Below are 111,646 nucleotides of genomic sequence, written 5' to 3'. Positions count from 1 at the left end.
CCGCGTCCGGCCCGCCGGCGCCGTCCGGCCAGTAGCCGGAGAACAGGTTCGGACCCCGGACCACGATCTCCCCCGGGTCGGTGCCGGCCGAGACGGCAGGCGCGAGGTCGAGCTCGGCGAGATCCTCCTCCGGCGACACCGTGCCGTCCCGCCACAGCTCAACACCATTTCGGGTACGGAGGGACAGCTCCACCCCGGGCAGCGGGCGCCCGATCGAGCCGGTCTTGCCGCGGTCACTGACCGCCGTGGTGGTGAGCACCGGCGCGGACTCGGTCAGGCCGTACCCGATCAATATGGTCTTGCCGGTGGCGGCCCGGAAGCGCGCCGCGGTGGCCGGCTCCAGCGGCGCCGCGCCGCACACCGCGGTCCGCAGGCCGCGCAGCGCCTCGGCCACGCCGGCCTGCCGCGACCAGGCCTGGTACATCCCCGGGACGCCGACCACGACTGTCACCCCGCGCCTCGCGATCAGGTCCAGCGTGTCCGCCGCGTCGAACCGCTCGGTCAGCACGCCGGTGGCCGCGTGGTGCGCGACGCCGCCCAGCCCGGTGTTCAGCCCGTAGGCGTGGAAGAACGGCACCGCGAGCAGCACCACGTCGTCCGGCCCGACCACCGGCGGCTCGATCCGGTCCAGTTGGTCGTGGTTGGCGGCCAGGGCGCCGTGGGTCAGCATCGCGGCCTTCGGCCGCCCGCCGGTGCCCGAGGTGTAGAGCAGCACGGCGAGATCATTCGCGGACACGTCCGGGAGGGCGGCCTCCGCGATCCCGTCGAATTCCGGAGGTACGCAGAACTCGGTCAAGCCAAGCCGTGACTGATCCGTTTGTCCGATCACGATCAGTGCGCACCTGGCGTCGGCGACCGCGTGCGACACCTCGTCGGCTGTGTAGCCGGGATTGAGGGGAACCGCGACCCGGCCCGCCCGCAGCGTCCCGAACCAGGTCGCCACGAAGTCCACGGTATTGCCGAGCACGGATGCGACGCGATCTCCGGGGGCTGTCCGGCCGGCCACGAAACGCGCCGCGGCGGTGACCTTGGCATCCAGATCCGCCCAGGTCAGGACGGTGTCACCGGCGATCAGAGCCGGAGTTCGCGGTCGGCGGGCAGCGGCCTCGGCGACCGGATCGCGGGCGGGTTCCTCCACGACGCCCGAGTCTGGCACAAACCTTGCCCGACCGGGGCGCCGGACAGCCGGTCCGTTGCCGGACGGCCCCGACCGGAGAGGGTGGCCTTGATACCGGATGCCGAGTTAGGACGGATTCGCGGCTTTGCGCGCAGCGCACATGGTGTGCGACTCCCTGTGTCCGAACTCGGCGATACTTCCGGTCTGTGTAACGGACTCCACACGAACGGGTGAGGTCACCGGCGATTTCCGCGGGTTACCCCACCCCTTTTGTATGCGAGTGACCACCCTCATCCCGAGGAGGCCGCTGTGCCACACAAACGACGGAATCGACGTGAATCCCTGCCTGGCGGGACGGATTCGCGATCGCCGCAGGCCCGCCGGGTTGAGGAGGCGCAGTGACTCATGTGTACGCCGGGGATCCGTACCACCGCGACATCCTCTCTGGGAGGCACGCAATCAGCGACGGCCTGAACGCCATCCGTGAATCGGTCGACGGGATGATCACCAACGCGATCCGAGGTGACGGCCCCAGGCGCACCGGCAACCGCAGGCCGCTGAACAACTCGCCGTCCGTGCCGGCCCCCGGCGCCAACGGCAAGTTCGGCGGCAACCGGGTCGGCACGCCCCGTCCACCGTCCCAGCCGACCGCCGGGCAGCGCTCGAACCTGCCGGAGAGCGAGACCGCCGCCGACCACACGGTCGTGCTGCCCACCCAGAGCAAGACCGGCCCGCCCACCGAGACCGAGCCACCCAAGCACCCGGCCCGGCCCGACCGGGGTGACCCGGCCGCCGAGGTGTGGGCGCTGGTCGAGCGCGCCCAGGCCGGCGAGGCGGAGGCGTTCGGGCTGATCTACGACAGGTACGTGGACACCGTGTTCCGCTTCGTCTACTTCCGGGTCGGCAACCGCCAGCTCGCCGAGGACCTCACCTCGGACACCTTCCTGCGCGCCCTCAAGCGCATCGGCAGCTTCACCTGGCAGGGCCGGGACCTCGGCGCCTGGCTGGTCACCATCGCCCGGAACCTGGTCGCCGACCACTTCAAGTCCGGGCGCTACCGCCTGGAGGTCACCACCGGCGACGTGCTGGACGCCGACCGCGAGGACCGGGGCCCGGAGGGCAGCCCGGAGTCCGCGGTGGTCGACCACATCACCAACGTCGCCCTGCTCACCGCGGTCAAGCAGCTCAACCCGGAGCAGCAGGAGTGCATCGTGCTGCGTTTCCTGCAGGGCTTCTCGGTGGCCGAGACCGCGCAGACGATGGGCAAGAACGAGGGCGCCATCAAGGCCCTGCAGTACCGCGCCGTACGAGCGCTGAACCGCCTCCTGCCGGAAGGGTTCCAGTCTTGATCGGGCGCTCCCGGATGTCGATCTCCGATACCCGATGGTCCCCTTCCGCACCCGTAACCGGAGCCGCGTGTCGCGCGTTTGTCCGGATGCGACCCACGGCGGCCACTCGCGGCCCGGTCGCCGACGCCGGCACACGGACCGGCGGGACACTCACGAGCGAGGGGAGGTGCCCACGGTGAAGTTCCCTTTTCCGAGCTCCCGGAGCGCCGAGCGCTTCGCGGAGCAGGTCGACGATCCCACTGGAGCCGGTCGGTGCCACGCCGATGACGAACTGACCGAACTGGTGGCGCTCAGCCACCGCCTGTCCGCCACCCGGCCGGCCGCACAGGTCGACACGGAGTTCCGCGTCGGTCTGCGCGCCATGCTGGTCGCCACCGCCGAGCGGGACGGCATCGGCCGGACCGCCGTCGAGGCGGAGCCCGAGCCGCCCGCCGAGCTGCCGGAGCGCCGGCGGGCCATCTTCGGCCGCCGCATCCGGACCCGGGGCGCGATCGTGCTAGGCGTCGCCGCCGGCGCGATGGCCGTCTCCGGGATCTCCGCTGCCAGCGAAGGCGCGGCGCCGGGCGACGCCCTGTACGGCGTGAAGCGCTCCACCGAGCGCGCCCAGCTGGCCATCGCCGGCTCGGACGCCAGCCGCGGGCAGCTGTCGCTCGACTTCGCCCGCAACCGGCTGCACGAGGCCACCACCATGGGCGGGAACGCCGACAAGTTCCGGGACGTGCTGGACGACATGGACGCGGACACCCGCAAGGGCGTCAAACTGATCACGACCGCCGCGGTGTCCCGCTCGGACGCCAGCCAGCTGACCACCCTGGACAGCTTCGTCCAGGAGCAGCGGACCACGTTCCAGCCGGCGCTGCAGGACCTCTCCCCGGTCAACCGGGAACGGGCGCTCACCTCGCTGGGCCTGTTGGAGGACGTCTCCCAGCGGACCGAGCAGCTGCGCGCCGGCCTGGACTGCGAGAAGGTCGTCCCGGCCGGCTCCGACCAGCTCGGCCCGAAGCTGCGCGGCTGCGGGGACGAGCCGGCCGACAAGACGCCGCCGACCGGCCAGCACTCCGCCGGCGACAAGTCGACGACCAGGCCCAATGGCCAGACCACGACCCCGGGCCGGCCGGTGCGGACCGGTGCGGCCGCCGAACCGGGCAGCAGCGCGGCGGTCACCGCGCCGCACTCGAACCGCACCGGCCAGAAGAGCGCCACCACGCCGGCCGACGACGAGACGCCGGTCACCAAGAGCAACATCACCACGGCGCCGACGCCGGGCGTGACCCTGCCTCCCGCTGACGGCGAGGTGCGGCCCGACGACGGCGTGCTCGGCGGCCTGCTGGGCAGCCTGTTCTGAGTGGCCGGCGAGGGGCGGCGCCGGAGAGATCCGGGGCCGCCCCTCGGCCGTCACCGCGGGACAGCCCGGGACTGGGCCGGCGCCGGGCCTCTCACCTGGCGAACGGGTCGGGCCGCTTCTGCAACAGCTCGTGCAGGGTCGCCTGGATCGTCTCCCGCACCTGGTCGGCCAGGTTGTAGACGACCAGCGGGTCGTCCGCGTACTCGGTGAGGTGCGCGGTCGGGATCGGCGGACAGAACTGGATCAGCCACTTGCTGGGCAGCGGGACCAGGCCCAACGGCCCGAGCCACGGGAAGGTCGGGGTGACCGGGAAGTACGGCACCCCGAGCAGGCGGGCCAGCGGCTTCAGGTCGGCCAGGATCGGATAGATCTCCTCGGCGCCGACGATCGCCACCGGGACGATCGGCGTGCCGGTGCGCAGCGCCGCCGAGACGAACCCGCCGCGGCCGAAACGCTGCAGCTTGTACCGCTCGGAGAACCGCTTGCCGATGCCCTTGAAGCCCTCCGGGAACACACCTACCAGCTGGTCGGTGGCCATCAGGCGCTCGGCGTCCGGGTTGCAGGCCACCGTGGCGCCGGCCGCGCGGGCCAGCTCACTCATCCCGGGCACCCGGAAGACCAGGTCGGCGCCGAGCAGTCGGAGGTGCCGCCGGCGCGGGTGGTTCTCCCGCAGCGCCACGGTCAGCATCAGCGCGTCCAGCGCCAGCGTGCCAGAGTGGTTGCCGACCACCAGGCCGGGACCCTCGGCCGGGACGTTCTCGATGCCGAACACCTCGGTGCGGAACCAGTCCCGGTAGAGCACGCGCAGCATCGGGTGGAAGACGGCCTCGGTGAGCTCCGGGTCGAAGCCGAACTCGTCCACCTCGTACGCCCCGGCCAGCCGGCGGCGCAGAAAGGCCAGGCCGGCGGCGACCCGGCGGTCCCAGACGTCCCCGGCGGCCGCTTCCGGCTCCGCCGTCTGCTCCAGCTTGGCCAGTTGCTCGTCCGGCTTCTCCGGCACCGGGCGGCGGCCGTTCATCTTCTTCGGCGCGGGCGGCTCGGGCAGCTGGAACTCGGCATGCCCGGGCAGCATGTCGCGGAACTCGTCCTGGCTCACGCGTGATCACGCCCTCGCGTCGAATTCATGCGCGGTCACACCCCTGGGTCGGCTGCCGGCTCACGCGTGATCATGCCCTTGGATCAGCTCCATCAGCGGTCACGGCCTCGGGTCGGTGTCATGCGCGGTCACGCCCTCGAGTCAGCGGAGTCGGCCGCCGCGCGCATCCGCCGGACACCGTCCAGGATCGCCCGCTCGGCGGCGGCGAGCCGGTCCTCGGTGAGCGAGGAGCCGGCCGCGTGCGACCGGATGAACTCCTCGAAGGCGGTGGCGGTGCTGCGCGGGGTGAAGCCGAACTCACGGACCAGCCGGCTGGTGTCGACCACCCGGCCGTGCACGAAGAGGTCGATCTGGTCCAGGCCGATCTGTTCGACGCCCAGGCGGCGGACGAGCGCGGCCACGGTGGACAGCCCGGTCTCGGGCAACGGCAGGGCGATCCGGCCGGCCCGGCGCACCGCCTGGGACAGCATCAGGACGCCGGAGCCGGCGACGTTGAACGTGCCGGGGTGGTCCTCGACGATCGAGCGGTGCAGCACCTCGAGCGCGTCGTCCACGTGCACGAACTGCAGGCGGGCGTCGCGGCCCAGCACGGTCGGCACCACCGGCTGGGCGAAGTAGCGGGTCAGCGACGTCTCGGCGGACGAGCTGATCAGGGGGGCGAAGCGCAGCACGGTGGCCGCCACCTCGGGACGGCGGCGGCGGAACCCGCGGACGTACCCCTCGACGTCCAGGATGTCCCGGGCGAACGGGCCACGGGGCACCGCACGGGGCTCGGTGTCCTCGGTGAAGACGGCGGGGTCGCGGAACGACGCGCCGTACGCGGCCGTCGACGAGCGCACCACCAGTTTGCGCAGCTTGGGGGCACCCTGCGCGGCGGCCAGCACCTGCATGGTGCCGATGACGTTCTGTTCCTTCATCCCCGCACGGCCGCCGTGCGCCGGATCGGGGACGCTGGTCACCGCCAGGTGCACGACCGCCTCGGCGCCGAGCCCGGCCAGGGCCTCGGCGGCCGCACGCGCGTCGGCCCGGATCCGCTCGACGCCGTCCAGCAGGCCGTGCAGGCGAGCTGGTGGGTCGTGCGGATCCAGACCGACGACACGATCGATCCGGGGATCTGCCGCGAGGCGGGCGGCCACCCGAGCGCCGAGGTATCGGCTGACTCCGGTGACCACGACAACGCTGGGCGGTGAGGTCACCACGAGCGCACCTTTCGATGCTGAGCCTCGTCTCGGCAAGTGACGCGGTCAGCCGGGTGAGCCACCCGGCCGGCCGTCACTTGCCCAAACGGCGACGCTGGACGCGGGTCTTGCGCAGCAGCTTGCGGTGCTTCTTCTTCGCCATACGCTTGCGGCGCTTCTTGACCACGGAGCCCATACGACAGCCTCTCGAACCATGTTTGAGTGGAACCGGCGCGGCCGGTTACCGATCTTGGACGGCTCCCGGAACGGCGCCGCTAGGTGGCGGCACGCGTCAGGCCGGGAACCAACCGGTCCAGCGTACCGGCCCGCTCCGTAAGGGCCAACACGACCCCTGTAGCCCGCTCTCAGGCGGTCTGTGAGAACGCGCCCCGCAGATACTCGTGAACCGCGTGCTCGGGCACCCGGAACGAGCGGCCGACCCGGACAGCGGTGAGGTCACCACCGTGCACGAGCCGGTAGACGGTCATCTTGGAGACGCGCATCAGCGTGGCCACCTCGGCCACGGTCAGGAACCGTACCTCCGAGAGGCGTTCCTCGGTCTGGGCTGGACCCGTCATCTCGTCGCACCGATCCTTTCGCAGGCACGCTCCGCCTGGCGAACGTGCGTGTCTTCAGAACCGTATCGATGCGGCTGTGACCAGGGCGTCGCGTTCCGTAATTTGCCCACAAAAAGTCAAGTGCGACACGCCAGATCTGGGGCCGATTCGCCCGAAAGGTCGTCTTCGGCCGAAAGGTCAGCGCGACGAGACCGCGCGCGCGAAGAACGCGACGTTGGCGGGACGCTCGGCGAGGCGGCGCATCAGGTAGCCGTACCACTGCCGGCCGTACGGCAGGTACACCCGCACCGCCTGCCCACCGGCCGCGAGCCGGGCCTGCTCCTCCGGGCGCACGCCGAGGAGCAGCTGGAACTCGTACTCCCCGGTGGAACGGTCGAACCAGCGGGCCCGGTCCTCGGCGATGGCGATCAGCCGCGGGTCGTGCGTGGCGATCATCGGGTAGCCCTCGCCCGACATCAGGATGTTCAGGCAGCGTACGTACGACTTGTCGACATCCAGCGACGACTGGAACGCCACCGACTCGGGCTCCGCGTACGCCCCCTTGCAGAGCCGCACCCGCGATCCGGCGGTGGCCAGCTCCCGGCAGTCGCCCTCGGTGCGCCGCAGGTACGCCTGGAGCACCGCCCCCGTCGACGGGAAATCCCGCCGCAGCTCGAGCAGCGTCTCCAGAGTGGCGTCGGTGGTGGTGTGGTCCTCGGCGTCCAGGGTCACCATGGTGCCCGCCTCGGCCGCCGCCGCGCAGATGGCCCGCACGTTCTCGTACGCCGCCTTCTCGTCGATCCGCTGCCCGAGCGCGGACAGCTTCACGCTCACCTCGGCCGCCGGGGTCAGGCCGGACTCGCGCAGCCGGCGCAGCAGCGTCACATACTCGTCGCGGACCGCCTGCGCCCGCTCCAGCGTCCCGGTGTCCTCGCCCAGGTGGTCCAGGGTGATGGTCAGCCCGTCGTCGGCCAGCCCCCGGGTGGTCCGCAACGCCTCCTCGACGCCGCCGCCCCCGACGAACCGCCGGATCACCTCTTCGCTGCCGGGTGCCGACTCGACCAGCCGCTCCAGCCGGGCGGAGCCGGCCGCGGCGAGAAACAGGGAACGGAGCATGAGCCCTACGTTAACCGGCGGGCCCGGCGCCGGCTCGGCGGCGCCGCGTGAGAGCCGCGGGCCGGCGAGCAATCGCACCTCATGGCCGGTTGCGGCTACCGTGGTCGGGTGAACTTCGATGCGTACGCCCGGACGGCGGTCGACCTCGTCAACGCCGTCCTGGACGATCTCGCCGGGCTGCGGGCGCTGTTCGCCCACGACCTGGAGTACATGCGCGACCAGCTGGTGGAGAAGGACCTGGCGGCGTTCCGCCGGGCCCAGCGCCGCCTGCGCGAGGTCTTCGAGTACGGGACGGCCGGCCGCGACACCGACGCGGTGCGCGAGCTGAACGCGCTGCTCGAGGCGTACCCGGTGCAGCCACGCATCTCCGGCCACGACGCCGGCGACTGGCACATGCACGCGACCAGCCGCGGCTCGTCGGTCAGCGCGGAATATCTGGCCGGCGCCGTGTGGGGCCTGGCCGTCTGGCTCTGCGAGTACGGCAGCGCCCGCTTCGGCATCTGCGCCGACGAGCGCTGCGGCAACGTGTACCTGGACACCTCGTCGAACAACTGCCGCCGGTTCTGCTCGGAGCGCTGCGCCACGCGCTCCCACGTGGCGGCGCACCGCGCCCGCAAGCGTGCGGCGCAGACCCCCGAGGCCGCCACTCCGGCGCCGGCCGGCAGCACCCTCACCCCAGCCTGATCGCCGGGTGTGGCCGAGGCCCGCCCCGACGATCTCCCACACCACACGCTCCGGCCCGGTGAAGTCCCGCCCGAGCGCTCCGGCCCGAGCTCTTCCGGCACGCACCCCAGCCGCGCTCCGGGCCGCGCGCTCCCGGCCGAGCGGCCACCCTCCACTCAGGCCCGACGCCCCGGGTTCACGCCCACGCGAGCCGGTCCCGGTCCAATCCGAGGCGCGCCGAGTGCCACCCGGTTGGCCCCGAGATGCCCCTACGGGCGCACGACACACCCCTGCCGGCCAACCCGGCTGGCGCTGAGAGGTCCCGCCGGGACCGCGAGACACCCCCTGTGGGCCGGGCCGGGAGCCGGCGGCTCCTGGCTGGTTGGAGTGGTCACGCGCCGCGGCGGCGAGGAGAGGGGCGCGGGATCAGGCCGACGTCGTGGCGGGGCGGGGCGAGCCGGCTGGCGCCAGGTGACGGCGGGCGAACTCCAGGGACTCGCGGAGGTCGGCCTCCCGCACGGCCCGGCTGGCCGCCTTCCGGGTGTTGATCTCCAGGGCCACCGAGCCGGTGAAGGCCCGGCCGGCCAGCGAGCGCAGCACCTCGGCGCAGGGCTGGTTGCCACGCCCCGGGACCAGATGCTCGTCGCGCGCCTCCCCGGTGCCGTCGCCCAGGTGCACGTGCTTGAGGCCGGCGCCCATCTTGGCGGCCATCTCGAGCGCGTCCGTGCGGGAGGCGGCGCAGTGCGAGAGATCCAGCGTGTACGCCTCGAAGCCGGTCTCGGTGGGATCCCAGCCCGGCGTGTACGGCACGAACCAGCGGCCGGCCATCTTGACCGGGAACATGTTCTCCACCGCGAAGGTGAGATCAGGGTGCCGGGCCTGGATCCGGGCGAGACCGGGAGCGAAGTTCTTCGCATAGTCGCGCTGCCAGCTGAACGGCGGGTGGACCACCACCGTGGGGGCGCCCAGCGACTCGGCGAGCTGGGCCGCCCGGCTGAGCCGCTCCCAGGGGTCGGAGCTCCACACCCGCTGGGTGACCAGCAGGCACGGCGCGTGCACCGAGAGGACGGGCACGCCGTAGTGCCCGGCCAGGCCCTTGAGAGCGCCGGCGTCCTGGCTGACCGCGTCGGTCCAGACCATGACCTCGAGTCCGTCGTAGCCCACCGTGGCCGCCATCTCGAACGCGGCCGCCGTCGGCTCCGGGAAGACCGAGGAGCTGGAGAGAAGCACCGGAACTCGAGAACTCACGCCCTCAAGCGTAGCCACGTCCGGCGCGCCCGGATATATCCGTGCCAAACGGTCATGATCCATAGGAGCGCGTAGTCTGAGCGGGATGAGCCGCACGCGACGCCCTACGGAAGTCCCGCTGGACTTCCCTCGGGAATGGATCGAATTCCTCGACCCGGCCGACGAGCAGCACCTGGTGCGCGCCGACCTGACCTGGCTGCTCTCCCGCTGGACCTGCGTCTTCGGCTCGGCCTGCCGGGGCATCCTGCCCGGTCGCGCCGAGGACGGCTGCTGTTCGCACGGCGCGTTCTTCACCGACGCCGACGACGAGAACCGGGTGAAGGCGGCGGCCGCCCGGCTCACCCCGCAGACCTGGCAGCACCACCGGCGCGGGTTCAAGAACTGGACCGAGATGGACACCGTGGACGGCACCAAGCCGGCCCGGCGCACCGCCACCCGATCCGGTGACGGGCCGTGCGTGTTCCTCAACGACGCGGACTTCGCCGGGGGCGGTGGCTGCGCGCTGCACGCCCAGGCGCTGCGGGACGGGGAGCACCCGCTGAAGTACAAGCCGGACGTCTGCTGGCAGCTGCCGATCCGCCGGGAGCAGGACTGGATCACCCGGGCCGACGGCACGAAACTGTTGCAGTCCACGCTGACCGAGTTCGACAGGCGTGGCTGGGGGCCGGGCGGGCACGATCTGGCCTGGTGGTGCACCTCCTCCCCGGAGGCGCACGTGGGCAGCGAGCCGATGTACGTGTCCTACGCGCCGGAGCTGACCGAGCTGATCGGCGAATCGGCGTACACGAAGCTCGCCGAGCTCTGCGCGGCCCGCGTCAAGTCGGGCCTGATCGCCGTCCACCCGGCCACCACCGCCGCCGGCGCACCGACGAGAAGAGGCGGGCGCGAACCCGCCTCCCCTCGCGCTCCGCGGGACTAAGGCTCGAACTTGTAGCCCAGGCCGCGGACCGTGACGATGTAGCGCGGGGCACTCGGCTCCGGCTCGACCTTGGAGCGCAGCCGCTTCACGTGCACGTCAAGCGTCTTGGTGTCACCGACGTAGTCGGCGCCCCAGACCCGGTCGATCAGCTGGCCGCGGGTCAGCACCCGCCCGGCGTTGCGCAGGAGCAGTTCGAGCAGTTCGAACTCCTTGAGCGGCAGTTGCACGCCGGCGCCGCCGACTGTCACCACGTGACGTTCGACGTCCATCCGGACCGGGCCCGCGGCGAGCGTCGGGGTGCTCACCTCGGCCGCCTCGCCACTCTGGCGGCGCAGCACGGCACGGATCCGGGCGACCAGCTCGCGCGGCGAGTACGGCTTGGTGACGTAGTCGTCCGCGCCGATCTCCAGACCGACCACCTTGTCGATCTCGCTGTCCCGGGCGGTGACCATGATGATCGGGACGGCGGAGCGCTGCCGGAGCTGGCGGCACACCTCGGTACCCGACATCTCGGGCAACATGAGGTCGAGCAGCACGATGTCGGCACCGGTCCGGTCGAACTGCGTCAGCGCCGAGGTGCCGGTCGCGGCGACAGACACCTCGAAGCCCTCCTTACGCAGCATGTACGACAGGGCGTCGGAGAACGACTCCTCGTCCTCGACCACGAGCACGCGGGCCAATGAAGTTCCTTCCGTCGTCGGTGACCGGATCAGCGCCCGGTCACACCGGACTCGATCTCAATTGCCGTCGGTGACGGCGAGGGGGATTCGGGCGGGCGCGCCGGGAGGCGCAGGGTGAACGTGGATCCTTCGCCGAGAGCGCTGGTGACGTCCACTCGACCACCGTGGTTGGTGGCGATGTGCTTGACGATGGCGAGGCCGAGGCCGGTCCCGCCGGTCGCCCGGGACCTGGCTTGATCGGCTCGGTAGAACCTCTCGAAAATCCGGTCGACGTCCTGCGGTGAGATGCCGATGCCCTGGTCGGCCACATCGATCTCGATCCAGTCGGCGTCCTGCCGCATGGTCAGTTCGACCTTGGTGTCCGGGCCGGAGTACGCGATCGCGTTCTCCACCAGGTTCGTCACAGCGGTGGCGAACTGGCTGTCGCTGCCGTACGCCATCAGGCCTTTCGGTCCGGAGTAGGCGATCTCGATGTTCTTGGCCGACGAGGTGGTCCGGGTGCGGTCCAGCACCTCCGCGATCACCCAGTCCAGCGCGACCGGCTCGGGGTGGGGCAGCGGCTCGGCGCCCTGCAGCCGGCTCAGCTCGAGCAGCTCGCTCACCAGCCGGCCCATCCGGGCCGACTCGTGGTGGATCCGCTCGGCGAACCGGCGGGCGGCCAGCAGGTCCTCGGACTGCGCCTCGGGCGCCGACTCGGGCAGCTGGGTGGCGTCCAGCAGCGCCTCGGCGAGCAGTTGCAGCGCGCCGATCGGGGTCTTCAGCTCGTGGCTCACGTTGGCCACGAAGTCCCGCCGGACCCGGGCCAGGCGGTGCGACTCGGTCACGTCGGCCGCCTCGACGGCGACGTGCGTCGAGTTCAGCGCGACGGCCCGCAGGTGCAGACCGAGCGGCGCCTGGGCCCCGCCGGCCCGACCGCGGGGCAGGTCCAGCTCGACCTCGCGGCGCACCCCGGTACGGCGCACCTGGCCGGCCAGCGTGCGCAGGATCGGATGCGCGGCGATGGTGCCCGGGGCGCCGCCGGAGCGCAGCAGGCCCATGGCCCGCGCGGCCGGGTTGACCAGCACCGGGTAGTCGTCCGCGTCGAGGACGACGACGCCCACGCGCAGCGAGTCGAGGCTCTTGCGGCCCAGCCCCTTCAGGCCGTGCGTGCCTGCCGGGCGATCGTCGTCCGGTTCGATGGCGGCTCTCCCCTCCGGCGAACCGGCTTGAGCCACGTCCTCCGCCGACGATCGGCGGAAACGGGCGAGCGCCAGCCCGGCACCGACACCGACGGCCAGCGCGGCTGAGACCAAGCCGACGGCGTATCCCCACTCCACGCTGCGATCGTAGGGGCATTGTTTACCTGGACCACAAGGCCAAAGGGGCGAAACGGGCGCGCGTCGAGCAATGTTCACCGCCGGGTCCGGCGTCGTTCACCGGTGTTCACGTCCGGGAAGCCCCGCTGACCTAGCGTGAGCCGCACACATCGGCCGTGTCCCGGAAGGCGGGACGGCCCCGACGACCGGGACTACAGAACATGCGTGAGGAGTTCCAGGCCGAACTCACCGAAGTGACTCGGCTGCTGGTGACCATGGCAGAGTCGGTGCGTGCCGCGCTCCGCAAGGCGACGACCGCGCTGCTGACCGCCGATCTGGAGGCGGCCCAGGCCGTCATCAGGCGTGACGCCGACGTGGACGCGATCTTCCAGCAGGTCGAGGCGAAGGTGGCGGACATCATCGTCCGGCAGGCGCCGGTCGCGGTGGACCTGCGCCGGGCGATCACCGCCCTGCACATCTCGGCGGACCTGGAGCGGATGGGCGACCTGGCCGAGCACGTGGCCAAGACCGCCGCCCGCCGGCACCCGTCCCCGGCCGTGCCGGCCGAGCTGCGTCAGGTCTTCAAGGGCATGGCGGAGATCGCCGACCAGATGGCCGAGAAGATCACCGACGTGCTCACCCACACCGACGCCGGCCTGGCGGCCGAGCTGGAGAAGGACGACGACGCGATCGACGACCTGGAGCGCCGGCTCTTCAAGATCATGCTGGCCGACGACTGGCCGTACGGGGCGGAGACCGCGATCGACGGCGCCCTGCTCGGCCGGTTCTACGAGCGGTACGCGGACCACGCCGTGAACATCGGCGAGCACACGATCTACCTGGTCACCGGGGAGCCGGTCACCAGTCAGGACTGACCGCCCGCAGGGCCGGGACATCACGGGGGTATCCCGGCCCTGCCCTGCGTCAGCGGCCCTGGTTGGCGACCGCGGCGGCGGCCTCCTTGGCGGCCTCCGGGTCCAGGTACGTCCCGCCCGCGGTGACCGGGCGCAGGTTCTCGTCCAGGTCGTAGCGCAGCGGGATGCCGGTCGGGATGTTCAGCTTGGCGATCGCCTCGTCGGAGATCTGGTCGAGGTGCTTGACGATCGCGCGCAGCGAGTTGCCGTGCGCGGCGACCAGCACCGTCTTGCCGGCCAGCAGGTCCGGCACGATCGCGTCGTACCAGTACGGCAGGGCCCGCTCCAGCACGTCCTTCAGGCACTCCGCCTTCGGGCGCAGCTCCGGCGGCAGCGACGCGTAACGGGCGTCGTGGGCCTGGGAGAACTCCGAGTCGTCCTCGATCGGCGGCGGGGGGACGTCGTACGACCGGCGCCAGAGCATGAACTGCTCCTCGCCGTACGTCTCCAGCGTCTGCTTCTTGTCCTTGCCCTGCAGAGCGCCGTAGTGCCGCTCGTTGAGCCGCCACGAGCGCTTCACCGGGATCCAGTGCCGGTCGGCGATGTGCAGGGCGATCTCGCTGGTCCGGATCGCGCGCCGCAGCAGGCTGGTGTGCACGACATCGGGCAGCACGTGCTGTTCCTTGAGCAGCTCTCCACCGCGGCGGGCCTCGTCCTCGCCCTTGGCGTCCAGGTCCACGTCGACCCAGCCGGTGAAGAGGTTCTTGGCGTTCCACTCGCTGTTGCCATGCCGCAACAGCACCAGGGTTCCAGTCATGACCACATCTTGCCCCGCGGCCCCGGGACCGGTCAGCGCCACCCGGCAGGTGGCGGTCGCCACAGGTTAATCGGGTTGCGGCCGACCCCGCTTTGTAAGGGAATAGAGGCTGCTGGCTACTTACCGGGAGGCCGGCCGCTGCTGATCGGGAGGCGCTGTGCGAGGTTGGTTACGGGAGGCCGCCGGTGGGCTGCCCAGGCAATTCTGGTTCCTCTGGACCGGCACCCTGATCAACCGTCTCGGCTCGTTCGTGGTGCTCTTCCTGAGCATCTACCTGACCAGCGAAAGGCATTTCACGCAGAGCCAGGCCGGTTTCGTGATCGGTCTCTACGGCGTGGGCGGCGCGATCGGCACGATGACCGGCGGCGTGCTGACCGACCGCTGGGGCCGCCGCCCGACCATGCTCACCTCCCAGTTCGGCACGGCCGCGCTGATGCTGACCCTGGGCTTCGCCGACACGTACCCGCAGATCCTGCTCGTCACCGGACTGCTCGGGTTCTTCTCGGAGGGCGTGCGGCCGGCGTTCTCGGCGATGATGGTGGACGTCGTGCCGGAACGGGACCGGGTCCGGGCGTTCTCGCTGAACTACTGGGCGATCAACCTCGGTTTCGCGCTGGCCGCGATCGCCGCCGGTTTCGCGGCCCAGTTCGACTACCTGCTGCTGTTCGTCGTCGACGCGGCCACCACGCTGGTCACCGCGACGATCACGCTGTTCTTCCTGCGGGAGACCCGGCCGGCACGCCGCCCGGCCGCGACCGGAGCCGCCCCGGCCGGTGGCCTGCTGACCGCGCTGAGGGACCGGGTCTTCCTGGTCTTCCTGGTGATCAACCTGCTCTCCGTGCTGGTCATCCTGCAGCACGCGTCGACGCTGCCGATCGCGATGCTGGCCGACGGCTTGTCGGCGGCCACCTACGGCTGGGTGATCGCGGTCAACGGCATCCTGATCGTGTCCGGTCAGCTCTTCGTGCCACGGCTGATCGAGGGGCACCGCCCGCACCAGGTTCTGGCCGTCGCCTCGGTGATCGTCGGCGTGGGCTTCGGGCTGGTCGCGTTCGCGCACACGGCCTGGGTCTACGCGCTGACCGTGGTGATCTGGACCCTCGGCGAGATGCTGCAGTCGCCGAGCAACGCGGCGACCGTGGCGGCGCTGTCGCCGGCCGCGCTGCGCGGGCGTTACCAGGGGCTCAACTCGTTGTCCTGGTCGCTCGGGACGGCCCTGGCGCCGGTTCTGGGCGGCCTGGTCCTGCAGGGCCTCGGCTCGGTGGTGCTCTGGGTGGGCTGTTTCGGGCTCTGCGTCCTGGCCGGCGTCGGCCATCTGCTGGCCGGCCCGGCCCGCGAGAGACAGACCGCTTTCCGCCGTACGACGGATGTCCCCGCACCCGCGGCGCCCGCGCCCCCGGCGCCGGATCTCGCCCCGGCCTCCGCACCCAACAGCTGACCAGCCGCGCGTCGCTGCTGGCCGGCGCGCTGGCCCGGTGGAGCTACCCGGTCCTGTTCCTGCTCGACGCCACCAGCACCCTCATCACCGCCCTGGTGATCGCCGGGAAGGTGCCGGAGACACTGGCCCCGGTACGCCGGCACGACGCCCCGGCCGGCGGGATGCGCACGGTCCTGGCCGACCGGATCTTCCTGGCCTTCGTCGGGCTCACCATCCTGCAGGCGCTGCTGAACACCCAGACGAACACCATCGTGCCGCTCGCGATGCACGGCGACGGGCTCGGACCCGGAGACTACGGCCTGGTGACGGCGCTCGGCGGGGCGCTGATCGTGATCGGGCAGCTGTTCGTGCCGGGGTTCATCGACGGGCGGCGCAAGGACCGGGTGCTGGCGCTGTCGCTGGTGGTGATGGCGGCCGGCTTCGCGGTGCTGACGGTCGCCGACAGCCTGCCCGCCTATCTGACCGCCGCGGTGATCTGGACGACCGGCGGGATGCTCGCCGCGCCGCCGAACGCCGCGATCAAACTCGGAGCTGGCGCCGCCGCTGCTGCGCGCACCCGGAGAACACATCGGACGGACGCGCATAACGACCTGCGAATGCGCACTACGGAATTCGATGAACGAAAGATCCTGAGGGTACGGAACGGTGTCACGCCCGCAAACAAAAGCGCCGGCGGCGGCGGGCGACCCCCATCCCCATAGGCGTCGCCCGCACTAACCGCCGGTCTCGGGTCGCGCCGTCCCCCAACGGCTTATGCCACCCGTCCCCAAACGTCGATCCGCGGAGATCATTACTGATCGTCCCGTTCCCCGAACTGACGGCTCGACGTCCATCGACCACGCTAGTTGGGCCAGTCAAGCCTCACAACCCGTATTCGTGTCGACATCTGTCTCAGGCGTCACAATCACCAACAACCAGCCGATCGGACGAGCCGGCAATCACTCGTCCGGACTCCGGCGCACCGGCGGAAATAACGACTACTAAATGATGGGTGTCGAATCAGCCGCCGGGCCGCGGCGATCTTGCCAACGGGTGACCATGGGGTGAATTCCGGTTATGAAGATCGCGTTTCCGCAGGTCGTGGCGCAGGCGCCGGTCAGCCCGCAGCGCGCTGCTCCGATGTGGACCCACCGGAGCCGTCCGAAGTGGACGCTGCGGGCGCGGCGAAGTGCCGGAACGCTTGGAGGTTCGCCAGGGACTCACCGCGCTTGACGCGCCACTCCCACTCGCGCCGGATCGACGTACCGAATCCGATCTCCAGCATCGTGTCGAACGACTCGTCGGCATAGGTCAGCACCGCGCCCAGCAGCCGGTCCAGTTCGTCCTCGTCCAGGCCCTTCAGCGAGACGCGCCCGGTCAGGTAGACGTCGCCGGCCGCGTCGATGGAGAAGGCCACCCCGTACATCCGGGCGTTGCGCCGCAGCAGCCAGGCCCACAACTCCTCGCGGCGCTCGTCGGGCTGGCGCATCACGAACGCCTCGATCCGCAACGCGTGCTCGCCGGCGATCAGGTTGCACGCCGTCTTGAGCTTGTGCGAGCCGGGGAGGGTGACCACCCACGACGAGTCGCCGGTCGCTTCCCACTCCAGCTCGCGCTCGTCGAGAGCCCGCTCGATCAGGTCCTTCACCATGCGCAGGACGCCCCCTCCACCCGGGCCGCGATCAGCGCCCGGTGCTCGCTCACCGCGTCACGGTAGACCCGCAACAGCCGCTCCACGGTCCGGTCCCAGGAGAACTGCGAGGCGTGGGCGACCGCGCCGCCCGACAGGCGGCGGCGCAGGCCCGGCGCGGCGAGCAACCGGTCCAGCACCCGCGCCCAGTCGGTCGGGTCGTGGCCGTCGACCAGCACGCCGCTCTCGCCGTCGCGGACCGCGGTGACCAGGCCGCCGACCGCGGCCGCCACCACCGGCGTGCCGCAGGCCTGGGCCTCCAGCGCGACCAGCCCGAACGACTCGTTGTAGGACGGCACCGCGACCAGGTCGGCGGCGCGGTAGAGGGCGGCCAGGCCGGCGCCGGTCTGCGGTGGCAGGAACACCACCGAGTCGGCGACGCCGAGCGAGGCGGCCAGGTCGATCAGCGCGGTGGGCCGCTCCAGGCCGCTGCCGCTGGGGCCGCCGCAGATCACCAGGGTGACGTCCCCGGCGCCGCGGGCACGCAACCCGGCGAGCGCGGAAATCAGCACGTCCGGGGCCTTGAGCGGCTGGATCCGGCCGACGAACGCGACGATCCGGTCCCGCTCGCGCAGCCCGAACCGGGCCCGGTCGGCCGGACCGGGCCGGAACCGCTCCAGGTCGACCCCCGGCTGCACGACGCTGACCCGGGCCGGATCGGCCTGATAATGCGTGATCAGATCCTGTGCCTCGAACCGGGTGTTGGCGACCAGCCGGTCGGACTCGGCGACCACCTGCTCCTCGCCGATCACCCGGGCCTTCGGCTCCGGGCGGTCGCCCGTGGCGATCAGCCGGTTCTTCACCTTGGCCAGGGTGTGCGCGGTGTGCACGTGCGGCACGCCCCAGCGCTCCCGGGCCAGCCAGCCGACCTGGCCGGAGAGCCAGTAGTGCGAGTGGATCAGGTCGTAGTGGCCCGGCGGATGCGCCGCCTCGGCCCGCAGCACACCCGTGGTGAACGCGCACAGCTGGGAGGAGAGCTCCTCCTTGTTCAGTCCCTCGTAGGGCCCCGCGGTGACGTGCCGCACGTGCACCCCCGGCGCCATCTCCACCATCGGCGGCAGGTCGCTGGAGGTGGCCCGGGTGAAGATCTCCACCTCGACGCCGGCGGCGGCGAGCCGCTTGGACACCTCGACGATGTAGACGTTCATCCCGCCGGCGTCGCCGGTGCCCGGTTGTTCCAGGGGTGACGTGTGCACCGAGAGGGTGGCGATGCGCCGCGGGGTGGGCCAGCAGACCTCGGCCACGTTCCGGCCCTCCAATCGGGTTCGCCAGACGACGGAGTCGTTGCCTACTTGTCATCTTCCCCATCGGCGTGCGCTGAACCACTACGCAGCCGGGCAGGGGTGACTCAGGTCATGAGGCAGGATCTGAGCATGCAGAGAATCGCAGTGGTCACCGGGGCGTCCAGCGGAATCGGCGAGGCGACCGCCCGCCGCCTGGCCGGCGAGGGGTTTCACGTGGTCGCCGCGGCCCGCCGGGCGGACCGGCTGGACGCGCTGGCCAAGGAGATCGGGACGAACGCGACAGCTGTCACGTGCGACATCACCTCGGACGAGTCGGTGGCCGGGCTGGCCGCCACGGTGGCCGGCTTGGACGGGACGTTGGCCCTGCTGGTCAACAACGCCGGCGGGGCGATCGGGCTGGACCCGGTGGCGAACAGCTCGGCCGGCGACTGGCAGGCGATGTTCGACGTGAACGTGCTGGGCACCCTGCGGGTCACCAAGGCGCTGCTGCCGGCGCTGGAGGCGAGCGGGGCCGGGACGATCGTGACGGTCGGGTCGACGGCGGCCTTCACGCCGTACGAAGGCGGTGGGGGTTATGTCGCGGCGAAGCACGCGCAAACCGCCCTGGTCGGGACGCTGCGGCTGGAGCTGTCCGGCAAGCCGGTCCGGGTGATCGAGATCGACCCGGGCATGGTGCGCACCGACGAGTTCTCGCTCAACCGCTTCGGCGGCGACCGGGACCGGGCCGACGCCGTCTACGCCGGCGTCAAGGAGCCGCTGCTGGCCGACGACATCGCGGACGTGATCGCGTTCGCGGCGACCCGGCCGCAACACGTGAACATCGACCGGCTGGTGGTCCGCCCGATCGCCCAGGCCGCTCAGCACAAGGTGCACCGGGAGCTGTAGGTCAGGTGAAGCCGGTCGGCGCGATCACCCGGGGCACCACCAACCCGAACCGTCTACGGCGGGTGGACAACTTCATCGCGTACCGGTGCCGGGATCTACTGACGGCGGCAGCCGTGCCCCTGGTCGTCGACCTGGGGTACGGCGCCACGCCGGTCACGGCCGTCGAGCTCCGGAGCCGGCTGGCGGCCGCGGTCCGGAGCGACGTCACGGTGGTCGGTCTGGAGATCGATCCGGACCGGGTGTCGGCCGCCCAGCCGCACGCGGACCCGCCCCGCCTGGAGTTCCGCCGCGGCGGCTTCGAGCTGGCCGGGCTCGCGCCGGTGGTGGTGCGCGCGTTCAACGTGCTCCGGCAGTACGGCGAGGACGAGGTGACCGCGGCCTGGCGGCAGATGACCGGCACCGGCGCGCTGCTCGTCGAGGGCACCTGTGACGAGCTGGGCCGGATCGCCACCTGGGTGGTGGTCGACGGCGGCCTGCCGTCGACGCTCACGCTGTCCGCGCGGTTGCCCGTCCTGGAACACCCCCTGGTCTTCGCCGAGCGGCTGCCGAAGGCGCTGATCCACCACAACGTGCCCGGTCATCCGGTGCACGACCTGCTGCGCGCGCTGCGCAGGGCGTGGGACACCGAGGCGACGCCGTTCGGGCCACGGCAGCGGTGGCTGGCCACGGTGCGTCGGATGCGCGCCGAGGGCTGGCCGGTGCTCGACGGGCCGGCGCGCTGGCGGTTGGGTGAGCTGAGTGTTCCCTACGGTTGCGTCTCGGCTTGATCGCTGGGCTTGATCGCGTCGCCTTCGGCGCCGTGGCGTTCCGCCCCTTCTGGTCGATGACGGGAGCGCTGGAACCGACCCCACTCCGTTAGCCGTTTTGCGGCTCTCGTCATCGACGGGCGAGACGCGTGTTGGCTGCGGCTAGTCCGCTTTTCCGTTGTTCAGTACTGTTCGAAGGGCGCTCAGCAGCGCGTCGGCGGTGAAGGGCTTCTTGACCAGGAGGGCGTCCTCACCGACCAGGCCCTTGGTGACGGCGATGTCCTTGGGCAGGCCGGAGATGAAGACCACGCCGGTCTCCGGGCGCATCTGGATGACCGTGCCGGCCAGTTCGCCGCCGGACTTCCCGCCCGGCAGGGTCAGGTCGGTGACCAGGACGTCGATGTCGCCCGGGTGCTCCCGGCAGACCGAGATGGCCTCGTCCGGGTCACCGGCCACCAGGGCCGCGTACCCTTTGCGCTCCAGCATGCGGCGCATGATGTCGCGGAGATCTTCTTCGTCGTCGACGACCAGGATGGTCGGCGTTTCGGCGACCGGCGCCTCGGACATGGGTCCTCCTCGCGGGCTGGGGTCGATCTCACGCTAGCCGCCGCGAGGCGTCGAGTTGGGCAGTTTGCCGAGCAGCGGCCGGACGGGACACGCCCGCCACGAAGGGTCGCGACGGGCGTGTCCGGTTCGGCCCATCCGGGTAGGCAGCGGTGAATCGCACCACCAGCGCCGGCTCGCCACGGAAACCGCGCATCTCCCGGTGGCGCCGGGTCCGGGTCAGTGTGACCGGGTGGTGGCCACCAGCTGCCTCGCGGCCCGCGCCGTACCGGCGGCCGTCGTGGCGTGGTTGAGGTAGCCGGTGTAGAGCACCTTGTTCGGCGAGCCGATGCCCCGGTTCCGGATCAGTCCCGTGCCGGAGTGCCCGACCAGGTCGTCGCGGACCTGCTGCGGGCTCCAAGCCGGGTGGGCGCCGAGCACCAGGGCGGCCGCGCCGGCCACGTGCGGGCTGGCCATCGAGGTGCCGCTCATCACCGAGGTGCCGGTGTCCGAGGTGCTGCCGGCCGACTTGATGGTGACGCCGGGCGCGAACAGGTCGACGCAGGAACCGAAGTTGGAGAAGGACGCGCGCTTGTCGGCGCTGTCCACGGCGCCCACCGTGATCGCGTTGCCGGCGTCGGACGGCGAGAACCTGCAGGCGTTCTCGTTGTCGTTGCCGGCCGCGATCGCGTACGTGACGCCCTTGGCGATCGACCGGTCCACCGCGTCGTCGAGCGCCTTGCTGCGCGGGCCGCCGATGCTCATGTTGGCGACCGCGGGCAGCTTGGCGTTCCTGGTGACCCAGTCGACGCCGGCGATGAAGTCGGAGTACGAGCCCGAGCCGTCGCAGCCCAGCACCTTGACGCCGACCAGCTTGACGTCCTTGGCCACGCCGTAGGTGGCGCCGCCGATGGTGCCGGCCACGTGCGTGCCGTGCCCGTTGCAGTCGTCCGCGGTGCGGTCGTCGCCGACGAAGTCCCAGCCGCTGCTGGCCCGGCCGCCGAAGTCGCGGTGCGAGGTGCGGATGCCGGTGTCGATGACGTACGCGGTGACGTTCCCGGCCGACCGGTACGAGTACTTCTTGTCCAGGGTGCGGACGTGCTGGTCGATGCGGTCCAGGCCCCAGGTGGCGCCGGTCTGGGTGGTGGACGCGGCGCCGATCACGGCGTCCTGCTCGACGTACTCGACGGCCGGATCGGCGGCCAGCCGGGACGCCCGCTCCTGGGACATCCGGGCGTGGAAGCCGCGAACGGTGGCGTGGTAGCTGTTCAGGACCTTTCCGCCGTACCGGGTGACGAGCCGCGGGGAGACCGGCACGCCGGCCTTGAGCACGACGATGTAGCTGTCCTGGATCGCGCCGGCGGCGCCGGCCTCCAGGATGGTTCCGGTCCGCGGAGCGGCCGGCGCCGCGGCGGCCGGGACCGGACCGGTGAAACCGCAGAGGACGGCGGTGGCGGCGCTCGCGACGGCCGCGAAGCGGACGGCCAGGCGACGGGCGGCGGAACCGGGCATCGAATGTCTCCCTCAGTCAGGTGCACCGGCCCCAGGGGGCATGCCGGAGCGGCTTGCGGGAATGTTGGAGACGGAGAGGTGCTGGTCCGGGTCGCGGTCCGGTGCATCGGCGTTGCACCGGTCACAAGGGGTCCGAACCGCTAAGGCCATCTGGCCCTGGGCCGATCTAGTCCGCTGTCAGGACGCTGCACACCGCCGTTGAGCGCCGCTTCATTCGGCCATGAGCAAGGAGAGCGATATGACCACCCTGCTGTCGCCCGAGATCGACACCGTCGGCGAGCTCACCGAGCGCTGCGACCGTTGTGGCGCGGCCGCCAAACTCGAAGTGACCCTGAGCAGCGGCGGTGACCTGGCCTTCTGCGGCCATCACGCGAACCGGATGCATGCTCAGATCGCCCGCGTGGGTAGCAAGGTCCGCCTGGAGAAAGGGTTCTTCTGGGCGGGTAAGTGACGACGGGTAATCAGTCGATCGCGCCGCGATATGCTCATTTCCTCACGTCATGGGGGTATGTGTGCATATCGCGGCGCGCGGCGTGGGCGATCTGTCCCGGGTGATCGCCGGATGCGCCGGGGCCACGGTGGCCGTCATCGGCTTCCTGGAAGTTGGCGGCGCCACACCCGCTCCGGCGGCCGGCCTGATCGTGGCCGGACTTGCCCTGCTGATCTACGCCGTCCGTGGCGGGCGGAAGCGGTCGGCGATCTGGGGCGTCACCGTCGCCCTGATCGCCGCGGCCGCGGTCGCCTCCGGATCGGCCCTCTTCCTCGGCGGCATCACCGTGGTGACGGTGCTCGCCGCCCTGGTGTACCGCCTCGACGCGCCCCCGCCCCCGCCCGCGCCCCCCGGGCCCGCTGCCGAACCGCGCCTGCGGCCGGACTTCGCCGAGACCCTGTGGCAGTCGATGAACGAGGCGGTGATGGTGCTCGACGCCAACTACCGGGTCATCGACGTGAACCGCCGCTGGCGTGAGCTGACCGGTTACGACACCGTCGCCGAGGCACCCGCGCCACCCCTGCCCGGCGCCGGCGGCGACTGGCTGCTGCCCCGCGCCGACGGCACCACCGTCCCGGTGCTGGCCACCGTGGCCACCATCGCCGACGAGGCTGGCGCCCCGCGCGGGTACGTGGCCACCTACGTCGACATCGCCGAGCGCAAGCGCGCCGAGGAGGCGCTCAGCCGGCACGCCGACGAGCTGGAGCGCGGCAACGCCCAGCTGGCCTCGGCGCTCGCCTTCAAGAACGACCTCACCTCGATGCTCACCCACGACATGGCGCAGCCGATCAGCTCGATCGCCAGCCTCGCCGAGCTGCTCTGCGCGGACTGGGGGGATCTGCCCGACGACATCCGGCTGGAGCTGGCCCGGAAGGTCGACAAGAACACCCGGCGGCTGGTCAAGATGATGAACGACCTGCAGCTGCTGTTCCGGCTGGACACCGGCGCGGTCACCGCGCGGCGGGTGCCGGTGCCGCTGCGCGAGGTCGCCGAGGCGGCCACCAGGGTCACCGGCGGCGCGGACCAGGTGAAGATCACCATCGACGACGGCCTCTCCGCGCTGGCCGACCGCGGCCACCTGATCGCGGTGGTGGAGAACCTGCTGAAGAACGCGCTGGCGCACGGCGCGGCCCCGGTCGAGGTCCGGGCCGATCGGGAGGGCCCGGAGACGGTGTTGCTGGAGGTCCGGGACAGCGGTCCGGGCATTCCGGATGACCTGCTGCCCAATCTCTTCGGCAGGTTCATCCGGGGCGCCGGGTTGGGCCTGTTCATCGCCCGGCACCTGGTGGAGGCGAACGGCGGCTCGCTGCGTTACGAACACGCGAAGCCGCGGGGCGCCCGCCTGCTGATCACCCTGGAGACCGCGCCCCGGGCGCCGGGCGAGACGCCCTCCCCGACGTTGCCGTAGCCGCGCGCGACACAAGGGCCGCTCCCGTGCGGGAGCGGCCCTGTCCGGTCGGGATCGGCCCGGTCAGCCGATGCCGCGATCCTCTTCGTTGATCATCCCGCTGCCCCAGTTGTCGCCGGCCGCGGTGTTCCCGCCCATCCGGGCGGTCCCGGACATGCCGCCCATCGGTCCGGCACCACGCCTGGTCGTCTGCTCTCCGCCGCCCGGCAGGTTCCCCGGGCCGGCCGGGTGGTGCAGCGGGTTGTCGGTGAGCCCGGTGCCGGTCGGGTCGGCGTTGCCCAGGTCGGCGGCGCCGGTGTCCCAGCCCGCGCCCGGCTCCGGCGCGGGCTGCGTGGCCGGTGGGTGCTTGTGCACCCGAGCGGCCACCGAGGCCGGTGAGGCGAAGTCGCGGGAGGTGCCGAACAGCGTGTGCGACGGGCTGGCCAGGCGCTTGCTGCTGGCCCCGGTGGGCATCGGTCGACCGCCCAGGACCCCGCTCTCGACCAGGCCCTTGAACGTGGTCAGATCGGCTTTGAGACGGCGGTTCAGCGATTCCTGTCCGTGCCTGTCGCTGGGCATGAGGAAGGCGATGTCGGCCTCGAGCTGAGCGACGATCTGGGTCTTCGTCTCCCCCATCGGGCGCAGCGTGATGGTCTCGGCGAGGAGCGGGCCCTCCATGGTGGACCAGGAGACCCGCTCGTCCGGGGTCCGCTCGATGATCTGCGCGTCGAATTCCCGGCGCTTGCCGTCGACGTCCATGATCCAGTGCGTCTGGTCGCCTCCGGTCGGGGTGACCTGACGGACCCCGGTCATGAACCGCGGGTAGTTCTCGAACGCGGCGAGTTGTTCGTACACCGTGTGCAGCGGCGCACTCACCTCGATGGCCTGCTGAACCATACTCATCGCATCTCTCCCATGCTGAAGTGCTGGCATCACAGAGAGTACGGAGGCGACCGCGACCCGTGTTCACTTTCGCGGAGACAGTGGTCAGACTCGTCGCAGGTACTGCCAGCCGCCCACCTCGGCGGCGTACCGGGCGTCACTCGCGGGCACCAGCGTCACACCGGCGTCCCGCAGCATCGCCACCAGGCGCGGGGACGGGCTGCGCCAGGCCTCGCTGATCTCCACCACGGTGCCGGTGGCCCGGCACGCGGCGGCCAGCTCGCCGATCAGCGAGGGCGACACCGCGGCGTCGTCGACACCGGCCTGGGTCAGCAGCACGAGCGGGCGGGCAAGCTGGGTGGGCACATACCGGGAGGCCCGCTCCAGACCGCGCACGGTGGCCGTGACCAGATCCTCCGCCACCCGCTCGACTGTCGTCTCGCCGGCCGCGAGCCGGGCCCGGACCGACCGGACGTCCAGCAACTCGTCGCCGAGCGGCAGGGCGGAGATCGCCACCGACAGGGCGTCCAGCTGGGTCAGGTCGGGCGGGAGGGCCAGCCAGCCGTCCGGGCGGACCACCTCCACCTCGACGGCCACCCGCAGCGTCATCTCGGTGCGGTGCCGGGCCCGGCGCACGGCGTCCGCGTACGCGGTCAGCCAGGTGGTGTCCGGCCCGGCCTGGTCGGCGAAGGTGAGCGCGGTCAGGCCGGCGCGGTCGGCGGCCGAGACCACCACGCCGACGGCGTCCCGCCCGGCCGAGAAACCGGTGTGCACGTGTGCGTCCACCGTCAGGTCAAGCGCGCACGCGGTGCCGATCGCACCGCCGCCGATGACTGATTCCCGCTCTGCGACCACTGTCCGCTCCCCGACCGAAGTTCTCTGTCGTGGAGAAGAATGCCGACCATACGTTGTCCCCGGGGTCAGCCGCCGGTGCAGGTGAGGTGCGCCCGTCACGGTCAGCGGCGGGCGCGGCTCTCACTCGGCCGGCTTCTCCCGCATCATCCGGGCGATCGCGTCCACGGCCTCGTCGCTCGGCGACGCGGCCTCCCGGTTCGCCTCCTGCAGCTCCCGGTACACCTCCTCGCGGTGCACCTGCACGTCGCGCGGAGCCTGGATGCCCAGCCGGATGACGTCGCCCCGGGCCTCGAGCACGGTGATCACGACATCGTCGCCGATCATCACGCTCTCTCCGGCTCGCCTGGTCAGCACAAGCATCGACGCCCTCCTCCAGCCATGGAACGGACAGCATGGCAAAGGCGCGGCCGCAAGGGTTCGCGACCGCGCCTGCACGGGAGGTTCAGAACGCCCGATTCATGATCGCCCGGACCGGGTAACCCGAGCCGGTCAGGATCGTCTGCATGGCGCGCATGCTGTCGCGGTCCACCACGATCGGTGCGAGAAGGTTCGCGGTGGTCTCCTCCTTGCTCGCGGTGATGACGGTCAGCAGCAGCACGCGGTCCGGGTCCTTGGTGTTCAGCGCCGCGAACACCGCGTCGTCGATCTCCGGGGCGTATTCCGGGAAGAACGGCTCCGGAGGGGCCACCAGGAAGCGCAGCTCCGGGTTGTCGAGCGAGGTGAGAGCGTAGAGCAGACCGTCGTCGTTCAGTCGCACCAGGACGAATTCCTTGTGCGCCGGGAACCCAGGCATGGGGACCGCCATCGAGATGGTCGGCAGGCCCAGCGACGGGTCGGTCATGGTGGCCTCGATCGGTCGGGACATGGTGCGAGTAGTCATGGTCACCTCAGGAAATCGATGAGCGAGGGCTGGATCACCTTGGCCGTGGCGGCCAGGGCGGCCTGATACGAGGTCTGCTGGAGCTGCAATTCCATGATCGCCTTGGGCAGGTCGACATCCTCGATATCGGACAGCTGCGACGACACGGACATCAAGCGGTCCTCAGCGGACTGCTTCATCTGGGTAACCCGATTGTATCGGGCACCTACGTCCGAAAGAGTGGATTTCACGAGATCGGACGCTTTGTCGAGGTTCTGTAGTCCGGTGTCCAGCGCGTCCACATCTCCGGACTTCATCGCGTCGATGATGTTGTCCAACACCCGGAACATCTGGGTGGGATTGTCCGTGCCGTCCGCGGCCTGGTCGGGGCCGAACACCTCGGGACCACGGACGTCGACCCGGACCTTCGCGTTCGGCCCGATCGCCCGGAACGTCTGGCCGGCCGCCTCCCCCGCGTACTTGCCCGAGCTGTCGTAGGCCTCGGCGTCCGGCGTCGAGCCGCCGAAGACCGGCCGGTCCAGGTACTTGGAGTTGGCGAACTGGACCAGGTTCGCCTTGATCTGTCCGAGCTGCTCGGCCCGGGCCCGGTTGGCCTCGGGCGTGCCCTGTCCGCCGGTGCTCTTCGCCTCCAGAGTCAGGTTGCGGGCCACGGTCAGCAGCTCCACCGACGACTGCAGGTTGTCCTGCACGACACCGAGCCGGCCGACCGCGTCGTCGGCGTTGGCCGAGTACTTCCGGTTCGCCCGCACCTCCCCGCGCAGCTGCAGAGCGGTGACCGTGCCGGTCGGCGAGTCCGACGGGCGGTTCAGCTGCTTGCCGCTGGAGATCTGGTCCTGCGCCTGCTGGGTCCGGTTCAGGTTGCGTTGCAGGCTGGCCATGGTGCGGGTGCGCACGCTGCTTTCGGTGACCCTCGGGCTGCTGCTCATGACGGGCTCCCTTACCTACCGACCATGCCGGTGCGGTTGATCAATTGGTCGAGCATCGAGTCGATCGTGGTGAGCACCCGGCTGGCCGCCTCGTACCCACGCTGGTAGGTGAGCAGGTTCGTCATCTCCTCGTCGAGATTCACCCCGGATTCCGCGTCCCGGGCCGCGTCCACCTGGTCGGTCACCGCGTTCTGCACGTCCCGCCGGCGGAGCGCGGACTGCGCCGAGACGCCCAGCTCGCCGATCATCGACTGGTACTCGGCGTCGGCGTCGGTCTTCGAGTCGGCCAGGTCGGAGATCCGGTCCGCGATGTTGCCGTCCAGGATCCTGGGCGTCCCGGTCGGGTCGCCGCTGGAGATCTGCACCTTCGCCGGGTCGGTGACCGCCACCCTGATCTGCGCGGCGGTGATACCGGTGGCCGAGCCGTTGTCGTTGCGGACGAAGAACGGCTCACCGGTCGTACCGTCGGTGGCGAAGCCCTCCGCATGGATCCGGTTGACCGAGTCGGCGAGCTTGCCCGCCACCGTGTCGAGTCGCTTGGTGATGCTGTCCAGCGTGCCGCCCCTGGCGAGCAGCTCCATCGAGGCGCCCATGCTCCCGCCGGCGCCTACCGCGGCCTTGGTGTCCTTGAAACGCAGGTTGACCTCGCTGGTGGCCAGGTCCTCCAGGCGGGCGGCGCCGCCCGGCTCGATCTCGATCTCCCGGGTGCTGAATCCGGCGACCAGCGGCGCGGTGCCAACGAACACGCTGATCGCGCCGTTCGGCGTCTCGACGGCGCTCGCGCCGATCAGCTCGGACAGTTTGAGGATCTGCTGGGCCCGCTGGTCCTGCAGCTCGTTCGCCTGCAGACCGGCCTGGGTGGCGATGACGATCTGGTTGTTCAGCTTGGCCACCGCGTCGGCCGCCTTGTTGACGTCGCCGACATAGGTGTCCAGACCGGTGCGGGCCGCCTCGTACTGGTTGTTCAGCGAGGAGGCCGCGTCGTTCAGCGTGGCGGCCACCGTGTTCGCCTGCTCCAGCACCGCCGACTTGCCGGCCAGCTGGTCCGGGTTGGTGGTGATCGCGTTCCAGCCGTCCCACATGTCGGCGAGCCGGGCCTGCAGGGCGGTGTCGCTGGGTTCCGCGAAGACGTCCTCGATCAGGTTGTACGACCCGGCCCGCGCGTTGTGGTACGCCGAGCTCGCGTGCTCGGCGTAACTGCGCTGGTCCAGGGCCGCGTTGCGAAGCCGCTCCACCGAGGAGACGGTGACGCCGTTGCCGACCGCGGTGGTGGTGGCGTAGACGCCGGGCACCAGGTTCGCGTTCTGCGACTGCATCACCACGCGCTGCCGGGTGTACCCCTCGGTGCTCGCGTTGGCGATGTTCTGGCCGGTGACGTCCAGGCCGCGCCGCTGCGCGTACAGGGAGGTCAGTGCCGTGTTGAGTCCACTGAAAGTGCTGCCCATCAGATCGCCTCATCAACGAGGGTGGGGCGGCGGACGCCGCCGGTGACGGTCTGGCCCTGCGGCCCGTACGTTTCCACAGTCTCGGCGAACACGAGCATGGTTTCGCGAGCCGCGCGCTGACCCGCGGTGAGCAGGTCGCGATTGACGTCGGCCAGGGCCCGGATCTCCGACGTCAGCAGCAGGAACGCCTTGCGGTGCTGGTGCAGCAGGTCCGACCAGGGATCCGGGACGGCGTCGGCCAGCTCGCCCAGCGAGGCCTCCGGGGCCAGGCCGAGCTCGGCGGCGACCTCCTGGGCGTACGCGGCGCGGATGACCTCGGTCTGCCGGATCTGGTCGAGCACCACCTCCACCTCACGGGTGGCGTGGCTGAGCCAGCGCGATCGGTTCGCCGCGAGGAGCAGCTGCTCCTCCTCTAGCTTGAACAGCAGCATCTCCAGCAGCTCGCGAGAGCGCCACAGGACGCTGGCCAGGTCGGTCAGGCTCACCCTGGTCCTCCGTCGTTCGCTGGTCGGGCCGCACCCCGTTGGCAACCCGCTCATTCGGACAGGTCGGCATGTTCGCGGTGCCGCTGAGCGGTTTCCCCCAATCGGCATTTCTCCGCGTTAGCCCGAAAAGCCCGAAGAATTCTCGGAGAATCCTCAGGGCCCTTCGACGCACCGCCGAAGGGAAACACGCAGCACCGGCTCATGGATGGGCCGCACAAGACCCCAGTCAAGGAGGAATCACCCAATGGGTCTTCGCATCAACCAGAACATCGCCGCGCAGAACGCCTACCGGAACCTGTCGGTCACCGACAACCAGATGCAGAAGTCGCTGGAGAAGCTGTCCAGCGGTTTCCGGATCAACCGGGCCGCGGACGACGCGGCCGGTCTCTCGATCTCCGAGGGCCTGCGCGCGCAGACCGGTGGCCTCAAGGTCGCCGTCCGCAACGCCCAGGACGCGATCAGCGTCGTGCAGACCGCTGAGGGTGCTCTCAACGAGACCACCAGCATGCTGCAGCGCATGCGTGACCTGGCGGTCCAGGCCAACAACGCGTCCCTCGACGACGAGGCGAAGAAGGCCGCGAACGCCGAGTTCACGCAGCTCGCCTCGGAGATCGACCGGGTCAGCGACACCACCGCGTTCGGCAAGTCGAAGCTGCTCGACGGCTCCTTCGGCATGTCGGCCAAGACGACCGGCACCCCGATCCCGGGCACCGCCGCCACCCCGCCGGCCACCGGCAACATCCCGACCATGCCGGCCGGCACGACCGACCTGCAGATCACCGACCTCGGCGGCAAGACCCTGAGCCCGCCGATCAGCGTCGCCAACGTCGACTTCAGCAACGGCTCCGGCGGCACGATCAGCCCGCAGGCCGCCGCCGCGAAGGTCAACGACGCGATCGCCACCGCCCTGAAGGACGCCGGGCACGGCGACGTGACGCTGGAGGTCGCCGCCGAGGTCGACAAGACCACCGGCAACATCACCTTCAGCGCGTCCGGCACCACCGGCTTCACGATGACCTCGACCGAGCTGGGGCTCAGCGCGCCGGCCACCGCCCAGTCGTCGACCCCGGGCGCCTTCCAGATCGGCGCGAACTCCGGCGAGACGCTGAGCGTCGGCATCGGGGCCATCAACTCGAAGACCCTCGGCCTGGCGAACCTGGACCTGACCAAGGCCGCCGACCCGGTCGCCGGCACCAAGTCGGGTGCCTCCGAGGCGATGGACGCGCTGGACACGGCCATCCAGTCGGTCTCCGACAAGCGGGCCAAGCTCGGTGCGCACCAGAACCGCTTCGAGCACACCATCAACAACCTCAACGTGGCGGTGGAGAACCTGTCCGCCTCGGAGTCCCGGATCCGGGACACCGACATGGCCCAGGAGATGGTCTCCTTCACCCGGAGCCAGATCCTCACCCAGGCCGGCACCTCGATGCTGTCGCAGGCCAACCAGTCCGCGCAGAACGTGCTGTCGCTGCTCCGCTGACCGCGGACCGCAACCGGATAACCACCGGTAGCGGCTGAATTCGCGCAAGGAACGACCGAAGAGTCGGGGGTAGCCGGCAAGCCCAGCCGGCTGCCCCCGCTCCGCACTCGTCCCCGGTACGAAGATCCTCGGTACGAAAGGCAGGCTCCCGTGACCAGCTCCGTCGACGGCCTCGTCAGTGGCCTCAGCACCTCCTCCCTGATCAGCTCGCTGATGCAGGTCGAGTCGGCCCCGCAGACCAAGCTCAAGACCAAGGTCGAGACGGCACAGACCGCGGTGGCCTCCTACCTCTCGGTCAACGCCAAGGTCAAGTCGGTGAAGTCGGCTGCCGAGTCGCTGGCCGGGCTCGGCTCCTGGCGGGCCCTCACCGCCACGTCCAGCTCGACGGGCGTCACCGCCACCGCGACCGGCGGCCTGACCGGCATGGCCGGCACCGCCAAGTTCGACGTCACCTCGGTGGCCCGGTCGCAGACCACCGTGCTCACCGCTGACGACACCACCGCCCAGGGCGTCTACCCGTCCCAGATCACCGTGCAGCCCGGCAGCTGGGCCAAGGACGCCAACGGCTACGACGAGTTCACCGCCGTGGGCTCCCCGGTGGTCATCGACGTCCCGGAGCCGCGCACCGCGGCGAGCCTCTCCACCGCCGTCAACAACCAGTCCGGCACGCTCGGCATCCGCGCCTCGGTGGTCAACACCTCGGGCAACCAGGGTGTCATCCAGTTCACCTCGATGAAGAGCGGCGCCGCCAACGGCTTCCAGATCGCCGGCCTGGAGAACCACGGTTCCGGCAGCTCCAGCCCGACGACCACGGCCGCCAAGGACGCCGAGCTGACCATGAACCCGGGCACCGCGTCGGAGTACAAGGTCACCAGCTCCTCGAACACGTTCAGCGGGCTGATGCCCGGCGTGACGCTGACCGTGTCGAAGGAGGAGAACGACGTCACGGTCGACGCCACCAACGACACCAAGGCCATCGCCGGCAAGATGCAGGCGCTGGTGGACGGCGTCAACGCGGCGCTCGCCGAGATCAAGACGCAGACCGCGTACGACACCGACACCAAGAAGGGCTCTCCGCTGACCGGTGACTTCACCGTCCGGCAGATGAGCTCGGCGCTGCTCAGCGCGGTCAGCAACGGGCTGTCGTACACCCGGTCCGGAACCGACGCGAACGGCAACGAGACCAGCACGACCGTGGACTTCGGCTCGCTCAAGCAGCTCGGTGTCACGCTGAACAAGGACGGGACGCTCGCGTTCGACGAGGGCGCCTTCACCGACGCGTACAACACCAACCCGAGCAAGGTGCAGGAAGCCGGCATCGCGCTCGGCAACAAGTTCAAGAAGCTCACCGAAACGCAGTCCAACGCCATCACCGGCGTGATGACCGGCCGGAAGAGCGAGATCGCCTCGCTCAACGACCAGATCGACAACTGGGACGTGCGCCTCGCCGCGAAGAAGGAAGCGCTGCAGCGGACGTATACCGCCCTGGAGACCTCGCTCGGCAACCTGAAGAGCCAGTCCAGTTGGCTCTCCGGGCAGCTGGCCAGCCTGGGCTGACCCGCGACCGACGTACCGACCGACGACCCGCCCGCCGCCGGCCCTGACCGAGGAGACCCATGACCGCGCCCAACCTTCGTGACCGCTACCTGCAGGACTCCATCAACACGGCTTCCCCCGCGAAGCTGCTGACGATGCTCTACGACCGGCTCATCCTGGACCTGACACACGGTGAGGACGCGCTGGTCAAGGGCGACCTCGCGACTGCCAACGACAAGCTGAACCACGCGCAGGAGATCATCCTGGAGCTGCGGGTCACGCTGGACGTGAACGCCTGGGAGGGCGCTCCCGGCCTGGCGAACCTCTACGGCTACCTGCTCTCCGAGCTGATCGGGGCGAACATCGCCAAGAGTCCGGAGCGTGTTGCCGTCTGCCGGCAGCTGCTCGAGCCGCTGCGCGACGCGTGGCGCGAGGCGGCCGTCGCGTCCGCGGCGGGTTGAGCACGGCGATGACCCAGGACTGGCGGGGCGCCTGGACGGCGGCGCTCGACGAGCTGGAAATGGACGTCGCGGCGGTCGAGGCGATGCTCGCCGACGAGCGCCGCCACGCGGAGACGCCGCCGGCCGACATCTGGAAGCCGCCCACCGAGCTGGGCGCTCTGCCGCTGGAGCTCAAGCCCCGGGCCGACGAGATCCTCACCCGGCAGTTGGCCGCGGCGCAGGAGATCGCCCGGCGGCTCACCGCGAACCGGCAGCAGGCGGCGGCGACCGCCCGGATCGAGACCGGCGAGGCGGTCAAGCGACCGGTCTACCTGGATTGCGCCATGTGAGCAGGACCCCGAACGTCCCGGACCCCCGATGGGGGTCCGGGACGTTTTCGCGTGCAACCTCGCAGCAACCGTCTGACGCTCAGCGGATCGCCTGGCACGCCGAACTGCATGGTACGAGCACGGATCGCTCACGGAACAGCCATGGATCGGCGGCCGAACGGATCGATCAGGAGCTGCGAAATTGTTCGACGACGTCTCCACGTCTGCACTGCGTGTCGCTGTCACCGGCCTGTCGGCCCGGCAGAACGCCATCGCCAACAACATCGCCAACGTCGAGACCCCGGGCTTCAAGGCCCGTAAGGTCAAATTCGAGGAGGCGCTCCAGGGCGCCGTCGCCCGCGGCGAGTCGCCGCTGGGCATCAGCCCGAGTGTGCAGGAGTCGCTGGAGCCCACCCGGCTCAACGGCAACAACGTGAACCTCGACGAGGAGACGTTGTCGCACATCGACACCACGATGCGCTACCAGCTCACCCTGCGCGCCATCGACAGCAAGTACGGCCTGCTGCGCGACGCCATCAAGGGAGCCTGAGGATGAGCATCTTCAACGCCATCGGGGTCGCGGGCACCGGCGTCACGGTCTACCGCAAGTGGCTCGACGCGGTCTCCGACAACATCGCGAACATGAACAACACCAGTCGTACGTCCGAGAACGCGTTCCAGGCCCGCTACGTGCAGGCCCGGGCAGCGCAGGACGGCAACGGCGCCGAGGTGGCCGGCGTGCAGCTCGGCAGCGCCCAGGGGATCCTGGCCTACGAGCCGGACAACCCGCTGGCCGACAACCAGGGGTACGTCCGCCGGCCGGACATCGACATGGGCAGCCAGATGGCCCAGATGATCATGGCGCAGCGCTCGTACCAGGCAAACCTTTCAGTAGTGGACCGGGCGCGGGACGCCTACGCCGCCGCCATCAACCTCGGGAAGTAGTCATGAGCGCGATCAATCCCATCGGCGCGATCTCCGGCTTCAACGGAATCTCCGGCATCTCGGGCAAACTCGGAATGTCTGGTATTTCGGATGAGTTGAACCTGGACGAGACGGCCAAGACACCCAGTCCGAACGCCGACTTCGCCCGGATGCTGTCCAAGGGCTTGGAGAGCGTCCAAGCCTCCCAGGACAAGGCGAGCGACCTCGCCGTCCAGGTCGCCAACGGAACGCTGCAGGACCCGGCCCAGTACACGATGGCCGCGAACGAGGCGTCCCTCGGGCTCCAGATGACTCTCGCCGTTCGTAACAAGGCCGTCGAGGCCTTCCAGGAAATCATGAGGATGCAGGCCTGACATGACTGACCGCCTTCCCGCACCGGTACGCCGCATCACGGACACCTTCAAGTCCTTCACGCCGGGACAGAAGGCTGTCACGATCTTCGCGGTGCTGGCCATCGTCGTCGGTGGGTACTTCTTCGCGACGTGGGCGGCCAAACCGTCGTACGCCATCCTGTTCAACAACCTGTCGACCAAGGACGCCGGCGCCATCGTCGAGTCGCTGCAGAAGGCCGGCACCAAGTACGAACTGGCCAACGACGGCCAGACCATCATGGTGCCGCAGGACCAGGTGAACACCCTGCGTCTCCAGCTCTCCGGCGAGGGCCTGCCCAACGACGAGGGCACCGGCTATTCGCTGCTGGACCAGCAGGGCATCACCACCAGCGACTTCATGCAGCACGCCAACTACCAGCGGGCGCTGGAGGGCGAGCTGGCCAAGACGATCAAGTCGATCGACGGCGTCGAGGCGGCCACCGTGCACCTCGTGCTGCCGAAGAAGGACGTCTTCGCCGACAACAGCGCCAAACCGACCGCCTCGGTGCTGGTCGCCTCGAAGTCCACCGCACCGCTCAACGGCGACCAGGTCCAGGCCATCGTGCACCTGGTCGCGTCCAGCGTCGAAGGCCTCGACCCGACCCAGGTCACCGTCGCCGGCGCGGACGGCAAGATCCTCTCCACGGGCGGCGGCGCCGCCATCGCCACCGGCGGGGACAGCGGCTCGGAGGCACAGACCGTCGAATTCCAGAACCGGATGAACGCCTCGCTGCAGGGCATGCTGGACCGGCTGGTCGGGCCCTCGCACTCGGTCGTCACCGTCACCGCCGACCTGGACTTCGACTCGACCGAGACGAGCAGCAAGAAGTACAGCTCCGACCCCTCCCTCCCGTCGCTCTCCGAGACCAACAGCTCCGAGACCTACAGCGGCAACGGCGTCGGCAACGGCGGCGTGCTGGGCCCGGACAACATCCAGGTCCCGAACGGCGCCGGCTCCAACGGGCAGTACGCCAACAAGAACGAGGCCCGGCAGAACGCCGTCAACGAGGTGCGCGAGGTCCGCCGGAAGGCGCCGGGCAGCATCCGCCGGCTCAGCGTCGCGGTCCTGCTGGACAGCACCACCGCGGCCGCCATCGACCCGACCCAGGTGCAGCAGCTGATCAGCTCGGCCGCCGGGGTGGACTCCACCCGCGGCGACACCATCGCGGTCAGCGCCATGCCGTTCGACACCTCGGCCCAGCAGTCGGCCAAGGACGAACTGGCCGCCGCGGCCGCCGCGGAGAAGCAGAACAAGCAGCTCACCCTGATCAAGACCGGCGCGCTCGCCTCCGTGGTGCTGCTGCTGATCTTCCTGGCCTGGCGGGCCAGCCGGCGGGCCCAGCGCCGCCAGCAGCTCAGCGCCGAGGAGAAGGCGCACCTGGAGCAGATGCAGGCCGCGCTGGACGCGCAGCGCCAGGCCGAGCTGGAGGCCACCCAGGCCATGCACGCGGCCGGGATGCTGGAGAGCGGCGTGCCCGTGGAGGAGCACGACGAGGCTCGCGAGGAACGGCACCGCGAGATCGAGGAGATGGTCAAGGAGAAGCCGGACGAGATGGCGACTCTGTTGCGCGGCTGGATGTCCGCCGACGCGACGCACCACTGACACCCCCAGAAGGCAAGAAAGACGGTTCTAGGAGTACGCGTTGACCACACCCGCGCTCACCACGCTCTCCATGACGGGCGTCCGCAAAGCCGCGATCATGCTGATCCAGTTCGGCAAGGAGCAATCCGCGCAGGTGCTCGCGAACATGTCGGAGAAGGAGGTCGAGATGCTCTCCGCGGAAGTCGCGCGGCTGGGCAAGCTCGACCCCGTCCAGGTCGACGACGTGCTGGACGAGTTCTATGCCATGGCGACCACCCGGTTCGCCGGGTCCGGTGGCATGGACTACGCCCGTGAGCTGCTGGAGGCGTCCCTCGGCAAGGAACGCGCGGCGCTGATCCTGGACCGGCTCGAAGCGTCGATGAACGACATCCCGTTCAACTTCCTGAGCCACGCCGACCCGCGGCAGCTGCTCTCCTACGTCCAGTACGAGCACCCGCAGACGATCGCCCTGGTGCTCGCGCACATCCCGGCGGCGCTGGCCTCGTCGATCCTGGCCGGCCTGCCGCTGGAGGTGCAGACCGAGGTTGCCCACCGCATCGCGATCATGGACCGTACCTCGCCGGACATCATCCGCCAGGTGGAGAGCGCCCTGCAGCGCAAGCTGTCCAGCGTGCTGCAGCCGGACGAGCTCTCCACGGTCGGCGGCCTGCAGCCGCTGGTCGACATCATCAACCGTGCCGACCGCACCACCGAGCGGCTCATCCTGGAGGCCCTCGACGCCCGCAGCCCGGAGCTGGCCGAGGAGATCCGGCGCCGGATGTTCATGTTCGAGGACATCGTGAACCTCGAGGAGCGCGCGGTGCAGCTGATCCTGCGCCAGGTGGAGCCGGCCGACCTGGCCACCGCCCTCAAGGGCGTCCCGGAGAGCGTGCGCGACAAGGTCACCAAGAACCTCTCCGAGCGCGGCCGGGAGAACCTCCTGGAGGAGATGGACCTGCTCGGCCCGGTCAAGGTCAAGATGGTCGAGGAGGCACAGGCCAAGATCGTCGGTGTCATCCGCACCCTGGAGGACTCCGGCCAGATCGAGATCCAGCGTGGTGGCGAGGCCGATGAGCTCATCGCCTGACGGCCCGGTCATCCGCGGCGCGGTGGCGCAGAGCGCCGCCGCCGCCCGGTTCGCCACCGACCTGCGGATGCCCGACCCGAACGACCCGAAGTTGCTGGAGGAGGCCCGTCAGCAGGCCCGGACCACCGGCTACGCGGAAGGCTGGGCGCAGGGCAAACGCGATGCCGCGGCCGCCGCCGAGGAGGCCGCGGCTCGCGCGCGGGCCGCCGAGGAACACCACGAGCAGCGGCGGTCGGCGGCCCTGGCGCAGGCCGTGAACGCGCTCGGCCGGGCCGTCACCGAGCTGGAGAACCAGCTCATGCCGACCTTCACCGAGCTGCAGGAAGTCGTGCTGAGCAGCGCGTTCGAGCTGGCCGAGGCGATCGTCGGGCGCACCCTGCACGACGACGAGGGACGCGGGCGGGACGCGCTGCGGCGGGCGATGACCGCGGCGCCGGAACACGGCGACATGCTGGTCCGCCTGCACCCCGACGACTACGCCCACCTGGTCGACGACGAGGACGGCACCTTCGAGTACCAGGGCCGTCCAATCAAACTGCACGCCGACCCGACCCTCCGGCCCGGCGACGCGGTCGCCGAGACCGGCACCGCGACCGTCGACGCGACCATCGCGGCCGCGGTGCAACGGGCGCGGGAAGCCCTCCGAATCTGAAGAAGTCCACCATGACCGATGTCTTCCAGCACCGCATGCGCAGCGCGATCGCCGCGGCCCGGCCCTCGGTCAGCGGCCGGGTCACCGGGGCCGTGGGCCTGCGGGTGACGGTGAGCGGGCTGGAGGCCCGCGTCGGCGAGCTGCTGCAGATCGGCGAGGGGCCGGACGCGGTGCTCGCCGAGGTCGCGGCCCTGGACGGGCAACAGCTGAACTGCCTGCCGCTCGGCCCGATCGCCGGGATCGGCGCCGGCACCCCGGCCAAGAGCACCGGCGGGCCGCTGCGCATCGCCGTCGGACCCGACCTGCGCGGCCGGATCCTGGACGGCCTGGGCCGTCCGATGGACGGCGGGCCCCCGCTGCGCGGCGAGCTGGTCTCGATCGATCAGGCCCCGCCCTCGGCGATGGAGCGCCAGCTCGTCGACCGGCCGATGTCCCTGGGCGTACGGGTGCTGGACACCCTCGTCCCGTGCGGCCGCGGCCAGCGGATCGGCATCTTCGCCGGCTCCGGCGTCGGCAAGTCCACCCTGATGAGCATGATCACCCGGGGCACCTCGGCGGAGCTGAACGTGGTCGCCCTGGTCGGCGAGCGGGGCCGCGAGGTGCGCGAGTTCATCGAGCACGACCTCGGCGAGGAGGGCCTGGCCCGGTCCGTGGTGGTGATCGCCACCTCGGACACGCCCCCGCTGGTCCGGCTCCGGGCCGGCTCGGTGGCCACCCGGATCGCCGAGTACTACCGGGACGAGGGTTCCGACGTGCTGCTGATGATGGACAGCGTGACGCGCGCGGCGATGGCCCAGCGCGAGGTCGGCCTCTCGGTCGGCGAGCCGCCGGCCACCCGCGGCTACCCGCCGTCGGTCTTCGCGATGCTGGCCTCGCTGCTGGAACGCGCCGGGCCGGGTGCCCGGGGCAGCATCACCGGCCTCTACACGGTCCTGGTCGAGGGCGACGACCACAACGAGCCGATCGCGGACGCGGCCCGCTCGATCCTGGACGGCCACATCGTGCTGGACCGCAAGCTGGCCACCGCCGGCCACTTCCCCAGCATCCAGGCCCTCGACTCGATCTCCCGGGTGGCCAACAAGATCACCACGCGCGAGCAGCGCGCGGACGCCGCCGAGCTGCGCCGGCTGATGGCCGCCCACCGGGAGGTCCGCGAGCTGGTGGAGATCGGCGCGTACGTCCCGGGCACCAACCCGGAGGCCGACCGCGCCAATGCGGCGTGGCCGCGGATCAGCGCCTTCCTGCGCCAGGACCTCGACGAGCGGGTCACGGCCGAAGGCGCCTGGGCCGCGCTGCGGGCCCTGCTCGCCACCACCTGACCTCCGCCGGCTCACCGCGGCGCCGGCCGCACTGCCGCCGGCCACCTCGCGCACGCTCACGGCTGGCACCCAGAGGGGTCTCGACCGCCCGGACACACCCATCACGCCCAGCCGGACACCGGCTGCGCGTGGTGAGCGCTGCGCGTGGTGAGCGGTGCGCGCGGCTGGGCCGTATGTGGTGCGGGGCCCGGTGTGGCGGTGCGGGGCGTTGCGGGTTGGGTGCAGGGGCTCAGCGGATCCCGACGCGGGCCGAACCGGGAGTGTGAGGGCCCGTCGCCCCGCCGCTAGGAGGCCAACGTGAACCGCATCTTCCGACTCACCCCCGTGCTGCGTGCGCGCAAGGCACAGGAGGACGCCGCGCGCGGGGAACTGTTCCAGTCGCGAGCGGAGATCCGGGAGGCGCAGGCCCTGGTCAAACGCCGAAGGCTGGATCTGGTCGGCGCCGACGCGCCGACCGAGGGGTCCGCCCGGGCCATGGTCGCCGCGCTGGTGGCGCGGCAGTCGCTGGCCGCCGGCGTGTTCGGCGCGCAGCGGATGGTCACCGACGCCGAAGAGGCCGAGCGGGAGAAGATGGCCGCCCTCACCGACGCCGCGAAGCGCAGACGCGCCGTGGAGATGTTGGCCGAGCGGCACGCCGCCACGGTCCAGGCCCACGATCTGCGCACCGATCAGGCCAACCTCGACGAGTTGGCGGTCACCGCGAAGGCACGGAATGCCGCCCGTGGCGTGGAGACGCCGAGTTCCGCCGAGAAGAACGGGAGCAATGCATGAGCCTGGGTGTCAGCGGAGTGCTGTCCCGCGTCGCCGAGTTGCAGGAGCAGCTCGGTCTGAACTCGCCGCCCCCGGCGGTGACCGGCACGTCCGGAGGCAAGTTCGCGTCGGCGCTGGCCCAGGCGACCGGGACCGGCCAGGGCAAGGCCGCGGCGGCCGGCCCGTCCGGGGACGACGTGGTCACCGCCGCGCGCGGGTACCTGGGTACGCCGTACGTCTTCGGCGGCACCGACCCGAAGAAGGGCCTGGACTGTTCCGGCCTGGTCCAGCAGGTCTACGGAGACCTGGGGATCAAGCTGCCGCGCAACTCCTGGCAGCAGGCGACCGCGGGCCGCCCGGTGGCGAGCCTGGCCGACGCCAAGCCGGGTGACGTGCTCGCGTTCGACTCGCCGGTGGACCACGTGGCCATCTACATCGGCGACAACAAGATGATCGCGGCGCCGAAGCCCGGCGACCACGTCAAGATCCAGTCGGTGTACGAGCGTCCGACGCACATCCGGCGCATCCTCGACGACGTGCCGGCCGTCGCGGTGCAGGACATGTCGTCGCTGCGGCCAGCCGGGCTGCGTGGGTCGGCGGCCGGTGGCGGGCTGCCCGGGGTGCCGTACGCGGACCTGTTCGTCAAGGCCGGCGCGCGCTACGACGTCTCGCCGAAGCTGCTGGCCGCGGTCGCGAAGGTGGAGTCCGGGTACAACCCCAGGGCGGTCAGCAAGGCCGGCGCGCAGGGTCTGATGCAGCTGATGCCGGGCACCGCGAAGGGGCTGGGGGTGACCGACGCGTTCGACCCGGAGCAGGCGGTGAACGGCGCCGCGAAGATGCTGCGCGGGCTGTTGAAGGAGTTCAAGTCGGTGCCGCTGGCGCTGGCCGCGTACAACGCGGGCGGCGGCGCGGTGCACCGGTACGGCGGCATCCCGCCGTTCAGCGAGACCCAGGCATACGTGCCGAAGGTCCAGAAGGCACTGGCCGCGCTCGGCGGCTGAGACCTCCACTTCCAGCGGTGAGGAGTCAGATGATCATGCCGAGTTCTGTGACGGGCCCGGACCACCAGCGGCCCGCTGCCGACACCGGTCGGCGACCCGCCGGCCGGCGCGAGGAGGGGCTGGACTTCGGTTCGGCGCTCTCCGCCGAGCTGGGCCGCGAGGACCGGGACGAGACGGCCGGGGAGGCCGCGCGGCTGCGGTCGGCGCGTGCCGCCGCGGACCGGGCCACCGCCGGCCGGGCCACCGCCGGCCGGGAGGCCGCGGACCGCGCCGCGACGGACCGTGCGGCCGCCGCGCGGGCCGCCGTGGACCGGGCCGCCGACCTGCGGGCGGCCACCAACCGTGCCGCCGCCGAACGGGCGGACCTGGACCGGGCGAAGCTGGACCGGAACGAGGCGCAGCGGTCGAACCTGAACCGCGCCGCCACGAGCCGGGCGGCCGCCGACCGGGCCGCCGACGACCGCGCGACCGCGAGCCGGGCGAGCACCGACCGGCCGGCGAACGAGCCGGACGAGGTCTCCGGCACCCGGGACGACCAGGACACCACCGCGAAGTCACCCGCTCCGGACCGCGCCCACCGCGCCCGGGGGGCCAGGACCAGGACCGACGCGGCGGGTCCCAAGGACACCGCGGGGACCGGCCCGGCGGAGCGGACGGCCGGCGCCGAGAAGAGCGCCGAGCAGCCCACTGAGCAGGCGGCGCCGGCGACCACCGCGGCGACCTTGACCGCCTCCGCGCTCTCCGTGGCCAGCCCGGCTCCGGCGGCGACCACGGAGGCCGCCGCCTCGGACGCCGCCGGCTCCGCACCGGTCACCGGTGTGGCCGGGACCGGCGGCACGACGACCCCGGGCAGCACCCGGCCCAGCGCTGTCCCGACCGGGGCGGCGCGGGCAGGCGGCCCGGACGCAACCGGCCAGGCGCTCGCGGCCGGACCGGACCGGGCCGGCGTCGCGGCCGGCGCGCCCGCCGCCACGGGTGCCGGGACCGCGCCCGGCACGGCTCAGCCCGGCGGTGTGGGCGTCCCCGGCAACGGCGGCCAGGGCGGCACGCCGCAGGCCGGAACCACCCCGGCCGGCCCGGTGCAGGCCGACCCGAATCAGCGGGGTGTCGACCTCGCCGGCACTCCGGCCCGCCCGGCCTGGGCGAACCCGGCAGCCACCGCCCGCACCGAGGGCACCGCCACCGGACCGGAGACCCAGGCCACCGCCACCACCGGACCGGACGTCACCGGCCCCGCCCCCGCGGCGCCCGGTGACGCGACCCAGCCGGCCGTGGTTCCGGCTCCGGCCACCGCCGCCGACCCCGGCAACGGTCCGGGCGCCGGCTCCGGCAACGGTCCGGGCGCCGGCTCCGGGGGCGACGGCTCGGACAGTTCCGCGGGGCGCGGGGCGGACACGTTTGGTACCCGGGAGATCGATCCGGAGGCCGCGACCGCACCGCCCGCCGTGCCCACCACGATCCCGGCGGCGCAGCCCGACGGCGCCGACGCCGGACTTCCGCCCGGTGCGCCGCTGCCCGGGGTGACCGGCCCGCAGGCCGCCGCACCCGCCGCGGCGGCCACCCCGGCCGCGTCGGTGGCGGAGAACAGCACGCCGGTGCCGACCGGCCCGCCGGCCGAGCAGATCGCGATGCGGATCGCGCCGCTGCGGCTGGACCCGGACGGCGTGCACCGGCTCACCGTGCACCTGCACCCGGTCGACCTGGGCCCGGTGCAGGTGGTCGCGGAGATCCGCAACGGCGACATCAGCGTGCAGCTCACCGGCGGCACCGACGCCGGCACCGAGGCGCTCCGCTCGGGTCTCGACGACCTGCGGCGCGACCTGCAGGAGTCCGGCTTCGGGAACTGCTCGCTGGACCTGCGCCAGGGTTCGCCGCAGCAGGACCAGGCGCGGCAGCAGTTCGAGGCGGGCGGCGGCTTCGGCGGCCGGCGCGGCACGGGCGGCGAGACCGGCGGCGGCGCCGATCGACCGGCCGAGCCGGCCCCGGTGGCGACCCGGCGGGTCACCCCCGGGCGGCTGGACATCCACGCCTGACACGGATCGGTGCCGCCCCTCGCGAGGGGCGGCACCGGATCACTCGGCGTCCATCGGTTTCGGCTCGACCGGCGTCGCCGGGGTCTCCTCGGTCACGCCGTAACCGGAGGTGAGGAGGCGGAACGCGGCCAGCAGGAGGGCCGCGATCGGCACCGCGATCAGGAACCGGATCAGCACCTGGGTGAGCTCCAGCTGATCGACGAGCAGGCGGTACCACGCCGGCAGGCTGATCAGCAGCGCGAAGACCAGGACGGCCGGCCGGATCATCGCCGGGCGGTACGGGTGGCCCGGCGCGGCGAGGCGGCGGCCGGCATCAACTCGGCGGCGATCCGCGCACACAGCATCGCGGCCCACGCGTGCGGGGTGGCCGGCTTGCCGTCCAGCGAGAAGATCGGCACGTCCAGCCCGAGCACCGACGCCGGGTCCGAGGTGAGCTCCACGCTGTGCACCACGAGCGCCTCGACCTCGCCGAGGTTACGCAGGTGGCGCGCGGTGTCCGCGGTCTTGCGGGTGGCGTCCACGACGGCCCAGAGCGCTGTCGCGCCGAGCGCGTCGCACATCTCGTTGACCCAGAACTCGTCGGTGCCGCCGACCGGCGCGTCGATCACCACGATCCACGGGTGGTCCGAGGCCTGCAGCTTGTCGGCGCGGGACTCGGCAGCGGTCGGGCTGGAGATCAGCCGGGACGAGTGCAGCCCGGTGCCGGCCGTGGACGGCGCCGCCAGCAGCAGGTGCGTCTGGTCCACGTGGATCTGTTCCAGCAGGTGCTTGGCGATCGGCACCGCCGTGTGCACCTCGCCGGCCAGCACCAGGATCTCGCCGGGGCCGTCCGGGATGCCTGGCGCGGCCGGGCGGGACGCCAGCACGCTCAGCACCCCGGCGTAGGTGTCACCCCCGGTGATCTGCCGGGCCATCTCCTCGGGCATGCCGACGGCTATCAGGTTGCGCTGTACCGGGTCCAGGTCGCCGGCCTTGGCGGCGGCCGGAACGGGAACGGGCTTGAGCTCGGGCGGCGGTGGCGGGGCCGCGGCCGGCGAGACCGGGGCCGGCTCCTCCTGCAGGCCGTAAACCTCGGCGGCGGACCGGATCGGGGGCGTCGGCGCGGTCTGGAACGCGGCCCGGGGCGGCGCCGACGCGGGCTCCGCGGGCCGGATCGGCGCGGGGGCCGCGCTGTGCGGGACGGCCCGGCGGGCCGAATGCGGCGCCGGTGGCGGCTCCTCGGTGGCCGAGGCGGCGGCCGGCGCCGGTGAGACCGGGCCGGCGGGCGCCGGCGTGGCGGGACGCGCCGGGAGCGCGGCCGGCAGACTCGGCCGGCTGCCCACGTTGACCGGAGCCTCGCTCGCGGTGGCCGGGGTGAACGGTCGTACCGCCGGATCCGCCGGCTGCCGGACCCGGTGACCGGTCCGGGCCGTCTCACCGAGATGGCTGGCCACGTCGAGGCCGGCCATCAGCTCGGCGAAGGCCGCGCCGGTGTCCCCGATGCCGGCTTCCCGGCCCTCCTGCTGGCCCAGCCGGTCGCCGAGCCCGGGCGCCGGGCCGAGCCGGGGCGCGGAGGGCCGTCCCGGCGGCGCGGCAGTTCCCGGGTCGGTGCCGAACCGGTCCCGGGACTCGGCCTGTTCCAGCAGGCGTTCCAGTGGATTTGCGCCGGTCTCGGCGACTGTCTGTTGCGGCATGTCCTCACTGTCCTCCTGTGCGTCCGGTACCTCGACGGAGAGCTCGTAGTGCTGCTTCGCGAAGAAGCCTCCGATGCCACCGCTTCGTACCTTGTCGGCGGAGATGATCCGGACGCGCGAGCCGAACTCGTCACGTACCTGAGCCAGTAGCGGCTCGATGGCCGGTCCCTCAAGCAGCACCCGCGTAGGCACCGTTCACCACCCCTATCGTCTCGATCTGTGCGGTGGAACCAGAGATCTCGCTGTACGACAGCACCTGCACCCGGCGGGAACCGGCTCGCAGCAGTCGCATCAGCGGCAACCGCAGTTGCGGCGAGCAGGCCAGGACCGGGTTGAGGCCCTGCTGCTCGGCGGCCTCGGCGAGCCGGCTGGCCTCGCTGACGATCGCCTCGGCACGCATGCCGTCGATCGCCATGAAAGCGCCGTTCTCGCTGGGCCGCAGTGATTCGAGCAGGCTCTGCTCGAGCATCGGGTCGAGCGTGATCACGGTGAGCCGGCCGGCCGTCGCGTACTGGGCGGCGATGGCCGGTCCCAGCGCGCTGCGCGCGGCCTCGACCAGGCCGTCGTGGTCCACCGAGAGCTTGGCGCGCAGCGACAGCGCCTCGAAGATCCGCACCAGGTCGCGGATCGGCACGCCCTCGTCGAGCATCGCCTGCAGCACCTTCTGGATCTGGCCCAGGCTGAGCAGGCCCGGGGTCAGCTCCTCGACCACCACCGGGTGGGTGCGCTTGACCATCTCGGTCAGGGCGCGGACGTCCTCCCGGCCGAGCAGCCGGCTGGCGTTGCCGCGGACCACCTCGGCGAGATGCGTGATGATCACCGACGCCCGGTCCACCACCGTCGCGCCGGAGAGCTCCGCCTGGTAGTGCAGCTCGGCCGGGACCCACTTGCCGGCCAGGCCGAAGACCGGTTCGACGCCGGCCCTGCCGGGCAGCGCCTGCAGTCCCTCGCCGATCGCCAGGACGGTGCCCGGCGGCGCCTGCCCGGAGCCGGCGTCGACGCCGGAGATCCGGATGGCGTACGACGACAGCGGCAGGTCCAGGTCGTCCCGGGTCCGCACCGGTGGCATGATCACGCCCAACTCCAGTGCCATCTTGCGGCGCAGCGCGCGCACCCGGTCGAGCAGGTCGCCGCTGCCCGGGTCGACCAGGTCCACCAGGTCCGGCGCGAGCGCCAGCTCCAGCGGGTCGATCCGCATCTCGCCGAGCAGTTGCTCGGGCGAGTCGGCGGCGGGCATCTCGACCGCCTCGGCGACCGGCGCGGCGTCCTCCGGGATCGGCTCCTTGACGCGCTGGGCGATCACCAGCACCACCACGCCGACCAGCAGGAACGGCACCTTGGGCAGGCCCGGGATGACGCAGAGCGCCAGGGCCGCGGCGCCGCCGATGCGCAGTGCCAGCCGGTTCTGCGCGAGTTGCGTGGTGACGCTGGAGCCCATGTCCCCGGAGGTGGCCGAACGGGTCACGATCAGACCGGTGGCCACCGAGAGCAGCAGCGCCGGCACCTGGGAGACCAGGCCGTCACCGATGCTCAGCATGCTGAACTGGTTCATCGCGTCGGCCGGCGCCAGGCCGTGCTGCAGGATGCCGACCGCGAAGCCGCCGATCAGGTTGATCAGCGTGATGATGATGGCCGCGATGGCGTCGCCCTTGACGAACTTGGAGCCGCCGTCCATCGCCCCGTAGAAATCGGCCTCGGCGGCCACCTCGGCGCGGCGCTTCCTCGCCGTGGCCTCGTCGATCAGGCCGGCGTTCAGGTCGGCGTCGATAGCCATCTGCTTGCCGGGCATCGCGTCGAGGGTGAACCGGGCGCCGACCTCGGCGACCCGCTCCGCGCCCTTGGTCACCACGATCATCTGGACGATCACCAGGATCGAGAAGATCACCAGGCCGATGACCAGGTTGCCCCCGACGACGAAGCTGCCGAACGCGTGGATCACCTTGCCGGCGTCGCCGTCGCGCAGCACCAGCCGGGTGGCGCTGATGTTGAGCGCCAGCCGGAACAGCGTCATCACCAGCAGCAGCGCCGGGAACACCGCGAAGTCCAGTGGCCTCTGGACGAACATGCTGGTCAGCAGGACCAGCAGAGCGACAGTGATGTTGAGTGCGATGAACAGGTCGAGCAGGAAGGTCGGCAGCGGGACGACCATCATGATGATGATGCCGATGACCCCGATGGGCACGGCGAGTTTGCTGAGGTTCCGGTTTTTCACGACACCTCCGCTCGGCGTTCCGTCGCCGTCACTGGGACCCCTGTGGCACCGCCACGCCCCGATCTTCCCTGCTAACCACCCACGATGTGAGGAAATCTCCCGAATTTTCGGTTACGTCATAGGTGAGGCCGCCGACACGCCGTCGCCGCAGGCCGGCGTGGCGCCTCAGACCGGCGGCCGCGCAAGCCGGCGTTGCTGCTCAGACCGGCCGCGGCACGGGCCGGCGTGGCTGCTCAGACCGGCCGCGGCACGGGCCGGCGTGGCTGCTCAGACGGGCCACGGCACGGGCTGGCGTGGCTGCTCGAGCCGGCGGCGCAAGCCGGCCCGACCACTCGAGCCGGCGGCGACTCGGACCGGCGTGGTGGCTCAGACCGGCGTGGGGCTGGGGTTGCGGTGCAGTCCCGCCGCCGACCCGCGCGCCTTGAGGCTCATCACGAACGCCAGCACCCGTGCCACCGCCCCGAAGAACTCCGCCGGGATCTCCTGCCCGACCTGGCACCCGGAGTCGAGCGCCCGGGCCAGCGCCACGTCCTGCACCATCGGTACCCGGTTCTCGGTGGCCAGCTCGCGGATCTTGGCGGCCAGCGGCCCCTTGCCCTTGGCGACCACCCGCGGAGCGCCCTTCTCCGGCTCGTAGCGCAACGCCACCGCGACGTGCACCGGGTTCACCACCACCACGTCCGCGGTCGGCACGTCGGCCATCTGCCGGTTGCGTGACATGGCCATCTGCCGGGCCCGGATCTGCGCCTTGATCAGCGGATCGCCCTCGGTGTTCTTGTTCTCCTGCTTGACCTCTTCCTTGGTCATCCGCAGTTGCTTCTGGGTCCGCCGACGCACCACGAAGTAGTCCGCGGCGGCCATCGCGATGCCGGCGATCGCGGCGGCCCGGATCAGCGAGATCACCGCGTCCGTGACGATCCCGAGCAGCGCGGTCAGCGGCAGCCGGCCCGCGGTCATCAGCCGCGGCACGATGTCCTTCAGCGTCATGTAGAGCACCGCGCCCAGCACCACGGTCTTGAACAGCGACTTGGTGAGCTCCCAGAGGGCCTGCGGGCCGACCATCTTCTTCAGGCCGGTGAACGGGTTGAGCCGGTTGAACTTCGGGATGAACAGCTTGGTCGCGACCCGGATGCCACCCTGCGCGGCGGCCGCCGCGATGCCGACCGCCATCATCGTGAGCGCCAGCGGCGCCACCGCCCAGGCCGCGCCGAACAACCCCTCCTTGAGGATGGCCAGGGCCTTGGCCGGCTCCGGGCGGGTGATGACGTCCGGCACCTTGCCGATCAGCTCCTCGGCGTGCTCCATCGCCTGCCCCAGGGTGCGGGGCAGCAGCATGCTGGCGGCCAGCATGCCGAACCAGGCGCCGAGGTCGGGCGTACGCCCGATCTGCCCTTCCTGTTTCGCCTTCTTGAGCCGTTGCTGTGTCGGTTGCTCGGTCTTCTCCCCGGACACCTACACCCCCCTTGCGCCCCGCGCCTGGACCACCACCGAGCCGGACCACCACGACGACCGCGGCCTGGTCCCTCGACCACCACCGAGCCGGACCACCACGACCACCGCAACCGGCGCCTCAACCGCCACTGAGCCGCACCACCGCGGCGACCGCCCGCTCGACGAGGGTGTGCAGCACACCCGGGAGCATCGCGATGGCCAGGCCGGAAAGGGTGACCAACAGGAAGATCTTGACCGGGAAGCCGAGCTGGAACGCGTTCAGCGCGGGCGCCACCCGGTTCAACAGGCCGAGCGCCACGTCGGCGAGGAACAGCACGCAGATCAGCGGCCCGGCGATCTGCAGCGCGGCCAGGAACATCTCGCCCAGCCCGCTGACCAGCAACCGGCTGAACGTCTCCATCGAGAACGAGCTGTTCAGCGGCAACGTGCGGAAACTCTGCATGAACCCGCGCAGGATCAGCTGGTGCCCGTCGCTGGCGAAGAGCAGGGTGACCGCGATCAGGTTGTAGAAGCGTCCGAAGATCGAGCTCTGACTGAAACCCAACGGGTCGTACGCGGTCGCCAGCGTGAACCCGCCGAACAGGTCGAGCAGGTCACCGGCGGCCTGCAGGGCGGCGAACAGCAGCGCGGTGAGGAACCCGAGGCCGAACCCGACGAAGAGCTGTAGCACGATGCTGGCGATCAGCGCCGGGGTCTCCAGCGGCGGCAGGGAGCTCTGCAGGTAGGGCGCCATCGGCAGCGCTATCGCCACCGAGAACAGCGCCTTCACCTGCACCGGGATGAGCCGCGAGCTGAACGGCGGGCAGATCGCCATCCACGCGCCGGTCCGGCAGGCGCCCAGCATGATCGCCAGGAGCTCGGCGATCGGTACGTGGTAGTTCATGCCTGGTACGAGCCGACCAGCGCCGTGATGATCAAACTCCATCCGTTGACCAGCACGAACAGCAGCAGTTTGAACGGCAGGGAGACGGTCACCGGGGGCAGCATCATCATGCCCAGCGACATCAGCGAGGCCGAGACCACCAGGTCGATGATCAGGAACGGGATGAAGATGACGAACCCGATGATGAACGCGGCGCGCAGCTCGGAGAGCACGAACGCGGGCACCAGCGTGGTCAGCGGCACCTCGTCCTTGTTCGCCGGCTGGGGCTGGCCGGACACCTTGATCAGCAGGGCGAGCTCTTCCTCCCGGGTGGTGGTGTACATGAACTCGCGCAGCGGCTGGACGCCGTCGTGGAACGCCTGCGACTGGGTCTTCTCACCCTTGAGGTAGGGCTGCACGCCTGCCTGGTTCATCGCGGAGACGGTCGGGGCCATGATGAAAAGGCTCAGGAACAGCGCCAGGCCGGCGATCACCTGGTTGGGCGGCATCGTGGTCAGGCCCAGCGCGTTGCGGGTGATCCCGAGGACCATGAAGACCTTCGTGAAGCTCGTGCAGAGCAGCAGCACGGCCGGCGCCACCGTGAGCAGTGTGAGACCGAGAAGGATCACCAGGCTCGCGGCCGGGCGGCTGCCGTCCGGATTCGTGCCGTTGACGTTGACGTTGATGCTCGGCGGCGAGGGCGCGGGCGCCTCCGGCACCAGCCTGGGTGCTCGCGGCAGGAACTTCGCCGCCGGGCGCGCGGGCGCCTCCGGCGCGATCTGCGGTACGCCCGCGGGCGCGCGAGCCCCCGCCTCGGGCGCCGCCGTCGCCGGTGCGGACAGCGCCAGAGCCAGGCCCGCCGCCACGAAGAGCAGGACGATCACGCGTCGCAGCGCCGGCCCGGCCAGGCCTCTCCGACCCTCGTCCGGGTCGCCGCGACGCTCGGTGCAGTCAGTCATGGCACTATCGCCTCGTCGTTCGCTCGCGCAGGAACTCCAGGGTCGAGTTCCAGGTCTTCGGCGACAGGATCGAGCCGTGCCGCACCGGCCCGCCCGTCGCGGGGTGCCGCACCGGCAGGGCCGTCCCGCCCAGCTCGATCACCTCGACCGGCTCGACCACCAGGCGGTCCCGGTGCTCGGGCGGCTCGGGCTCGAACAGCTCCAACTCGGCCTCGCCCAGGTAACTGATCTGCTGGTCGGTGACACCGAGGACGACCGCCCGGTCGGCGACCCGGACCACGGCCACCGCCGCGTTCCGGCTCAGTTGCTGCCGGTTGAGCACCGCCAGCGGGCCGTGCCCGCGACCACCGAACGGGCGCCGCAGCGCCCGGGCCAGCCCCCACATCATGAACAGCACGATGAACAGGGAGAAGGCGACCTGGAGGAGGACCCGGAACAAGGTGGTGACTCCTACTCGGCACCGGGCGAGACGATCTCGGTGATCCGGATGCCGAAGTTCTCGTCCACCACGACCACCTCGCCGCGGGCGATCAGCCGGCCGTTGACCAGCAGATCGGCCGGGCTGCCGGCGGCCCGGTCCAGCTCGACGATCGCGCCCGGGGTCAGCGAGAGCAGTTCCCGGACGCTCATCCTGGTCCGGCCCAGCTCGGCGGAGACCTCCATCTCCACGTCGTGGAGCATGTCCAGGCCGCCACCGCGGGACGGCGCCGCGGGCGCCCGCTGGGCCACCCCTCCCCCGCCTGCGGCCGCGGCCACCAGCGGATCCTCGCCGGGCCACGGGCTCAGCGCCAGCGCGAGCACCGCCCGTACGTCCTCGTCGTCGCGCAGCGGGATGGCGACCGCGCCCTCCTTGGCGGCCAGTGCGCTGATCGCGACCTGCGGGTCCATCACCTGGCCCGGGTCGAGGACCACCGGCCCGAAGACCCGGGAGGCCGCCTCCAGGGCGGGCCGGACGGCCGCGGTCAGGTCCAGCTCGCCGAGCGGGCTCTCCTTGAGCGCGTCCGCGAGGTCCTGGCCGACCACCACGACGACCTCGCCGCTGGCCGCGCCGGTAAAGCGCGCGGTGACCGCCTGTCCCGCGATCGCCGTCCCGGCGTCGGGCGCCACCGGATCGCCGGCGACCAGGGCACGGCTGGTCGGCAGGACGGCCAGCGCGGCGTCGGCGGCGCTGCGGGCGAGGATCATCTGCGGCGCGGTGATGGTGGGGGCGGTCATGAGCGGCCAGACTCCTTGGACGAGTTCTCGTTGGGCGACGGCACGACGAGACAGGCCAGCCGCGCGCCCTGATTGCCGGGAACGGCATGCGCGAAGACGGTGTCGTTCACGGTTACCTCAAGCGGCCGACTGGTCATGTGCCCGAGCGGCACGACGTCACCCGGACGTAGATCCACGATGTCATCGGTACGCATCCGAATGGGGTGGAATCGCACTGCTACGTCGATCGGAGCGGCGGAAAGTCCGGCGGTGAGGTTGCGCAGCGCCTTGTCCTTGGCCTGCCGCTCGGCAGCGCTCAGCACGATCGTCTCCTGCCTGGAGAGCACCGGCAGGATGGTGTTGAACGGCAGGCAGATCGTGGCGATGCACTCCTCGGCGCCGATCTTGGTCTCGAACGAGGCGACCACTACCGCGTCGCCGGGCGCGTGCGCGCGCAGGAACTGCGCGTTGTACTCGATCTCCTTGAGGTGCGGCTGGATGTCCACCAGGCTCTCGAAGCCGTAGCGCAGCTCGCCGAGCATCCGCTCCATCAGGCCGCGCAGCAGCGGCATCTCCACCTCGGTGAGCGGCCGCTCGGGCTGGGCGCCGCCGGGGCCGCCGAGCATGTGGTCGATGGCGGTCATCACCGCGGACTGGGCGATCTCCAGCAGTACCGTGCCCGGCAGCGGGTCGAGGGCGACCACCCCGATGATCGTGGGATTGGCCAGCGAGGCCACGTACTCGTCGTAGTTGAGCTGCTCGATCGAGATGAGCGAGACGTTGCTGACCGCGCGCAGGCGGGTGGTCAGCAGGGTCCCACAGCTGCGGGCGTACGTCTCGAAGGCGATCTGCAGAGTGCGGACGTGCTCACGGGAGAGTTTGATCGGCCGCCGGAAGTCGTACGCCGTCGGCCCTCCGCTTTGGCCACGACGCGACATCTTGCCAGGGGTGCGTGCGGTGGTGGTCACGTCGTCCTGATCGGCGGGCTTCGCGAACCGCTGAGTCATGGGGCCGTTTTCTGCCCCCGATACACGTCTGGGCGGGCCTCCCCGAAGAGACCCGCCCAGACCGCCGCCCGGCCGTTACTGCGTCACGAAGGAGGTGTAGTAGATGTCCATGACCTCCTGCGTGCCGTCCACCGTGTAGGCCTTGACCAGCTTGGCCACCAGCTCCGCCTTGATCTTCGCGCGGCCCTCGTCGGTGGAGAGCTCGGCCACCGTCCTGCCGGTGTACTCGTCGATCGCCAGCTCGTACGCCTCGCTCAGGTCGACCGCCTCCGAGCCGGTGTCCTTGGTCTGCAGCAGGGCGAATCCGAGCTTGAGGTAGTGCCCGTCGGCGAGGTTCACCGTGATGGTGTTCTCCGCCGCGGTGACGATGCCCTTCTCCGGCGTCTTCGCCTCGGCCTTGTCGCCCTTGAGCATGAAGAACGCCCCGGCTCCACCGCCGCCCAGCACCACCAGTGCCAGGGCGATGACGATCATCATCATCTTGTTCGACTTCTTCGGCGCTTCCGCGGCCGCGTCCTTCTCGTCTGCCATCAGAACTCCCCCCGGTCAGTTGTGCGTGTCAGCGGTGATCAGCGTGCTGTTGGTGCCGGTCGCCGGGTCCGACGTGCCGGTCGTGCCGGTGCTCCCGGAGGCGTTGTCCGCCTCCGCCTTCTTGGCCGCGGCCTCCGCGGCGGCCTTGGCCTGCGCGGTGGTCTGGCCGGTGTGCAGCTTGCCGTCCTGGCCGGCCGCCGCGGGCAGCAGCGCCGCCTGGTCGGCGGTGAGCATGGTCAGCACGACCACGTCCACCCGGCGGTTCATCGTGATCGACCGTGGGTCCTTCGGGTCGATCAGCGGCTTGGTGTCGGAGAAGCCGACCGCGCTGAGCCGCTTCTTCGGGATGCCGTGCGAGGTGAAGTACCGGACCGTGGTGGAGGCCCGCGCCGAGGAGAGCTCCCAGCCGCTCGGGTAGTACTTGGTCTTCGTGTTCAGCTGGTTGGTGTTGCCGTCCACCTCGATCTTGTTCGGCAGCTTCGCCAGCGTCGGAGCGATCGCGCCGAGGATCTTCGCGCCGGTCGGGCGGAGGTCCGCCCGGTCGCCGGCGAAGACGACCTCGTTGGTCACCACGGTGATGATCAGACCGCGCTGGTCGATCGTGAACTTCACGTTGTTGAGCAGCTTCGCGGCGGCCAGGGCGTCCGAGATCTTGTTCTCGATCGCCTTCATGTTGTCGGCTTCCGCGGCCGCCTTCTCGGCGTTCGCGGAGGCCTTCTTGCGGTCCTCGGCCCGCACCGCCCGCTCGACCGCCTCCTTCTGCTTCTGGTTCAGGCCCTCGGTCCCGGAGGAGCCGTCACCCGGGTTGGAGCCCGGGTCGATCTGCACGATCTGGGCGTTGTTCGAAGCGCCGTCCAGCGGTGCGTAGTTGCCGGTGAAAGCGGCGCTCTTGGCACCGAAGCCCGCCGAGAGGCCCTGCGCCAGCTGGGCGAACTTCTTCTGGTTGACGTCACTCATCGAGAACAGGACGACGAAGAGGACGAACAGCAGGGTGAGCATGTCCGCGTACGACACGAGCCAGCGCTCGTGGTTGACGTGCTCCTCGTGCTCCTCATGGCCCTTCTTCTTGCGCTTGGCGCCCCCGCCACCGGAACTCATCTGATCAGGCCGCCTTCTTCGAGGAGGCCGCGGCCTCAGCCTTCTTCATCTCGTCCGGCGGAAGCAGGCTGCGCAGCTTCTGGGCCACCAGACGCGGGTTCGAGCCGGCCTGGATCGCCAGGACACCGTCGATCACCAGCTCCATCTCCTCGGCCTCGACCGCGCTGAGCCGCGTCAGGCGAGCCGCCATCGGGAGCCAGATGATGTTCGCGCTCAGCACGCCCCACAGGGTGGCGACGAACGCCGCGGAGATCGAGTGGCCCAGGGTCTCGGGCTTGTCGAGGTTCTCCAGCACGTGCACCAGGCCCATGACCGTGCCGATGATGCCGATCGTCGGGGCGTAGCCGCCCATGTTCTCGAAGAACTTCTTGGCCGCGTTGTCGGCCTTCTTCTTCGCGGCGACCTCGGCGTGCAGGATGTCGTGCAGCTCGTCCGGGTCGGTGCCGTCGATGGCCAGCTGCAGACCGCGCTTGAGGAACGGGTGATCGACCGTCTTGACCGCGTCCTCGAGGGCCAGCAGGCCCTCGCGGCGGGCCCGCTCGGCCAGCTTCACGACGTTGTCGAGCAGCTGGGTCGGCGGCGTCACCTTGGCGGTGAAGGCCTTCTTCAGCACCCCGACGAACCCGGTCGCGTCCTTGAGGACACCGCCGGCCATGGCGGCCGCGAAGGCGCCGCCGAAGACCAGCAGCATCGACGGGATCAGCAGGATGGAGGCCGGCGAGCCACCTTCCAGGATCTGGACGGTGAAGACGATCGCCAGGCCGGCGAGCACTCCGACGATGGTTGAGATGTCCATCAGCGTTCCTTCCGGTGCAGCGGGAGCACCTTGGCGTCGAGCTCGTCGTCATCCGACGAGGAGTGGGCAGCCGTGGGCTCGGGCTCCATACGGCTCGCCTGGGCGATGAGCGAGGCGCGGTAGTGACGCACCGAGTCGATGAATTCGGGCACCGACTCGGCGATGACGTACTTGGTGCCGTCCACCAGGGTGACGACCGTGTCGGGCGTGCAGTCCACACGCTCGACCAGGTCCGGGTTCAGCGCGAACACGGCACCGTTGATGCGAGTTACGAGGATCAAGACTGTTCCGTCCTTGGGTCGTCCTGGGCTGGTGTCGGGCCCTCCGTGGCCCTACGCCTAGTACTTCGGCCCGACCTCGGTTGCCGATGAGATCGAGGTGGTCGCTTTCCGGGTGCGAGCTGCCGCGCTCCGGCGCGCACACGACAGCGGCCGGGGCGGGCACGGATGCCCGCCCCGGCCGCCGGCCGAGAGACTGCTGCTACGACTAACGCTTCATGCTGACGAGCTCCTGGAGCAGCTCGTCGGAGGTCGTGATGATTTTGGAGTTGGCCTGGAAGCCGCGTTGGGCCACGACGAGGTTCGTGAACTCCTGGGCGAGGTCGACGTTCGACATCTCCAGGGAGCCGCTGATCACCTGGCCCATGCCGGCGCTGCCGGGCTGGCCCACCTGGGCGTACCCGGAGTTGACACTGCTGCGGTACAGCGAGTTGCCGACCTTCTCCAGGCCGTTGACGTTCTTGAAGGTGGCCATGGCGACCTGCCCGAGCGTCTGCTTCAGGCCGTTGCTGTAGACGCCGACGATCTCACCGGTGTCCGAGACGGTGTACGCCAGCGAGGTGAGCGCGCCGGCGGTCTGGCCGTCGGTGGAGAACACCCGCGCGTCGGTCGCGCCCGAGTACATGGTGACATCTGCCAGGTTGAGCTTGTAGTCACCGATGATCAGGTCGCCGTCCTTGTTCAGCGCGCCGCCGCTGGACGTGTCGGAGTTCGCGACGATCGCCTTTCCGCTGGTCAGGTCGAGGCCGTCGGCGACCTTGGCGAGCGAGTTGTTCTCCTCGTCGAAGAGCTCGACGTCCCACGTCGTGTCCGGGACCGTGTTCCTGTCCCGCTGCGGGTCGACGGTACGGGTGAACTTGGCGGTCACCGTGTGCGTCGCGCCCTTCTCGTCGAAGACCTTCACCGGAACCGAGATCACGGCCTCGGCGGCCAGCTTGTTCTCCGGGTAGTCGCTGGTCAGGTTGCCCTTCAGCATGATCGAGCTGGTCTTCGCCGGCGGGATGGTGGCGCCGATCGGCATCTTGATGTCGCCCGGCTGGCCCTGGGTGTTGACCACGCCGTCGACAGCGGTCCAGCCCTGCACCGGCTCACCGGTGGTGCTGACCAGCGTGCCGTTGGCGTCGAAGAAGAACGATCCGGCCCGGGTGTAGAGCTGCTCGTTGCCGCTGCGGGTGATGAAGAAGCCGTCGCCCTGGATCATCATGTCGCCGGACTTGCCGGTGGTCTGGGCGGAGCCCTGGCTGAAGTTCGAGGTGATGCCGGCGACCCGGACACCGAGACCGACCTGCGCCGGGTTGGTGCCGCCCATGCCGCCCTGCGGCGAGCCGGCCGCGCCGATCATCTGGCTCAGGGTGTCCTCGAACTGGACCGAGGAGGCCTTGTAGCCAACCGTGTTGACGTTCGCGATGTTGTTACCGGTGACGTCCATCATCTGCTGGTGCGCGTGCAGGCCACTGATACCGGAGTAGAGAGAACGCAGCATAAAAGATCGTCCTTAAAGATCGGGGAAACGGAACTACGAATCGGGCGGTCTTATCAGGCGGTCTGCTGAATCTCCGTGACCTTGGACAGCTCCACATCCGTGTTCCCGACCTTGAGGGTCGGTTCGCTGTCTCCGTTGAGCTTCGCCGCGGACACGACCCCGGTCTGCGTCTGACCGAGCGCGTCCTGGTACGTGACGGTCTTGCCGACCAGCATGCTGGCGCTGGTCATCCGCTGGCCCTTCATCATGCTGATCATGTCTTCCAGCTTCTCGACCTGGGTGAACTGCGCGGTCTGCGCGAGGAACTGGGTCGAGTCCGCCGGGTTCGACGGGTCCTGGTACTTCAACTGGGCCACCAGCAGCTTCAAGAAGGTGTCCTTGTCACCCAGGTCCTTGCTCTTGGCCTGCTGCTTCGCGGCTTCCGCCTTGAGTGCGGCGGCCGCCTGCGCGGCTTCCGAAGAGGCGCCGTTGGCGCCGATTCCAGAGGTCGGGGAGGTCATTGGCTTCTCCTGTCCCTTGGCGAGCTCAACCTAAGCTTCGGCCCGGTCCAGGATTTGCTTAGCCACAAAAAAGCGGGCCCACCGGGAAGGTGGGCCCGCTACCGGAGATCTTCAGATGGTCCGCGCCGGCGGGCGCGGTCGTGCCGCGGCCTCAGGGCGCCAGCGACAGGCTGAGCTTGCCCTTGCCGTACCGGCTCACCTCGACCATCAGGTCCAGCCGGCGGCCCAGCGCGAGCAGCACCGCACGGGCGTCGCCCGGCAGCTCCATGCCCGGGTAGATCACCTGGTAGAGCTTGACGTGCGGCGCGCCCTCCCGGTTGAGCAGGCTGGTGAAGATGTTGCACAACTCGAAGACGTTCTCCGCCAGGTTCGGGAAGAGCTGCTTCTCGTCGATGCTGTCCTCGGCGGCGCCGGCCGGCAGCAGGCCGAGCGCGGCGCCGGCATTGGCCGCCAGGCTCAGCTGCATGCCCATGGTCGCGTAGATCTTCTGGTTGGCGTCGGTGAAGATGGCGACCGTGGCGGTCCGGACCTCTTCCGCGCTGAGCGGTTCACCGGGGCTGACCGTGACCTCACGGCCGAGGAGGTCCTCGAACAGATTTCGTACGGCTAAAGAGCCGGGAAGAACCGAGACGTCTGACATGTCGCAATCATCCCAAAATAGGAGCGAAGACTTCGTCGAATCGCTCAGCGGTGAAGGGTTTGACGATGAAGAAGGCGGAACCGGCGGCCTCCGCGGCGGTCTTCATCTCGGGCGTGCACTCCGAGGTGACGAAGCCGAACTTGACGTTGTTGCCGGCCGCCCGGAGCTGCCGCAGGACCTCGATGCCCGTCATGTGCGGCATGTTCCAGTCGGAGATGACCAGATCCGGCTGCTCGGCCGTGGTCTTGTCGAAGGCCTCCTGGCCGTCGGCTGCCTCAACCAGGTCGTGGTCGCCGAAACCGGCCTGCCGCAGGGTACGTACGACGATCTGCCGCATCACCCGGCTGTCATCGGCGATGAGGATCTTCATGCACCCTCCTCCTTCGTGTCGGTGCTGCTCTGCCACATCGAAATGGACACCGGCTCGCCTTCCCAGAGTCCATAGACGCCGCTGATGCGTTCGGTGTTCGGGAAACGCGCCGAGGCCTCCGGCGCGAGCACAACTTGCGGGAGCGACAGCTGCGCCCCCGGCGGGAGCATCGCCTTGACGTTGCCGCCGACGATGTTCGCCAGTTCGCCGAGCGTGTCGGAGATGTCCTCCTCGCTGACCTCGTCCAGCTCCATGGCCAGGAAGGCGGCCGCGGCACGCTGGGCGGCGGCCCGGGAGGACGCGTACACGACGTGCCCGTTCCAGGATCCGGTGATCGAGACCGAGGAGTGCACCTCGGAGGGCTGGTTCTCGTCGTACGTCTGCATCAGCGGGCTCACGCCCTCCGGGTCCAGGTACGACTCCCAGACCTGTTCCACCATCTCAGCGAGGTCGTTCTCGTCTACCTCGACTTCGACGCTCATGAGTTCGCTCCGGTCGGGACGAGGCCCAGCAGGGCCAGCTTTTCGATCATGGCGCCCTCGGTGAAGGGCTTGATCACGTACTCGTGGGCGCCCGCGGCGAGCGCCCGTACGATCTGGCTCTGTTCGCTCTCGGTGGTGACCATCACCAGCGTCATCTCACGCAGCCGCGGATCGGCCCGGACCTTCGTGACGAACTCGAGCCCGTTCATGTTCGGCATGTTCCAGTCGATGAGGGCCACTTCCGGCACCTCCGTCATGTCGGCGAGCAGGTCGAGCGCCTCCTTGCCGTCGCCGGCCTCCACCGCCTCGAAGTTGAGCTTCGTGACGATGCGCTTGAGGATCATGCGCATCGCGCGCGAGTCGTCGATCACCATGGCGCGCATCGGCGTCATCCCCTTCTCCCGGCGCCCGCGGGCACCGCATTACGGATTCGGTAGGCGGATGTGCGGCCGGCGGCCACCCGCTCGTAGTTGTCGTCGATCCCGATCGTGGTCTCGGCCGCGCCGAGGAACAGCCAGCCGTCCGGGCGGAGCAGCTTGGCGGCGTTCTGCAGCACCTGCCGTTTGGTCGCGACGTCGAAGTAGATGAGGACGTTGCGCAGGAAGATCACGTCGAACGGCTGCATCGGCGGGAACGGCGCGGTCAGGCTCATGTGCTTGAACGAGACGTTGCGGCGCAACGCCGGGATGATCCGCCAGTGCGCGCCGGCCCGCTCGAAGTACTGCACCAACTGGGTGGCCGGCAGGCCACGGTTGACCTCGACCTGGCTGTACTCGCCCTTCTCGGCGCGCTCGATCATCGCGGTGGAGATGTCGGTGCCCTGGATCTCGTAGGACCAGCCGGCCGGCAACGCCTCCTGCAGCGTGATCGCCAGGCTGTACGCCTCCTGGCCACTGGAACTGGCCGCAGACCAGAACCGCAGCTTGCGCCCGGCCGAGCGGGACTTCACCAGCTCGGGCAGCACCACGTCGGTGAGCGCGGTGAACGGCTCCCGGTCCCGGAACCAGGACGTCTCGTTGGTGGTCAGCGCGTCGATGATCTTGCGTTGGAACTGGGGGTTCGGCCGGCGCTGCAGGTCGGCCAGGAACTCGTTGACGTTGGCCGCCCCGATCGCCCGCGCCACCGGGATCAGCCGAGCCTCGACCAGGTATTCCTTGCCGGGAGCCAGGACGATCGAGGCCTCCCGGCGGACCATGTTGGAGACGAACGCGAAATCCGACTGGGAGAGCGTCATCGCGCCACCGCCGGGGAACGCCCGACCCGGACCCGGTTGAGCAGGGCGCCCGCGATCCGGTCGAGGGGCAGGATCTCGTCCGCCAGCCCGGCGCCGGCCACGGCGCCGGGCATGCCCCAGACCACCGAGCTCGCCTCGTCCTGTGCCAAGATCTCGGCGCCCGCGTCGCGTAGCACTTTCGCACCACCCCGTCCGTCTTGTCCCATTCCTGTGAGCACGGCGGCGAATGCCGTGCCGCCGTACAGAGCCGCCACCGACCGGAACATCACGTCCACGGCCGGCCGGCAGGAGTTCTCCTGTGGTGCGTTGCTGAGCTGGGTGAGCGTCGCGGTGCCCCGGCGGTTGAAGATCAGGTGCCGGTCGCCCGGGGCGATGTAGACCGTGCCGGCCGCGAGCTCCATGCCGTCGCCGGCCTCCACCACCCTCAGCGGGGTGCTGCGGTCCAGGCGCTCGGCGAACATCTTGGTGAAGACGGGGGGCATGTGCTGGGTGATCACCACCGGCACCGGCAGGTCGGCCGGGAGGCCGAGCAGCACCTTGGTGAGCGCGTCCGGTCCGCCGGTGGAGGAGCCGATGGCCAGGATGTCGATCCGGCCCTGCGTGCCGCGGCGGGTGGCCGGGCGGACCGGGGCCGGGCCCACGGTCGCCGGGCGGGCCGCGCTGGCCGGGGGCAGGCCGGGCCGCGCCGGCAGGGCGCCGGGCCGGGCGCCGGCGGCCGGGACCGGGCCGCGCGGCGGCGCCGCGGCCGGTGGCCGGCGTCGGCCGCCGAGTGCTTGGATCTTCGGTACGAGCTGCTCCCGCACCGCCGCGATGGACTCCTTCACCGAACCCACGTTGCTGGGCTTGGTGACGTAGTCGGTGGCACCCGCGGAGAGCGCCTCCAGCGTGGCGCTGGCACCCGCCGCGGACAGCGTGCTGAACATGATCACGGGCAGTACGGCGTGCCGTTTTCGCAGTTCACGCACGGCTTCGATGCCGTTCATCTCCGGCATCTCGATGTCCATGGTGACCACGTCGGGTTTGAGCTGATCGATCTTGGCCTGGGCCAGCAGGCCGTTCGCCGCGGTGCCGACCACCTGGATGCCCGGCGCCTCCCCGAGAGCGTCGACGATCAGCCGACGGACCACCACGGAATCGTCGACGACGAGAACCGAGATCATTCGACCACTCCCTTCAAGCGAGCCAGGCCGGACCGAGCGCCGCGACGACCGGTGCGAGCAGCCGGTGCGCCGTTGCGGTGTCCAGCAGATCGCGGACCACCAGCGCCTGGACGGCGCCGCTGAGCATGTTCCAGACCCCGCCGGCCCGGTCGGCCAGCGAGATGCCGGCTGTGTCCACCGCCTGCACCAGCAGCATCTGTGCTGCCGCCGCGGTGCGGACCCGGTCCGAGAGGTAAGCCGCCCAGGACGCCGAGTGCACGGCGGGCGACCAGCCCGCGGTGTTGCGCCGGGCGTCGTCGGCAGCAGTCGCGACCCGCTCCCGGTCCTCCGGTCGCAGCGTGCGCAACCGGTCCAGCAACGCCGAGACGACGTAGTGATGCGGCCCCAGGTCGATCGGGGCGCCCGCGGGCAGCTTCCGCAGAGCCGACACCCAGCCGGCGCCGAGCCGGCGGCGGCTGTCGTCGTCCAGCACCTCGCGCAGGTAGCTGGCCACCGCGGCGTCACAGAGCAGCGCTGTCGCCGAGGCCGCCTCCTCGCTCTGCCGGGCGGCCCGGCCGGTGCCCTCCCAGGTCCACGACATCACGTCGTAGCGAAGGCAGGTCAGCAGCGAGTCCACCGAGCCGATCGGCGCCCGCTCGACCAGAGCGAGGTTGCCCGCCGGATCGTCCTTCGACATGCCCTTGAGGCTGGGCATCCGGCGGGCAGCGCTCTCCACCTCGACCCAGAGCGGGCCCCGGACGCCCTCGTCCGGGAGCCGCTCGGCGAGCACCGGCAGGTCGGCGCGCTGTAGGCGCAGCGCGCGCAACACCACGTCGGCCGCCGCCGACCCGCCCGGCAGGCGGGTCAAGTCGAAGCCCAGGACGGGGGCGCTGACCAGGCTGTACATCAGTTGGTGGCGCGGTACGTGTCGACCGCCTGATTGACGTCGAGGGCCAGCATCAGCCGCCCGTCCAGCTTGAACGTGCCCACCACCAGCTCCCGGGTGGGTCCGCTGAGCGTGTCCGGCGGCGGCTCGAAGGTCTCGTCGTCCAGGTCGACCACCTCACCGATCTTGTCCACCAGCAGGCTCACCGGCTCGCCGTCACCGCGCAGGATCACGTTCATCACCGGACCCTGCAGCGCCTGCCGGGCCAGCCCCAGCTGGACCCGCAGGTCGACCGCCGCGATCACCTGGCCACGCAGGTTGAACAGGCCGCCGACGGCCGGCGGGGCGAGCGGCACCGGGGTGTACTCGTTGTACGAGAGCACCTCCTGCACCGTGTGCACCTCGACGCCGAAGAGCTGGCCGTCCACCTCGAAGGTGGCAAACTGACGACTCGCCATGTCAGACCTCCACCAGCATCTCGCCGCCGGCCTCGCTGTAGAAGTTCGGGTCGGCCGCGAGGATCGCGCGACGCACGTCGAGCAGCTCGGTGACCCGTTGCTGGATCACCGCGGTGCCGACCAGGCCGTCCTCGTCGGCGTCCCGGCGGGCCGTCGTCGAGTTCTCGGCGATGTCCACGATCCGGTCGACCACCAGCGCCACGCTCCGTCCGCCCTCGCTGTAGACGACCACCGACACGGTGTCGCCCTCCGGCTCCTCGCCGTACGCCCCGAGCAGATGCGACAACCGCACCAGCGGCAGGATCTGGCCGCGGTACTGGACCACCTCGCGGGAGCCGGCGTGCTCCAGCCGGTCGCGCGGGAACTCCTCGAGCCGGGTGACGGTGTCCAGCGGGATCGCCACGCGACGCTCGCCGACAGCGGTGACCAGCAGGCGCTCGGTGCCACCGCCGCCCGAGGTGCGCTTCTCGACGACGTTCTCCCGCTCCGAGTCGACGGCCAGGTGCGACCGGCGGGCCAGCGACGAGACGTCCAGGATCAGGCCGACCTTGCCGTCGCCGAGGATGGTGGCGCCGGCGTACATGCCGATGTCCTTCAGGCGTGTGTTGAGCGCCTTGACCACGACCTCCTCGGTGTTCAGCACCCGATCCACGACCAGGCCGAACCTCCTGCCGTCGGCCTGCAGCACCATGATGTAGACGCCCTGGTCGCCGCCGACCTCGAAGCCGAGCGCGCGGTCCAGCCGGACCAGCGGGAGCAGCTTGCCGCGCAGGCGGTAGACCGGCGCGCCGGAGGCGTACTCGACCTTTGTGGTCTTGCCGTCGACGAAGACCAGTTCGAGGACCGCGACCTGGGGCACCACGTAGCGCTGGTCGCCGCAGTCGACGGTGAGCGCCTGGATGATGGCCAGGGTCAGCGGGATGGTGAGCCGCCAGACCGTGCCCTCGCCCGGGGTCGAGTCGACGCTGACCGCGCCGCCGATGTTCTCGATGTTGGTCTTCACCACGTCCATGCCGACACCCCGGCCGGAGACGTTGGTGACCTTCGCCGCGGTGGAGAAGCCCGGCTGGAAGACCATCGCCATGATGTCGCGCTTGTCCATGTTCGGGATCTGCTCGGGCCGGAGCAACCCGTTCTCCACGGCCTTCTGCGCGATCCGCTCCACGTTCAGGCCCGCGCCGTCGTCGGCGACCTCCACCGCCACGTGCCCACCCTCGTGGTACGCGCGCAGGGTCAGCGTGCCCTCCGGATTCTTGCCCGCCGCGATCCGGCGCTCCGGGTCCTCGATGCCGTGGTCGACCGCGTTGCGCACCAGGTGGGTCAGCGGGTCCTTGACCGCTTCCAGCAGGCTCCGGTCGAGCTCGGTCTCCTTGCCCTCCATGACCAGCTGGACCTGCTTGCCGAGCGAGTTGCTCAGGTCCCGGACGACTCGGGGCAGCTTGGACCAGATGTGCTCGATGGGCTGCATCCGGGTCTTCATGATGCCCTCTTGCAGCTCACTGGTGATCATGCCGAGCCGCTGCGCGCTGCGTACCAGGCCGGAATCGCCGATCTCCATCACGCCGCGGACCAGCTGGTTACGGGCCAGCACCAGCTCGCCGACCATGTTCATCAGGGTGTCCAGCAGGTCGACGTCGACCCGGATGGCGCTGTCCGCGATGCTGCGCTTGGGAGCCTGGGACTGCAGCGCCTCGTTCACCGCGGCCGGCTGCGTCTTTCCCTCCTCCAGCAGGATCGTGCCCAGCTTGCGCTCGTCGCCCTCGATCTGCTGCTGCAGCGCCGAGGTGACGTCGGTGGGCTGGGCCGCGCCGGCGTCGACCAGGATCTGGCCGATCGGCTGGCGCTGCTCGGCGATCGGCTCGGGGGCCGGTCGGGTGGCCGCCGGCGCCTCCTCCACCGAGACCGGCGCCTCCTCGGCCGGGGCCGCGGGCGCCGCGGCGGCGGGCGCCGCCGGAGCCGCCGCGTCGGTCGGCGCGTCCATCTGCGCCTTGATCCGGACGATCATGCTCTCGACGTCGACCTCGTCCTCGGTGCCCTTCTCCTCGATCGAGGAGAGCAGCGACCGGACGCCGTCGATGCAGAGCAACAAGACGGTGATGGTCTCCGGGGTGACCGGCTGGACGCCGTCACGCAGCCGGGACAACAGTGACTCACCCGCGTGCGCCAGCTTCTCCAAGCGGGAGAACGCCAGGAACCCGCTCGTGCCTTTGATGGTGTGGATCGCCCGGAAGATGCGGGAGATCAGGTCACGCGAGTCCGGTTCCTGCTCAAGGCTCACGAGGTCCCGGTCGATCTGGTCCAGGTTCTCGTGCGACTCCATCAGGAATTCGCCGACGATCTCGCCAAGGTCTTCCACGTCAACTCCTCCTGCTCGGCTTCACAGCCCTCATCGACGCCTGCGGGCGCCAACTGAGGAGACTCGCCCGGTACGCCGCGATGAACCCGTTCCGCATCCGGCCTCGCGTCGGGGCTCAGGACTCCCCGCCCGGGCGGCGGTAGCGATAGCCGAACCCGCGAACCGACTCGATGGGCGATTCGTCCGGGTCGGACCAGCCGAGTTTGCGTCGGAGCCGCAGTACCGCGAACTTGACCCGCTCCTGGCCGATGCCTGTCGGGTCGTCCCAGGCCTGGGTCAGCAGCTGGTTCGGCGAGAGCACCGCGCCGGCATGCCGGACCAAAGCGTTGAGCAGGCGGAACTCGGTCGGCGTGAGCCGCTTCTCCTCCCCCTTGACGTAGACCCGCCGTTTGGTCGGGTCCAGGTGCACCAGCCCGTCGTCGTAGATCTGGCTGGCCCAGTTGTTCTGCCCGCTGGACGAGCGCCGCAGCAGCGCCTCGACCCGCGCCAGCAGCTCGTTGTTCGCGAACGGCTTGGTCAGGTAGTCGTCGGCGCCGCCGCGCAGCCCACGGACCTTCTCCGCCTCCTGGCCGTGTGCGGTGAGCACCAGCACCGGCACGTCCGAGACGTCACGCAACCGCTCCAGCACCTGCCAGCCGTCCATCTCCGGCAGCCCGACGTCGAGCACCACCAGATCCGGGTGTTCGGCGTAGGCCTCCTTGAGACCGGAACGGCCGTCCGCGGCGTGGGCGACCTCGTACCCCGCACGGCTGAAAAGCAGCCGGAGAGCGAGTGCGATGTCCGGGTCGTCCTCGACCACGAGTAGGCGACTCATCGTGTGTTCACCCTGCCCCCAACCCGCGCTCGCGCCCGTTTTCGGGCACGGCCGATCCCCGGGCGCTCAGTCCCCGGGGAGTCGGTGTCTTGCCTGGCACCGCCCACGCGACCGCGGGCGGGAGATATTCAGAGGCGCAGAAACACCATAGCGTGATGTCACCGCCTATTTACGGACAGTGACAGTTTAGCGGGAGACGGCCCGGTATCCATGATGATCCAGGAGACCGGCGACCGGGCGCCGGCGCGGGCGCGGGGAACGGCCACCGGCACGGCCATCCCCTCAGGATTTCATACCGAGTACGACATTTCTGCCATTCCGCGAAAGATGTGACAACTGGCCAAGTCCGGGGTCGGATATCCCTGGTGGACGAATCGCGTCCACGGATCCGGGAGGAAAGCCCGTGTTCGACAAGGTGGTACGCCGCGCCTCCACGCTCGCGGCCGCGCCCGCACTGATCGCCCTGCCCGTCGTACTCCTCGCGCTGCCGCACGCCGTGCGCGCCCAGGGACCGGTGGTCCCGGCCCGCCCGCCGAGCACGCCCCGCCCGGTGACGGCCCGCCCCGAACCGGTGGCCCCGCCGGTGTCACCCGGACCGGCGACAACCACGGGCACCCCCGCCGCGCCGATCACGCCGAACATCGCCGCCGCACCGGCCGGCGCGGCCACCCCGGATCCCGAGAAGGCCCGCGCCCGCACCCTGATGCACCAGGTCATCCGCCTGACCAACCGGGAACGGGCGGCGGCCGGCTGCCCGCGCCTCGAAGTGGACCACGAATTGATCGTGGCCTCGGTGGCACAGAGTTACTACATGGCCCGGACCCGGCTGTTCAGCCACGTCTGGCGGGACGGCTCCACCTTCGCGATGCGCGCCCAGCGGGCCGGTTACCGCGCGCCGGCCGGGGAGAACATCGCCTGGGGATATCCGACCGCGGCCGAGGTGATGAAAGCGTGGATGGCCAGCCCGGGACATCGGGCCAACATCCTCAACTGCGGCGCCAAGTCCATCGGCGCGGCCATCGTCTACGCCTCGGACGGGACGCCTTATTACACGCAGGCGTTCGGGTGGCGCTAGATCTGGCAGTTCACCAGCACCGGCTCGGGGTGCAGCTCGACGCCGAACCGGTCGCGCACCCCGTCCCGGATCGTCCGGGCCAGGTCCAGCAGCGCCGCGGTGTCCCCGGCGCCACGGTTGGTCAGCGCCAGCGTGTGCTTGGTGGAGATCGAGACGCCCACGCCGGCGAACCCCTTCGGGAAGCCGGCGTGCTCGATCAGCCACGCCGCCGGGATCTTCACCGTGCCGTCCGCGCCGGGCCAGTGCGGCATCTCGCCGCGCTCGGCGGTCAGCTCCGCGAAGAAGCCGGCCGGGACCACCGGGTTGGTGAAGAAGGAGCCCACCGACCAGGTGTCCCGGTCCTCCGGATCGAGCACCATGCCCTTGCCGGCGCGCAGCTTGAGCACCGTCTGCCGGGCCTGCTCCAGCGGCACCCGGTCACCGGCCTCGACACCCAGCTGGCGGGCCAGCTCCGCGTACCGGATGGGGCTGGAGAGATCCTGCCTGGTCAGCCGGAAGTCGACGGCGGTGACCAGGTAGCGGTCGTTGTGCTTGAACACACTCGACCGATATCCGAAACCGCACTGCTCCGGGGCCATCCCCAGCTGCCGGTCCTCGATCCGGTCGTAGGCGTGCACCGCCGCGATGGTGTGCGCGACCTCGGAGCCGTAGGCCCCCACGTTCTGGATCGGGGTGGCGCCGGCCGAACCGGGGATGCCGGACAGGCACTCGACACCGGACCAGCCGGAGCTCACCGCGTACGCCACCAGATCGTCCCAGGGCTCGCCGGAGGCGACCCGGACGACCACCTCGCCGGCGCCCTCCGAGATCACCTCGACCCCGCGGTTACGCAGCAGGATCACCTCTCCGGCGAAGCCGGCGTCGCCGACCACCACGTTGCTGCCGCCGGCCAGGACCAGCACGGGGCGTCCCTCGACCGTGGCCCGGCGCACCGCTTCGACCGCCTCGGCGGTGTCGGCCGCCGTGGTCAGCGTGCCGGCCGGGCCGCCGAGGCGTAGCGTCGTGTACGCCGCCAGAACTCGGTCCGTAGCCGGGGTGGTGTCAGCCGGGGTGGTGTCAGGTGGGGTGGTGTCAGTGAGGTGATCGGCGAATGCGTCGGGCACGAGGTTCACCCTAAGCTCACAGGGGGAAGTGATTCACCGGCGGTCCGGCCGAGCGGGAGACGACTTCGATGAACAGGTTGCACGCGACCAAGGATTTCTGGCTGGCGGCCCTGCGGGCCGACGGCCCGGCACTGTGGGAGGCGGTCGCTGAGACCGGCCCCGACGTCCCGGTGCCCGGCATCCCCGACTGGACCACCGGCGACCTGGCCGCCCACCTGACCGACCTGCTGCGCTGGGTGCGGGCCACGGTCGCCCGCGGGGTCACCGACCGCCCGGATCCCTATCCCGCGCCCGGCCCTCGGCCGGCCTGGGACGAGTCGCTCGACCAGCTGCGGCGTGAGCTGACCGGCGCCATCGAGACGCTGGAGGCACTCGATCCGGACTTCCCCGCGTGGAACTGGGCGCCGCAGCCGAAACGGGCGGCGTTCTGGGACCGGCGGATGGCGCACGAGATCTCGGTGCACCGCTGGGACGCCGAGGCGGCGGCCGGGCGGCCGACCCCGATCGAGACCAAGCTGGCCACCGACGGGGTGGCCGAGATCCTGGACACCTGGCTGCCGGCCGGCAAGCGGCAGGGCCCGACCGACCTGCACGGCGTGGTGCACCTGGTCGGGACGGACGCCGAGCAGGAGTGGTTCGTCCGGCTGCGCGGAGCGGGAATCGCCCTGCTGGACACCGGGACGATCCTGGACACCGACGATCACCACGCCCGCGCCAAGGCGATCGGCACGGCGAGCGACCTGCAGCTGACCCTGATGGGCCGCAAACGCCCGGATCAGCTCGCCATCAGCGGCGACCCCCGGTTGTTCCAGGCGCTCCGGGCAGGCTGAACTCCGCTTCCGGCAGGTGACGTCCCGGTATCGGTTCCGTCTCGTAAGATGAACCGGTTAAGTTGAGCGGACTGATCATGCGGAACAGGAAGCGGTGAAGACATGACGGCAACCGTCACGTCCACGTCGGCGCAGCCGGCGCGTGCGGGGATCACCTTCCCCGACGGCTTCGTCTGGGGCGCGGCCACGGCCTCGTACCAGATCGAGGGCGCGGCGCGGGAGGACGGTCGCGGCCCGTCCATCTGGGACACCTTCAGCCGTACCCCGGGAAAGGTGTACGCCGGTCACACCGGTGACATCGCCTGCGACCACTACCACAGGTACGCCGACGACGTGGCGCTGATGGCCGACCTGGGCCTCGCGTCGTACCGGTTCTCGGTCGCCTGGCCCCGGGTCCGCCCGGACGGCACCGGCCCGGTCAACCCGAAGGGTCTCGACTTCTACGACCGGCTCACCGACGAGCTGCTCGGCAAGGGCATCGAGCCGGTCGTCACGCTCTACCACTGGGACCTCCCGCAGACGCTTGAGGACCGGGGCGGCTGGGCCAACCGGGAGACCGCCGAGGCGTTCGGCGACTACGCCGAGGTGGTCTACCGCAAGCTCGGCGACCGGGTGGGCACCTGGACCACCCTGAACGAGCCGTGGTGTTCGGCCTACCTCGGCTACGGCTCCGGCATCCACGCCCCCGGCGTGCAGGACCCGGCCAAGGCCCTGGCCGCCGTGCACCACCTGCTGCTCGGCCACGGCCTGGCGGCGCAGGCGCTGCGGGCCGCCGGCGCGCAGAAGATCAGCATCACGCTGAACCCGTGCGAGGTCTCCCCGCTCGACCCGGAGAGCGCCGCCGACCGGGACGCGGCCCGCCTGATCGACGGGCTGGCCAACCGGATCTTCCTGGACCCGCTGCTGCGCGGTGAGTACCCGGCCGACATCCTGCGGCACATCGCCCGGCTCACCGACCTGTCCTACCTCAAGGACGGCGACCTGGCGATCATCAACCAGCCGCTCGACGTGCTGGGCGTCAACTTCTACACCCCGTCGTACGTCTCGGCGAAGCCCGGCGCCCCCGGCGCGCTGGACTACCCGGGCAGCGGGGGCATCGCCTTCCGCCCGCCGGTCGGCCCGGTCACCGACATGAACTGGCAGATCGAGCCGGCCAGCCTGACCCGGCTGCTCACCCGCCTGCACAAGGACTACCCGGGCACCCCGCTGATGATCACCGAGAACGGCGCGGCGTACCCGGAGGGCCCGGACGAGAACGGCGAGGTCGCCGACCTGCGCCGGATCGAGTACGTGGACGGCCACCTGCGCGCCTGCCACGACGCGCTGGCCGCCGGCGTCGATCTGCGGGGATACTTCCTCTGGTCGTTGATGGACAACTTCGAATGGGCTGAGGGCTACCGGAAGCGCTTCGGTATCGTGCACGTCGACTACACGACGCAGCGGCGTGTGCTCAAGGACAGCGCGAAGTGGTACCGCGAGGTGATCCGGCGCAACGGCCTGGAGTGATCCGGCAGGAGGAGCTGTTCGTGACGACGCGGGAGCGGCCCACGCTGGAGGCGGTGGCCCGGCGTGCCGGGGTCTCCCGCGCGACCGTCTCCCGCGTCGTCAACGGCTCGACCACGGTGGCCGCCACCATCCGGGAGGCGGTCAACCGTGCGGTCGACGAGCTCGGCTACGTGCCGAACCAGGCGGCCCGCAGCCTGGTCACCCAGCGGACCGACTCGATCGCGCTGATCCTGCCGGAAACCGCGAACCGGGTCTTCTCCGACGACCTGTTCTTCCCGTCCGTCATCCGGGGCGTCGGCGTGGAGCTGGAGGCCGCCGACAAGCAACTGGTGCTGATGATGACCGGCTCCGAGGCCGGCCACCACCGGGTCGAGCGCTACGCGGTCGCCGGCCACGTCGACGGCGTCATGTTCGCCTCGATCCACGGCGCGGACCCGCTCCCCGGCACACTCGCCCGGCGCGGCATCCCGGTGATCTGCAGTGGACGTCCGATGACCGCCGAGACCCCGGTGCCGTACGTCGACGTCGACCACGCCGGCGGGGTGGCCGCCGCGGTCCGGCACCTGATCGACGGCGGTCGCCGGCGGATCGCCACCATCGCCGGCCCGCAGGACATGGTGGCCGGCGTCGAACGGCTGGCCGGTTACACCGGCACGCTCCGCGCGGCCGGTCTGCCGGAAACCGTGGTGACCGGCGACTTCACCCGGGAGTCCGGGCTCGAGGGGATGCGCGCGCTGCTCGCCGAGGACCCGGCGCTGGACGCCGTCTTCGTCGCCTCGGACCTGATGGCACACGGCGCGCTCACCGCGTTGCGGGAGGCCGGCCGCCGGGTGCCGGACGACGTCGCGGTGATCGGTTTCGACGACTTCGACATCAGCCGGTACAGCGATCCGCCACTCACCACCGTCCGCCAGCCGGTCGCCGAGATCGGCCAGACCCTCGCCCGCCAGATGCTCCGGCTGATCGGCGGAGAGTCCGGGGTACCGGAGTCGCTGGTCCTGCCCACCCGGTTGATCGTGCGCGACTCCGCGTGACCGGCTCCACTAAGCTCGCCAGGCGTGAAGGAAGATCCGAATCGGCCGTTCGCCACGGTCCGCCAGTTCGTCACCGGCGCGGGCCTGCTCGGCCGCGGCCTCGGCCTGATCCTGAGCAGCCCGCGGATGCTCGGCCTGGGCCTGCTCCCGGCCCTGATCTCCGGCGTCGTCTACACGATCGCGCTGGTCGTGCTGATCCGCTACCTCCCGGACCTCTCGGAGCACGCCACCTGGTTCGCCGACGACTGGTCCGGCTTCTGGCGCGATTTCGTCGAGGTCCTGGCCGGCGCCGGGGTGCTCGGCCTGGCCCTGCTCCTGGGCATCCTCACCTTCACAGCGGTCACCCTGCTGATCGGCGACCCGTTCTACGAGAAGATCTCGGAGATGGTCGAGAACCGCTACGGCGGCGTCCCGGACGCCGTCGAGGTCGGCCTCTGGAGCGGGTTGCGCCGCAGCCTGGCCGACTCGCTGCGCCTGATCGGCCTCTCCGTCCTGGCCGGAATCCCGCTGTTCCTGCTCGGCTTCCTCCCGGTGGTCGGCCAGACGGTGATCCCGGTCCTGGCCGGCGCGGTCGGCGGCTGGCTGCTGGCCCTGGAGCTCACCGGCGTCCCGTTCCAGCGCCGCGGCCAGCGCCTGCGCCACCGCCGGGTGGTGCTGGCCGGCAACGTGCCGCTCACGCTGGGCTTCGGCGTGGCGGTCTTCTGCGCCTTCCTGATCCCGCTGGGCGCGATCTTCCTGATGCCGGCCGCGATCGCCGGAGCCACGCTGCTCTCCCGCCGCGTCCTCGGCAGACCCACCGAGATCACCACAGCCAGCCCGCTGTAGTCCTTTCTCCCCCGAGGACTCCCAGGTCGCCGGCGCGTGCAGAACGATCGCCGCACCCCGCTTGCTCCGAGTGGGTGGTTGCGCCTTTCCGAGTGCATGGTTGTGCAGGAAACCTGTTGAGGAGTCACGCATGCAGATCGAGCTGATCGAGGGCGACATCACCACCCAGCAGGTCGACGCGATCGTCAACGCGGCGAACTCGTCCCTGCTGGGCGGCGGTGGGGTGGACGGGGTGATCCATACGGTCGGCCCGGTGCACAGCTCCACCGAGGACCGCACCGAGCTGCTGCGCTCCTGCTACACGAAATCCCTGCGAGTGGCCGACGAGCTGGGCGCGCGGTCGGTGGCGTTCCCGCTGATCTCAGCCGGCGTCTACCGGTGGCCCGTCGAGGACGCCGTCCGCCAGGCGCTGACCACCTTGCGCGGCGCCGCGCCGGTCCACGTCCGGACGGCCCGCCTGGTCCTCTTCGGCCCCGAAGCCGCCGGCACCGCCCAAAGGGTCGCCGCCGAACTCGGGTAACGGGTCTTCTCCCCATCCTGGTCGTCCGAGCCCGACAACCACCACGGACCCCAGCCGCAACCGCCGAGCTGGGGCCCAGCGTCGTCGTTCGTGCTGAATGACCACCAGCGCTACCGGGGGTGGTCCGCGAGGGCTCAGGGGCTGGGGGTGGCCGGGGAGGACGGGGCGGCCTCGGCGCTTTCCGAGGGGCTCTCCGACGGGGTGGGGGTCGGCTCGGGCGGGCCGGTGATCTGGGTCGGCGTCGGTACCGGCGGCATGCTCACGATCGGCGGGATCGTCGACGCCGGCGGGGCGGCCGGGGGAGGCGAGGCGGCCACCGTGACCGTCTTGGTGATCACCGTGCTGTTGACGACCACGATCGGGGAATGGTCGCCACCGGCCGGGCGGGGGGCGTGGGTCGCGTAGCCGCCGGTGGACGTCTCCGTGGGATCCGGGGATACGCCGAGGGCGCCACTGCCGCCGGCTCCACGGGTCTCCGGCGCGGCGACGGTACGCACGATGGGGGTGCCCAGAGCCCACCCGACCACGACGGCGAACGGCAACCCGATCAGCAGAACGCCGATAAACACGGATTTAGGGGACAAGCGCACGCTTGAACCATCGCTCGAAGGCGCGAAAAGTTACGGTTCGCCAGCGGGCAAGACCACCGAGACCCGTGCGCGGCGCACCACCCGGCGTTCTCGACGGCACCCCCGTCGGCGAGGACCGCAGGCGGAGGAGGGCGGCGAAGCGGCCCCGGGCCTGCGGACAGCAAAAGCCGAGCAGGCGAGCGGAAGGCGGCACGCGGGGTCGGGCCGGACCGGGCAAGGCGGCACGGAACGCCGGGCGGACCGGCGAGTGGGCCTGCGGGGTCAGGCGTTGAGAAAGGTGGAGACTCGGTCCCGCAGGTCGGCACGGTTGGTCCAGAGGACCGCGGGACGGTCGTAGATGTGCAGCTCCGCGTCGAGGAGCGCGGCCAGCCGCTCGGCCCAGGAGACCGGATGGATCTCGTCGTCGCGGCAGCCCAGCACCAGGGCCCGCCCTCGGAACGCCTTGAGCAGCGACTCGTCCGGAACGGCCGGCGCGGACCAGAGGCCGGCGAGTTCCGGAGCCAAGCCGTCCCGCTGGAGTTGCTCGACCCGCTGCCGCAGGTAGCCCCAGCCGACCGGAGTGTTGCGGACCGCGGCCGGCAGTTCCGGCTCGACGGCGTCGGCGATCATCGCGGCTTCACCGGACTCGACCGAGGCGAGCAGGCGATCCAGGCGCCGGACAGCTGCCCGCGGGCGGCGGCCGTCCAGCGGGGCCGGAAGGTAGAACACCACCCGCTCGAAACGGTCCGGGGTCTCGGCGAGCAGGCGGCACAGGGCCCCCGCAGCCATGCTGACCCCGAGCGCCCGGGTGGCGCCGGCCAGGTCGGCCACGCCGCGCAGGTCGGTGGCCAGGTCTCCGAAGGTCCACGGGCCGGGCGGGGTGTCCGAGCGGCCGTGCCCGCGGAACTGGAAGAACACCCGGCGGCCGGCCACCGCGCTGCCGAGCGGGCGGGTGCCGGAGATGTCCCCGGCCAGTCCGTGCGCGAAGACGGTGACCGGGTCGCCGGCGCCGGTGGTGAGCTGCTCCACACGTACACCCGAAGCAAGAGCGACCAGCTCGGTGGCCGGACCCGGCAGCGTGGGGCGACCAGATCGCGGCCCGGTCCGGTCGACGCGCTGAAGGCGCGGCCCGCCATCGGGCGGCGGCGGACCGAAACGCGCCCTCACCGCGAAGCCCGCACGCGCGGCGTGCGGGCCAGGGTCGACCGGCGCGACGCGGACGACTCAGCGGGGGAAGCGGAGATCGGGTGGAGCCGAGCGATCACCAGAAGCCCTTGCCGTCGGCGATGTCCCGGAGCCCCGGCCGCACATCGAGCAGATAGATCAGCGCGGCGGCGATGCCGATCAGGCCGAAGATGCCGAGCGCGCTGCTCCCCCAGTAGGTGAGCAGGGCGCAGATCCCGATGATCGCGGCCCACGCACCCTTGGGCAGGGTGCCGAGCGCCTGGAACGCCGCGCCGCGCTGGGTCAGGCAGTGCACGAAGGCGACCGTCTCCAGGATCAGGGCGATGAGCAGGATCAGGAGCTGGACGACCCGCAGGACGTCGTCGTAGAAGATCGGCGCGGAAGAGGCCATGCCGGAAAGTCTATGCCGCGGGCCCCGGCGTTGCCGGGGCCCGCGGATCATGTCGGGATGCTTACTCGGCCGGCTTGGGGGCCGGGGTGGCCTTGACCCGCTTGCGCGGCTTCGGCGCGGCGTCGGCGGACTCGACGGCCTTGGCCGCCTCGGCCACGGCCTCGACCGCCTTCGGCGCCTCGGTGGCCTCGATGTCCGCGTTGACCACCTCGGCGGACTCGACGATGCCGGTGCCGACGACCTTCTCGCCGCGGGCGACCAGAGCGGTGTACGCCGCGACGGCGCGCTCCTGGGCGATCTGCGCGAACGCGGCGGCCGCGGTGGTGGCGTTGGTGCGCAGCGCGTCGAAGTCCGTGCCGGCGGCCTTCTTCTGCAGCTCTCCGGCCTGCGCGTTGGCGGTGCGCAGCGAGGCCGCGGCGCGGTCGCTCAGCTCGGTGAGCACCGCCGGCAGCTTGCGCAGCTGCTGGTAGGCCAGGTCACCGGCGCCTGCGGCGGCGTACAGCGGGGCGGGAATCCTGGTCTTGGTCTGCTCTGTCATTTCGTCTCCTCGGCGATCGGGTTGGTCCGGGGCGCGCCGCTCTCCTCCGCGAGCACGGCCTGCTTCAGCAGGTCCTCCTCTTCCGAGGGGTCCGTGCCGGGCGTGGGCTCGTCGACAACGGGCGCGTTCCGAGCGTTCTCGTTGCGGAACGTCTCGTAGATCTGCGACAGGGACTGCTTCTGCGCGATCGTGAGCTCCGGGTCGACCGCGATGGCCGCCAGCACGCCCTGCTGGCCCTCGCCGTCGAGCAGTCCGGCCCGCAGGTACATCGCGGGCGTCGACACACGCAGGGCGCTGGCGATCTGCTGCAGCACCTCGGCGCTCGGCTTGCGCAGGCCACGCTCGATCTGGCTGAGGTAGGGGTTGCTCACCCCGGCCTTGTCGGCGAGCTGCCGCAGCGAGATCTTCGCGGTCTGCCTCAGGTCGCGGATGAACGTCCCGATGTCCTGCGGCAGGTCCTTGTTGGCCATGTCCCCAAGTTAGCTCGCCGTGCTAGCCGCTGCAAGCAAAATGCTTGCAGCAGCTAGCGTGAACCACGTCACCAGACGGAACGGACCTCGCCGACCGGACGACCGCCGCCCAGCACGACCTCCTCCAGCGCCGGCGGCGTGACGCCCACCCGGCGCAGCGCCTCCAGCAGCACCGGGACCCGGGCCCGGACCGCGCCGTCGGAGATCTTCACGGCGATCCCGGCGACACCCGGCACGGCGGCCGCGACCACGCCGTCCGCGCCCCGCTTCACCAGCAGGCCGGGCACCGCGCGCATCAGGACGGTGTCCGCCGAGCCGGTGCCCGCGACCAGCTCCGGATGGGCCCGCATCGCGTCCGCGACCCGCCGTTCCGGCGTGCCCGGAGCGGCCGACACCAGCCGCAGGAACGCCCGGGCCAGGCCGGTCGGCGAGACCGCCAGCACCGGGGCGCCGCAGCCGTCCACCCCGGCCGCCGCGATCGGCTCACCGGCCAGCTCGCTCACCGCGTCGGCGAGCGCGAGCTGCAGCGGATGCTTGGGATCCAGGTACGACTCCAGGTCCCAGCCGTTCGCCACACACGCCGCCAGCATCCCGGCGTGCTTGCCGGAGCAGTTCATCAGGATCGGTTGCGGCCGCCCGCCGGCCCGTAGGTGCGCCTCCCGTACCGAGTCGCCGAGCGGCAGGTCGGCCGGGCAGCGCAGCGCCTCGGGGCCGAGCCCCGCCGCGGCCAGCACGGCGGCGACCCGCTCCAGATGGAACGATTCGCCGTCGTGACTGGCGCTGATCAGGGCGAGATCGGCCGCCTCCCGCGGCACCAGGCCGCTGCGCAGCATGCCGACCGTCTGCAACGGCTTGTTCGACGAACGGGGGAAGAACGGGCTGTCCACGTCACCGACGCCGGGCCGGTCCGAGAACGCCACGACACCGTGGTGCACGCTCTCCACGAACCCGGAGCGGACCACCTCCGCGACGACTGTCATCGGGCCGGCACCCCCAGCAGCTCACGGGCCTGCGCCGGGGTGAGCGGCGGGCGCTGGGCCAGCTGGGCGAACCCGACGGCCCGAGCCACCAGCTGCATGTTCGACTCGACGGGGCGGCCCTTGGCGTACGTGATGGTGTCCTCCATGCCGACCCGCAGGTGCCCGCCGGCCGACAGCGAGGCCAGCATGACCGGGATCGTGCTGCGGCCGATGCCGGCCGCCGAGAACGTGGTGCCCGCCGGCAGATCGCGGATCGCCTGCTCGCAGGCGACCAGCGCGGCAGCGGTGCCGGGCATCCCGCCGGGCACGCCCATCACCAGGTCCAGGTGCACGTGGCCGCCGAACGGCAGGCCGTGCCTGCCGAGCAGCCGCTGCAGCGTGGTGAGCTGGCCCAGGTCGAAGATCTCGTACTCCGGGACGATGCCGCGCTCCTGCATGCGGGTGTGCAGGTCGACGATGAACTCCCAGCGGTTCAGGAAGACGTCGTCACCGAAGTTGACGGTGCCCATCGTGCACGAGGCCATCTCCGGCGCGGCGTCCAGCACCGCCAGCCGGTCCGCCTCCGGATCGGTCACCGCGCCGCCCGAGGAGAGCTGAACGATCAGCCCGGTCGACTCGCGCAGCGCGGCCACGGTCGCCCGCAGCCGGCCCTGGTCCAGGGTCGGCCGGGCGTCGTCGTCCCGGATGTGCACGTGGATGATGGCGGCGCCCAGCGCCTCGCACTCTTTCGCGGTCGCGACCAGCTCGTCCAGGGTCACTGGCAGAGCCGGCACGTCCGCCTTGCTGCTCTCCGCGCCGGTCGGGGCGACGGTGATCAAGGTCCCGGTCATGCCGGTCATCCTGCCATCGCCCTTCGGACCCGGAAAACAAAACCAAAACCCGATTCGGGGGTACGGCCGAAGCCCGCGACCGCCACGCGCGCCGCACTACGCGCCGAGCCGCGCCCACAGCGCACCGGATCGCACCCGCCGGGGGCGTCGGGCGGGGCACCCGCGCTCAGGCGTCGATCGCCGCCGCCGACTCGCCCACCGTCAGGCGCGCGTCGTCCGCCACGTTCCGCTTCAACACCGCGAGCGCGACCATCCCCAGCTCGTGATGGCGCACCGCGGTCCCGACGAACCCGACCGCCCGCCCGTCCAGCTCCACCGGGGTGCCTTGGACCGGCGGGTGGTCGGTGGCGATCCCGTCCAGGTGCAGCAGCACCAGCCGGCGCGGCGGCCGGCCGAGGTGATGCACCCGCGCGACGGTCTCCTGACCGCGGTAACACCCCTTGTCCAGATGCACCGCGGCGGCCACGAGATCAGCCTCGGCCGGGATCGTGCGGTGATCGGTCTCGTACCCCAGTCGCGGGATGCGGGCCGCGACCCGGATCGCCTCGTAGGCCCACAGCCCGACCTGCGGCACACCGAGTTTCTCGATCACCGCCGCCTTCGAGGCGCGTGGGATCAGCAGGTCCACTCCGAGCGGCACCCGACGGGCGAGACCGCCTTCGCACGGGCGTACCGCATAGCTGGAGGTCGCCGCGGGCGGAACGGACCCGGCGGCGAACTTCGGACCCGGCACCGCGCCCACCCGGGGTGCGGCCAGATCCGGGAAGAGATCGGCGGCGGCCGGCCCGACCAGCGACAGCACCGCGATCTCGGACGTCGCGTCGCGCGGCTCCACCTTCGTGAAGAAACGCATCATCTCCAGGTACTTCAGCAGCCCGGCGCCCGCGCCGGGCTCGGTGTCCAGCCAGGCGGTCGTGCCGTCCTCGGTGACGAACGCGTGCTGCTCGACGTGCCCGTGCGGGGAGAGCACCAGCAGCTCGGAGCCCTGCCCCGCGGCCAATCCGGACAGATGTTGCGTGGTCAGCGTGTGCAGCCAGCTCGCGCGTTCCTCGCCCGGCACCGCGATCACGTCCCGGTTGGAGCGGTCGACCAGGCCGACCGCCGACTCCAGGACGCGCTGCTCCTTCATCGGGTCGCCGAAGTGCGCGGGAACCCCGGCATCGGCGGAACTCGGGTCGAGATCCTCGACCAGCACGACGGTCACTTCGACTCCTCGACCAGCACGACGGTCACTCCGATCTTCCGACCAGCACGACGGTCACCCCGACTCCTCGACCAGCACGATCGTCACTCCGATTCCTTGCACTTGCCGCAGACCCCGAAGAGCGAGACGTGCCCCACGTCGACCCGGAACTCGCGCTCGTCGAGCAGCCGGTCACAGACCGGGCCGAGCACAGCCGGGTCCATCTCCTCGATCGACCCGCAGGAGCGGCAGACCAGGTGCACGTGCTGATCCTCGCCGGCCGCGTGGTAGGTCGGCGAGCCGTGCGAGAGATGGGTGTGATTGACCAGGCCGAGCTCTTCCAGCAGCTCCAGCGTCCGATACACCGTGGTGATGTTCACACCGGCGACCCGCTCGCGGACCGCGTTGTGCACCGACTCGGGGGTCGCGTGGCCCAGCTCGTGCACCGCTTCCAGGATGAGCTGACGCTGCGGGGTGAGCCGCAGGCCGCGCTCACGGAGCATGGCGGCTAGCGAAGTGGCGGACACCCCACGAGCATAGTTCGCCGACTTCCCGTTGCTGAGCGAGCAGATCCCGGTGTCGTCAGGCGATCAGCCCGGGGGCCGCCGGACCCTCGGCCGGCCATGAGCGGTGTCACCGGCGCCCCGAGACACCCCCAGCAACCAGTCGCAGGAAGGTGGCTGGGTCCCAGGGGCGCCTCCGGCACCCCGAGACGCCCCTGGGACCCAGCCACGGACCGACACCACCGCGGGCGGGGTCGGGCCCGTCGCCGAAACGGGCGGCCGGGTTCGCCATCAACGCGGGCGGATGGGACCGGGGAACAGCGGACAGCCGCCGGCCCGCGGGCGACCGTGAGCGCGGCGGGCGACCGCGGGCCCAACGGACGGCCGCGGACGCGGCGGTGGGCGGGTCAGCCGCCGATGCGGAGGAGCCGCGCGGACATGTGCGGCGTCAGTTTGCTGTTGTCGATCGAGATCTCGTGCGCGTAGAGCAGCGCCCCCTCGACCACCCCGAACAGCCGGTGCCCGCCGGTCACGTGCAGCCCGGACGGCGTGTAGGCGACCGCGTCGGTGCCCATCTCCAGCCGGGTGTTGGCGGCCTTGCCCAGATAGAGCTCGGCCACCCCGTCCGGCCGGATCATCGTGGCTTCCATCTCGTCGCCGGGCCGGCCGTCGACCAGCACGGGACGCCAGAAGCCGGACTCGTTGAGCGCCTGCCCGATCGGCTGCGACTCGTCGTCGAGCAGCCAGGCGCGCGACTCGTACCGCAGGAAGTCGCGCCCGTCGTGGCTGATCCGGATCTCCTGGGCGAAGTTGTAGTCCTCCTCCGCCGGGAATCCGCCCTGGCCGCGCCCGCGCCACAGCCCGATGAACGGCAGCAGGCCGAGCAACGACTGGTGCAGGTCGGGACCGACCCGCAGGTCGTGGGTGTCCTCATAGGGGTAGGGGTCGACCGGCGGGGCGTTCAGCCACGGCGGCGGTCCCAGTGGGTTTTCCGTCGCACTCTCGCCGCTCACCAGCGCCCCCTCGAAATACGCATCGCCAGATAGCCGAACCCGCCCGCCAGTGCGCCCATCCCGGCGACCAGCAGGCTCACGAACCCGATCTCCGTAACCATGACCGGCCCATCTTATGCTGGCCGGTATGGCACGTTTGCTGGTCGTCAAGGCCACCGCGGGAGCCGACGCCCCGGAACGCTGCAACCAGGCCTTCAACGTCGCCACCACGGCCGCGACCGCCGGCGTCGACGTGTCGTTCTGGCTGACCGGCGAGTCCACCTGGTTCGCCCTGCCGGGCCGCGCCGCCGAGTTCGAGCTGCCGCACGCCGCGCCGCTGCCCGATCTGCTCGAGGTGCTGCTCGCGGCCGGCCGTGTCACCGCCTGCACCCAGTGCGCCGCCCGCCGGGACATCGGCCCCGGCGACGTCGTTCCGGGCATCCGCATCGCCGGCGCCGCCGTCTTCGTCGAGGAGATCATGACCGAGGGCGCGCAGGCCCTCGTCTACTGACCGCAGGGGCGGGTCACGCTGACCAGCAGGTTCTCTCCGCCAGCGGCGACAACGACAGATTCCGGGCCTTGGCGGTACGCCCATCCGTCCGCCCCCGACCACACCGGCGTCGTCCCGTCCGGCAGCCCGCGCGGCCCGTCCCCGCTCGGTCCCGCGATGGCCTGGTAGGTGGCTGCCGTCCCGCCCCCGGGACACGCCACTGCCAGCGTGGAAACCTCGGCGTCGGCCCGCCCGCCGAGCGCCGCCACGGTCCCGGCCAGTGTCGCCGGTGGGGCGCCCGCCGCCGGGTCGCTCCCCGGATCGGGCGATCCCGGGCGGCACCCGGTCCGCGCGGACAGTGTCAGGACCTGGTCGTCCATCCGGGCCCGGGCCTCGATCGCGATGAAGTCGCCGGCGTCCGCGAAGAGCGACAGCTTCGTGCCTACCCGGGCGGACACCACCCCGGCCCGGTACTCCCGCGGGAGCGCGGCCGCGACCTGGTCGAACGCGTCCAGCGCGCGGCCCTGCGGGACGTAGAGGAACACCTCGCGAAAGGTGTTGACCCCGGCCCGGATCGGAGTCAGCTGGCACGTCTCGCTCCGCAACTCCCCCAGCCGCACCACCCACCGCTCGCTTCCGGCCGCGGCGCCGTTGGAGGCAGCGCCGAGGGCCGAGGCGCCGTTGGGCACCGCGCTGTGGGGTGTGGCGCCGCCGGACATGGTCCCGTTGGGCGCCGCGCTGTCGGGCGTGGCACTGCCGGACCCCACGTTGCCGAGCCCTCCGCTTCCCGACGCCGCGCTTCCGGCCGCCGCCAGCAGCGTTCCGCTCGCCCTGCGCAGCGCCGGCATCGCCTGCCCGACGTCCCGCTGCTCCGGCACGGTCGCCGGATCACCGCGGACGGACCACCACGACAGCCCGGCCAGCACCGCGGCCCAGAAGGCGACCACCCCGGCCACCCACCGCCGCCGGCGTCTGCGAGGAGCCGCCGGCGGCCCGAACCAGATCTTCGGCGCCGTCACGGCAGCCATGGTGACACGATCGGCCCAGACCATCCGGACCGCAGGCGCGGCGACACCGCGCCACGCGGATGGAGGACGGCCTTGACCAGGGCGGTCTGCGGGGGGATGCCCGGCGGCTCGCCGGCGGGCCCCGAAGCGTGGGCGCCGGGATGGTGCATGCGAGCCGCGCCGTCAGCTCCCGGCCAGCCGGGTGAGGGCGCCGATCGCGACGTCCGACCGGGTCGTGTACCAGAACGGGGGCAGGGAGTTGCGCAGGAACGTCCCGTAGCTGCGGGCCGTCTCCAGCCGGGAATCCAGCACCGCGACCACCCCCTTGTCGCCCGTCGAGCGGATCAGCCGGCCCACTCCCTGGGCCAGGCGGACCGCCGCGATCGGGACGCTCACCGAGGCGAAGCCCGAGGCGCCGGCCGCGTCGGCGGCGGCGGAGCGGGCGGCGGCCAGCGGCTCGTCCGGGCGCGGGAACGGCAACCGGTCGATCACCACCAGCTGGCAGGAGTCGCCGGGCACGTCCACGCCCTGCCAGAGCGACATCACGCCGAACAGGCAGCTGGACTTCTCCTCCCGGAACTTGCGGACCAGGATCGGCAGCGTCTCGTCGCCCTGCAGCAGGATCGGCAGGTCGGTCCGGGCGCGCAGCAGCTCGGCCGCCTGGGTGGCCGCCTTGCGTGAGGAGAACAGGCCCAGCGTGCGCCCGCCCAGCGCCTGCACCAGCTTGAGCAGCTCCTCCGCGGCGGCGTCGGGCAGGCCGGACGCCGCCGGCCGGGGCAGGTGCGCCGCGACGTACAGAATGCCCTGTTTCGGATAGTCGAACGGGGAGCCGACGTCCAGCGAGGTCCAGCCGTCGCCGGACTCCGCGGCGGTGTCCTTCACCGGGAGCCCGAGCGAGCGGGCGACGGTGTCGAACCGGCCGCCCAGGGTCAGCGTCGCCGAGGCGGCCACCACCGTGCGGTCCTCGTAGAGTGCTTGGGCCAGCGTGCCGTGCACGGAGAGCGGGGCCACCACGAGCGCCCGCCGGCCCGCGCCGATCTCCGACTTCTCCACCCAGGCGACGTCGAACTCGTCCGCCTCGAGCAGCCGCTGAGCCGTCGACGAGAGCTCGTCGAGCACCGCCTTGGCCTGCTGCTTGCGTACCGGATCGGGGTCGTCGCTCTTGACGTCGCCGATCGCGGTGAGCCCGGCCCGGGTCGCCGACTCCAACAGGGTGACGGCCTGCCGCAGGGTGTCCGGCAGGCCGCTGGTGAGCCGGCCCGGCGGCACGTCGGCGAGACCGACCGTGAGCGCGTCGGCAGCCTCGGCCAGCGACTCGGCGGCTGCCGGCGGGATCAGTGTGCGGGCCCGGCGACCGGCCCGCTCGACCGCCTCCGGGGTGAGCTCGGCCTGCGACGCCGAGGAGACCCGGTCGGCCAGCTCGTGCGCCTCGTCGACGACGAGCAGCTTGTGCGGCGGGATGATGTGCCGGTCGGAGAGCATGTCGACGGCGAGCAGGCTGTGGTTGGTGACCACGATGTCGGCCTCCCGGGCACGTGCCCGGGAGGCCTCGGCGAAGCACTCCTGGCCGTAGGGGCAACGGGCCGCGCCGACGCAGTCGCGGGCCGGCATCGAGACCGAGCGCCAGGCCGCGTCGTCGACGCCCGGGTCCAACTCGTCCCGGTCGCCGGTCTGGGTCTTGTCCGCCCACTTGCGGATCCGGACGACCTGCTTGCCGAGCCGGCCGGCCTCGCCCAGCCACTGACCGGCCTTGGGCGCCGGCGCGTCGTCGAAGAGCGTGTCGGTGGGCGCCTGCTCGTCGGCGTGCTCCAGCTTGGCCATGCACAGGTAGTGGTGCCGGCCCTTGAGCACGGCGAACGTCGGCTTGCGCCCGAGCACCGGCTCGACAGCCGTGGCCAGCCGGGGCAGGTCGTGCTCGACCAGCTGGTTCTGCAGGGCCAGGGTGGCCGTGGAGACCACCACCGGACCCTCCACGAGCAGCGCCGGCGTCAGGTAGCCCAGGCTCTTGCCGGTGCCCGTGCCGGCCTGCACCAGCAGGTGCTCACGGTCTTTGATGGCCTTGTCGATCGCGGCGACCATGGCCTGCTGGCCCGGGCGCGCGGACCCTCCGGGGACGGCGCCGACCGCGGCGGCGAGGAGTTGATCGGCGGTCGCCTTCTTCTTGGTTGCTGCGGGCACGCACGAACCGTACCCGGGACCACCGACATATCCGGGTCACCGTTAGGGTGCACCCATGCCGAGCGAGATGGTCCGGGTCATCTACACCAAGTACGACGGTTCGGCCCATCGCGACTATCCGGCCCGCCGGCTGGCCGAGGATGACCTGGGCACCTGGGTCGGCGTGACGCAGGGCACGGCGTCGGTCTACCACGGCCGCCCGTCCGTCGAGCAGATCCCGTTCGTCCTGCTCGTCCCGCACCACGCGTGGTGGACCGGGATGTTCAACCCGCCCCCGCGCACCAGCGAGGTCTACTGCGACATCACCACCCCGGCGCGCTGGGAGGGTGACACCGTCCACATCGTCGACCTCGACCTGGACGTGGTGCGGCGCCGCGAGACCGGGCTGGTGGAGCTGCGCGACGAGGACGAGTTCGAGGAGCACCGGACCCTGTTCGGCTACCCGGACGACCTGGTCGTCGAGGCGAACGCGGCCGCCGAGCTGCTGATGGGCCAGCTGGGCGACGGGACCGAGCCGTTCGCCACGCAGTACCGCAAGCACCTACTCGAGGTCACCCAGTAACACCTTCTCCGGGTTCTGCTGGGTGAAGAGCCCGGTGATGCGCCCGTCCTCGACGGCGACGGTGAGCACCACGAGCAGCCGGGAGCCGTCCGGCCACACGCCGCGCAGCAGCATCCCGGCGTCGCCCTCGACCAGCACCGGCTCCACCTTCAGGTCTGTCACGTCGCCGAGCCTGCGGGTGAACAGGCCGTGGAAGAACCGGCCCACCTTCTCCGCGCCGAGCACCGGACGCCGCGCGGCGCGGGCCACCCCGCCGCCGTCGCTGATCGCGACGACGTCCGGAGCCAGGACCGAGACGAGCGTACGGAGATCGCCGCTCTGCGCCGCGGTCAGGAACGCCGCCAGCACCCGACGCTGCTCGGCCACTCCCGCGGTGTGCCGGACGCCGCCCTCGGCCGCCGCCCGGCGCCCGCGGGAGGCGTGCTGCCGGGCGGCCGCGGGTGTGGTGTCCAGCACCGTGGCCACCTCCTCGAACGGCACCCCGAACGCGTCGTGCAGCACGAACGCCACCCGCTGCTCCGGGGTGAGCCGCTCCAGCACCACCAGCAGCGCGATGCTCACCTGATCGGCCCGTTCGGCGAGCACTGCCGGGTCGGCGTCCGGGTCGACGGCGAACGCGGGCAGCCACTCACCGGGGTACGACGTGCGCCGCACCCGGGCGGAGTTCAGCTGGTCCAGGCAGATGCGGCCGGTGACGGTGGTCAGCCAGCCGCGCGCGTCCCGTACGTCCTGTGCCTGCGCGAAGCGCAGCCAGGCCTCCTGCACCGCGTCCTCGGCCTCGGCGCGGTTGCCCAGCATCCGGAAGGCGACAGCGGTGAGGTACGCGCGGTGGGCCTCGAACTCGTTGGCGGTGGACGACGGCATGACGCAATTCTGCGCGGCTTGCCCAGCGCCGGGTATCACCTGTGCCACAGTTAGAAACGGTACATTTACTCTCAAATTGGATGGTGGGGTGCACGTGCAGGACATGGCGACTCTCGCGGGAAGCCTGGCCGGTCTCGCCGGTGCGGGCGGCGCCATGTCGATCGCCCTGGCCCGCCGGACCCGGAGCAGCCTGGCATGCGGCCACGCGCTGGTCCCGGACCGGCTCACCGACCCGCTGCCGGTGGTGCTGCGGCTGGGGCTGGCCGGGATGACGGTACGGGTGGTCCCCGGCCCGCACGGCGAGCTGTTCCTCGGCCCCGGCGACCCACAGCCCGGCCGCACCCTGCGCCGGCTCGTGCTGGCCCCGCTGTTCGCCCGGGCCCAGGCCACCGGCGGCCGGCTCTGGCCCGACCAGCATGCGCCGTTCCAGCTGGTGGTGGAGTTCACCGGACCGGTGCGGGACACCGACTCGCTGTTGCGCGCCTACCGGATGCTGGACCAGCAGCTGCGGGACCACGCGACGCTGCTCAGCCGCAGCGCCGGCGGGGAGGTGACACCGGGCGTGGTGACCGTCACGGTGGCCGGCATCGTGGACGCCCGGGACCTGCTCGCCGCCCAGCCGACGCGGTACGCGTTCGCCGACGGCGGCTTCGACGACCTGGGCTCCCGATCCACCCCGGCGGAGCTGGCGCCGGTGCTCAGCGAGCCGTGGGCACGGCGGTTCGGCTGGGACGGCCGGGAACCCATCGCGGCCGAGGAACGGCACCTGCTGCACGCGCTGATCCGGGCGGCCCACGAGGACGGCCGTACGGTGCGGATCAGCGGGTTGGCGGAGGGCTCCCGGCGGGCCCGAGCGGCGGTCTGGGGAGAGCTGGCCGCGGCCGGCGTGGACGCGATCGCCGACCGGGACCTGCACGGGCTGGCCAGGTTCCTGCGCCGGCACCCGGTGGCCCGTACCCCGGAACCCGAACTTCCGGCCCGGACCGGCCGACACGGGGCGCCCCGTCCGGTGTAAGACCATGTCCGGCGGGTGAACTAATGGAGACCGATAGAGTTCAGCGGAGATCCAATACCCCGTCGATCGAGGTCCGCGCCGTGAAGTTCTCATTCCGCCCAGTCGAGGGCGTCTTCTACGACCTCTTCACCAAGGCCTCGCACAACCTGGTGAAGGGCACCGAGCTGCTCAACGAGCTGGCCCTGCCGGGGGTCGACGTGCAGTCGGTCAGCGAACGGCTCAGCGACGTCGAGCACGACAGCGACGCGATCACGCACGAGCTGTACAAAAAGATCAACTCCACGTTCATCACGCCGTTCGACCGGGCCGACATCTACTCGCTCGGCTCCCAGCTGGACGACGTCATGGACCACCTGGAGGCGGTCGGCAACCTGCTCTACCTGTACGGGTTGACCGAGCTGCCGTCACTGCCCCGGGAGATGCACGAGCTGATCACGGTCCTCGACCAGCAGGCGAAGATCACCTCCGAGGCGATGCCCCGGCTGCGCACCATGAAGAATCTCGAGGAGTACTGGATCGAGATAAACCGGCTGGAGAACGACGGCGACCGGGCCTACCGGATGCTGCTGGTCCGGCTCTTCTCCGGGGAGTACGACGCGCTGACCGTCCTGAAGATGAAGGAGGTCGCCGACGAGCTGGAGGCGGCCTGCGACGCGTTCGAGCACGTGGCGAACACCGTCGAGACCATAGCGGTCAAGGAGTCCTGAGTTTTGTCACCGGAACTCGTGGCCGTCCTGGCCGTGATCGTCGCCGCGATGCTGTTCGACTACACCAACGGCTTCCACGACGCGGCCAACGCGATCGCGACCAGCATCAGCACCCGTGCGCTCACGCCACGGGTGGCCCTGGCCATGGCCGCGGTCGGCAACTTCATCGGCGCGCACTTCGGCACCGAGGTGGCCAAGACCGTCGGCGACGGCCTGGTCTCGCTGCCCACCGGCATCCCGAGCCTCGGCATCGTCTTCGCCGGCGTGCTCGGCGCGATCTCCTGGAACCTGATCACCTGGTATTTCGGGCTCCCGTCCAGCTCCTCGCACGCCCTCTTCGGCGGCCTGGTCGGCGCCACCCTGCTGGCCGGCATCGGCGGCGTCCAGTGGGCCAACATCGTGGAGAAGGTCCTGCTCCCGATGATCCTGTCCCCGGTCGTCGGCCTGATCCTCGGCTTCCTGGCGATGACCGCGATCATGTGGATCTTCCGCCGTGGTCACCCCGGCCGGCTGAACCGCGGCTTCCGCGGCGCGCAGACCTTCTCGGCAGCCCTGATGGCGATCGGTCACGGCACCCAGGACGCCGCGAAGACCATGGGCATCGTGGTGCTGGCCCTCTACAGCGGCGGCTACCAGAGCGACGCCTCGCACATCCCGGAATGGGTGTTCTGGGCCAGCGCGACGATGCTGGCGGCCGGCACGTACACGGGCGGCTGGCGCATCATCCGCACCCTCGGCCGCAAGATCATCGACTTGGGGCCGGCGGAGGGCTTCGCCGCCGAGACGGTGGCGAGTTCGGTTCTCTACTTCAACGCGTGGGTCCTGCACGCCCCGATCTCCACCACCCACACGATCACCTCAGCGATCATGGGCGTCGGGGCCACCAAGCGCCTGAGCGCGGTCCGCTGGAACGTGGCCGGCAACATCATCATCGCCTGGGTCACCACCTTCCCGGCGGCGGGCCTGATCGCCTGCGCCCTCTACTTCGTGGTCCGCCCCTTCTTCACCTGACCCACCCCCGCCCCGGACACACGCTCACCGCCGGCCCACCGCGTGCGACTGGCACCCCGGGGTGCTTCCGGCACGCCGACGCGTCCCTCACCGCCAGCCGGCCGCTCGGCTGGCGCCCGAAGGTCTCCGGCACGCCGACGCACCCCTCACCGTCAGCCCACCGCGCGCGGCTGGCGCCCGGAGGTTCCTCCGGCACGACCAAGGGTGGCGGAACGCGGCCTACTGGTAGAACACGCCGATCTGCTCGCGGATCGAGTCCAGCAGGTTCATCACCTCGAGTGTCGTCGCCTGCGAGACCAGCGGACTCTCCAACTCTCCCGCCAGCAGACAACGCTGCACCTCGGCCGCCTCGAACTGGTACCCGTTCCCGGGGAAGTCGAAGTCGAACGTCTCCGGAGCCTTGTTCGGCCGGTTCAGCGTGAACGAGCGGGGCACCATGAACCCCGGCGGTATGTCGATCCGCCCGTCCGTCCCGGTGATCGACGCGGCGTTGCGGCTGGCGCCGTTGATGCTGCATGTCAGAGCCCCCACCGCGCCGGACTGCCAGCCGAGCAGGACACCGGTGTGCTCGTCGACGCGCTCCGGGGTGAGGTGCGCCCAGGCCTGGACCGAGGCGGGCACCCCCATGAACAGGTGGGCCAGGTGGATCGGGTAGACGCCGAGGTCGAGCAGCGCGCCGCCGCCCAGCTCGGGCGCCCGCAGGCGGTGGTCGGCGGCGAACGGGCCCTGCAGGCCGAAGTCCGCGTGGATCGAGCTGACCCAGCCGATCGCGCCCTCGTCGACCAGTTCCGCGGCCTTGCGGATGGCCGGGTTGCAGCGCATCCACATGGCCTCCATCAGGAACACGTTGTGCGCCCGGGCGGCCTCGACCAGCTGGGCGGCGGTCGGCAGGTCCAGCGTGATCGGCTTCTCGACCAGCACGTGCTTGCCGGCCTCGATGCACAGCAGGGCGCCGGCGTGGTGGTAGGCGTGCGGGGTGGCGACGTAGACCACGTCGACCTCGTCGTCGGCGGCCAGGGCGGCGTAGGAGCCGTGCGCCCGGGCGAATCCGTACTTCGATGCGAAGGCGTCGGCCGTCGCCTGGGAACGCGAGCCGACAGCGGCCAGCTCGGCGCCCGGCACCAGGGGGAGGTCCGCGGCGAAGGAGGCGGCGATGCCGCCCGGTCCGAGGATTCCCCAGCGAACGTTCTGTCTGGTCATGATCGATACCGTATCGCCCGCGGCGCGCATGGTGGCAGGATCGACCGGTGACCGAGCCGATGCCGCTACCGCCCGCGATGATCCAGAGGGCCCGGGAGTTCACCGGGCCCCCCGCGCCGGCCCGCCCGGCCGCGACGGTGGTCCTGCTCAGACCCGCGGATCCCGATTTCCAGGTGTACGTCCTGCGCCGGCGGACCACGATGGCCTTCGGCGGGGTGTACGCGTTCCCGGGCGGCGCCGTGGATCCGTCGGACTGCCCGGAAACGCTGCGCGACGACTGGCCGGCTCGTCTCGGCCTGTCCGGGGAGCAGGCCCGGGCGGTGGTCGGCGCCGCGGCGCGGGAACTGTTCGAGGAGGCCGGCGTGGTGCTGGCCGGGTCTGTGGCGGAGCCGGACCGCACGGTGGCCGACGCGGACGATCCCACCTGGGAGTCGGACCGGGCGGCGGTGCTGCGCCGTGAACTGACCATGGCGGAGCTGCTGGACCGGCGCGGCCTGCGGCTGCGCGACGACCTGCTGCTGCCCTGGGCCCGCTGGATCACCCCGGAGTTCGAGCCGAAGCGGTTCGACACCTGGTTCTTCGCCGCGCTGCTGCCCGAGTCGCAGAGCGCCCGCGACGTCTCCGGCGAGGCCGACCGCACCGCCTGGATCAACCCGGCCGAGGCGACAGATCTGCCGATGCTCCCGCCGACCCGTCACACGCTGAACCAGATCGCCGCCGCGGGCACGATCCCCGGCGTGGTAGCAGCCTCAGAACACCGCGACGCGGCAACCCCGGTGATGCCCCGAATCGACGTCGACCCGGACGGCACGGCCACGCTCTCGCTCTAACCCCCCGACCACTACGCATCCCGCCCGGAAGGACAAGCGGCACAACCACGCTCCCGCCTCCACCGCAACCACCACGCATCCCGCCCGGGAGAGCAAGCGGCACAACCACGCTCCCCCCACCGCAACCACCACGCATTTCGCCCGTCGATGCCGAGAGCGCCGAAAAAGAACAAGCGAAGCGCAGTTGTTTTTCGGCGCTCTCGGCATCGACCCAAAGGGGCGGAATGCCGCCGAGCGGAGCGAGGCAGTCAGGCCCAGCGAAATGCCGCCGAGCGGAGCGCAGGCAATCAAACTCAGCCGAATCGCCCGGTGATGTAATCCTCGGTCTTCTTCTGCGACGGGTTGCTGAAGATCTTCTGCGTGTCGGCGTACTCGATCAGGCGGCCCGGCTCGCCGGTCTTGTCGATCGAGAAGAAGCCGGTCTTGTCGCTGACCCGGGCGGCCTGCTGCATGTTGTGCGTGACGATGATGATCGTGAAGCGGTCCTTCAGCTTGAACATCAGGTCCTCGATCGCCAGCGTCGAGATCGGGTCGAGCGCGGAGCACGGCTCGTCCATCAGCACGACCTGCGGCTCGACCGCGATGGTGCGGGCGATGCAGAGGCGCTGCTGCTGACCGCCGGAGAGCCCGGCGCCGGGCCGGTCCAGGCGGTCCTTCACCTCGTCCCACAGGTTGGCGGAGCGCAGCGACTTCTCGGCGGCGTCGTCGAGGAGCGACTTCTTCTTGACGCCGTTGAGCTTGAGACCGGCCACCGCGTTCTCGTAGATCGACATCGTGGGGAACGGGTTGGGCCGCTGGAAGACCATGCCGATCATGCGACGGACGGCGGTGATGTCCACGTCCGGGTCGTAGATGTTCTGGTCGTCGATCGTCAGCCGGCCCTCGATCCGGGCGTTCGGCAGGACCTCGTGCATGCGGTTGATCGACCGGAGGAAGGTCGACTTTCCGCAGCCGGACGGACCGATCAGGGCGGTGATCGTCTTCGGCTCGACGGTCATGGAGACGTTGTCGATCGCCTTGAAGGAGCCGTAGTAGGAGGAGACGTTGCTCGCCTCGATGCGCTTGGCCATGGGGAACCTTCTTTACCGGGTCAACTTGTTGCGACGGGCGAGCAACTTGGCGGCGATGGTCAGGATCAGCACGAGCGCCACCAGGGTGAGCGCGGCCGTCCAGGCCCGGGCCGGCGCGAACTTCGAGGCGTCCGCGGCCTGCTGGTACACGTAGAGCGCCAGCGAGGCCTGGCCGCCGCTGAACGGATCGAAGTTGATCCGCGCGAGGCCACCCGCGACCAGCAGGACCGGGGCCGTCTCGCCGGCCGCGCGGGCGACGGCGAGCATGACGCCGGTGACGATGCCGGGCGCCGCGGTGGGCAGGACGATCTTGAGGATCGTCTTCCACTGCGGGACGCCGAGCGCGTACGAGCCCTCCCGCAGTGGCCCGGGCACCAGGCGCAGCATCTCCTCGGTGGAGCGCACGATGGTCGGCAGCATCAGCACGGTCAGCGCCAGGGAGGCGGCGAACCCGGAGTACTCCGGGTTGCCGTCGTTGAACCACTTGCTGACGACCAGCACCCAGAAGGAGAGGACGAACAGACCCGCGACGATCGACGGGATGCCGGTCATCACGTCGACGAAGAACCGGATCGTGCCGGCGAACCTGCCCCGGCCGTACTCCACCAGGTAGATCGCGCCGAGCACGCCGAGCGGCACGGCGAACAGGGTGGCGATGCCGACCTGCTCCAGGGTGCCGACGATGGCGTGGTAGGCGCCGCCGTTGGCGTCCCGGGCGCCGATGTTCGCCATCGAGGTGCCGAAGAAGTCGCCGTCGAGCCGGCCGGCGCCCTTGGAGATCAGGGTCCAGATCACCGAGGCGAGCGGCAGGACGGCGAGCAGGCAGGCGGTGTGGATGGCGGCCTGCCACATCCGGTTGCGGGCGGCCCGTTTGCCCTCCACCCGCCCGGCCGCGAAGTTGAGGCCGGCGAGGTACAACACGCCACCGAGCACGATCACCAGCACCCAGTTGCCGATGCCGGTGGTGAGCACCACGACTGCCGACACGGCGAAGGCGACCACCGCGACGAGCAGGTTCGCCACCAGCGGGAATCTGCGGCTGCGGATGTTGTCCGGCGTCATCACGACTTGCGGCATCTCGCGATCGACGAGGCTCATGCCGGCACCCCGTTCCGCTGCGTGGCGGCGGGAGCCGACGGGCTGTGCTTGATCTGGCGTTCGCTGCGCTCACTCATGCGGCACTGTCCCGGAACTCGCGGCGACGGTAGATGATCGCCCGCGCCGTCATGTTGACGATCAGGGTGATCGCGAACAGCACCAGGCCGGAGGCGATCAGCGCGCCGCGACCGGTGTCGTTCGCCTCGTTGAAGGAGTTGGCGATGTTCGCGGCGATCGAGTTGCCGCCGGTCTGGATCAGGTTGAAGGAGATCTCCCAGGTGATGCCGAGAGTCAGCGCCAGCGCGATGGTCTCGCCGAGCGCGCGGCCCAGCCCGAGCATCACCGCGGCGATCACACCGGGCTTGCCGTACGGCAGCACCGCGGTGCGGATCATCTCCCACTTGGTCGCGCCCAGAGCCAGCGCGGCCTCTTCGTTCATCCCCGGGGTCTGCTGGAAGACCTCCCGGGAGAGGGACGTGACGATCGGCAGCACCATGATCGCGAGGACCAGGCCGCCGAGCATCAGCGACTGGCCGAACGGGCCCTCGCCCCCGAAGATCGGCAGCCAGCCGAAGTAGTGGTTGAGCCAGACCGAGAAGTCCCGGACCGGCTGCTGGAACAGGTCGCGTCCCCAGAGTCCGAAGACCACGCTGGGCACCGCGGCGAGCAGGTCGATCACGAAGCCGAGCGGGGTGGCCAGCCGGCGCGGGGCGTAGTGCGTCAGGAACAGCGCGATCCCCAGCGCGATCGGGACCGCCACGACGAGCGCGATCAGCGACGTCAGCACCGTGCCGAGGGCCAGGACCGCGATGCCGAAGGCCGGGGTCGCCTCGTTCGGGCTCCAACGGTTGTAGGTCAGGAAGTTCTCGCTGTCGGCCTGGATGGCCGGGATCGCCTTCGAGATCAGGAAGACGGCGATCGCGACGATGATGACCAGCACCATCGCGCCGGCGGCCGTGGACAGGCCGCGGAAGCCGGTCTCCAGGGAGAACCGGGACTTCTTCGGCAGGGCACCGCCCCCGCCGATCGGGGGCTCTTCGTAAGCGCTCGGGGATACGCCGGAGCCGGCACCCTGAGCATGACGGGGAGTCACGCCCAGGTGGCCGGCGGTGGAGTTCACCGAGCGGGAGGGGTAGTCACCCATCTACGCGCTCGCTGTCGTCTCGGAGGGATGTGCGAACCGGGGGTTTCAGGAGATCTTGCCGACCGAGGCGGCGACCTTGGCGCGCACCGACTCGGGCAGCGGCGCGTAGCCCAGGTCCTTCAGCTTGGTCTGGCCCTCGGCGCTGGTGGTGTACTTCAGGAAGCCCTGGACCGCCTTGCCCTTCGCGGCGTCCGCGTACTTGGTGCAGACGATCTCGTAGGTGGCCAGGACGATCGGGTAGGCGCCCGCGGTGGTGGCGTTGTAGTCGATGTCGAGCTTCAGGTCGTCACCGGTGCCGGCGACCTTGGCGCCCTCGATGGTCTTGCCGGCCGACTCGGGGGTCAGCTCGGTGAACTCGCCGGCGCCGTTCTTGATCTTGGCGGTCTGCAGGCTGCTGTTCTCCGCGAAGGACAGCTCGACGTAGGAGATGGTGTTCGGGGTGCCCTTGATCTTGGCCGCGACACCGTCCGACTTGTTGGCGCCGGTGCCGCCCGGAGCCGCCCACGCCTTGGCGTTGCCGTAGGTCCAGTCGGCCTCGGCGCTCTTGCTCAGGTACTTGGTGAAGTTGTCGGTGGTGCCGGACTCGTCGGCGCGGTGGACCGCCTCGATGGTGGCGTCCGGCAGCTTGGCGCCGGAGTTCTCGGCGGCGATGGCCGGGTCGTTCCACTTGGTGATCTTGCCGGAGAAGATCTTGGCGAGGGTGGCCGACGAGAACTGCAGGCCGTCGGCGTCCTGAACGTTGTAGACCACGGCGATCGGGCCGACCACCATCGGCAGGTTGATGGCCGTCGAGCCGCACTTGGCGTCGGCGGTCTTCTGCTCGTCGTCCTTCAGGGCCGAGTCGGAACCGGCGAAGTCGGCGAGGCCGGTGGTGAAGGCCTTGACGCCGGCCCCGGAGCCGTTCGGGTTGTAGTCGATCTTCGCGCCCGAGCAGGAGGCGGTGTACGCCTTGATCCACTCGTCCATGGCGTTCTTCTGAGCGCTGGAGCCCTGAGCCGAGATGGTGCCACCAACGCAGGTGCCGGCGGACGGGGCGGCGGCACCGGTGGCGGTGTCACCGCCGTCGTTGTCCGAGCCGCACGCGGTGAGCGCGATCGTCGCAGTCAGAGCAATGCCGGCAACCAGACCGGACCGCTGGAACTTCACGGTTGTCGTCCCCTTCGGGTTCAGTGCAGCCGGTCGCTCACCGGCTCGAAGAGAAACTAAGAGCGCCAAGTGACCTGTGAGTCGGGCGCGAATGAACCGGGGGTGAACTCGTCCGGCCCGCCAAGTGACCTTCCCCTGAGGGTCAGTTGTCGGTTGAATGAACTGCTATCTCCCTACCCGGAATGTCGGATATACCGGTCGCCTCGTGACCGCAGCGAGATAGTGCCTTGTCCGCGGCGTTACCAAGGGACGCGCCGACACGGGTCGGTGCGGGGCGGTCGGCCGTCAGGCGCGGTGGTAGTTCACGTCCGTCTTGTGGATCTCGAAGCCGAGCCGCCGGTACAGCTTCACGGCAGCCTCGTTCGACTCGTCCACGTAGAGGATCGACCACTCCAGGCCGGCGTCCGCGAGATGCCGCAGGCCTGCCACGCTCAGGGCGGCGCCCAGACCGCGCCGGTGCCCGGACGGGTCCACTCCGAGCACGTAGATCTCGCCCAGCGCCGGATCGTCGCCGGCCGGCGGGTGCACCTTGGTCCAGTGGAAGCCGGCCACGGTATCGGTGATGTCCACGGCCAGCAGGAAGCCAGCCGGGTCGAACCAGGGCTCCGCCTCACGCAGCCGCAGGTCCTCCAAGGTCCAGCGGCCCTGCTCCGGATGGTGCGCGAAGGCCCGGCCGTTCACCTCGAGCCAGGCCTGCTCGTCGGAGCCGGGACGGAACCCGCGGATCGTCAGGCCCTCCGGCAGCGGCACGTCCGGCAGGGGCTCGAGCAGGGAACGACGCATCTGCCAGAGCACCCGGGCCCGGGTGAAACCGTTGCGCTCGGCGAAGGCACGGGCGCCGGGATCGTCACCGTGCGCCCAGATCTGCAGCGGGCCGGAACCGATCGCGGCGAGCAGCGCGGTGCCGTGGCCCTGCCTGCGGTGTGCCGGATGGACGACCAGCTCGCCGGCGCCGTCCTCGGCGAACGCGTACCCGGCCAGGCTGCCCTCCGGCGCGTGGGCCAGGAAGTGCTCACCGCCGCCGTTGCGGACGCGCAGCTCCACGTCCTCGGAGAGGGGATAGGCCGCCGCGGCGGCCAGGGCCAGGACAGCCTCGGTCGCCGAGGCGGGTAACCTCTCCATCGCGGCGCTCAGACCGGGAGCGAGATCGGGTCGTTGTCCGGCAACTGGCGGCCGGTCGGCGGGGTCACGAACTTGTAACCCACCTGGCGCACGGTCCCGATCATCGACTCGTACTCCGAGCCGAGCTTCGCCCGCAGACGCCTGACGTGCACGTCGACGGTGCGGGTGCCGCCGAAGTAGTCGTAACCCCAGACCTCGCGCAGCAGCTGGTCACGGGTGAAGACCCGGCCCGGGTGCTGGGCCAGGAACTTGAGCAGCTCGAACTCCTTGTAGGTGAGGTCGAGCGGGCGGCCCTTGAGCTTCGCGGCGTAGGTGTCCGGGTCGATGTTGAGCTCACCGGCCCGGATCGAGCCGCCGGCCCCGGCGGTCGCGTTGTTCAGCCGGCCGACGCAGAGCCGCAGCCGGGCCTCCACCTCGGCCGGACCGGCGCCGGCCAGGATGACGTCGTCGACACCCCAGTCCGCGTTCAGCGCGATCAGGCCGGCCTCGGTCACCACCGCGACCAGCGGGACACCGATGCCTGTGGCGTGCAGCATGCGACAGGTGGCACGCGCCTCGGAGAGCTCCGACCGGGCGTCGACCAGCACCGCGTCCGGGCTCGGCCCGGACACCAGGGTGCGCACGTCACGGGGGGCGGTCCGTACCGAGTGGGGCAGCAAATCCAGGGCGGGCAGCACGGCGGAAGGCTCACCGGCACGTGCCGTCACCAACAGAAGGATCTCCACACTCACCTCCGTCCTCGCGGCAACCGACGGCCGCTCGGGTGACCCGGTTCGCGCAGCTCGGAGCTTCGCCACCGGAGAGACTGGGCCCGGCGTCACCGACGGGTGGGTTGCCGTTACCTTAACCGATGCATCGGACGTGGCGACCGGTTCGCGCTCGCAAGTGATGCAGCAAACGCCTGCTAGGTGCCATAACGCCCGCTTCGTAACAAGGCTTTTACATCCGGGCGGCGAATTGGGCGCCCGGCGCGGTTCTGGCACCATCGCTGTCGTGTTTCCCTCCATGCCCCAGGACGACCCCTGGGACGCCGACGCCTCCCGTGACGTCGCGCGCCTGACTCCGGGCCGCCCGAAAGCCGGGATGTACGGCGCCGTGCCGGACGAGGACCCCGACGAGCGCCCCGGCCCCGGCGCGCCGGATCCGGACGAGGAGGAGTTCGAGGAGATCGAGGTCGTCCCGGTCCGGGCCAAGCTGTCGGTGGCTATCGGCGGGTTCGCGGCGCTGCTCGCGGCGGCGCTGCTCGCCGGCACCCTGACGACCGGGCCGGACGTGCGGATGCCGTACGCCGTCGTGCTCTTCGGCATTCAGCTTCTCGGCCTGCTCGCCTGGACCATGGCGCTGAACCCGCCGGCCGCCTCGGCGACCGCCGCGGTGGTCGGCGTCGCCGGCCTGGCCGGCTGTTATCTGGTGGCCACCGCGGACCGGGCCGGGCTGACCCCGCTGTTGTACGTGACGGTGGCCGGTTTCCTGGCCGCGCTGATCGCCCAGGCGGTCCGCGCGCAGGACCGGCACCGGATCGGCGACTCCTGGCGGACCACTCTGCTGATCGTGCTCGGCGTGGTGGCGTACGCGATTCCGATCGTGCTCAGCCGCCAGCCACTGGGCGACCAGGCGATCCTGGTCTGCTGCACCGGCGCCGGGCTGGCGCTGCTGGTCGCCCGGCTGACCGACGCGGTCTTCCCGAAGCCGCGGATCGCCGCGCAGGTGCCCCGCGGCGCGGCCGGCATCGTCCTGGGCGCGATGGTGGGCACGTTCGCCACCGCGTGGCTCGGCAGCCAACTGGTCTTCCCGTTCACCCCGGCCAAGGGCGCGGTGGCCGGCCTGGTCGCCGCGGTCGCCGCGATCCTGGTCGACCTGGCGGTGAACTTCGGTGAGGCCGGTCGCCGGCTGGCCGGTGAGACGCCGACGTTCTGGCTGGCCCGGCACATGACCGGCCCGCTCGGCGGCTTCGCGCTGACGTTCGGCGCGGCGTACCTGCTGGTCCACTTCTATCTCCGATGAACCATCCGTTTCGCGGCTCCGTGGACCGGGGCATGTACGGTGCTCGGCAGTCACGAACCGGGGAGGGCGCTGTGGCCGAGGTGTACGAGACCGCTCCGCGCCGCCGTCGTGGGCGCGGGCTGCTGATCTTCGTGGTGATCCTGCTGCTCCTGCTGCTCGGCGGCGCGTTCGTCGCGGACCGGTGGGGCAAGGGGTTCGCCGAGGGCGTCATCGCCGACAAGGTCGCCGAGCAGGTGCGCGCGCAGCGGGCGACGAGCGACACCCCCGAGGTGACGATCGAGGGCTTCCCGTTCGTCACCCAGGTGCTCGACGGGCGGTACCAGGAGATCCACATCCAGGTGCCGAACCTGACCGCGCCGATCGAGAACGACAGGAAGATCGCCCTGCCGGTGCTCGACATCCACGCCAAGGACGTGCGGGCCTCGCTGGACACGCTGCGCAGCGGCGCCGGCGACGTCGTGGTCGGCGCCGTGACGGCCAACGGCACCATCGACTACCCGCAGCTGGTCGCCCTGCTCGGGCAGAAGGGCGTGCAGCTCTCCGAGAAGGACGGCAAGCTGATCGGCGCGGTCCGGGTCACCGCGCTCGGCCAGCAGGTCGACCTGTCCGGCACCGCCAAGCTGACAGTGGTCGAGAACGCGATTCAGGTACGTTTCGCCGACGTGAAGGCGACGAATCTGCCGGACCTGCCGCTGATCCAGAACATCGTCGACGCGCAGGCCCGGCGGATGGCCCTGGACATCCCGGCGCCGAAGCTCCCGATGCAGCTCAAGGTGCAGTCGGTGACCGCCACCCCGGCCGGGCTGAACGTCACGTTCGGGGCCGACGAGGTGAACCTCAACGCGGGCGGCCTGTGACCCCCGCCTCGTCCCGGATCGTGGTTGGTACTGTTCCGTGCCCTGGGACCGCTGGTAATGTCCCGAACCATGAGCCCGTTGCTCACGAAAAGGCGTGCGGTCGACCTGTGCCGCATGGCCGCGTGCCTGTGTCGTCCCGTCACTGACTGACGGGGCCACTCGGTGCTGAGCACCCTCTTCCTTTAGCCCAGGGCATCTCTCTGTCCGGCAGTGGCGCCGTCGCACGACCAGCCCGTGATCCCACCAAGTTATGGGTCCGCGCGGGGTGCGACCACACCTCCGTGCGCTGACTCTCCCCTCACCCACCATCAGGGAGTGAATCGATGAGTCGCGACACCGCACTCGTGTCGGCCGACTGGGCCGAGCAGAACCTGGAGACCCCCGGCATCGTCTTCGTCGAGGTCGACGAGGACACCACCGCGTACGACGGTGGCCACATCCCGGGCGCGATCAAGATCGACTGGAAGCAGGACCTGCAGGACCCGGTCCGCCGCGACTTCGTCAACCAGGAGCAGTTCTCCGCGCTGCTGTCCGAGCGGGGCATCTCCAACGACGACACCGTGATCCTCTACGGCGGCAACAACAACTGGTTCGCGGCGTACGCGTACTGGTACTTCAAGCTGTACGGCCACGAGTCGGTCAAGCTGCTCGACGGCGGCCGCAAGAAGTGGGAGCTCGACGCCCGCACGTACACCAAGGACGTGCCCAGCCGCGAGAAGACCAACTACCAGGCCAAGGCGCCGGACCTGGAGATCCGCGCGTTCCGCGACGAGGTCGTGCAGGCCATCGGCGTGAAGAACCTGGTCGACGTGCGCAGCCCCGACGAGTTCGCCGGCCGCCTGCTCGCCCCGGCGCACCTGCCGCAGGAGCAGTCGCAGCGCGCCGGTCACATCCCGACCGCGATCAGCGTGCCGTGGAGCAAGGCCGCCAACGAGGACGGCACGTTCAAGTCCGACGAGGAACTCGCCAAGATCTACGGCGACGCCGGGCTGGACGGCAGCAAGGACACCATCGCGTACTGCCGGATCGGTGAGCGCTCCTCGCACAGCTGGTTCGTGCTCAAGGAGCTGCTCGGCCACGAGAACGTGAAGAACTACGACGGCTCCTGGACCGAGTACGGCTCGCTCATCGGTGTGCCGATCGCCCTCGGCGACGAGCCCGGAAAGGCGTGACCGTCATGACCTCTCCCACCGCTGCCAACATCGCGGCCGGCTGCGCCGCTCCCGACCAGTCCGCTCCCCTCCCCGCGAGCGTCGACCTGCAAAAGGAAACCGTCATCACCGGCGTCGTGCGCACCGCCGAGGGCGAGCTGGTCGGCGGCGCCTACGTCCGCCTGCTCGACTCGTCCGGCGAGTTCACCGCCGAGGTCGTCACCTCTCCCGAGGGCGTCTTCCGCTTCTTCGCCGCGCCGGGCTCCTGGACGCTGCGCGCCCTGAGCCGATTCGGCAACGGCGAGCTCGCCGTGGACGCCGCCCGCGGCGTCAACGAGGTCGCGCTCGGCGTCGCCACGGTCTGACCGCTCACGCTCTGTTTCGGGGCGGGATCCCTTCGGGGCTCCCGCCCTTTTCACACCCCCGTCGATGGGTACGCCGCCAGCCCGCAGCGTGTGTCCAGGGCCCGGAGACGCCCCTGGGGACCAGCCGGGGCCGGGCGCCGCGCTACCTTCCGGGCCGGCCCCGGCGTCGCGTGGCGGGCGCCAGGGGGCCGTTCCACAGACGTACGACCGCGGGTCTCATCTCTGGCCACCCGCCGTGACCACCACCGCGTCGGGCGGGATCTCCGGACGGCGGCGGGACAGCCGGCGGATGCCGGTGTTCAGGACCGCGATCAGCGGGACCGCGACAAGCGCCCCGATGATCCCGGCCAGCACCACGCCGCAGGCGATCCCGATGATCACCGCGAGTGGGTGGATCGCCACCGCCCGGCCCATGATCAGGGGCTGCAGGACGTGGCCCTCCAGCTGCTGAACCAGGATCACCGCGCCCAGCGTGATCAGCGCGACCACCCAGCCCTGCCCGACCAACGCGACCAGCACCGCCACCGCGCCGGACACGCTGGCGCCGACGATCGGCACGAAGGCGCCCAGGAACACCAGCGCGGCCAGCGGGAACGGGAACTGCACGTCCAGGATCAGCAGGGCCAGCCCGATGCCGACCGCGTCGATGAAGGCCACCAGGACGGTCGCCCGGACGTAGGCGCCCAGCGTGGTCCAGGACGCGTCCCCGGCGTCGGCCAGCGACCAGCGGGCGTTGACCGGGAACAGCCGGACGATGAAGCGCCAGATCTTGCGCCCGTCGCGCAGGAAGAAGAACGTCGAGAAGAGGACCAGCAGCAACCCGGTGAGCAGCTCGAAGACGGTTGCCGCGGTGGAGATGCCGGTCGAGGTGAGCGACGAGGTGTTGTCGTTCACCCAGTTCTGCGCCGAGTCGATGGCCTGGTCCACCTGGTGGTCGGACAGGTGCAACGGGCCGGTCCGCGCCCAGTCCTGGATCTGCCGGACGCCGGCGCTGGCCTTCTCGGTCAGCTGCGGCAGCCCGTCGATGAACTGGTTGACCACCAGGGTCAGCGTGCCGGCCACCGCGCCCAGGCCGCAGATCAGCACCAGGAAGGTGGCCAGGGAGCGTGGCAGGCGCAGCTTGAGCAGCCAGCCGACGGCCGGGCCGAGCAGCGCGGTGAGCAGCAGCGCGATGGCGAGCGGAACGACCACCACGCTGACCATGCCGATGAAGCGGAGCCCGACGTAGCCGATCAGGCCGACCACGATCAGCCGCCAGCTCCAGGCCGCCGCGATCCGCAGCGAGTGCGGCACGTCCACGTCGTCCAGGCTGCTCGTCGAGCCGTGCACCACGGCCGGCTCGGGAGCGGGCGGGGTGAACTCGACGTCCTCCTCCGGCTCCGGATCCGGCGGCCGTTCGATGCGCGCCACCCGGACCGACTCCCGTCCCGTGTCGTAGGCCCTGCGCAGGTTCTCCCGGACACGTTGCAAGCGGTTCAACCGCCTACCCCCTCGCCCCAGTCGTCACACCATCCACACCGTAGTGCCCTCACGTACGGAAATCGCCCCGTGACCCACCCCGCGCGATCCGGACCACTCGGATCGGCCCGGCGGGAGGCGGCGTACCGTCTGCATTCGTGAGCGCCGACACCACCCGTACCGAGAACGGACTGCCGATCCGGATGCTGCACGACCGCGTCCTCGTGCGCCAGGACGGCGGGGAGGGCGAGCGCCGCTCCACGGCGGGCATCGTCATCCCGGCCACCGCCTCGATGGGGCGGCGGCTCTCCTGGGCCACCGCTGTCGGTGTCGGGCCGAACGTCCGGTCGATCGTGGTCGGTGACCGGGTCCTGTTCGACCCGGACGACCGTTCCGAGGTGGAACTGCACGGCAAGGAGTACGTGCTGCTCCGCGAGCGGGACGTGCACGCGGTCGCGGCCACCCGGGTCGACGCGGACGGCACCGGCCTCTACCTGTAGGGCGGGTACTGCCCGGGGTACTGCGGGCCGGGGTACTGCGGGGACGCCGGCTGCGTGCCCGGCTGCTGCGGGAACGCCTGCTGGGCGCCGGGATGCTGCGCAGGCGGCGGGTACGCGCCCGGATGCTGCGCAGGCGGCGGGTAAGCGCCCGGATGCTGCGCAGGCGGCGGGTACGCGCCCGGGGGCGGTCCGTAGGCGTACACCGGCATCGGCGGCGGCAGCCGCACCGGGACCGGCATGACCGGTTCGGCCGGCGGCGCCACCGTGCGCACCACCCCGTCCGGGAAGGTGATCCGGTAGGCCTGCCCGTCCCACCAGGCCGGCGGTGTCTGCGGGTCGCGCCCGGCGAAGACCGAGCGATACCCGGTGACCGCGGCGAGCAGCTCGCGCTCCTCCACGCCCGCCTTCTCCATCTCCCGCGCGTCGCCGGCCAGCCCGCGCTGCATGCCGTCGCGCAGGATGGCCAGCCGGGTCGCGGCGAACTGGAAGCTGCGCATCGCCTTCATCCCGGGCGGGCCGGCCACCCGCCTGGCCCACTGCCGGGCCGAGTGCCGCCGGCCCAGGCTGCCCAGCGCTGCCACCTCGGGCGGCGCGAACCAGCCGGCGCGCACGTAGTGGTGCAGCACCCGCTCGGTCAGCCGGCCCTCCCAGCTGCGCAGCGCGATGGCGAAGCCGACCACCGCGAAGAAGAACGGCACCATGAACCCGAGATAGCCGTACAACATGATCAGGGATTCCCCGGTGGCCGCGGAGAGCGTCGGCAGCAGGTTGAACGTGCCGTGCAGGATCATCGCGAGCAGCCAGCCGCCGATCGGCGCCAGCCAGCGCACGTGCCGGTCCGCGGTGCGCGCCGCGATGCCCAGTCCGATGCCGGTCATCGAGGTGAAGAGCGGGTGCGCGAAGCCGGTGAACAGGATCCGGACGATGAAGATCAGGAAGACGTTGGTCAGGCCGGTGGCCGGCCCGTACTGCTCGGCGCCCGAGGCGTAGCCGTGTCCGCCCAGATAGAGCACGTTCTCCACCATGGCGAAGCCGAGCGCGGAGAGGCCGCAGTAGACGATGCCGTCGGTGATGCCGGACCACTCGGCGCGGCGCCGCCAGAACAGCAGGACCGGGCCGACAGCCTTCATCGACTCCTCGACGAACGGCGCCACCAGGACCGCGACCAGCGCGTCCGGCAGGCCGATCTTCTCGAACAGCCAGGCCGCGCCGGTGTTGACGGCCAGCGCCACAGCGGTCGCCACCGCGGCGCCCCAGGCGAAGCAGAAGATCAGGTACTTCACCGGCTCCGGCTCGTACCTGTCGAGCCAGGCGAACGCGCTGGCCAGCAGCGGGACCGGGAGGATCGCCGCGGTCAGGCCGATGGCGAGGCCGGTCACCCCGATGCTGTAACCCAGGAAGATCAGCATGGCGATGGCGGCCACCGCGATCAGCGCGATCACGCCGGTCACCGGCAGCCAGCGGCGCCAGCCGGAGCGCCGGCCCGGGACCGGGGCGACGGTCCGCGCCGCGTCGGCCGGGAAGGGCGGCACGGCGTCGGCGGTGACGCTCGGAGGAGCCGGCTCGGCGGCGATGCCGGAGCGAGCCGGCTCGTCGGGGAGCGGAGGGGGCGGCGGATCGTCGGCCATGCCCGCCAGCGTAGTCACCGGCGGCGCCCGGGACATGCCCGGATCAGTCCGGGGGCGGGGCCGGCCGGGAGCGCGCGGCCCGTTGCCTCGCCCCGTGCGGCCGCCCGCGCCAGCCCACCGCGTTGCGCACCTGCCGGGTGGCCTCCGCGTACTCCACGCCGGTGGCGCGCAGCACGTCCGCCACCGAGGTACGGATCTGGGCCACCACCACGCCGCCGGAATAGCCGACGCCGGTGTCGTACGCCCGCCCCGACTCGGCCGCCGCCCGCAGCGCCCGTTCCCGCGCGGCCACCGGTTCGGCCCCGCGCGACCACTCCCGCCGGAGCAGGTCCACCGCGTCACCGAGGTGCCGCACCGAGGCGGGCAGCACCTCCGGGATTCGCTCCCGGTCGTTCAGCGCGGTCTGCGCCCGGCGGATCATCACGCGCACGTTGCGCAGGGCGTAGGTGAGCTGGGGCGCGCCGTCGACGTACTGCGCCAGGGCGCCACGGCTGCGCCAGCGCACCGGCGCGAAGGCGACGTTCTCCCGGGCGGCGTCGATGGCCGTACTGAAGGCGGCGAACGTGCCCTCGGCGGACCGTAACCTGCTCAGCGCGGCCTGGATGACGTCGGGATCGCCCTCGGAGAGGCCGAGCGCGGCCTCGTGCAGGCCGGCGGTGAAGGCGCGCAGCGCCGGATCCGCGGCTCGGCGCACCACGCTGAGCGGGTTGATCGGCAGCAGCACCGTCATCACCGCCAGACCGATTCCGCCACCCACCAGCGCGTCCAAGAACCTGGTCCACGGATGCCCGGTCTGCACGGTCAGCGTGGCGACCAGCACCGCCGAGGAGGCGGACTGCACGATCAGCGGGGATCCGCCGCCCGCCGCGATGGCCACCAGCACGGCGAACAACACGATCAGGCCGATCTGCACCGGACCGTTCCCGATCAGCAGGATGATGCCGTCGCCCAGACCGATCCCGACCGCCACGCCGGCCACCAGCTCGGCGGTGCGCCGCATCCGCTGCCCCACCGCCGAGGCCAGCGTGATCACCGCGGCGACCGGCGCGAAGAACGGCGTGGGCCGTCCGATCAGGTCATGCGCCACGAACCAGGCGAGTCCCGCGGCGAGACCGGACTGCAGCGCGAGCATCAGGCCGGCGCGGACCCGCTTCGCCGCCGCGTCGACGCGATCCTTCGCGACGCCGATCATGCGTGCTACCTCCGTGCCAGGATGACCATCGTGACATCTTTGCCCGACCAGTTCCGGGCGGCGGCGCGGGGCGCCGGCGCCACCGCCGACGACACGGACCTCGACTCCGCCGCAAATTACCTGCTCACCCGCTGGAACGAACCACAACGCCACTATCACGACGTGACCCACCTCTCCGCGGTGCTGGAGGTGGTCGACCGGTTCGCCGACCTGGCCCCGAACCCGGACCGGGTCCGGCTGGCCGCGTGGATGCACGACGCGGTCTACGACCCGCGGGCGCTCGGCGACGCGAACGAGCGGGACAGCGCGGAGTTCGCCCAGGGTCTGCTGGTCACGCTCGGTGTCCCGGAGCCGGCGGCGGCCGAGGTGGCCCGGCTGGTCGGCCTGACCGCCGGCCACGCCACCGAGGAGAACGATCCGGACGGCGAGCTGCTGTGCGACGCCGACCTGGCGATCCTCGCCGCCGACGAGGAGCGGTACGCCCGCTACAGCGCGGCGATCCGCCGGGAGTACGCGCACGTTCCGGACGGCGATTTCCGGGCCGGTCGGTCGCGGGTGCTGCACGAGCTGCTTAAGCTGCCGTCGATCTACCGGCTGGCGCCGATCCGGGACCAGTGGGAGGCGCGGGCTCAGGCCAATCTCCGGGCCGAGCTGGAGGCGCTCGCCTAGGACGATTCGCCGGTACGCCCGTTGAACGGTCCCGCGGCGCCGGGGAACGCGATGCCGTGACCACCCCGGGCCGCGACGCGGCACCCGGGCCCGGCTCGCCTCCAGGGGTGTCTCGCGCCCTCGCCAGACACCCCTCACCGCCACCCGGGAGTGGGCGGCGCGGGCGGCCGGGACCACCAGCGGGGTCGCGGCCGGCGGGCCAGGCGGAGAGGTGTTCCGGGGGCGGTCACGCGGACAGGCGATCAGGCGGCGGGCCGGTGTCAGGGGGCGGTCACGCGGGAACGCGTTCCGGCGGCGGTTCGGACCGACAGGTGTTTGGGGCGGCGCAGGCCGGCGGCCCGGAGCCGGGCCGCCAGCTCGCGGGACGGGACCAGCGTCGCGCCCAGCCAGAGGGCGCTGCGGAACCGGGCGGCCGGGATGTCGTAGTGGTCGCGGTCGAAGGCCCGCCGCGGCGACCCGAGCATCTCCGCGAAGGCGTGCAGCTCCGCGTACGACACGTCGCTGACCAGGTGGGACCACAGGTGCCCACGCCCCGGCCAGCGGGGCTCGTCGACGAGGATCAAAGGTCGACTTCGAGCAGGTCGTGCGGGGCGGCGTGGTGACCGCGGTCGGCGGCCAGCCCGCGCACGTCCGGGGCGCCGACCCGCGCGGCGTCGGCGGCCAGGTCGTCCGGCATGGTCTGGCTCTGCCGTTCGGCGGTGACCCGCGCCAGGTAGTGCTCGACCTCGCGGGTGCGGACCGTCTCGTCCCAGCCGAGGACCGCGCCCATCACGCGCGCGGCGTGCTCGGCCGACTCGGCGCCGCGGTGCGTGGTCTCGATCGAGATGCGGGTGCGGCGGGTGAGCACGTCGTCCAGGTGCAGAGCGCCTTCGGCGAGCGCCGCGTACGCCACCTCGACGGCCAGGTACTCCGGGGCGCCGTCGAGCGGGACGGCCAGACCGGGCTCGGCTTCCATCATGGCGAGCAGGTGGACGGTGAGCGTGCCGTACCGCTCCAGAAGGTGCTCGACCACGCCTGTGGTGACGCCGTGCCGGCGGGCCATGTCCTGCCGGTCGCGCCACGCGGCGGCGTAGCCGTCCGCGCCGAGCAGCGGCAGCTGGTCGGTGCGGGACGCGCGGAACTCGCCGCCCAGCCGGCGCACCGCCTGGTCGATCACGTCGGCGGCCATCACCCGGTACGTCGTGTATTTGCCGCCGGCCACCATCAGCAGGCCCAGCATCGGCTCGACGACCGCGTGCTCGCGGGACAGCTTGGAGGTGGAGTCGGCCTCGCCGGAGAGCAGCGGGCGCAGGCCGGCATACACCCCCTCGATGTCGTCAGTGGTCAGCGGCCGGTCCAGCACCGCGTTGACCTGGTCGAGCAGGTAGCGGATGTCGCGGGCCGAGGCGGCCGGGTGGGAGCGGTCGAGCTCCCAGTCGGTGTCGGTGGTGCCGATGATCCAGTGGCCGCCCCAGGGCAGCACGAACAGCACGGAGGTGGCGGTGCGCAGGATCAGCCCCGCCTCGCCGGTGATCGCCGAGCGGGGGACCACCAGGTGCACCCCCTTGGAGGCGCGCACCCGCAGGCCGGGGCGCACGCCGACGTCGCGGAGCATCTCCGACATGTCGTCGCTCCACACGCCGGTGGCGGCGACCACCGTCCTGGCCCGGACCTCGAACTCGGGTGAGCCGGGCGACTCCAGGTCGCGCACCCGGACGCCGACCACCTCGCGCGCCTCGCGCACGAAGCCGGTGACGCGGGCGCTGGTGACCACCGCGGCGCCCTGCGCGGCAGCGGTGCGGGCCAGGTTGACCACCAGGCGGGCGTCGTCCATCTGGCCGTCGTAGTAGCGGATCGCGCCGGTGATCTTGTCGGCGCGCAGGCTGGGGAACAGGTGCCGGGCGCCGTCCCGGCTCAGGTGCCGGTGCAGGGGCATGCCCCGGCCGCCGCCGAAGACGCCGGCGAACGCGTCGTAGGCCGCGACGCCCAAACCGTAGTAACCCCGCTGCCAGACCCGCTTCACCGGGTTCGCCGCGGGCAGCGGCACCAGGATCGGCACCGGGCGGACCAGGTGGGGGGCGAGGCGGGTGGCGAGCAGGCCACGCTCGGTGAGCGCCTCGTGCACCAGGTGCAGCTCGAGCTGCTCCAGGTAGCGCAGGCCGCCGTGGATCAGCTTGCTGGAGCGGCTGGACGTGCCGGCGGCGAAATCGCGCGCCTCGACCAGGGCCACCTTGAGACCTCGGGAGGCGGCGTCGACCGCCGCGCCGGCGCCGGTGACCCCACCGCCGATCACCAGGACGTCGAACTTTTCGTCACGCAGCCGCCGCAGGTCGGTCGCGCGGCGGATCGGGGAGAGACGGCCGGCGGTGTAGCGGGAGACGGAGGGATCGCGCACCCGTCCCAGGTTAGCCCGTACCCGGGTCACCCGGGCGGAGGAATGTGGTCCGGGCCACACCCGCCGGTGACGGCGATTAGCGTACCGATCATGCGTCGCACCGCCGCCGCGGTCCTGCTGATCTGGGCGGTCGTCCTGGGGACGTGCGCCCTCCTCGCCGGAGGCGGCCAAGCCGCGGCGGCCGGGTTCGCGCTGCGCTTCGAGGCGAACACCAACGGCTCGATCCTGCTGCGCGGCAACGCCAACCTGGTCTGTCCGAGCATCGCCATCGGCTGCCCGGCCGGCCGTGACGGCGCCGGGAGCAGACTGGACGACAACGACTTCGCGATGGTGAACGCGGACGCCGACCAGGATTCGGGCACGGTGAACGACAGCACCGCGACGGTGGCGCTGCCGCCGGGCAGCACTGTGCTCTTCGCCGGTCTGTACTGGAGCGCCAACACCACCGCCGGGAGCCTCGGGACCGCTGCGCGGGCGGCGGACGACCAGGACCGGGTGCGCCTCAAGACCCCGGCGGGCGGCGGCTGGCAGTGGGTGACGGCGACGACGGTGTACGGCACGGGCACCCCCTACCAGGGCTTCGCCGACGTGACCGGGTTGGTCGCCGGCGCCGGCAGCGGGGTGTACGGGGTGGCCGACATCCAGGCCGGCACCGGTGTCGACCGGTTCGCCGGTTGGGCGCTCGCGGTGGCCTACCGGAACCCGGCAGAGGTGCTGCGGGCGCTCCGGGTCTACGACGGGCTGGCCACGGTCAGCTCGGGCAGCCTGGACATCGCGGTGAGCGGCTTCGAGACGCCGCACTCCGGTTCGGTGCGGGCCGAGGTGGGAACCGTGGCGTACGAGGGGGATCTCGGCAAGCGGGGCGACGCGCTGGGCCTGAACGGGCAGCCGATGTCGGACGCCGCCAACCCGGTGGACAACTTCTTCAACAGCACGGTGAGCGGCGGCGGGGCACCGGTCGGCGGCCGTGCCCCGGGCTACGCCAACCTGTTCGGCGTCGACATCGACCAGCTGGACGCGACGGACAAGCTGGGGCACGCGGTCACCTCGGCCACGCTGACGCTCACCACCAGCGGTGACACGTACTACCCGGGCGTGGTCACGTTCGCCATCGACCTGTACGCCCCCAAGCTGGTCACCACGGTCACCGGCACCGACCTGAACGGCGGCGACCTGCTGCCCGGCGACGTCGTCGAGTACCGGATCGAGGTACGCAACGAGGGCAACGACACCGCCGACTCGACAGTGCTCACCGACACGATCCCGGCCTACGCCGGCTACCTGCCCGGCTCGATGCGGATCCGCGGGACGCCGGCCGCCGACTCGATCAGCGGCGGGCGGATCGACGTGGCGCTCGGCGACCTCCCCTACCAGGGGGTCACCTGGGTGACGTTCCAGGTGCGGATCGATCCGGCCACGCCGCCCGGTCACGCGATCACCAACCTGGTGAGCCTGAGCTACACCGGCCACACCGCCGGGGTGGGCGTCTCCGGCCTGGCCGGGACCTCGGCCGGGGTGGTCGCTCCCGGACGGTCCGACCTGGCCGCCACGCTGAGCGCGGCGCCGGCCGTGATCCAGGGCAGCGGTCCGGTGACGTACCTGGCCACGATCACCAACAACGGGGTCTCCACGGAACCGGACCCGCGTGCGGAGCTGACCCTGCCCGCCGGGGCCACGGTGGGCGCGCTGCCCGCTGGATGCACCGCGTTCGCCCAGGTGGTGACGTGCGTGATCGGCCCGCTGGCGCCGGGCAGCCGGGCCACGGTGGCGATCCCGGCGACGGCGACGTCCGCCGCCGTCCGGGCCTTCGGCACGAACGTCGACCCGGTTCCCGGCAACAACTCAGCCGGCGCCACGGTGCTGGTCAACCTCAAGCCGCACGCGGTCGCGGACCTCGCGCCGCCCGGGACCGTCCCGGTGCTGGCCAACGACGACGATCCGGACGGCCCGAACCGGGACCTCACCGTCACGATCACCACGCCACCCGCCCACGGGACGGCGGTCGTACTGACCGGCGGCACGATCGAGTACACGCCGGCGGCGGGCTGGGCCGGCGACGACCCGTTCACGTACACGATCACCGACGCGTACGGCGCCAGTGACAGCGCGGTGGTCACCGTCCGTACTCCCAATGCCCCACCCGTTCCCGCCGACGACGCCGCCGCGGTCGACACCGGTCGCACCGTCATCGTCCCGGTCACCGCCAACGACAGCGATCCGAACGGCGATGCGCTGACCGTCACCGCGGTCACCGACCCGGGCGCGGGCGCCGTCGCGGTGCTCGGCAACGCGATCGTCTTCTCCCCGCTCGTCACCTTCGTCGGCACGGCCACCTTCACCTACACCGTGAGCGACGGGCAGGACACCGCCACCGCGCAGCTCCGCGTCACCGTCGCGAACGCGGTCCCGACCGCCGCCGGCGACCTGGCCACCGTCGGCCACCTGGGCACCGCGACGATCCGGGTGCGGGACAACGACAAGGACATCAACGGCGACCCGCTCACCCTCGTCTCGGTCGGCACGCCGGCGCACGGCACCGCTACGGCGGCCGGGAACGACGTCGTCTACCAGGCCACCGACCCGACGTTCGCGGGCACCGACACGTTCGGCTACACCATCACCGACAGCCACAACGGGTCCGCGTCCGCGCAGATCACGGTCACCGTCGAGAACGCGCCGCCCACCGCTGCCGACGTCACCACCGGCACCGACTACCTGACCCCGCGCGACATCGACGTGCTGACCGGCGCGAGCGATCCGAACACCACAGACGTCCTGTACGTCAGCGGCACGAGCGACCCCGCCCACGGCTCCGTCCTGCGCGACCCCTCGGGCAGGCTCGTCTACACCCCGGACGCCGGCTGGTCCGGGACGGACACGTTCACGTACACGCTGAACGACGGCCAGGGCGGCACCGACACCGGCACGGTCACGATCGTCGTGGCGAACGCCCCGCCGACCGCCCGCGACGACGTGGTGACCCGGCCCGCCGGCCAGCCGTCGACCATCGAGGTGCTGCTCAACGACGACGACCCGAACGGCGACCCGCTCACCGTCGGCATCGACACGCCCGCCTCGAACGGCCTGGCGACCGTGACCGCCGGCCGGGTCGACTACCGTCCGGTCGCCGGATACGCCGGCCCGGACACGTTCCACTACACGATCACCGACGGGCGCGGCGGCACGTCCGGGGCCACTGTCACCGTCGAACTGGTGAACGCGGGGCCGACGGCTCGTCCGGACACCGCGTCGACCCCCGCGGACACCGTGGTCACCGTCGACCTGACCGGAAACGACGACGACCCCAACGGTGACCCGGTCACCCTGGTTGCCTGGACCGCCGCCGCGTACGGGACGGTCACCGCCGGCCCGGCCGGGTCCGTGGTCTACACCCCCGCCCCCGGCTTCACCGGCGCCGACACGTTCGCCTACACGGTGGCGGACCCGCACGGTGGCACGGACACCGCTGTGGTCACGGTGGTGGTCCGCAACGCCCCGCCGATTGCCGTGGACGACGTGTTCCGGGTCGGCGAGCAGGTCACGACGCCTCTCCCGGTGCTGGCGAACGACCGGGATCCGAACACCGGGCAGGCGCTGAGCGTGCTCTCCGCCGGACCGGCCGCGCACGGCACGGTCGTGGTCACCGGGCCGCTCACCGTGAGTTACACACCGGCGCCCGGCTTCGCCGCGGACAACTTCGGTTACGTGCTCACCGACGACCTGGGCGGCACCGACTCGGCCACGGTCACGATCACGGTCGAGCCCGCGCCGCTTCCGGTCACCCTCCCGGCGAGCCGGAGCCCGGTCACACCCGGCGTCACCATCACCACGAGCGCGCCGGTCACCCCCGGCGCAACTGCCACGCCGAGCGCGACAGCCACGCCCACGCCGAGCACCACC

General features: G+C 71.2%; 118 protein-coding genes (1 of these 118 cut by a window edge). 45 read left to right on the top strand and 73 right to left on the bottom strand.

Translation table 11 applies throughout. The features are described 5' to 3' along the window. Positions 1-1,138 carry the 5' portion of an AMP-binding protein gene (locus tag Asi03nite_RS18100; protein WP_203681190.1) on the bottom strand. Its footprint begins 362 nt before the window's first position, so 1,138 of the gene's 1,500 nt are visible here — the first part of the coding sequence; it begins with the start codon at positions 1,136-1,138; its stop codon lies beyond the left edge, outside the window. A 377-nt stretch (positions 1,139-1,515) separates the two neighbouring features. On the opposite strand from Asi03nite_RS18100, the gene Asi03nite_RS18095 reads away from it, so the two are divergent. Beyond that, positions 1,516-2,466, top strand: coding sequence for an ECF subfamily RNA polymerase sigma factor, BldN family (locus tag Asi03nite_RS18095; protein ID WP_203681189.1), 951 nt, complete (start codon positions 1,516-1,518; stop codon positions 2,464-2,466). Positions 2,467-2,641: 175 nt separating this feature from the next. Beyond that, entirely contained in the window at positions 2,642-3,811 is a 1,170-nt protein-coding gene (locus Asi03nite_RS18090; protein WP_203681188.1) for a DUF5667 domain-containing protein, read from the top strand. A 91-nt stretch (positions 3,812-3,902) separates the two neighbouring features. Here the strand turns inward: Asi03nite_RS18090 and Asi03nite_RS18085 are convergent, their stop codons facing one another. The 5 genes from Asi03nite_RS18085 to Asi03nite_RS18065 all read right to left on the bottom strand — a co-directional run bounded on the left by Asi03nite_RS18085 (position 3,903) and on the right by Asi03nite_RS18065 (position 7,758). Continuing rightward, positions 3,903-4,907, bottom strand: a complete 1,005-nt coding sequence (locus Asi03nite_RS18085; protein WP_203681186.1) for a lysophospholipid acyltransferase family protein — start codon at positions 4,905-4,907, stop codon at positions 3,903-3,905. Between the two features lie 128 nt (positions 4,908-5,035). Further along, a complete protein-coding gene (locus Asi03nite_RS18080; RefSeq protein WP_203681184.1) occupies positions 5,036-6,106 on the bottom strand; it encodes an NAD-dependent epimerase/dehydratase family protein in 1,071 nt (356 codons plus the stop codon). Positions 6,107-6,179: 73 nt separating this feature from the next. After that, the gene (locus Asi03nite_RS18075) at positions 6,180-6,281 is read right to left on the bottom strand and encodes a 30S ribosomal protein bS22 (protein WP_007465623.1); all 102 of its coding nucleotides are present in this window, start codon (positions 6,279-6,281) and stop codon (positions 6,180-6,182) included. 169 nt (positions 6,282-6,450) lie between these two features. Beyond that, positions 6,451-6,663, bottom strand: coding sequence for a helix-turn-helix domain-containing protein (locus tag Asi03nite_RS18070; RefSeq protein ID WP_014694808.1), 213 nt, complete (start codon positions 6,661-6,663; stop codon positions 6,451-6,453). 177 nt (positions 6,664-6,840) lie between these two features. After that, positions 6,841-7,758, bottom strand: a complete 918-nt coding sequence (locus tag Asi03nite_RS18065) for a proline dehydrogenase family protein (RefSeq protein ID WP_203681182.1) — start codon at positions 7,756-7,758, stop codon at positions 6,841-6,843. 81 nt (positions 7,759-7,839) lie between these two features. On the opposite strand from Asi03nite_RS18065, the gene Asi03nite_RS18060 reads away from it, so the two are divergent. Beyond that, positions 7,840-8,442 (top strand): CGNR zinc finger domain-containing protein, encoded by a 603-nt coding sequence (locus Asi03nite_RS18060; protein ID WP_203681180.1) that lies wholly within the window; start codon positions 7,840-7,842, stop codon positions 8,440-8,442. A 405-nt stretch (positions 8,443-8,847) separates the two neighbouring features. Here Asi03nite_RS18060 and Asi03nite_RS18055 read toward each other — a convergent pair whose 3' ends face one another. Then, complete coding sequence (locus Asi03nite_RS18055) at positions 8,848-9,669, bottom strand: sugar phosphate isomerase/epimerase family protein (protein WP_203681178.1); 822 nt, start codon at positions 9,667-9,669, stop codon at positions 8,848-8,850. An 85-nt stretch (positions 9,670-9,754) separates the two neighbouring features. Here Asi03nite_RS18055 and Asi03nite_RS18050 point away from each other — a divergent pair, with 85 nt between their 5' ends. Then, positions 9,755-10,588: a DUF3109 family protein gene (locus tag Asi03nite_RS18050; protein WP_203681176.1), complete on the top strand. Its 834-nt coding sequence runs from the start codon at positions 9,755-9,757 to the stop codon at positions 10,586-10,588. Here the strand turns inward: Asi03nite_RS18050 and Asi03nite_RS18045 are convergent. Together Asi03nite_RS18045 and Asi03nite_RS18040 are read right to left on the bottom strand one after the other, a co-directional pair. Then, positions 10,585-11,268: a response regulator gene (locus Asi03nite_RS18045; RefSeq protein WP_203681174.1), complete on the bottom strand. Its 684-nt coding sequence runs from the start codon at positions 11,266-11,268 to the stop codon at positions 10,585-10,587. The genes Asi03nite_RS18050 and Asi03nite_RS18045 overlap by 4 nt on opposite strands. A 29-nt stretch (positions 11,269-11,297) precedes the next feature. After that, positions 11,298-12,584, bottom strand: a complete 1,287-nt coding sequence (locus Asi03nite_RS18040; RefSeq protein ID WP_203681172.1) for a sensor histidine kinase — start codon at positions 12,582-12,584, stop codon at positions 11,298-11,300. 200 nt (positions 12,585-12,784) lie between these two features. Between Asi03nite_RS18040 and phoU the strand changes: the two genes are divergently transcribed. Further along, positions 12,785-13,438, top strand: coding sequence for a phosphate signaling complex protein PhoU (gene phoU / locus Asi03nite_RS18035; protein WP_203681170.1), 654 nt, complete (start codon positions 12,785-12,787; stop codon positions 13,436-13,438). A gap of 49 nt (positions 13,439-13,487) precedes the next feature. On the opposite strand, the gene Asi03nite_RS18030 is transcribed toward phoU, so the two are convergent. Continuing rightward, positions 13,488-14,234: a phosphoglyceromutase gene (locus Asi03nite_RS18030; protein ID WP_203681168.1), complete on the bottom strand. Its 747-nt coding sequence runs from the start codon at positions 14,232-14,234 to the stop codon at positions 13,488-13,490. Between the two features lie 157 nt (positions 14,235-14,391). Here Asi03nite_RS18030 and Asi03nite_RS18025 point away from each other — a divergent pair, with 157 nt between their 5' ends. Continuing rightward, a complete protein-coding gene (locus Asi03nite_RS18025) occupies positions 14,392-15,672 on the top strand; it encodes an MDR family MFS transporter (RefSeq protein WP_203681166.1) in 1,281 nt (426 codons plus the stop codon). Then, positions 15,669-16,373, top strand: a complete 705-nt coding sequence (locus tag Asi03nite_RS18020) for an MFS transporter (protein WP_373872133.1) — start codon at positions 15,669-15,671, stop codon at positions 16,371-16,373. Before Asi03nite_RS18025 ends, Asi03nite_RS18020 begins: the two co-directional genes overlap by 4 nt. A gap of 395 nt (positions 16,374-16,768) precedes the next feature. Here Asi03nite_RS18020 and Asi03nite_RS18015 read toward each other — a convergent pair whose 3' ends face one another. After that, positions 16,769-17,302 (bottom strand): type III secretion system chaperone family protein, encoded by a 534-nt coding sequence (locus Asi03nite_RS18015; RefSeq protein WP_203681162.1) that lies wholly within the window; start codon positions 17,300-17,302, stop codon positions 16,769-16,771. Continuing rightward, complete coding sequence (mshA, locus tag Asi03nite_RS18010; RefSeq protein WP_203681160.1) at positions 17,296-18,585, bottom strand: D-inositol-3-phosphate glycosyltransferase; 1,290 nt, start codon at positions 18,583-18,585, stop codon at positions 17,296-17,298. The genes Asi03nite_RS18015 and mshA overlap by 7 nt, the downstream gene beginning before the upstream one ends. Positions 18,586-18,714: 129 nt before the next feature. Here mshA and Asi03nite_RS18005 point away from each other — a divergent pair, with 129 nt between their 5' ends. Further along, positions 18,715-19,470, top strand: a complete 756-nt coding sequence (locus Asi03nite_RS18005) for an SDR family oxidoreductase (protein ID WP_203681159.1) — start codon at positions 18,715-18,717, stop codon at positions 19,468-19,470. 5 nt (positions 19,471-19,475) lie between these two features. Next, a complete protein-coding gene (locus Asi03nite_RS18000) occupies positions 19,476-20,237 on the top strand; it encodes a class I SAM-dependent methyltransferase (RefSeq protein ID WP_203681157.1) in 762 nt (253 codons plus the stop codon). 141 nt (positions 20,238-20,378) lie between these two features. Here the strand turns inward: Asi03nite_RS18000 and Asi03nite_RS17995 are convergent, their stop codons facing one another. Beyond that, positions 20,379-20,783, bottom strand: coding sequence for a response regulator (locus Asi03nite_RS17995; RefSeq protein ID WP_203681156.1), 405 nt, complete (start codon positions 20,781-20,783; stop codon positions 20,379-20,381). A 216-nt stretch (positions 20,784-20,999) separates the two neighbouring features. Next, positions 21,000-22,271 (bottom strand): S8 family peptidase, encoded by a 1,272-nt coding sequence (locus Asi03nite_RS17990; RefSeq protein ID WP_203681155.1) that lies wholly within the window; start codon positions 22,269-22,271, stop codon positions 21,000-21,002. Positions 22,272-22,509: 238 nt separating this feature from the next. On the opposite strand from Asi03nite_RS17990, the gene Asi03nite_RS17985 reads away from it, so the two are divergent. Then, complete coding sequence (locus tag Asi03nite_RS17985) at positions 22,510-22,722, top strand: DUF7455 domain-containing protein (RefSeq protein ID WP_203681154.1); 213 nt, start codon at positions 22,510-22,512, stop codon at positions 22,720-22,722. Positions 22,723-22,804: 82 nt separating this feature from the next. Then, positions 22,805-24,169: a PAS domain-containing sensor histidine kinase gene (locus tag Asi03nite_RS17980; RefSeq protein WP_239102759.1), complete on the top strand. Its 1,365-nt coding sequence runs from the start codon at positions 22,805-22,807 to the stop codon at positions 24,167-24,169. 63 nt (positions 24,170-24,232) lie between these two features. Here the strand turns inward: Asi03nite_RS17980 and Asi03nite_RS17975 are convergent, their stop codons facing one another. The 7 genes from Asi03nite_RS17975 to Asi03nite_RS17945 form a co-directional block, all read right to left on the bottom strand. Then, positions 24,233-25,051: an SRPBCC family protein gene (locus Asi03nite_RS17975; protein ID WP_239102758.1), complete on the bottom strand. Its 819-nt coding sequence runs from the start codon at positions 25,049-25,051 to the stop codon at positions 24,233-24,235. An 84-nt stretch (positions 25,052-25,135) separates the two neighbouring features. Next, positions 25,136-25,885: a hydrolase gene (locus Asi03nite_RS17970; protein ID WP_203681152.1), complete on the bottom strand. Its 750-nt coding sequence runs from the start codon at positions 25,883-25,885 to the stop codon at positions 25,136-25,138. A gap of 120 nt (positions 25,886-26,005) precedes the next feature. Beyond that, a complete protein-coding gene (gene csrA, locus Asi03nite_RS17965; RefSeq protein WP_203681151.1) occupies positions 26,006-26,245 on the bottom strand; it encodes a carbon storage regulator CsrA in 240 nt (79 codons plus the stop codon). Between the two features lie 82 nt (positions 26,246-26,327). Further along, complete coding sequence (locus tag Asi03nite_RS17960) at positions 26,328-26,765, bottom strand: flagellar assembly protein FliW (RefSeq protein WP_203681149.1); 438 nt, start codon at positions 26,763-26,765, stop codon at positions 26,328-26,330. A gap of 2 nt (positions 26,766-26,767) precedes the next feature. Then, entirely contained in the window at positions 26,768-27,691 is a 924-nt protein-coding gene (locus Asi03nite_RS17955) for a flagellin N-terminal helical domain-containing protein (RefSeq protein WP_203681147.1), read from the bottom strand. 11 nt (positions 27,692-27,702) lie between these two features. Next, positions 27,703-29,136: a flagellar hook-associated protein FlgK gene (flgK, locus tag Asi03nite_RS17950; RefSeq protein ID WP_203681145.1), complete on the bottom strand. Its 1,434-nt coding sequence runs from the start codon at positions 29,134-29,136 to the stop codon at positions 27,703-27,705. After that, complete coding sequence (locus Asi03nite_RS17945) at positions 29,136-29,621, bottom strand: flagellar protein FlgN (protein ID WP_203681143.1); 486 nt, start codon at positions 29,619-29,621, stop codon at positions 29,136-29,138. Before Asi03nite_RS17945 ends, flgK begins: the two co-directional genes overlap by 1 nt. Positions 29,622-29,865: 244 nt before the next feature. Between Asi03nite_RS17945 and Asi03nite_RS17940 the strand changes: the two genes are divergently transcribed. The 14 genes from Asi03nite_RS17940 (at position 29,866) to Asi03nite_RS17875 (ending at position 43,146) form a co-directional block, all read left to right on the top strand. After that, positions 29,866-31,101 carry a flagellin N-terminal helical domain-containing protein gene (locus tag Asi03nite_RS17940; RefSeq protein ID WP_203681142.1) on the top strand — a complete coding sequence of 412 codons (1,236 nt, stop codon included), beginning with the start codon at positions 29,866-29,868 and terminating at the stop codon, positions 31,099-31,101. 150 nt (positions 31,102-31,251) lie between these two features. Beyond that, on the top strand, positions 31,252-32,658 hold the full coding sequence (gene fliD / locus Asi03nite_RS17935) for a flagellar filament capping protein FliD (RefSeq protein ID WP_203681141.1): 1,407 nt from the start codon (positions 31,252-31,254) through the stop codon (positions 32,656-32,658). 59 nt (positions 32,659-32,717) lie between these two features. Then, on the top strand, positions 32,718-33,098 hold the full coding sequence (fliS, locus tag Asi03nite_RS17930; protein ID WP_203681140.1) for a flagellar export chaperone FliS: 381 nt from the start codon (positions 32,718-32,720) through the stop codon (positions 33,096-33,098). An 8-nt stretch (positions 33,099-33,106) separates the two neighbouring features. Further along, positions 33,107-33,427: a hypothetical protein gene (locus tag Asi03nite_RS17925; RefSeq protein ID WP_203681139.1), complete on the top strand. Its 321-nt coding sequence runs from the start codon at positions 33,107-33,109 to the stop codon at positions 33,425-33,427. A gap of 181 nt (positions 33,428-33,608) precedes the next feature. Next, positions 33,609-33,956 carry a flagellar basal body rod protein FlgB gene (locus tag Asi03nite_RS17920; protein ID WP_203681138.1) on the top strand — a complete coding sequence of 116 codons (348 nt, stop codon included), beginning with the start codon at positions 33,609-33,611 and terminating at the stop codon, positions 33,954-33,956. A 2-nt stretch (positions 33,957-33,958) separates the two neighbouring features. Next, positions 33,959-34,351, top strand: coding sequence for a flagellar basal body rod protein FlgC (locus tag Asi03nite_RS17915; protein WP_203681136.1), 393 nt, complete (start codon positions 33,959-33,961; stop codon positions 34,349-34,351). A gap of 2 nt (positions 34,352-34,353) precedes the next feature. Next, positions 34,354-34,704: a flagellar hook-basal body complex protein FliE gene (fliE, locus tag Asi03nite_RS17910; RefSeq protein ID WP_203681133.1), complete on the top strand. Its 351-nt coding sequence runs from the start codon at positions 34,354-34,356 to the stop codon at positions 34,702-34,704. A 1-nt stretch (position 34,705) separates the two neighbouring features. Further along, the gene (gene fliF, locus Asi03nite_RS17905; RefSeq protein WP_203681132.1) at positions 34,706-36,325 is read left to right on the top strand and encodes a flagellar basal-body MS-ring/collar protein FliF; all 1,620 of its coding nucleotides are present in this window, start codon (positions 34,706-34,708) and stop codon (positions 36,323-36,325) included. 40 nt (positions 36,326-36,365) lie between these two features. Continuing rightward, the gene (gene fliG, locus Asi03nite_RS17900) at positions 36,366-37,391 is read left to right on the top strand and encodes a flagellar motor switch protein FliG (protein ID WP_203681131.1); all 1,026 of its coding nucleotides are present in this window, start codon (positions 36,366-36,368) and stop codon (positions 37,389-37,391) included. Beyond that, complete coding sequence (locus Asi03nite_RS17895; protein WP_203681130.1) at positions 37,375-38,043, top strand: FliH/SctL family protein; 669 nt, start codon at positions 37,375-37,377, stop codon at positions 38,041-38,043. The genes fliG and Asi03nite_RS17895 overlap by 17 nt, the downstream gene beginning before the upstream one ends. Positions 38,044-38,054: 11 nt before the next feature. Next, positions 38,055-39,362 (top strand): FliI/YscN family ATPase, encoded by a 1,308-nt coding sequence (locus Asi03nite_RS17890; RefSeq protein ID WP_203681129.1) that lies wholly within the window; start codon positions 38,055-38,057, stop codon positions 39,360-39,362. A gap of 297 nt (positions 39,363-39,659) precedes the next feature. Next, positions 39,660-40,133, top strand: a complete 474-nt coding sequence (locus Asi03nite_RS17885; protein ID WP_203681128.1) for a flagellar export protein FliJ — start codon at positions 39,660-39,662, stop codon at positions 40,131-40,133. Then, positions 40,130-41,113, top strand: coding sequence for a transglycosylase SLT domain-containing protein (locus Asi03nite_RS17880; protein WP_203681127.1), 984 nt, complete (start codon positions 40,130-40,132; stop codon positions 41,111-41,113). The genes Asi03nite_RS17885 and Asi03nite_RS17880 overlap by 4 nt, the downstream gene beginning before the upstream one ends. 35 nt (positions 41,114-41,148) lie before the next feature. Then, positions 41,149-43,146, top strand: coding sequence for a flagellar hook-length control protein FliK (locus Asi03nite_RS17875; RefSeq protein ID WP_203681125.1), 1,998 nt, complete (start codon positions 41,149-41,151; stop codon positions 43,144-43,146). A 39-nt stretch (positions 43,147-43,185) separates the two neighbouring features. Here the strand turns inward: Asi03nite_RS17875 and Asi03nite_RS17870 are convergent, their stop codons facing one another. The 25 genes from Asi03nite_RS17870 to Asi03nite_RS17750 all read right to left on the bottom strand — a co-directional run bounded on the left by Asi03nite_RS17870 (position 43,186) and on the right by Asi03nite_RS17750 (position 65,570). Then, positions 43,186-43,413: a hypothetical protein gene (locus Asi03nite_RS17870; RefSeq protein ID WP_203681123.1), complete on the bottom strand. Its 228-nt coding sequence runs from the start codon at positions 43,411-43,413 to the stop codon at positions 43,186-43,188. Continuing rightward, positions 43,410-44,999: a hypothetical protein gene (locus Asi03nite_RS17865; protein WP_239102757.1), complete on the bottom strand. Its 1,590-nt coding sequence runs from the start codon at positions 44,997-44,999 to the stop codon at positions 43,410-43,412. The genes Asi03nite_RS17870 and Asi03nite_RS17865 overlap by 4 nt, the downstream gene beginning before the upstream one ends. Beyond that, positions 44,989-47,031 carry a flagellar biosynthesis protein FlhA gene (locus Asi03nite_RS17860; protein ID WP_203681119.1) on the bottom strand — a complete coding sequence of 681 codons (2,043 nt, stop codon included), beginning with the start codon at positions 47,029-47,031 and terminating at the stop codon, positions 44,989-44,991. Before Asi03nite_RS17860 ends, Asi03nite_RS17865 begins: the two co-directional genes overlap by 11 nt. A 366-nt stretch (positions 47,032-47,397) precedes the next feature. Further along, a complete protein-coding gene (locus Asi03nite_RS17855; RefSeq protein ID WP_203681118.1) occupies positions 47,398-48,483 on the bottom strand; it encodes an EscU/YscU/HrcU family type III secretion system export apparatus switch protein in 1,086 nt (361 codons plus the stop codon). Positions 48,484-48,601: 118 nt separating this feature from the next. Continuing rightward, positions 48,602-49,366, bottom strand: coding sequence for a flagellar biosynthetic protein FliR (locus tag Asi03nite_RS17850; protein WP_203681117.1), 765 nt, complete (start codon positions 49,364-49,366; stop codon positions 48,602-48,604). Beyond that, complete coding sequence (fliP, locus tag Asi03nite_RS17845; RefSeq protein ID WP_203681116.1) at positions 49,363-50,304, bottom strand: flagellar type III secretion system pore protein FliP; 942 nt, start codon at positions 50,302-50,304, stop codon at positions 49,363-49,365. Before fliP ends, Asi03nite_RS17850 begins: the two co-directional genes overlap by 4 nt. A gap of 4 nt (positions 50,305-50,308) precedes the next feature. Continuing rightward, entirely contained in the window at positions 50,309-50,743 is a 435-nt protein-coding gene (locus tag Asi03nite_RS17840) for a flagellar biosynthetic protein FliO (RefSeq protein WP_203681115.1), read from the bottom strand. A gap of 11 nt (positions 50,744-50,754) precedes the next feature. Continuing rightward, positions 50,755-51,519 (bottom strand): flagellar motor switch protein FliN, encoded by a 765-nt coding sequence (gene fliN, locus Asi03nite_RS17835; protein ID WP_203681114.1) that lies wholly within the window; start codon positions 51,517-51,519, stop codon positions 50,755-50,757. Further along, complete coding sequence (locus tag Asi03nite_RS17830; protein WP_239102756.1) at positions 51,516-52,505, bottom strand: flagellar motor switch protein FliM; 990 nt, start codon at positions 52,503-52,505, stop codon at positions 51,516-51,518. The genes fliN and Asi03nite_RS17830 overlap by 4 nt, the downstream gene beginning before the upstream one ends. 75 nt (positions 52,506-52,580) lie before the next feature. Next, positions 52,581-53,036 (bottom strand): flagellar basal body-associated FliL family protein, encoded by a 456-nt coding sequence (locus tag Asi03nite_RS17825; RefSeq protein ID WP_203681113.1) that lies wholly within the window; start codon positions 53,034-53,036, stop codon positions 52,581-52,583. A gap of 15 nt (positions 53,037-53,051) precedes the next feature. Further along, the gene (locus tag Asi03nite_RS17820; RefSeq protein WP_203681111.1) at positions 53,052-54,134 is read right to left on the bottom strand and encodes a flagellar motor protein MotB; all 1,083 of its coding nucleotides are present in this window, start codon (positions 54,132-54,134) and stop codon (positions 53,052-53,054) included. A 4-nt stretch (positions 54,135-54,138) separates the two neighbouring features. Next, positions 54,139-54,930 carry a flagellar motor protein gene (locus Asi03nite_RS17815; protein ID WP_203681109.1) on the bottom strand — a complete coding sequence of 264 codons (792 nt, stop codon included), beginning with the start codon at positions 54,928-54,930 and terminating at the stop codon, positions 54,139-54,141. After that, positions 54,930-55,211, bottom strand: a complete 282-nt coding sequence (locus Asi03nite_RS17810) for a flagellar FlbD family protein (RefSeq protein ID WP_203681107.1) — start codon at positions 55,209-55,211, stop codon at positions 54,930-54,932. The genes Asi03nite_RS17815 and Asi03nite_RS17810 overlap by 1 nt, the downstream gene beginning before the upstream one ends. Before the next feature lie 205 nt (positions 55,212-55,416). Beyond that, positions 55,417-56,691 (bottom strand): flagellar hook protein FlgE, encoded by a 1,275-nt coding sequence (locus tag Asi03nite_RS17805; RefSeq protein ID WP_203681105.1) that lies wholly within the window; start codon positions 56,689-56,691, stop codon positions 55,417-55,419. Positions 56,692-56,744: 53 nt separating this feature from the next. Then, on the bottom strand, positions 56,745-57,191 hold the full coding sequence (locus Asi03nite_RS17800) for a flagellar hook assembly protein FlgD (RefSeq protein ID WP_203681103.1): 447 nt from the start codon (positions 57,189-57,191) through the stop codon (positions 56,745-56,747). A 151-nt stretch (positions 57,192-57,342) separates the two neighbouring features. Beyond that, entirely contained in the window at positions 57,343-57,831 is a 489-nt protein-coding gene (locus Asi03nite_RS17795; protein WP_203681101.1) for a hypothetical protein, read from the bottom strand. A gap of 7 nt (positions 57,832-57,838) precedes the next feature. Then, positions 57,839-58,201 (bottom strand): response regulator, encoded by a 363-nt coding sequence (locus Asi03nite_RS17790; protein WP_203681099.1) that lies wholly within the window; start codon positions 58,199-58,201, stop codon positions 57,839-57,841. After that, complete coding sequence (locus tag Asi03nite_RS17785) at positions 58,198-58,683, bottom strand: chemotaxis protein CheX (RefSeq protein ID WP_122981433.1); 486 nt, start codon at positions 58,681-58,683, stop codon at positions 58,198-58,200. Before Asi03nite_RS17785 ends, Asi03nite_RS17790 begins: the two co-directional genes overlap by 4 nt. Continuing rightward, a complete protein-coding gene (locus tag Asi03nite_RS17780; protein WP_122981434.1) occupies positions 58,680-59,075 on the bottom strand; it encodes a response regulator in 396 nt (131 codons plus the stop codon). The genes Asi03nite_RS17785 and Asi03nite_RS17780 overlap by 4 nt, the downstream gene beginning before the upstream one ends. Beyond that, the gene (locus Asi03nite_RS17775; protein WP_203681097.1) at positions 59,072-59,917 is read right to left on the bottom strand and encodes a CheR family methyltransferase; all 846 of its coding nucleotides are present in this window, start codon (positions 59,915-59,917) and stop codon (positions 59,072-59,074) included. The genes Asi03nite_RS17780 and Asi03nite_RS17775 overlap by 4 nt, the downstream gene beginning before the upstream one ends. Continuing rightward, a complete protein-coding gene (locus tag Asi03nite_RS17770; RefSeq protein WP_203681095.1) occupies positions 59,914-61,077 on the bottom strand; it encodes a protein-glutamate methylesterase/protein-glutamine glutaminase in 1,164 nt (387 codons plus the stop codon). The genes Asi03nite_RS17775 and Asi03nite_RS17770 overlap by 4 nt, the downstream gene beginning before the upstream one ends. Positions 61,078-61,090: 13 nt before the next feature. Continuing rightward, the gene (locus tag Asi03nite_RS17765) at positions 61,091-61,963 is read right to left on the bottom strand and encodes a hypothetical protein (protein WP_203681093.1); all 873 of its coding nucleotides are present in this window, start codon (positions 61,961-61,963) and stop codon (positions 61,091-61,093) included. Then, entirely contained in the window at positions 61,963-62,400 is a 438-nt protein-coding gene (locus Asi03nite_RS17760; RefSeq protein WP_093619555.1) for a chemotaxis protein CheW, read from the bottom strand. The genes Asi03nite_RS17765 and Asi03nite_RS17760 overlap by 1 nt, the downstream gene beginning before the upstream one ends. A gap of 1 nt (position 62,401) precedes the next feature. After that, on the bottom strand, positions 62,402-64,756 hold the full coding sequence (locus tag Asi03nite_RS17755) for a chemotaxis protein CheW (RefSeq protein ID WP_203681091.1): 2,355 nt from the start codon (positions 64,754-64,756) through the stop codon (positions 62,402-62,404). 115 nt (positions 64,757-64,871) lie between these two features. Beyond that, positions 64,872-65,570, bottom strand: coding sequence for a response regulator transcription factor (locus Asi03nite_RS17750; RefSeq protein ID WP_203681089.1), 699 nt, complete (start codon positions 65,568-65,570; stop codon positions 64,872-64,874). A gap of 403 nt (positions 65,571-65,973) precedes the next feature. Between Asi03nite_RS17750 and Asi03nite_RS17745 the strand changes: the two genes are divergently transcribed. Further along, positions 65,974-66,645: a CAP domain-containing protein gene (locus Asi03nite_RS17745; protein ID WP_203681088.1), complete on the top strand. Its 672-nt coding sequence runs from the start codon at positions 65,974-65,976 to the stop codon at positions 66,643-66,645. Here Asi03nite_RS17745 and Asi03nite_RS17740 read toward each other — a convergent pair. Then, positions 66,642-67,748, bottom strand: a complete 1,107-nt coding sequence (locus tag Asi03nite_RS17740; protein ID WP_203681087.1) for a UDP-N-acetylmuramate dehydrogenase — start codon at positions 67,746-67,748, stop codon at positions 66,642-66,644. The two genes, Asi03nite_RS17745 and Asi03nite_RS17740, sit on opposite strands and share 4 nt — an antisense overlap. A gap of 68 nt (positions 67,749-67,816) precedes the next feature. Between Asi03nite_RS17740 and Asi03nite_RS17735 the strand changes: the two genes are divergently transcribed. The 5 genes from Asi03nite_RS17735 (at position 67,817) to Asi03nite_RS17715 (ending at position 72,463) form a co-directional block, all read left to right on the top strand. Then, positions 67,817-68,578, top strand: coding sequence for a maleylpyruvate isomerase family mycothiol-dependent enzyme (locus Asi03nite_RS17735; protein ID WP_203681086.1), 762 nt, complete (start codon positions 67,817-67,819; stop codon positions 68,576-68,578). A 102-nt stretch (positions 68,579-68,680) separates the two neighbouring features. Further along, on the top strand, positions 68,681-70,084 hold the full coding sequence (locus Asi03nite_RS17730; RefSeq protein ID WP_203681085.1) for a GH1 family beta-glucosidase: 1,404 nt from the start codon (positions 68,681-68,683) through the stop codon (positions 70,082-70,084). 20 nt (positions 70,085-70,104) lie between these two features. After that, positions 70,105-71,118: a LacI family DNA-binding transcriptional regulator gene (locus tag Asi03nite_RS17725; RefSeq protein WP_203681084.1), complete on the top strand. Its 1,014-nt coding sequence runs from the start codon at positions 70,105-70,107 to the stop codon at positions 71,116-71,118. Between the two features lie 24 nt (positions 71,119-71,142). After that, positions 71,143-71,943 (top strand): EI24 domain-containing protein, encoded by an 801-nt coding sequence (locus Asi03nite_RS17720; protein ID WP_203681082.1) that lies wholly within the window; start codon positions 71,143-71,145, stop codon positions 71,941-71,943. Positions 71,944-72,073: 130 nt separating this feature from the next. Next, the gene (locus Asi03nite_RS17715) at positions 72,074-72,463 is read left to right on the top strand and encodes a macro domain-containing protein (protein ID WP_203681080.1); all 390 of its coding nucleotides are present in this window, start codon (positions 72,074-72,076) and stop codon (positions 72,461-72,463) included. A gap of 134 nt (positions 72,464-72,597) precedes the next feature. Here Asi03nite_RS17715 and Asi03nite_RS17710 read toward each other — a convergent pair whose 3' ends face one another. The 11 genes from Asi03nite_RS17710 to mtfM all read right to left on the bottom strand — a co-directional run bounded on the left by Asi03nite_RS17710 (position 72,598) and on the right by mtfM (position 80,226). Next, positions 72,598-73,032 (bottom strand): hypothetical protein, encoded by a 435-nt coding sequence (locus tag Asi03nite_RS17710; RefSeq protein WP_203681078.1) that lies wholly within the window; start codon positions 73,030-73,032, stop codon positions 72,598-72,600. Between the two features lie 282 nt (positions 73,033-73,314). After that, entirely contained in the window at positions 73,315-74,199 is an 885-nt protein-coding gene (locus Asi03nite_RS17705) for an alpha/beta fold hydrolase (protein ID WP_203681076.1), read from the bottom strand. Between the two features lie 94 nt (positions 74,200-74,293). Beyond that, entirely contained in the window at positions 74,294-74,608 is a 315-nt protein-coding gene (locus tag Asi03nite_RS17700; RefSeq protein WP_203681074.1) for a DUF2516 family protein, read from the bottom strand. A 61-nt stretch (positions 74,609-74,669) separates the two neighbouring features. Continuing rightward, on the bottom strand, positions 74,670-75,146 hold the full coding sequence (locus Asi03nite_RS17695; RefSeq protein WP_203681072.1) for a hypothetical protein: 477 nt from the start codon (positions 75,144-75,146) through the stop codon (positions 74,670-74,672). After that, positions 75,143-75,616, bottom strand: coding sequence for a helix-turn-helix domain-containing protein (locus Asi03nite_RS17690; RefSeq protein ID WP_239102755.1), 474 nt, complete (start codon positions 75,614-75,616; stop codon positions 75,143-75,145). The genes Asi03nite_RS17695 and Asi03nite_RS17690 overlap by 4 nt, the downstream gene beginning before the upstream one ends. Before the next feature lie 68 nt (positions 75,617-75,684). Continuing rightward, a complete protein-coding gene (locus tag Asi03nite_RS17685) occupies positions 75,685-76,596 on the bottom strand; it encodes an asparaginase (protein WP_203681070.1) in 912 nt (303 codons plus the stop codon). Further along, complete coding sequence (locus tag Asi03nite_RS17680; protein ID WP_373872132.1) at positions 76,593-77,426, bottom strand: beta-keto acid cleavage family enzyme; 834 nt, start codon at positions 77,424-77,426, stop codon at positions 76,593-76,595. Before Asi03nite_RS17680 ends, Asi03nite_RS17685 begins: the two co-directional genes overlap by 4 nt. Positions 77,427-77,592: 166 nt before the next feature. Next, a complete protein-coding gene (ygfZ, locus tag Asi03nite_RS17675) occupies positions 77,593-78,630 on the bottom strand; it encodes a CAF17-like 4Fe-4S cluster assembly/insertion protein YgfZ (protein WP_203681066.1) in 1,038 nt (345 codons plus the stop codon). A gap of 83 nt (positions 78,631-78,713) precedes the next feature. Beyond that, the gene (locus Asi03nite_RS17670; RefSeq protein WP_203681064.1) at positions 78,714-79,136 is read right to left on the bottom strand and encodes a Fur family transcriptional regulator; all 423 of its coding nucleotides are present in this window, start codon (positions 79,134-79,136) and stop codon (positions 78,714-78,716) included. 383 nt (positions 79,137-79,519) lie between these two features. Beyond that, on the bottom strand, positions 79,520-80,125 hold the full coding sequence (locus tag Asi03nite_RS17665) for a heme-binding beta-barrel domain-containing protein (protein ID WP_203681062.1): 606 nt from the start codon (positions 80,123-80,125) through the stop codon (positions 79,520-79,522). After that, complete coding sequence (mtfM, locus tag Asi03nite_RS38545) at positions 80,122-80,226, bottom strand: small membrane protein MtfM (RefSeq protein ID WP_275408060.1); 105 nt, start codon at positions 80,224-80,226, stop codon at positions 80,122-80,124. Before mtfM ends, Asi03nite_RS17665 begins: the two co-directional genes overlap by 4 nt. A 14-nt stretch (positions 80,227-80,240) precedes the next feature. Here mtfM and Asi03nite_RS17660 point away from each other — a divergent pair, with 14 nt between their 5' ends. Next, positions 80,241-80,615 carry a DsrE family protein gene (locus Asi03nite_RS17660; protein WP_203681060.1) on the top strand — a complete coding sequence of 125 codons (375 nt, stop codon included), beginning with the start codon at positions 80,241-80,243 and terminating at the stop codon, positions 80,613-80,615. Here the strand turns inward: Asi03nite_RS17660 and Asi03nite_RS17655 are convergent. After that, a complete protein-coding gene (locus tag Asi03nite_RS17655) occupies positions 80,609-81,622 on the bottom strand; it encodes a hypothetical protein (RefSeq protein ID WP_203681058.1) in 1,014 nt (337 codons plus the stop codon). The two genes, Asi03nite_RS17660 and Asi03nite_RS17655, sit on opposite strands and share 7 nt — an antisense overlap. 162 nt (positions 81,623-81,784) lie before the next feature. After that, positions 81,785-83,779, bottom strand: coding sequence for an ATP-dependent DNA helicase (locus tag Asi03nite_RS17650; RefSeq protein WP_203681056.1), 1,995 nt, complete (start codon positions 83,777-83,779; stop codon positions 81,785-81,787). Positions 83,780-83,834: 55 nt separating this feature from the next. On the opposite strand from Asi03nite_RS17650, the gene Asi03nite_RS17645 reads away from it, so the two are divergent. Then, positions 83,835-84,341 (top strand): DUF402 domain-containing protein, encoded by a 507-nt coding sequence (locus Asi03nite_RS17645; RefSeq protein WP_203681054.1) that lies wholly within the window; start codon positions 83,835-83,837, stop codon positions 84,339-84,341. Here the strand turns inward: Asi03nite_RS17645 and sigJ are convergent. Then, positions 84,321-85,205: an RNA polymerase sigma factor SigJ gene (gene sigJ / locus Asi03nite_RS17640; RefSeq protein WP_203681052.1), complete on the bottom strand. Its 885-nt coding sequence runs from the start codon at positions 85,203-85,205 to the stop codon at positions 84,321-84,323. The two genes, Asi03nite_RS17645 and sigJ, sit on opposite strands and share 21 nt — an antisense overlap. A gap of 103 nt (positions 85,206-85,308) precedes the next feature. On the opposite strand from sigJ, the gene Asi03nite_RS17635 reads away from it, so the two are divergent. From Asi03nite_RS17635 to Asi03nite_RS17625, 3 genes are all read left to right on the top strand, one after another. Further along, positions 85,309-86,220: a PI-PLC domain-containing protein gene (locus Asi03nite_RS17635; protein WP_203681050.1), complete on the top strand. Its 912-nt coding sequence runs from the start codon at positions 85,309-85,311 to the stop codon at positions 86,218-86,220. Positions 86,221-86,300: 80 nt separating this feature from the next. Beyond that, on the top strand, positions 86,301-86,927 hold the full coding sequence (locus tag Asi03nite_RS17630) for a DUF47 domain-containing protein (RefSeq protein WP_203681048.1): 627 nt from the start codon (positions 86,301-86,303) through the stop codon (positions 86,925-86,927). Between the two features lie 3 nt (positions 86,928-86,930). Beyond that, a complete protein-coding gene (locus Asi03nite_RS17625) occupies positions 86,931-87,938 on the top strand; it encodes an inorganic phosphate transporter (protein ID WP_203681046.1) in 1,008 nt (335 codons plus the stop codon). Positions 87,939-88,157: 219 nt separating this feature from the next. Here the strand turns inward: Asi03nite_RS17625 and Asi03nite_RS17620 are convergent, their stop codons facing one another. Next, on the bottom strand, positions 88,158-89,138 hold the full coding sequence (locus Asi03nite_RS17620) for a Gfo/Idh/MocA family protein (protein WP_203681044.1): 981 nt from the start codon (positions 89,136-89,138) through the stop codon (positions 88,158-88,160). 59 nt (positions 89,139-89,197) lie between these two features. On the opposite strand from Asi03nite_RS17620, the gene Asi03nite_RS17615 reads away from it, so the two are divergent. Beyond that, a complete protein-coding gene (locus tag Asi03nite_RS17615) occupies positions 89,198-89,968 on the top strand; it encodes an NUDIX hydrolase (RefSeq protein WP_203681238.1) in 771 nt (256 codons plus the stop codon). A gap of 293 nt (positions 89,969-90,261) precedes the next feature. On the opposite strand, the gene pstB is transcribed toward Asi03nite_RS17615, so the two are convergent. The 6 genes from pstB to Asi03nite_RS17585 form a co-directional block, all read right to left on the bottom strand. Further along, positions 90,262-91,038: a phosphate ABC transporter ATP-binding protein PstB gene (gene pstB, locus Asi03nite_RS17610; RefSeq protein ID WP_203681042.1), complete on the bottom strand. Its 777-nt coding sequence runs from the start codon at positions 91,036-91,038 to the stop codon at positions 90,262-90,264. A 12-nt stretch (positions 91,039-91,050) separates the two neighbouring features. Beyond that, complete coding sequence (gene pstA / locus Asi03nite_RS17605; RefSeq protein ID WP_203681041.1) at positions 91,051-92,136, bottom strand: phosphate ABC transporter permease PstA; 1,086 nt, start codon at positions 92,134-92,136, stop codon at positions 91,051-91,053. A 73-nt stretch (positions 92,137-92,209) separates the two neighbouring features. Next, a complete protein-coding gene (pstC, locus tag Asi03nite_RS17600) occupies positions 92,210-93,280 on the bottom strand; it encodes a phosphate ABC transporter permease subunit PstC (RefSeq protein ID WP_203681040.1) in 1,071 nt (356 codons plus the stop codon). A gap of 45 nt (positions 93,281-93,325) precedes the next feature. After that, a complete protein-coding gene (pstS, locus tag Asi03nite_RS17595) occupies positions 93,326-94,426 on the bottom strand; it encodes a phosphate ABC transporter substrate-binding protein PstS (protein ID WP_203681039.1) in 1,101 nt (366 codons plus the stop codon). Positions 94,427-94,711: 285 nt separating this feature from the next. Next, a complete protein-coding gene (mshD, locus tag Asi03nite_RS17590) occupies positions 94,712-95,548 on the bottom strand; it encodes a mycothiol synthase (protein WP_203681038.1) in 837 nt (278 codons plus the stop codon). Between the two features lie 8 nt (positions 95,549-95,556). Next, positions 95,557-96,273 (bottom strand): winged helix-turn-helix transcriptional regulator, encoded by a 717-nt coding sequence (locus tag Asi03nite_RS17585; protein ID WP_203681037.1) that lies wholly within the window; start codon positions 96,271-96,273, stop codon positions 95,557-95,559. 268 nt (positions 96,274-96,541) lie between these two features. On the opposite strand from Asi03nite_RS17585, the gene Asi03nite_RS17580 reads away from it, so the two are divergent. The 5 genes from Asi03nite_RS17580 (at position 96,542) to Asi03nite_RS17565 (ending at position 99,925) form a co-directional block, all read left to right on the top strand. Continuing rightward, positions 96,542-97,552, top strand: a complete 1,011-nt coding sequence (locus Asi03nite_RS17580) for a hypothetical protein (protein WP_239102754.1) — start codon at positions 96,542-96,544, stop codon at positions 97,550-97,552. Between the two features lie 71 nt (positions 97,553-97,623). Continuing rightward, entirely contained in the window at positions 97,624-98,409 is a 786-nt protein-coding gene (locus tag Asi03nite_RS17575; RefSeq protein WP_203681035.1) for an LmeA family phospholipid-binding protein, read from the top strand. A gap of 57 nt (positions 98,410-98,466) precedes the next feature. Next, entirely contained in the window at positions 98,467-98,559 is a 93-nt protein-coding gene (locus Asi03nite_RS38935; RefSeq protein ID WP_373872131.1) for an Ms5788A family Cys-rich leader peptide, read from the top strand. A 173-nt stretch (positions 98,560-98,732) separates the two neighbouring features. Further along, positions 98,733-99,581 (top strand): sulfurtransferase, encoded by an 849-nt coding sequence (locus Asi03nite_RS17570; RefSeq protein ID WP_203681034.1) that lies wholly within the window; start codon positions 98,733-98,735, stop codon positions 99,579-99,581. A gap of 5 nt (positions 99,582-99,586) precedes the next feature. Then, positions 99,587-99,925 carry a DUF1416 domain-containing protein gene (locus Asi03nite_RS17565; protein ID WP_203681033.1) on the top strand — a complete coding sequence of 113 codons (339 nt, stop codon included), beginning with the start codon at positions 99,587-99,589 and terminating at the stop codon, positions 99,923-99,925. Positions 99,926-100,141: 216 nt separating this feature from the next. Here Asi03nite_RS17565 and Asi03nite_RS17560 read toward each other — a convergent pair whose 3' ends face one another. After that, on the bottom strand, positions 100,142-101,404 hold the full coding sequence (locus tag Asi03nite_RS17560) for an AI-2E family transporter (protein WP_203681032.1): 1,263 nt from the start codon (positions 101,402-101,404) through the stop codon (positions 100,142-100,144). A 182-nt stretch (positions 101,405-101,586) separates the two neighbouring features. On the opposite strand from Asi03nite_RS17560, the gene Asi03nite_RS17555 reads away from it, so the two are divergent. Beyond that, on the top strand, positions 101,587-101,883 hold the full coding sequence (locus tag Asi03nite_RS17555) for a GroES family chaperonin (RefSeq protein ID WP_203681235.1): 297 nt from the start codon (positions 101,587-101,589) through the stop codon (positions 101,881-101,883). Here Asi03nite_RS17555 and Asi03nite_RS17550 read toward each other — a convergent pair. Together Asi03nite_RS17550 and Asi03nite_RS17545 are read right to left on the bottom strand one after the other, a co-directional pair. Beyond that, positions 101,874-103,511: a PrsW family intramembrane metalloprotease gene (locus Asi03nite_RS17550; protein WP_203681031.1), complete on the bottom strand. Its 1,638-nt coding sequence runs from the start codon at positions 103,509-103,511 to the stop codon at positions 101,874-101,876. The two genes, Asi03nite_RS17555 and Asi03nite_RS17550, sit on opposite strands and share 10 nt — an antisense overlap. Before the next feature lie 43 nt (positions 103,512-103,554). Continuing rightward, positions 103,555-104,703, bottom strand: coding sequence for an FUSC family protein (locus Asi03nite_RS17545; RefSeq protein WP_203681030.1), 1,149 nt, complete (start codon positions 104,701-104,703; stop codon positions 103,555-103,557). Between the two features lie 21 nt (positions 104,704-104,724). Here Asi03nite_RS17545 and Asi03nite_RS17540 point away from each other — a divergent pair, with 21 nt between their 5' ends. After that, positions 104,725-105,372 carry an HD domain-containing protein gene (locus Asi03nite_RS17540; RefSeq protein ID WP_203681028.1) on the top strand — a complete coding sequence of 216 codons (648 nt, stop codon included), beginning with the start codon at positions 104,725-104,727 and terminating at the stop codon, positions 105,370-105,372. 260 nt (positions 105,373-105,632) lie between these two features. Here Asi03nite_RS17540 and Asi03nite_RS17535 read toward each other — a convergent pair whose 3' ends face one another. Both Asi03nite_RS17535 and Asi03nite_RS17530 read right to left on the bottom strand, forming a co-directional pair. Continuing rightward, positions 105,633-105,935, bottom strand: coding sequence for a DUF4031 domain-containing protein (locus tag Asi03nite_RS17535; protein WP_203681027.1), 303 nt, complete (start codon positions 105,933-105,935; stop codon positions 105,633-105,635). Continuing rightward, positions 105,932-107,746 (bottom strand): glycerol-3-phosphate dehydrogenase/oxidase, encoded by a 1,815-nt coding sequence (locus Asi03nite_RS17530; protein WP_203681026.1) that lies wholly within the window; start codon positions 107,744-107,746, stop codon positions 105,932-105,934. The genes Asi03nite_RS17535 and Asi03nite_RS17530 overlap by 4 nt, the downstream gene beginning before the upstream one ends. 90 nt (positions 107,747-107,836) lie before the next feature. On the opposite strand from Asi03nite_RS17530, the gene Asi03nite_RS17525 reads away from it, so the two are divergent. Further along, on the top strand, positions 107,837-111,646 hold a 3,810-nt coding region (locus Asi03nite_RS17525), incomplete at its 3' end, for an Ig-like domain-containing protein (RefSeq protein ID WP_203681025.1).

Source organism: Actinoplanes siamensis, assembly GCF_016862395.1.
GTDB lineage: Bacteria > Actinomycetota > Actinomycetes > Mycobacteriales > Micromonosporaceae > Actinoplanes > Actinoplanes siamensis.
Note: the sequence above shows the minus strand (reverse complement) of the source record. Positions and strands in the feature narration are given on the sequence as shown.

Excerpts from the sequence above, each read along its gene's own strand:
- Asi03nite_RS17805 (WP_203681105.1), bottom strand. The coding sequence starts at position 56,691 with ATGCTGCGTTCTCTCTACTCCGGTATCAGTGGCCTGCACGCGCACCAG.
- Asi03nite_RS17960 (WP_203681149.1), bottom strand. The coding sequence starts at position 26,765 with ATGACTACTCGCACCATGTCCCGACCGATCGAGGCCACCATGACCGAC.
- Asi03nite_RS17955 (WP_203681147.1), bottom strand. The coding sequence starts at position 27,691 with ATGAGCAGCAGCCCGAGGGTCACCGAAAGCAGCGTGCGCACCCGCACC.
- Asi03nite_RS17815 (WP_203681109.1), bottom strand. The coding sequence starts at position 54,930 with ATGGACATCTCAACCATCGTCGGAGTGCTCGCCGGCCTGGCGATCGTC.
- mtfM (WP_275408060.1), bottom strand. The coding sequence starts at position 80,226 with ATGGTTACGGAGATCGGGTTCGTGAGCCTGCTGGTCGCCGGGATGGGC.
- Asi03nite_RS17730 (WP_203681085.1), top strand. The coding sequence starts at position 68,681 with ATGACGGCAACCGTCACGTCCACGTCGGCGCAGCCGGCGCGTGCGGGG.
- pstA (WP_203681041.1), bottom strand. The coding sequence starts at position 92,136 with ATGAGCCTCGTCGATCGCGAGATGCCGCAAGTCGTGATGACGCCGGAC.
- Asi03nite_RS17735 (WP_203681086.1), top strand. The coding sequence starts at position 67,817 with ATGAACAGGTTGCACGCGACCAAGGATTTCTGGCTGGCGGCCCTGCGG.
- Asi03nite_RS17540 (WP_203681028.1), top strand. The coding sequence starts at position 104,725 with ATGACCATCGTGACATCTTTGCCCGACCAGTTCCGGGCGGCGGCGCGG.
- Asi03nite_RS17895 (WP_203681130.1), top strand. The coding sequence starts at position 37,375 with ATGAGCTCATCGCCTGACGGCCCGGTCATCCGCGGCGCGGTGGCGCAG.
- Asi03nite_RS17870 (WP_203681123.1), bottom strand. The coding sequence starts at position 43,413 with ATGATCCGGCCGGCCGTCCTGGTCTTCGCGCTGCTGATCAGCCTGCCG.
- Asi03nite_RS17800 (WP_203681103.1), bottom strand. The coding sequence starts at position 57,191 with ATGACCTCCCCGACCTCTGGAATCGGCGCCAACGGCGCCTCTTCGGAA.
- Asi03nite_RS17555 (WP_203681235.1), top strand. The coding sequence starts at position 101,587 with ATGCTGCACGACCGCGTCCTCGTGCGCCAGGACGGCGGGGAGGGCGAG.
- csrA (WP_203681151.1), bottom strand. The coding sequence starts at position 26,245 with ATGCTTGTGCTGACCAGGCGAGCCGGAGAGAGCGTGATGATCGGCGAC.
- Asi03nite_RS18075 (WP_007465623.1), bottom strand. The coding sequence starts at position 6,281 with ATGGGCTCCGTGGTCAAGAAGCGCCGCAAGCGTATGGCGAAGAAGAAG.
- Asi03nite_RS17570 (WP_203681034.1), top strand. The coding sequence starts at position 98,733 with ATGAGTCGCGACACCGCACTCGTGTCGGCCGACTGGGCCGAGCAGAAC.
- Asi03nite_RS17790 (WP_203681099.1), bottom strand. The coding sequence starts at position 58,201 with ATGAAGATCCTCATCGCCGATGACAGCCGGGTGATGCGGCAGATCGTC.
- Asi03nite_RS17775 (WP_203681097.1), bottom strand. The coding sequence starts at position 59,917 with ATGACGCTCTCCCAGTCGGATTTCGCGTTCGTCTCCAACATGGTCCGC.
- fliP (WP_203681116.1), bottom strand. The coding sequence starts at position 50,304 with ATGACTGACTGCACCGAGCGTCGCGGCGACCCGGACGAGGGTCGGAGA.
- flgK (WP_203681145.1), bottom strand. The coding sequence starts at position 29,136 with ATGGGCAGCACTTTCAGTGGACTCAACACGGCACTGACCTCCCTGTAC.
- Asi03nite_RS18030 (WP_203681168.1), bottom strand. The coding sequence starts at position 14,234 with ATGACTGGAACCCTGGTGCTGTTGCGGCATGGCAACAGCGAGTGGAAC.
- fliE (WP_203681133.1), top strand. The coding sequence starts at position 34,354 with ATGAGCGCGATCAATCCCATCGGCGCGATCTCCGGCTTCAACGGAATC.
- Asi03nite_RS17690 (WP_239102755.1), bottom strand. The coding sequence starts at position 75,616 with ATGGCCAACAAGGACCTGCCGCAGGACATCGGGACGTTCATCCGCGAC.
- Asi03nite_RS18050 (WP_203681176.1), top strand. The coding sequence starts at position 9,755 with ATGAGCCGCACGCGACGCCCTACGGAAGTCCCGCTGGACTTCCCTCGG.
- phoU (WP_203681170.1), top strand. The coding sequence starts at position 12,785 with ATGCGTGAGGAGTTCCAGGCCGAACTCACCGAAGTGACTCGGCTGCTG.
- Asi03nite_RS17875 (WP_203681125.1), top strand. The coding sequence starts at position 41,149 with ATGCCGAGTTCTGTGACGGGCCCGGACCACCAGCGGCCCGCTGCCGAC.
- Asi03nite_RS17620 (WP_203681044.1), bottom strand. The coding sequence starts at position 89,138 with ATGACCAGACAGAACGTTCGCTGGGGAATCCTCGGACCGGGCGGCATC.
- sigJ (WP_203681052.1), bottom strand. The coding sequence starts at position 85,205 with ATGCCGTCGTCCACCGCCAACGAGTTCGAGGCCCACCGCGCGTACCTC.
- Asi03nite_RS17985 (WP_203681154.1), top strand. The coding sequence starts at position 22,510 with ATGACCACCCTGCTGTCGCCCGAGATCGACACCGTCGGCGAGCTCACC.
- Asi03nite_RS17700 (WP_203681074.1), bottom strand. The coding sequence starts at position 74,608 with ATGGCCTCTTCCGCGCCGATCTTCTACGACGACGTCCTGCGGGTCGTC.
- Asi03nite_RS17695 (WP_203681072.1), bottom strand. The coding sequence starts at position 75,146 with ATGACAGAGCAGACCAAGACCAGGATTCCCGCCCCGCTGTACGCCGCC.
- Asi03nite_RS17795 (WP_203681101.1), bottom strand. The coding sequence starts at position 57,831 with ATGTCAGACGTCTCGGTTCTTCCCGGCTCTTTAGCCGTACGAAATCTG.
- Asi03nite_RS17550 (WP_203681031.1), bottom strand. The coding sequence starts at position 103,511 with ATGGCCGACGATCCGCCGCCCCCTCCGCTCCCCGACGAGCCGGCTCGC.
- Asi03nite_RS17770 (WP_203681095.1), bottom strand. The coding sequence starts at position 61,077 with ATGATCTCGGTTCTCGTCGTCGACGATTCCGTGGTGGTCCGTCGGCTG.
- Asi03nite_RS17780 (WP_122981434.1), bottom strand. The coding sequence starts at position 59,075 with ATGACGCCGATGCGCGCCATGGTGATCGACGACTCGCGCGCGATGCGC.
- Asi03nite_RS17635 (WP_203681050.1), top strand. The coding sequence starts at position 85,309 with ATGGCGACTCTCGCGGGAAGCCTGGCCGGTCTCGCCGGTGCGGGCGGC.
- fliS (WP_203681140.1), top strand. The coding sequence starts at position 32,718 with ATGACCGCGCCCAACCTTCGTGACCGCTACCTGCAGGACTCCATCAAC.
- Asi03nite_RS17715 (WP_203681080.1), top strand. The coding sequence starts at position 72,074 with ATGCAGATCGAGCTGATCGAGGGCGACATCACCACCCAGCAGGTCGAC.
- Asi03nite_RS17680 (WP_373872132.1), bottom strand. The coding sequence starts at position 77,426 with ATGACCGGGACCTTGATCACCGTCGCCCCGACCGGCGCGGAGAGCAGC.
- Asi03nite_RS17880 (WP_203681127.1), top strand. The coding sequence starts at position 40,130 with ATGAGCCTGGGTGTCAGCGGAGTGCTGTCCCGCGTCGCCGAGTTGCAG.
- fliN (WP_203681114.1), bottom strand. The coding sequence starts at position 51,519 with ATGACCGCCCCCACCATCACCGCGCCGCAGATGATCCTCGCCCGCAGC.
- Asi03nite_RS17760 (WP_093619555.1), bottom strand. The coding sequence starts at position 62,400 with ATGGCGAGTCGTCAGTTTGCCACCTTCGAGGTGGACGGCCAGCTCTTC.
- Asi03nite_RS17990 (WP_203681155.1), bottom strand. The coding sequence starts at position 22,271 with ATGCCCGGTTCCGCCGCCCGTCGCCTGGCCGTCCGCTTCGCGGCCGTC.
- Asi03nite_RS18070 (WP_014694808.1), bottom strand. The coding sequence starts at position 6,663 with ATGACGGGTCCAGCCCAGACCGAGGAACGCCTCTCGGAGGTACGGTTC.
- Asi03nite_RS17830 (WP_239102756.1), bottom strand. The coding sequence starts at position 52,505 with ATGACTCAGCGGTTCGCGAAGCCCGCCGATCAGGACGACGTGACCACC.
- pstB (WP_203681042.1), bottom strand. The coding sequence starts at position 91,038 with ATGGCCAAGCGCATCGAGGCGAGCAACGTCTCCTCCTACTACGGCTCC.
- Asi03nite_RS18005 (WP_203681159.1), top strand. The coding sequence starts at position 18,715 with ATGCAGAGAATCGCAGTGGTCACCGGGGCGTCCAGCGGAATCGGCGAG.
- Asi03nite_RS17785 (WP_122981433.1), bottom strand. The coding sequence starts at position 58,683 with ATGAGCGTCGAAGTCGAGGTAGACGAGAACGACCTCGCTGAGATGGTG.
- mshD (WP_203681038.1), bottom strand. The coding sequence starts at position 95,548 with ATGGAGAGGTTACCCGCCTCGGCGACCGAGGCTGTCCTGGCCCTGGCC.
- Asi03nite_RS17975 (WP_239102758.1), bottom strand. The coding sequence starts at position 25,051 with ATGAGTATGGTTCAGCAGGCCATCGAGGTGAGTGCGCCGCTGCACACG.
- Asi03nite_RS17565 (WP_203681033.1), top strand. The coding sequence starts at position 99,587 with ATGACCTCTCCCACCGCTGCCAACATCGCGGCCGGCTGCGCCGCTCCC.
- Asi03nite_RS17685 (WP_203681070.1), bottom strand. The coding sequence starts at position 76,596 with ATGACAGTCGTCGCGGAGGTGGTCCGCTCCGGGTTCGTGGAGAGCGTG.
- Asi03nite_RS17995 (WP_203681156.1), bottom strand. The coding sequence starts at position 20,783 with ATGTCCGAGGCGCCGGTCGCCGAAACGCCGACCATCCTGGTCGTCGAC.
- pstC (WP_203681040.1), bottom strand. The coding sequence starts at position 93,280 with ATGGGTGACTACCCCTCCCGCTCGGTGAACTCCACCGCCGGCCACCTG.
- Asi03nite_RS17545 (WP_203681030.1), bottom strand. The coding sequence starts at position 104,703 with ATGATCGGCGTCGCGAAGGATCGCGTCGACGCGGCGGCGAAGCGGGTC.
- Asi03nite_RS17645 (WP_203681054.1), top strand. The coding sequence starts at position 83,835 with ATGCCGAGCGAGATGGTCCGGGTCATCTACACCAAGTACGACGGTTCG.
- Asi03nite_RS17615 (WP_203681238.1), top strand. The coding sequence starts at position 89,198 with ATGCCGCTACCGCCCGCGATGATCCAGAGGGCCCGGGAGTTCACCGGG.
- fliF (WP_203681132.1), top strand. The coding sequence starts at position 34,706 with ATGACTGACCGCCTTCCCGCACCGGTACGCCGCATCACGGACACCTTC.
- Asi03nite_RS17750 (WP_203681089.1), bottom strand. The coding sequence starts at position 65,570 with ATGAGTCGCCTACTCGTGGTCGAGGACGACCCGGACATCGCACTCGCT.
- Asi03nite_RS17925 (WP_203681139.1), top strand. The coding sequence starts at position 33,107 with ATGACCCAGGACTGGCGGGGCGCCTGGACGGCGGCGCTCGACGAGCTG.
- Asi03nite_RS17655 (WP_203681058.1), bottom strand. The coding sequence starts at position 81,622 with ATGGCTGCCGTGACGGCGCCGAAGATCTGGTTCGGGCCGCCGGCGGCT.
- Asi03nite_RS18060 (WP_203681180.1), top strand. The coding sequence starts at position 7,840 with ATGGCCGGTTGCGGCTACCGTGGTCGGGTGAACTTCGATGCGTACGCC.
- Asi03nite_RS38935 (WP_373872131.1), top strand. The coding sequence starts at position 98,467 with ATGTCCCGAACCATGAGCCCGTTGCTCACGAAAAGGCGTGCGGTCGAC.
- Asi03nite_RS17825 (WP_203681113.1), bottom strand. The coding sequence starts at position 53,036 with ATGGCAGACGAGAAGGACGCGGCCGCGGAAGCGCCGAAGAAGTCGAAC.
- Asi03nite_RS17940 (WP_203681142.1), top strand. The coding sequence starts at position 29,866 with ATGGGTCTTCGCATCAACCAGAACATCGCCGCGCAGAACGCCTACCGG.
- Asi03nite_RS17915 (WP_203681136.1), top strand. The coding sequence starts at position 33,959 with ATGAGCATCTTCAACGCCATCGGGGTCGCGGGCACCGGCGTCACGGTC.
- Asi03nite_RS17660 (WP_203681060.1), top strand. The coding sequence starts at position 80,241 with ATGCTGGCCGGTATGGCACGTTTGCTGGTCGTCAAGGCCACCGCGGGA.
- Asi03nite_RS18065 (WP_203681182.1), bottom strand. The coding sequence starts at position 7,758 with ATGCTCCGTTCCCTGTTTCTCGCCGCGGCCGGCTCCGCCCGGCTGGAG.
- Asi03nite_RS18015 (WP_203681162.1), bottom strand. The coding sequence starts at position 17,302 with ATGGTGAAGGACCTGATCGAGCGGGCTCTCGACGAGCGCGAGCTGGAG.
- Asi03nite_RS17820 (WP_203681111.1), bottom strand. The coding sequence starts at position 54,134 with ATGAGTTCCGGTGGCGGGGGCGCCAAGCGCAAGAAGAAGGGCCATGAG.
- Asi03nite_RS17890 (WP_203681129.1), top strand. The coding sequence starts at position 38,055 with ATGACCGATGTCTTCCAGCACCGCATGCGCAGCGCGATCGCCGCGGCC.
- Asi03nite_RS17765 (WP_203681093.1), bottom strand. The coding sequence starts at position 61,963 with ATGTACAGCCTGGTCAGCGCCCCCGTCCTGGGCTTCGACTTGACCCGC.
- Asi03nite_RS17850 (WP_203681117.1), bottom strand. The coding sequence starts at position 49,366 with ATGAACTACCACGTACCGATCGCCGAGCTCCTGGCGATCATGCTGGGC.